Origin of the sequence: Acinetobacter sp. YH12126, from assembly GCF_013418745.1 — a bacterium.
Lineage (GTDB): Bacteria > Pseudomonadota > Gammaproteobacteria > Pseudomonadales > Moraxellaceae > Acinetobacter > Acinetobacter amyesii.
Map to the genome: position 1 here is coordinate 1 of NZ_VPBM01000013.1, position 115,343 is coordinate 115,343.

Annotated in this window: 113 protein-coding genes, 5 tRNA genes and 2 pseudogenes (1 of these 120 running past the window's edge); 47 read left to right on the top strand and 73 right to left on the bottom strand. The window is 39.6% G+C overall.

Features of this window, described 5'->3' with window-relative positions; genetic code table 11:
- The first annotated feature begins 1,521 nt into the window (after positions 1-1,521).
- The 4 genes from mutS to FTU62_RS10640 all read left to right on the top strand — a co-directional run bounded on the left by mutS (position 1,522) and on the right by FTU62_RS10640 (position 6,519).
- Complete coding sequence (mutS, locus tag FTU62_RS10625) at positions 1,522-4,152, top strand: DNA mismatch repair protein MutS (RefSeq protein WP_180102634.1); 2,631 nt, start codon at positions 1,522-1,524, stop codon at positions 4,150-4,152.
- 385 nt (positions 4,153-4,537) lie between these two features.
- A complete protein-coding gene (gene fdxA, locus FTU62_RS10630; protein WP_004651686.1) occupies positions 4,538-4,861 on the top strand; it encodes a ferredoxin FdxA in 324 nt (107 codons plus the stop codon).
- Between the two features lie 138 nt (positions 4,862-4,999).
- Complete coding sequence (locus FTU62_RS10635; protein WP_180102635.1) at positions 5,000-5,722, top strand: D-Ala-D-Ala carboxypeptidase family metallohydrolase; 723 nt, start codon at positions 5,000-5,002, stop codon at positions 5,720-5,722.
- Between the two features lie 131 nt (positions 5,723-5,853).
- Complete coding sequence (locus FTU62_RS10640; RefSeq protein ID WP_180034771.1) at positions 5,854-6,519, top strand: O-methyltransferase; 666 nt, start codon at positions 5,854-5,856, stop codon at positions 6,517-6,519.
- 211 nt (positions 6,520-6,730) lie between these two features.
- On the opposite strand, the gene FTU62_RS10645 is transcribed toward FTU62_RS10640, so the two are convergent.
- From FTU62_RS10645 to FTU62_RS10695, 11 genes are all read right to left on the bottom strand, one after another.
- The gene (locus FTU62_RS10645) at positions 6,731-7,573 is read right to left on the bottom strand and encodes a universal stress protein (RefSeq protein WP_078193559.1); all 843 of its coding nucleotides are present in this window, start codon (positions 7,571-7,573) and stop codon (positions 6,731-6,733) included.
- Between the two features lie 130 nt (positions 7,574-7,703).
- Positions 7,704-8,321, bottom strand: coding sequence for a DapH/DapD/GlmU-related protein (locus FTU62_RS10650; RefSeq protein ID WP_180102636.1), 618 nt, complete (start codon positions 8,319-8,321; stop codon positions 7,704-7,706).
- On the bottom strand, positions 8,314-8,913 hold the full coding sequence (locus FTU62_RS10655; RefSeq protein ID WP_180102637.1) for a YigZ family protein: 600 nt from the start codon (positions 8,911-8,913) through the stop codon (positions 8,314-8,316). Before FTU62_RS10655 ends, FTU62_RS10650 begins: the two co-directional genes overlap by 8 nt.
- A 102-nt stretch (positions 8,914-9,015) precedes the next feature.
- Positions 9,016-10,206, bottom strand: a complete 1,191-nt coding sequence (locus FTU62_RS10660) for an HlyD family type I secretion periplasmic adaptor subunit (RefSeq protein WP_078193562.1) — start codon at positions 10,204-10,206, stop codon at positions 9,016-9,018.
- A gap of 3 nt (positions 10,207-10,209) precedes the next feature.
- A complete protein-coding gene (locus FTU62_RS10665; RefSeq protein ID WP_180023828.1) occupies positions 10,210-12,336 on the bottom strand; it encodes a type I secretion system permease/ATPase in 2,127 nt (708 codons plus the stop codon).
- Complete coding sequence (locus tag FTU62_RS10670) at positions 12,333-13,856, bottom strand: TolC family protein (protein WP_180102690.1); 1,524 nt, start codon at positions 13,854-13,856, stop codon at positions 12,333-12,335. Before FTU62_RS10670 ends, FTU62_RS10665 begins: the two co-directional genes overlap by 4 nt.
- 166 nt (positions 13,857-14,022) lie before the next feature.
- On the bottom strand, positions 14,023-14,766 hold the full coding sequence (gene lptB, locus FTU62_RS10675; protein WP_180102638.1) for an LPS export ABC transporter ATP-binding protein: 744 nt from the start codon (positions 14,764-14,766) through the stop codon (positions 14,023-14,025).
- Positions 14,766-15,332 carry a lipopolysaccharide transport periplasmic protein LptA gene (gene lptA / locus FTU62_RS10680; protein ID WP_111883783.1) on the bottom strand — a complete coding sequence of 189 codons (567 nt, stop codon included), beginning with the start codon at positions 15,330-15,332 and terminating at the stop codon, positions 14,766-14,768. Before lptA ends, lptB begins: the two co-directional genes overlap by 1 nt.
- A complete protein-coding gene (gene lptC / locus FTU62_RS10685; RefSeq protein ID WP_180027055.1) occupies positions 15,322-15,864 on the bottom strand; it encodes an LPS export ABC transporter periplasmic protein LptC in 543 nt (180 codons plus the stop codon). Before lptC ends, lptA begins: the two co-directional genes overlap by 11 nt.
- Positions 15,865-15,899: 35 nt before the next feature.
- A complete protein-coding gene (locus tag FTU62_RS10690; protein WP_078188762.1) occupies positions 15,900-16,439 on the bottom strand; it encodes an HAD family hydrolase in 540 nt (179 codons plus the stop codon).
- Between the two features lie 4 nt (positions 16,440-16,443).
- Complete coding sequence (locus FTU62_RS10695) at positions 16,444-17,421, bottom strand: SIS domain-containing protein (RefSeq protein WP_168377848.1); 978 nt, start codon at positions 17,419-17,421, stop codon at positions 16,444-16,446.
- Between the two features lie 356 nt (positions 17,422-17,777).
- Between FTU62_RS10695 and cysS the strand changes: the two genes are divergently transcribed.
- The 3 genes from cysS (at position 17,778) to FTU62_RS10710 (ending at position 22,065) form a co-directional block, all read left to right on the top strand.
- A complete protein-coding gene (gene cysS, locus FTU62_RS10700) occupies positions 17,778-19,199 on the top strand; it encodes a cysteine--tRNA ligase (protein WP_180102639.1) in 1,422 nt (473 codons plus the stop codon).
- Positions 19,200-19,261: 62 nt separating this feature from the next.
- A tRNA-Gly gene (locus FTU62_RS10705) sits at positions 19,262-19,337 on the top strand.
- Positions 19,338-19,965: 628 nt separating this feature from the next.
- Complete coding sequence (locus FTU62_RS10710) at positions 19,966-22,065, top strand: TonB-dependent siderophore receptor (RefSeq protein WP_180102640.1); 2,100 nt, start codon at positions 19,966-19,968, stop codon at positions 22,063-22,065.
- An 88-nt stretch (positions 22,066-22,153) separates the two neighbouring features.
- Here the strand turns inward: FTU62_RS10710 and FTU62_RS10715 are convergent, their stop codons facing one another.
- Positions 22,154-22,429 carry a hypothetical protein gene (locus FTU62_RS10715; protein ID WP_078193570.1) on the bottom strand — a complete coding sequence of 92 codons (276 nt, stop codon included), beginning with the start codon at positions 22,427-22,429 and terminating at the stop codon, positions 22,154-22,156.
- A 417-nt stretch (positions 22,430-22,846) separates the two neighbouring features.
- Between FTU62_RS10715 and FTU62_RS10720 the strand changes: the two genes are divergently transcribed.
- Both FTU62_RS10720 and FTU62_RS10725 read left to right on the top strand, forming a co-directional pair.
- Positions 22,847-23,554 carry a glutamine amidotransferase gene (locus FTU62_RS10720; RefSeq protein WP_180102641.1) on the top strand — a complete coding sequence of 236 codons (708 nt, stop codon included), beginning with the start codon at positions 22,847-22,849 and terminating at the stop codon, positions 23,552-23,554.
- Between the two features lie 66 nt (positions 23,555-23,620).
- Positions 23,621-24,250, top strand: a complete 630-nt coding sequence (locus FTU62_RS10725; RefSeq protein WP_078193572.1) for a LysE family transporter — start codon at positions 23,621-23,623, stop codon at positions 24,248-24,250.
- An 81-nt stretch (positions 24,251-24,331) separates the two neighbouring features.
- Here the strand turns inward: FTU62_RS10725 and FTU62_RS10730 are convergent, their stop codons facing one another.
- On the bottom strand, positions 24,332-24,928 hold the full coding sequence (locus tag FTU62_RS10730; RefSeq protein WP_078188771.1) for a YceI family protein: 597 nt from the start codon (positions 24,926-24,928) through the stop codon (positions 24,332-24,334).
- A gap of 286 nt (positions 24,929-25,214) precedes the next feature.
- On the opposite strand from FTU62_RS10730, the gene FTU62_RS17430 reads away from it, so the two are divergent.
- Complete coding sequence (locus FTU62_RS17430) at positions 25,215-25,730, top strand: nuclear transport factor 2 family protein (protein WP_257223181.1); 516 nt, start codon at positions 25,215-25,217, stop codon at positions 25,728-25,730.
- 65 nt (positions 25,731-25,795) lie between these two features.
- Here FTU62_RS17430 and FTU62_RS10740 read toward each other — a convergent pair whose 3' ends face one another.
- The 4 genes from FTU62_RS10740 to FTU62_RS10755 form a co-directional block, all read right to left on the bottom strand.
- Positions 25,796-26,239 (bottom strand): N-acetyltransferase, encoded by a 444-nt coding sequence (locus FTU62_RS10740; RefSeq protein ID WP_227591806.1) that lies wholly within the window; start codon positions 26,237-26,239, stop codon positions 25,796-25,798.
- A gap of 187 nt (positions 26,240-26,426) precedes the next feature.
- On the bottom strand, positions 26,427-26,642 hold the full coding sequence (locus tag FTU62_RS10745; RefSeq protein WP_078188774.1) for a hypothetical protein: 216 nt from the start codon (positions 26,640-26,642) through the stop codon (positions 26,427-26,429).
- A gap of 183 nt (positions 26,643-26,825) precedes the next feature.
- A complete protein-coding gene (gene tkt, locus FTU62_RS10750; RefSeq protein ID WP_180102642.1) occupies positions 26,826-28,814 on the bottom strand; it encodes a transketolase in 1,989 nt (662 codons plus the stop codon).
- A 462-nt stretch (positions 28,815-29,276) separates the two neighbouring features.
- A complete protein-coding gene (locus FTU62_RS10755) occupies positions 29,277-29,702 on the bottom strand; it encodes a pilin (protein WP_180102643.1) in 426 nt (141 codons plus the stop codon).
- A gap of 445 nt (positions 29,703-30,147) precedes the next feature.
- On the opposite strand from FTU62_RS10755, the gene metK reads away from it, so the two are divergent.
- The 5 genes from metK to FTU62_RS10780 all read left to right on the top strand — a co-directional run bounded on the left by metK (position 30,148) and on the right by FTU62_RS10780 (position 34,616).
- On the top strand, positions 30,148-31,314 hold the full coding sequence (gene metK, locus FTU62_RS10760; protein WP_078188779.1) for a methionine adenosyltransferase: 1,167 nt from the start codon (positions 30,148-30,150) through the stop codon (positions 31,312-31,314).
- 169 nt (positions 31,315-31,483) lie between these two features.
- On the top strand, positions 31,484-31,924 hold the full coding sequence (locus FTU62_RS10765; RefSeq protein WP_180102644.1) for an SMI1/KNR4 family protein: 441 nt from the start codon (positions 31,484-31,486) through the stop codon (positions 31,922-31,924).
- Positions 31,925-32,075: 151 nt separating this feature from the next.
- Positions 32,076-32,420, top strand: coding sequence for a hypothetical protein (locus FTU62_RS10770; RefSeq protein ID WP_078193577.1), 345 nt, complete (start codon positions 32,076-32,078; stop codon positions 32,418-32,420).
- Between the two features lie 146 nt (positions 32,421-32,566).
- The gene (locus FTU62_RS10775) at positions 32,567-33,268 is read left to right on the top strand and encodes a VIT family protein (RefSeq protein ID WP_180094277.1); all 702 of its coding nucleotides are present in this window, start codon (positions 32,567-32,569) and stop codon (positions 33,266-33,268) included.
- Positions 33,269-33,404: 136 nt separating this feature from the next.
- Positions 33,405-34,616, top strand: coding sequence for a YeeE/YedE family protein (locus FTU62_RS10780; protein WP_180102645.1), 1,212 nt, complete (start codon positions 33,405-33,407; stop codon positions 34,614-34,616).
- Positions 34,617-34,654: 38 nt separating this feature from the next.
- Here the strand turns inward: FTU62_RS10780 and FTU62_RS10785 are convergent, their stop codons facing one another.
- From FTU62_RS10785 to FTU62_RS10795, 3 genes are all read right to left on the bottom strand, one after another.
- Positions 34,655-35,176 (bottom strand): hypothetical protein, encoded by a 522-nt coding sequence (locus tag FTU62_RS10785; RefSeq protein WP_180040071.1) that lies wholly within the window; start codon positions 35,174-35,176, stop codon positions 34,655-34,657.
- A 65-nt stretch (positions 35,177-35,241) separates the two neighbouring features.
- On the bottom strand, positions 35,242-36,021 hold the full coding sequence (locus FTU62_RS10790) for a TIGR03915 family putative DNA repair protein (protein ID WP_180084275.1): 780 nt from the start codon (positions 36,019-36,021) through the stop codon (positions 35,242-35,244).
- Between the two features lie 9 nt (positions 36,022-36,030).
- Positions 36,031-37,290 (bottom strand): putative DNA modification/repair radical SAM protein, encoded by a 1,260-nt coding sequence (locus tag FTU62_RS10795; RefSeq protein ID WP_078193581.1) that lies wholly within the window; start codon positions 37,288-37,290, stop codon positions 36,031-36,033.
- 214 nt (positions 37,291-37,504) lie between these two features.
- Here FTU62_RS10795 and FTU62_RS10800 point away from each other — a divergent pair, with 214 nt between their 5' ends.
- Positions 37,505-38,548, top strand: a complete 1,044-nt coding sequence (locus tag FTU62_RS10800) for a nitronate monooxygenase family protein (RefSeq protein ID WP_180102646.1) — start codon at positions 37,505-37,507, stop codon at positions 38,546-38,548.
- 187 nt (positions 38,549-38,735) lie between these two features.
- On the opposite strand, the gene dusB is transcribed toward FTU62_RS10800, so the two are convergent.
- Positions 38,736-39,740: a tRNA dihydrouridine synthase DusB gene (gene dusB / locus FTU62_RS10805; protein WP_373886363.1), complete on the bottom strand. Its 1,005-nt coding sequence runs from the start codon at positions 39,738-39,740 to the stop codon at positions 38,736-38,738.
- Positions 39,741-40,214: 474 nt separating this feature from the next.
- On the opposite strand from dusB, the gene FTU62_RS10810 reads away from it, so the two are divergent.
- Both FTU62_RS10810 and FTU62_RS10815 read left to right on the top strand, forming a co-directional pair.
- A complete protein-coding gene (locus FTU62_RS10810) occupies positions 40,215-40,589 on the top strand; it encodes a hypothetical protein (protein ID WP_180102648.1) in 375 nt (124 codons plus the stop codon).
- A 313-nt stretch (positions 40,590-40,902) separates the two neighbouring features.
- Positions 40,903-41,070 carry a hypothetical protein gene (locus FTU62_RS10815; RefSeq protein WP_180059061.1) on the top strand — a complete coding sequence of 56 codons (168 nt, stop codon included), beginning with the start codon at positions 40,903-40,905 and terminating at the stop codon, positions 41,068-41,070.
- Between the two features lie 91 nt (positions 41,071-41,161).
- Here the strand turns inward: FTU62_RS10815 and FTU62_RS10820 are convergent, their stop codons facing one another.
- The gene (locus FTU62_RS10820) at positions 41,162-41,371 is read right to left on the bottom strand and encodes an acyl-CoA thioesterase (RefSeq protein ID WP_180102649.1); all 210 of its coding nucleotides are present in this window, start codon (positions 41,369-41,371) and stop codon (positions 41,162-41,164) included.
- Between the two features lie 120 nt (positions 41,372-41,491).
- Positions 41,492-41,674 carry a hypothetical protein gene (locus tag FTU62_RS10825; protein WP_168377709.1) on the bottom strand — a complete coding sequence of 61 codons (183 nt, stop codon included), beginning with the start codon at positions 41,672-41,674 and terminating at the stop codon, positions 41,492-41,494.
- 277 nt (positions 41,675-41,951) lie between these two features.
- Here FTU62_RS10825 and FTU62_RS10830 point away from each other — a divergent pair, with 277 nt between their 5' ends.
- From FTU62_RS10830 to FTU62_RS10840, 3 genes are all read left to right on the top strand, one after another.
- Positions 41,952-43,157, top strand: coding sequence for a DUF1615 domain-containing protein (locus tag FTU62_RS10830; RefSeq protein ID WP_180102650.1), 1,206 nt, complete (start codon positions 41,952-41,954; stop codon positions 43,155-43,157).
- The gene (locus FTU62_RS10835; RefSeq protein WP_180102651.1) at positions 43,124-43,753 is read left to right on the top strand and encodes an HAD-IB family hydrolase; all 630 of its coding nucleotides are present in this window, start codon (positions 43,124-43,126) and stop codon (positions 43,751-43,753) included. The genes FTU62_RS10830 and FTU62_RS10835 overlap by 34 nt, the downstream gene beginning before the upstream one ends.
- A 176-nt stretch (positions 43,754-43,929) precedes the next feature.
- Complete coding sequence (locus FTU62_RS10840; RefSeq protein ID WP_180003812.1) at positions 43,930-44,133, top strand: hypothetical protein; 204 nt, start codon at positions 43,930-43,932, stop codon at positions 44,131-44,133.
- A gap of 82 nt (positions 44,134-44,215) precedes the next feature.
- Here the strand turns inward: FTU62_RS10840 and FTU62_RS10845 are convergent, their stop codons facing one another.
- Both FTU62_RS10845 and FTU62_RS10850 read right to left on the bottom strand, forming a co-directional pair.
- The gene (locus tag FTU62_RS10845) at positions 44,216-45,310 is read right to left on the bottom strand and encodes an acyl-CoA desaturase (RefSeq protein ID WP_180077741.1); all 1,095 of its coding nucleotides are present in this window, start codon (positions 45,308-45,310) and stop codon (positions 44,216-44,218) included.
- Positions 45,311-45,322: 12 nt separating this feature from the next.
- The gene (locus tag FTU62_RS10850) at positions 45,323-46,390 is read right to left on the bottom strand and encodes a ferredoxin reductase (RefSeq protein WP_180102652.1); all 1,068 of its coding nucleotides are present in this window, start codon (positions 46,388-46,390) and stop codon (positions 45,323-45,325) included.
- Between the two features lie 168 nt (positions 46,391-46,558).
- Between FTU62_RS10850 and fabR the strand changes: the two genes are divergently transcribed.
- Positions 46,559-47,233 carry an HTH-type transcriptional repressor FabR gene (gene fabR / locus FTU62_RS10855; RefSeq protein WP_372491111.1) on the top strand — a complete coding sequence of 225 codons (675 nt, stop codon included), beginning with the start codon at positions 46,559-46,561 and terminating at the stop codon, positions 47,231-47,233.
- Between the two features lie 62 nt (positions 47,234-47,295).
- Here the strand turns inward: fabR and FTU62_RS10860 are convergent, their stop codons facing one another.
- Positions 47,296-48,093 carry an alpha/beta fold hydrolase gene (locus tag FTU62_RS10860; RefSeq protein ID WP_180102653.1) on the bottom strand — a complete coding sequence of 266 codons (798 nt, stop codon included), beginning with the start codon at positions 48,091-48,093 and terminating at the stop codon, positions 47,296-47,298.
- Positions 48,094-48,199: 106 nt separating this feature from the next.
- A complete protein-coding gene (locus FTU62_RS10865) occupies positions 48,200-48,463 on the bottom strand; it encodes a PAAR domain-containing protein (protein ID WP_111883851.1) in 264 nt (87 codons plus the stop codon).
- Between the two features lie 514 nt (positions 48,464-48,977).
- On the opposite strand from FTU62_RS10865, the gene FTU62_RS10870 reads away from it, so the two are divergent.
- Complete coding sequence (locus FTU62_RS10870; RefSeq protein WP_180102654.1) at positions 48,978-49,415, top strand: hypothetical protein; 438 nt, start codon at positions 48,978-48,980, stop codon at positions 49,413-49,415.
- 112 nt (positions 49,416-49,527) lie between these two features.
- Here the strand turns inward: FTU62_RS10870 and rapA are convergent, their stop codons facing one another.
- From rapA to FTU62_RS10895, 5 genes are all read right to left on the bottom strand, one after another.
- Positions 49,528-52,365, bottom strand: a complete 2,838-nt coding sequence (gene rapA, locus FTU62_RS10875; protein WP_180102655.1) for an RNA polymerase-associated protein RapA — start codon at positions 52,363-52,365, stop codon at positions 49,528-49,530.
- Between the two features lie 141 nt (positions 52,366-52,506).
- Positions 52,507-53,151, bottom strand: coding sequence for an RluA family pseudouridine synthase (locus tag FTU62_RS10880; protein ID WP_180007926.1), 645 nt, complete (start codon positions 53,149-53,151; stop codon positions 52,507-52,509).
- A 133-nt stretch (positions 53,152-53,284) separates the two neighbouring features.
- Positions 53,285-53,989, bottom strand: a complete 705-nt coding sequence (locus FTU62_RS10885) for a phosphopantetheine-binding protein (protein ID WP_180102656.1) — start codon at positions 53,987-53,989, stop codon at positions 53,285-53,287.
- Between the two features lie 161 nt (positions 53,990-54,150).
- Positions 54,151-54,291 carry a hypothetical protein gene (locus FTU62_RS10890; protein ID WP_180102657.1) on the bottom strand — a complete coding sequence of 47 codons (141 nt, stop codon included), beginning with the start codon at positions 54,289-54,291 and terminating at the stop codon, positions 54,151-54,153.
- A gap of 52 nt (positions 54,292-54,343) precedes the next feature.
- The gene (locus tag FTU62_RS10895) at positions 54,344-54,484 is read right to left on the bottom strand and encodes a hypothetical protein (RefSeq protein ID WP_180084264.1); all 141 of its coding nucleotides are present in this window, start codon (positions 54,482-54,484) and stop codon (positions 54,344-54,346) included.
- 1,462 nt (positions 54,485-55,946) lie between these two features.
- On the opposite strand from FTU62_RS10895, the gene FTU62_RS10905 reads away from it, so the two are divergent.
- A complete protein-coding gene (locus FTU62_RS10905) occupies positions 55,947-56,279 on the top strand; it encodes a hypothetical protein (protein WP_180102659.1) in 333 nt (110 codons plus the stop codon).
- Entirely contained in the window at positions 56,276-56,665 is a 390-nt protein-coding gene (locus FTU62_RS10910) for a hypothetical protein (protein WP_180102660.1), read from the top strand. Before FTU62_RS10905 ends, FTU62_RS10910 begins: the two co-directional genes overlap by 4 nt.
- 82 nt (positions 56,666-56,747) lie before the next feature.
- Here FTU62_RS10910 and FTU62_RS10915 read toward each other — a convergent pair.
- From FTU62_RS10915 to FTU62_RS10935, 5 genes and pseudogenes are all read right to left on the bottom strand, one after another.
- Positions 56,748-56,952, bottom strand: a pseudogene (locus FTU62_RS10915) (DUF6500 family protein).
- 205 nt (positions 56,953-57,157) lie between these two features.
- Positions 57,158-57,571: a heme-binding protein gene (locus FTU62_RS10920; protein WP_180102661.1), complete on the bottom strand. Its 414-nt coding sequence runs from the start codon at positions 57,569-57,571 to the stop codon at positions 57,158-57,160.
- Positions 57,572-57,674: 103 nt separating this feature from the next.
- Entirely contained in the window at positions 57,675-58,973 is a 1,299-nt protein-coding gene (hemL, locus tag FTU62_RS10925; RefSeq protein ID WP_180102662.1) for a glutamate-1-semialdehyde 2,1-aminomutase, read from the bottom strand.
- Positions 58,974-59,008: 35 nt separating this feature from the next.
- Complete coding sequence (gene thiE / locus FTU62_RS10930; protein WP_180102663.1) at positions 59,009-59,629, bottom strand: thiamine phosphate synthase; 621 nt, start codon at positions 59,627-59,629, stop codon at positions 59,009-59,011.
- 592 nt (positions 59,630-60,221) lie between these two features.
- Entirely contained in the window at positions 60,222-60,605 is a 384-nt protein-coding gene (locus FTU62_RS10935; protein WP_180084259.1) for a DUF962 domain-containing protein, read from the bottom strand.
- A 321-nt stretch (positions 60,606-60,926) separates the two neighbouring features.
- Here FTU62_RS10935 and FTU62_RS10940 point away from each other — a divergent pair, with 321 nt between their 5' ends.
- Together FTU62_RS10940 and FTU62_RS10945 are read left to right on the top strand one after the other, a co-directional pair.
- The gene (locus FTU62_RS10940; RefSeq protein ID WP_180102691.1) at positions 60,927-62,387 is read left to right on the top strand and encodes an inorganic triphosphatase; all 1,461 of its coding nucleotides are present in this window, start codon (positions 60,927-60,929) and stop codon (positions 62,385-62,387) included.
- Between the two features lie 223 nt (positions 62,388-62,610).
- The gene (locus FTU62_RS10945) at positions 62,611-63,042 is read left to right on the top strand and encodes a hypothetical protein (protein ID WP_180102664.1); all 432 of its coding nucleotides are present in this window, start codon (positions 62,611-62,613) and stop codon (positions 63,040-63,042) included.
- 67 nt (positions 63,043-63,109) lie between these two features.
- On the opposite strand, the gene FTU62_RS10950 is transcribed toward FTU62_RS10945, so the two are convergent.
- Positions 63,110-63,799, bottom strand: a complete 690-nt coding sequence (locus tag FTU62_RS10950) for a TetR/AcrR family transcriptional regulator (RefSeq protein ID WP_306670175.1) — start codon at positions 63,797-63,799, stop codon at positions 63,110-63,112.
- 172 nt (positions 63,800-63,971) lie between these two features.
- On the opposite strand from FTU62_RS10950, the gene FTU62_RS10955 reads away from it, so the two are divergent.
- Positions 63,972-65,162, top strand: a complete 1,191-nt coding sequence (locus tag FTU62_RS10955) for an MFS transporter (protein WP_180102665.1) — start codon at positions 63,972-63,974, stop codon at positions 65,160-65,162.
- Positions 65,163-65,197: 35 nt separating this feature from the next.
- Here FTU62_RS10955 and FTU62_RS10960 read toward each other — a convergent pair whose 3' ends face one another.
- Positions 65,198-65,830 (bottom strand): hypothetical protein, encoded by a 633-nt coding sequence (locus tag FTU62_RS10960; RefSeq protein WP_180023861.1) that lies wholly within the window; start codon positions 65,828-65,830, stop codon positions 65,198-65,200.
- Positions 65,831-65,938: 108 nt separating this feature from the next.
- Between FTU62_RS10960 and FTU62_RS10965 the strand changes: the two genes are divergently transcribed.
- Positions 65,939-66,340 (top strand): DUF3144 domain-containing protein, encoded by a 402-nt coding sequence (locus FTU62_RS10965; protein WP_078188837.1) that lies wholly within the window; start codon positions 65,939-65,941, stop codon positions 66,338-66,340.
- A gap of 172 nt (positions 66,341-66,512) precedes the next feature.
- Positions 66,513-67,577, top strand: coding sequence for an amidohydrolase (locus tag FTU62_RS10970; protein WP_180034735.1), 1,065 nt, complete (start codon positions 66,513-66,515; stop codon positions 67,575-67,577).
- A gap of 81 nt (positions 67,578-67,658) precedes the next feature.
- Here the strand turns inward: FTU62_RS10970 and FTU62_RS10975 are convergent, their stop codons facing one another.
- Positions 67,659-70,427: a pitrilysin family protein gene (locus FTU62_RS10975; protein WP_180102666.1), complete on the bottom strand. Its 2,769-nt coding sequence runs from the start codon at positions 70,425-70,427 to the stop codon at positions 67,659-67,661.
- 149 nt (positions 70,428-70,576) lie between these two features.
- Positions 70,577-71,398, bottom strand: a complete 822-nt coding sequence (locus tag FTU62_RS10980; protein ID WP_180102667.1) for a PhzF family phenazine biosynthesis protein — start codon at positions 71,396-71,398, stop codon at positions 70,577-70,579.
- A gap of 104 nt (positions 71,399-71,502) precedes the next feature.
- Here FTU62_RS10980 and FTU62_RS10985 point away from each other — a divergent pair, with 104 nt between their 5' ends.
- The gene (locus FTU62_RS10985; RefSeq protein ID WP_180102668.1) at positions 71,503-72,111 is read left to right on the top strand and encodes a flavin reductase family protein; all 609 of its coding nucleotides are present in this window, start codon (positions 71,503-71,505) and stop codon (positions 72,109-72,111) included.
- A gap of 109 nt (positions 72,112-72,220) precedes the next feature.
- A complete protein-coding gene (gene gloB, locus FTU62_RS10990; RefSeq protein ID WP_180102669.1) occupies positions 72,221-72,952 on the top strand; it encodes a hydroxyacylglutathione hydrolase in 732 nt (243 codons plus the stop codon).
- Between the two features lie 91 nt (positions 72,953-73,043).
- Here gloB and FTU62_RS10995 read toward each other — a convergent pair whose 3' ends face one another.
- A complete protein-coding gene (locus FTU62_RS10995; protein WP_257223182.1) occupies positions 73,044-73,310 on the bottom strand; it encodes a hypothetical protein in 267 nt (88 codons plus the stop codon).
- Positions 73,311-73,751: 441 nt separating this feature from the next.
- Between FTU62_RS10995 and FTU62_RS11000 the strand changes: the two genes are divergently transcribed.
- Positions 73,752-73,955 carry a hypothetical protein gene (locus FTU62_RS11000; protein WP_078188846.1) on the top strand — a complete coding sequence of 68 codons (204 nt, stop codon included), beginning with the start codon at positions 73,752-73,754 and terminating at the stop codon, positions 73,953-73,955.
- 180 nt (positions 73,956-74,135) lie between these two features.
- Here the strand turns inward: FTU62_RS11000 and FTU62_RS11005 are convergent.
- From FTU62_RS11005 to FTU62_RS11030, 6 genes are all read right to left on the bottom strand, one after another.
- Positions 74,136-74,220, bottom strand: a tRNA-Leu gene (locus tag FTU62_RS11005).
- A 71-nt stretch (positions 74,221-74,291) separates the two neighbouring features.
- Positions 74,292-74,376: transfer RNA gene (locus FTU62_RS11010), tRNA-Leu, on the bottom strand.
- 36 nt (positions 74,377-74,412) lie between these two features.
- Positions 74,413-74,486: transfer RNA gene (locus FTU62_RS11015), tRNA-Trp, on the bottom strand.
- 37 nt (positions 74,487-74,523) lie between these two features.
- A tRNA-Leu gene (locus tag FTU62_RS11020) sits at positions 74,524-74,608 on the bottom strand.
- 107 nt (positions 74,609-74,715) lie between these two features.
- Entirely contained in the window at positions 74,716-75,540 is an 825-nt protein-coding gene (locus FTU62_RS11025; RefSeq protein ID WP_180102670.1) for a protein kinase, read from the bottom strand.
- Positions 75,518-77,029, bottom strand: coding sequence for a DUF3336 domain-containing protein (locus FTU62_RS11030; protein ID WP_180102671.1), 1,512 nt, complete (start codon positions 77,027-77,029; stop codon positions 75,518-75,520). The genes FTU62_RS11025 and FTU62_RS11030 overlap by 23 nt, the downstream gene beginning before the upstream one ends.
- A 189-nt stretch (positions 77,030-77,218) precedes the next feature.
- On the opposite strand from FTU62_RS11030, the gene FTU62_RS11035 reads away from it, so the two are divergent.
- Entirely contained in the window at positions 77,219-78,091 is an 873-nt protein-coding gene (locus tag FTU62_RS11035) for an ATP-binding protein (RefSeq protein WP_180102672.1), read from the top strand.
- 68 nt (positions 78,092-78,159) lie between these two features.
- Here the strand turns inward: FTU62_RS11035 and FTU62_RS11040 are convergent, their stop codons facing one another.
- Positions 78,160-79,503, bottom strand: a complete 1,344-nt coding sequence (locus FTU62_RS11040; RefSeq protein ID WP_180102673.1) for an amidase — start codon at positions 79,501-79,503, stop codon at positions 78,160-78,162.
- The gene (locus FTU62_RS11045; RefSeq protein WP_180102674.1) at positions 79,500-80,795 is read right to left on the bottom strand and encodes an MFS transporter; all 1,296 of its coding nucleotides are present in this window, start codon (positions 80,793-80,795) and stop codon (positions 79,500-79,502) included. The genes FTU62_RS11040 and FTU62_RS11045 overlap by 4 nt, the downstream gene beginning before the upstream one ends.
- 97 nt (positions 80,796-80,892) lie before the next feature.
- Between FTU62_RS11045 and FTU62_RS11050 the strand changes: the two genes are divergently transcribed.
- A complete protein-coding gene (locus tag FTU62_RS11050) occupies positions 80,893-81,861 on the top strand; it encodes an Lrp/AsnC family transcriptional regulator (RefSeq protein ID WP_180023872.1) in 969 nt (322 codons plus the stop codon).
- A 39-nt stretch (positions 81,862-81,900) separates the two neighbouring features.
- Here FTU62_RS11050 and tsaD read toward each other — a convergent pair whose 3' ends face one another.
- Positions 81,901-82,917, bottom strand: a complete 1,017-nt coding sequence (gene tsaD / locus FTU62_RS11055; protein WP_078193616.1) for a tRNA (adenosine(37)-N6)-threonylcarbamoyltransferase complex transferase subunit TsaD — start codon at positions 82,915-82,917, stop codon at positions 81,901-81,903.
- Positions 82,918-83,063: 146 nt separating this feature from the next.
- On the opposite strand from tsaD, the gene rpsU reads away from it, so the two are divergent.
- Together rpsU and FTU62_RS11065 are read left to right on the top strand one after the other, a co-directional pair.
- A complete protein-coding gene (gene rpsU / locus FTU62_RS11060) occupies positions 83,064-83,279 on the top strand; it encodes a 30S ribosomal protein S21 (RefSeq protein WP_001136722.1) in 216 nt (71 codons plus the stop codon).
- Positions 83,280-83,318: 39 nt separating this feature from the next.
- Positions 83,319-83,765 carry a GatB/YqeY domain-containing protein gene (locus tag FTU62_RS11065; RefSeq protein WP_078193617.1) on the top strand — a complete coding sequence of 149 codons (447 nt, stop codon included), beginning with the start codon at positions 83,319-83,321 and terminating at the stop codon, positions 83,763-83,765.
- A 114-nt stretch (positions 83,766-83,879) separates the two neighbouring features.
- On the opposite strand, the gene FTU62_RS11070 is transcribed toward FTU62_RS11065, so the two are convergent.
- The 14 genes from FTU62_RS11070 to FTU62_RS11135 form a co-directional block, all read right to left on the bottom strand.
- On the bottom strand, positions 83,880-84,437 hold the full coding sequence (locus FTU62_RS11070) for a GNAT family N-acetyltransferase (protein WP_180102675.1): 558 nt from the start codon (positions 84,435-84,437) through the stop codon (positions 83,880-83,882).
- A 47-nt stretch (positions 84,438-84,484) separates the two neighbouring features.
- Positions 84,485-84,844 (bottom strand): hypothetical protein, encoded by a 360-nt coding sequence (locus FTU62_RS11075; RefSeq protein ID WP_111885700.1) that lies wholly within the window; start codon positions 84,842-84,844, stop codon positions 84,485-84,487.
- Positions 84,845-84,965: 121 nt separating this feature from the next.
- Complete coding sequence (locus FTU62_RS11080) at positions 84,966-86,405, bottom strand: M48 family metalloprotease (RefSeq protein WP_180102676.1); 1,440 nt, start codon at positions 86,403-86,405, stop codon at positions 84,966-84,968.
- A gap of 85 nt (positions 86,406-86,490) precedes the next feature.
- The gene (locus FTU62_RS11085; RefSeq protein ID WP_180077691.1) at positions 86,491-87,462 is read right to left on the bottom strand and encodes a D-glycerate dehydrogenase; all 972 of its coding nucleotides are present in this window, start codon (positions 87,460-87,462) and stop codon (positions 86,491-86,493) included.
- Positions 87,463-87,482: 20 nt separating this feature from the next.
- On the bottom strand, positions 87,483-88,130 hold the full coding sequence (locus tag FTU62_RS11090; protein ID WP_180102677.1) for a hypothetical protein: 648 nt from the start codon (positions 88,128-88,130) through the stop codon (positions 87,483-87,485).
- Between the two features lie 172 nt (positions 88,131-88,302).
- Positions 88,303-90,192: a M48 family metalloprotease gene (locus FTU62_RS11095; protein WP_180007308.1), complete on the bottom strand. Its 1,890-nt coding sequence runs from the start codon at positions 90,190-90,192 to the stop codon at positions 88,303-88,305.
- A 91-nt stretch (positions 90,193-90,283) separates the two neighbouring features.
- Positions 90,284-91,822: an amidophosphoribosyltransferase gene (purF, locus tag FTU62_RS11100; protein WP_078193623.1), complete on the bottom strand. Its 1,539-nt coding sequence runs from the start codon at positions 91,820-91,822 to the stop codon at positions 90,284-90,286.
- Between the two features lie 24 nt (positions 91,823-91,846).
- The gene (locus tag FTU62_RS11105; RefSeq protein ID WP_078188866.1) at positions 91,847-92,434 is read right to left on the bottom strand and encodes a CvpA family protein; all 588 of its coding nucleotides are present in this window, start codon (positions 92,432-92,434) and stop codon (positions 91,847-91,849) included.
- Between the two features lie 5 nt (positions 92,435-92,439).
- Positions 92,440-93,441, bottom strand: a complete 1,002-nt coding sequence (locus FTU62_RS11110; protein ID WP_078188867.1) for a quinone-dependent dihydroorotate dehydrogenase — start codon at positions 93,439-93,441, stop codon at positions 92,440-92,442.
- Positions 93,442-93,531: 90 nt separating this feature from the next.
- Entirely contained in the window at positions 93,532-94,011 is a 480-nt protein-coding gene (gspM, locus tag FTU62_RS11115; protein WP_168378926.1) for a type II secretion system protein GspM, read from the bottom strand.
- Complete coding sequence (gene gspL, locus FTU62_RS11120) at positions 94,011-95,150, bottom strand: type II secretion system protein GspL (protein ID WP_180102678.1); 1,140 nt, start codon at positions 95,148-95,150, stop codon at positions 94,011-94,013. The genes gspM and gspL overlap by 1 nt, the downstream gene beginning before the upstream one ends.
- Positions 95,151-95,177: 27 nt before the next feature.
- Positions 95,178-95,633: a phosphoglycerate mutase family protein gene (locus FTU62_RS11125; protein WP_180102679.1), complete on the bottom strand. Its 456-nt coding sequence runs from the start codon at positions 95,631-95,633 to the stop codon at positions 95,178-95,180.
- 79 nt (positions 95,634-95,712) lie between these two features.
- On the bottom strand, positions 95,713-96,786 hold the full coding sequence (locus FTU62_RS11130; RefSeq protein ID WP_078188874.1) for an NAD(P)H-dependent glycerol-3-phosphate dehydrogenase: 1,074 nt from the start codon (positions 96,784-96,786) through the stop codon (positions 95,713-95,715).
- 60 nt (positions 96,787-96,846) lie between these two features.
- Entirely contained in the window at positions 96,847-97,437 is a 591-nt protein-coding gene (locus FTU62_RS11135) for a nitroreductase family protein (protein WP_171525909.1), read from the bottom strand.
- Between the two features lie 212 nt (positions 97,438-97,649).
- Between FTU62_RS11135 and FTU62_RS11140 the strand changes: the two genes are divergently transcribed.
- Positions 97,650-98,039, top strand: coding sequence for a hypothetical protein (locus FTU62_RS11140; protein ID WP_078188876.1), 390 nt, complete (start codon positions 97,650-97,652; stop codon positions 98,037-98,039).
- A 98-nt stretch (positions 98,040-98,137) separates the two neighbouring features.
- Here FTU62_RS11140 and rhlB read toward each other — a convergent pair whose 3' ends face one another.
- On the bottom strand, positions 98,138-99,289 hold the full coding sequence (rhlB, locus tag FTU62_RS11145) for an ATP-dependent RNA helicase RhlB (RefSeq protein ID WP_078193628.1): 1,152 nt from the start codon (positions 99,287-99,289) through the stop codon (positions 98,138-98,140).
- A gap of 99 nt (positions 99,290-99,388) precedes the next feature.
- Positions 99,389-99,601, bottom strand: coding sequence for a cold-shock protein (locus tag FTU62_RS11150; RefSeq protein WP_005014923.1), 213 nt, complete (start codon positions 99,599-99,601; stop codon positions 99,389-99,391).
- A gap of 415 nt (positions 99,602-100,016) precedes the next feature.
- Here FTU62_RS11150 and FTU62_RS11155 point away from each other — a divergent pair, with 415 nt between their 5' ends.
- From FTU62_RS11155 to FTU62_RS11180, 6 genes are all read left to right on the top strand, one after another.
- The gene (locus tag FTU62_RS11155) at positions 100,017-100,211 is read left to right on the top strand and encodes a sulfurtransferase TusA family protein (RefSeq protein ID WP_078189214.1); all 195 of its coding nucleotides are present in this window, start codon (positions 100,017-100,019) and stop codon (positions 100,209-100,211) included.
- Positions 100,212-100,353: 142 nt separating this feature from the next.
- Complete coding sequence (gene rpoH / locus FTU62_RS11160; RefSeq protein ID WP_078188879.1) at positions 100,354-101,223, top strand: RNA polymerase sigma factor RpoH; 870 nt, start codon at positions 100,354-100,356, stop codon at positions 101,221-101,223.
- A gap of 168 nt (positions 101,224-101,391) precedes the next feature.
- Positions 101,392-101,757 carry a DUF423 domain-containing protein gene (locus FTU62_RS11165; RefSeq protein ID WP_111885687.1) on the top strand — a complete coding sequence of 122 codons (366 nt, stop codon included), beginning with the start codon at positions 101,392-101,394 and terminating at the stop codon, positions 101,755-101,757.
- 57 nt (positions 101,758-101,814) lie between these two features.
- Positions 101,815-102,012: a sulfur carrier protein ThiS gene (gene thiS, locus FTU62_RS11170; protein ID WP_111885686.1), complete on the top strand. Its 198-nt coding sequence runs from the start codon at positions 101,815-101,817 to the stop codon at positions 102,010-102,012.
- A 12-nt stretch (positions 102,013-102,024) separates the two neighbouring features.
- The gene (locus FTU62_RS11175; protein WP_180102680.1) at positions 102,025-102,810 is read left to right on the top strand and encodes a thiazole synthase; all 786 of its coding nucleotides are present in this window, start codon (positions 102,025-102,027) and stop codon (positions 102,808-102,810) included.
- A 133-nt stretch (positions 102,811-102,943) separates the two neighbouring features.
- Positions 102,944-103,564: a hypothetical protein gene (locus tag FTU62_RS11180; protein ID WP_180102681.1), complete on the top strand. Its 621-nt coding sequence runs from the start codon at positions 102,944-102,946 to the stop codon at positions 103,562-103,564.
- A gap of 82 nt (positions 103,565-103,646) precedes the next feature.
- Here FTU62_RS11180 and FTU62_RS11185 read toward each other — a convergent pair whose 3' ends face one another.
- Positions 103,647-104,258, bottom strand: a complete 612-nt coding sequence (locus FTU62_RS11185; protein ID WP_078188886.1) for a glutathione binding-like protein — start codon at positions 104,256-104,258, stop codon at positions 103,647-103,649.
- 215 nt (positions 104,259-104,473) lie between these two features.
- Between FTU62_RS11185 and FTU62_RS11190 the strand changes: the two genes are divergently transcribed.
- The 3 genes from FTU62_RS11190 (at position 104,474) to trmB (ending at position 109,037) form a co-directional block, all read left to right on the top strand.
- Positions 104,474-105,916, top strand: a complete 1,443-nt coding sequence (locus tag FTU62_RS11190; protein ID WP_180102682.1) for a SulP family inorganic anion transporter — start codon at positions 104,474-104,476, stop codon at positions 105,914-105,916.
- Between the two features lie 289 nt (positions 105,917-106,205).
- Positions 106,206-108,146, top strand: a complete 1,941-nt coding sequence (locus tag FTU62_RS11195; RefSeq protein WP_180102683.1) for a sensor histidine kinase — start codon at positions 106,206-106,208, stop codon at positions 108,144-108,146.
- 174 nt (positions 108,147-108,320) lie between these two features.
- Complete coding sequence (gene trmB / locus FTU62_RS11200; protein ID WP_180023891.1) at positions 108,321-109,037, top strand: tRNA (guanosine(46)-N7)-methyltransferase TrmB; 717 nt, start codon at positions 108,321-108,323, stop codon at positions 109,035-109,037.
- Between the two features lie 103 nt (positions 109,038-109,140).
- Here the strand turns inward: trmB and FTU62_RS11205 are convergent.
- From FTU62_RS11205 to pepN, 5 genes and pseudogenes are all read right to left on the bottom strand, one after another.
- Positions 109,141-110,699 (bottom strand): annotated as a pseudogene (locus FTU62_RS11205) (GMC family oxidoreductase).
- Positions 110,700-110,971: 272 nt separating this feature from the next.
- Positions 110,972-111,655: a methyltransferase gene (locus FTU62_RS11210; protein ID WP_180102684.1), complete on the bottom strand. Its 684-nt coding sequence runs from the start codon at positions 111,653-111,655 to the stop codon at positions 110,972-110,974.
- A gap of 62 nt (positions 111,656-111,717) precedes the next feature.
- Entirely contained in the window at positions 111,718-112,494 is a 777-nt protein-coding gene (locus FTU62_RS11215; RefSeq protein ID WP_180102685.1) for a Rossmann-like and DUF2520 domain-containing protein, read from the bottom strand.
- A 224-nt stretch (positions 112,495-112,718) separates the two neighbouring features.
- Complete coding sequence (locus tag FTU62_RS11220; protein WP_078193638.1) at positions 112,719-112,931, bottom strand: hypothetical protein; 213 nt, start codon at positions 112,929-112,931, stop codon at positions 112,719-112,721.
- Between the two features lie 332 nt (positions 112,932-113,263).
- A protein-coding gene (pepN, locus tag FTU62_RS11225; RefSeq protein ID WP_180102686.1) for an aminopeptidase N crosses the window boundary here: on the bottom strand, positions 113,264-115,343 show its 3' portion. 530 nt of this gene lie beyond the right edge of the window; 2,080 of the gene's 2,610 nt are visible here — the last part of the coding sequence; its start codon lies beyond the right edge, outside the window; it ends in the stop codon at positions 113,264-113,266.

The window sequence follows — 115,343 nt, forward strand, 5'->3', positions numbered from 1 at the left end:
GTTTCAGAAAGCTTCTTTGAATCGATATATTTCATCCGCAGATTATGCATGAATATTTAAAATTCTTCGGTACAAATAATCAGCAAGAGACTGTTCGTTTTTTGATTTATGAAAGAGGCTTACTATATAAGCTTTTTTTTAATTATTTTAAAACTCAAAGGCACTCGTTAAACTTTACATAAACCTTATATTGGAGATAAATTATTGTAAAATAAATTCAAAATATTGTGCCCATTTCCTAATTTTTTATGAGCATATCGAATTATGAAATTTTAAGGCTTTAAGTCACTTCTTCTGTGAAATTAAGGGTCTAATCATAACTATATAAAATTAAGTATATTTTACGTCAAGTTTATAATCCATTTATCAACCGCTCTACCGCGATGAAGCGGCGAAAAAATTTTGTTTTCGCGGAATCATTATTTTTCTCCTGTATGCCCTGTCATGTACGGGGATTTATCAAGTGATTCCATAACGCAGTTTTGTAGATTCCTCTGTATATTTGGGTAGTGTTTATCACTCTGATCGCATGGGATTTTTCTTTTTTTCCGCATTAACCCCTTATTTTAATGTTTATACTTGTCTAGGCTCGATGTGCGCTGTTGCGATTATATTTATCATCTTTACTATGATTTGTAATGATCACAATGATGCGCTATTACATGCAGCCATGAAGTATGCCGTGGTCATCATCTATGCCTTTGTTGGTATGCGTTTTTATATTGCCATGGTTACGGGTTGGTAGAACATGACCACTGACTGTCGTCCATTATAAGGAGCTTTAGAATAGCTATGGCATTATGCCCTACGCCATCAACAGCCTTTAAGCATCATGGTGATCGATATCGAATTTTTGAAAATTAAACTGATCATTTAGGTCATCAGGCGGTTGACATCTGCCTGACCCAAATTGCAGAGGTTTTGGCTCAAATCACCAATCGAAATAGTGAGTTAGCTGCACACAATGGCAGCGAATAGTTTTTACTCCTCTTTAGGGTGTTAACTGAAGCTGAAAATTGAACCTTTGGCAGCCGATTTATTATGCAGAACTTAATCACTCGAACTTCCACATCCAGCCAGCCATATGTCTGAATTTGTGAAGATTAGCATCGGTACGGAAACGATCATTCCATCTAAATCTTATAAAATTCAGAAATTTATATAGGCTGCCGATCGTGCACTTTACCTTGCATAAGGTAGCGATCGCAACCAATATCGATTAGCTCAGGCTGAAGCATAGCCTAGTATTTGAGTCAGTCTAAGCTTTTTGAATTTATACTGAGATATTTTAGTGTTTTAAAGAATACTCAAGTCTGCTTTTTTTACATGCAGACAAACCTTTTCTGGCATTTTCCTACCACTTTTTTTGCTAGAATCAGCAACACGATTTGTTAACGTACACCTGTGGTTTTGAATGAAGAGACAATATAAATATAAGGACTTTTTCTAAATCCAATTTTCATCAAAACAGTGTTATTCGTTTAGCAGCGCACAAATTTTTATTTTAAGGTATTTCGTTTCATGCAAGCTGATAATTCCAAAGTTGACCTTTCAACCCTGACCCCGATGATGCAACAGTACATGTCAGTCAAAATGCAAAATCCGCATTCACTGATGTTTTATCGGATGGGTGATTTTTACGAGCTCTTTTTTGAAGATGCGCATAAGGCAGCAAAACTTTTAGGAATTACATTAACACATCGTGGTAAAGCCAATGGTGAACCTATTCCTATGGCTGGTGTCCCATACCATGCTGCTGAAGGCTATTTAGCCCGCCTTGTAAAAAAAGGGGAAACGGTGGTGATCTGCGAGCAAATTGGTGAAGTGACAGGCAAAGGGCCGGTTGAGCGCGGAATTGTCCGTATCATTACCCCGGGGACATTAACGGACGATGCACTGATTGCCTCCCATCAAAGTTCAAATTTAGTCGCGATCTGCTTACAACAAAATCAAATCGGGATTGCTTTACTAGACCTCAGTGCAGGTATTTTCAAAGTTCAGCAAATGGACTATCAACTGGAACAATTGGCAATCGAACTTTCTCGTTTAATGCCGAGCGAAATTTTGATTGATGAAGATCTTATTGATCCGAATATTGTCGAGCAAATTAAACGTCAATTAGACTGCCCTGTTACCAAACGTCCAAACGTCGACTTCAATTTAAATAACGCACAAAAAACGCTGTGTGACCAATTTGCAGTTGCCACACTTTCAGGTTTTGGTATTGACCATTTACCTTTGGCGAAAGCTGCCGCAGCGGCTTTGATTCACTATGCAAAAGTGACTCAAAAAACTGCTTTACCACATATCCGCAGCATTCAACTCGAACAAAGTAGTGATTTTGTGGCGCTCGACCCCGTCACTCGTCGTAACTTAGAACTGATTGATCCCCTATTTGAACATGGCACTTCCCTGCTCCAACTTATCAATGATTGCCAAACTGCGATGGGTGGCCGTCTATTAAGTCGTACCTTAATGCAGCCTTTACGAGATACCGCTTTATTGGATGCACGTTTAGATGCATCACAAGCGATGCTGCAAGGCTATCATGAGTCTCCGATCCGCTTAGTTCTCAAAGAAATTGGTGATATTGAACGTGTGCTATCTCGTGTAGCTCTCGGCAGTGCTCGTCCACGAGACCTAGTTCAGTTACGTCAAACTTGTGCACAAATTCCCTATCTTCGACATGCACTTGAACCGATCATTCAGTCACACCAATCTAAGCTGATCGCTCAGTTAAATGATGAAATGGGTGATTTTCACGGCTTACATGAGCGTCTCATGTCTGCCATCGTAGAAAACCCGCCAGTGCTTTTACGTGATGGAAATGTGATTGCCGAGGGTTTCGACACTGAACTTGATGAACTACGTAAAATTCGTGACCATGCGGGACAATTCCTCATTGATCTTGAAATTAAAGAGCGTGAACAAACCGGAATTTCAACCTTAAAAATTGGTTATAACCGAGTTAGTGGTTATTATATTGAACTAACTCGCGCACAAGCTGAACAAGCACCTGATCATTATATTCGCCGCCAAACCCTTAAAAATGCTGAACGCTACATTACCCCTGAGCTTAAATCCTTTGAAGATAAGGTGCTTTCAAGTGAGTCACGTGCATTAGCGCGCGAAAAAATGCTTTTTGAACTATTACTCGATGAATTACGTGCAGATATTGGCAACTTACAAATGATGAGCGCCGCTATAGCGCAAATTGATTTATTGGCCAATTTTGCCCATCAAGCGCGATTACGCAATTGGTCACGTCCTGAATATAGCCCTGAAGTTGGTATCAAAATCAAAGCCGGACGTCACCCTGTTGTGGAATCTCTGAGCAAATCAGCATTTACTCCAAATGATACTAGTTTGGACTTTAATCACCGTATGGCGATTATCACAGGGCCAAATATGGGCGGTAAATCGACCTTTATGCGCCAAACTGCCTTAATCAGCTTATTAGCCTACTGTGGTAGCTTTGTCCCTGCCCAATCTGCCGTATTAGGGCCGATCGATCGGATATTTACCCGTATAGGATCTGCCGACGACTTGTCTACAGGCAAATCAACCTTCATGGTGGAAATGACTGAAACCTCACAGATTCTACATCATGCGACCAATCAATCACTGGTACTGATGGATGAAGTTGGGCGTGGTACGAGTACCTATGACGGCTTATCTTTGGCGTGGGCATGTGTGCTCGATCTCACGCGTCGTATTAAATGTTTATGCCTATTTGCAACGCATTATTTTGAGCTCACTGAATTAGGTAAAGACGCTAATATCGATAACTATCATGTAACTGCTCGTGAGCTTAATGGCAACCTGATCTTACTGCATAAAGTTCAACAAGGCCCTGCGAGTCAAAGTCATGGTCTACAAGTAGCAAAGCTTGCGGGGATTCCTGCAGCTGTGATCAAAGAAGCGCAAAATCGCCTTCGTATATTAGAAACTCAGCAAAAACAGCAACTCAATACGGCTGTACAAACCGATCTATTCTCGGCACTCGCAGAGCCTGAAGTCATCGAACGCGTAGTTGAAGTTGAAAAAACATCGCCCGTACTTGATGCCTTAGCAGATATTGATATCGATAACTTAAGTCCACGTGAAGCATTACAACAGCTTTACGCTTTAAAGGATTTACTTAAGATCTAATTAAGCAGAAACGATAGATGAGATATGCAAAGAACACCTATGAAGGTATTCTTTGCATTGACACCATTGAAACGCGTAAATTAGTGAATGTTTGCTATTTACTACTGCGGCTATTCAGCAATAAATTGATAAAAAATTAATGTTGATAAATGTTTCATGCATAAAATGCACATTAAAAATATTGTTCCATAAACAGATGTAATTTAATCAATTTTTGAGTATGATTCTCATTCATTGTGAAATTTACATAAATTGTTCAGTTTTTAGTGATTTTAACAGCACTGCATATAATAATTATCAATAAAAGGAATTGTTAGTTACCCTATTTTTTGCCTAAAATACACCATTAGTTTATTAGAACCATATTTTTTAGGTAGCTGTCGCCATGACCTTTGTTGTCACTGAAAACTGTATTAAATGTAAATATCAAGACTGCGTAGAAGTTTGCCCTGTTGACTGTTTCTATGAAGGTCCAAACTTCCTTGTTATTAATCCAGATGAATGTATCGACTGTGCGCTATGTGAACCTGAGTGTCCAGCTAACGCGATTTTCTCTGAAGATGAGTTACCTGAAGGTCAAGAAGTATTTATCGAACTTAATACTGAACTTTCTCAAAAATGGCCGAACATCACTCAAATTGGTGATCAACCTGCCGACCGTGAAGAATGGAACGGTAAAGCTGATAAATTACAATATCTTGAAAAGTAATTTTACGCTTTCATGAAAAGATCAGCACATGCTGATCTTTTTTTATACTTAAAGCACACATTTCATTGCAAATTATTCAAATTTTCTCAATCAAATTGGATTAAAATAGAACGAGTTTATAAATAATTGATTTCTATAATGAAGCATTTACTCAAGGGATTATTGTCCGTTGCAATATTCCCTCTTGTTTTCATTGGTTGTACAACTACACCACAAAAACAAGGTCACACTATTACAACTCCCGACGGTAAACGTATTTACATACCTCAAGAAAAAGTGACGACCATCAGACAAGCCCCGCCTAAAGTGGTGCCTTATGCATACAACTCATGGGTCGCGTCTATTGATAATTTACGTCGCGTTCGAGACTATGAAGTCTTTTTAGAGAAAAATGGTGTAGGCAATATCATCCCTTCATTTGAGCTGATGCGTACTGCACGTGATTGGCAAAAATGTGGTCGGTCAGAATATATGGTGCCTAACCGTGAATTATGGCAAAACCAAATTGCGACCTTACGTGTCTTTAAATATTTAGTTGCTGCCAATATTTTAACGGACTTTGAAGTAACTTCGGTTTATCGTGATTTGCCTTTGAACCAATGTGCTGGTGGTGCAAGCTCATCTCGTCACCTATATAACTCGGCGATTGATTTCCGTATTGGACCTGCGTACCCGCAGCCCGAAGACTACAGTTATATTGAAAATACCAAGTTCCGTTTATGCCAATTTTGGTCACAACACGGGCAGAGTCTCAATATGGGATTAGGTTTATATGCCAGCGGACAAATTCATATTGATACTCAAGGCTACCGTACTTGGGGACCTGATCACTCAAGTCGTTCTTCAATGTGTAATTACTAAAACATTACATCGTCATATCAAGACCTCTTCGGAGGTCTTTTTTGTACATAAAATATTCAAATACAGAACAATAAATTGCGATGTTAGTGGAAAGGTTTAAAATGCTTGCATCAATCACGAGGTGCGACAACATGCAACAAATGTGGACAGACATTGATGCTTACATCGATTCACATTTAATTCCTGAAGATCCAATATTGACCCAAACACTTCAACATACGGATGAACGTGGCTTTCCTGATCATCTTGCTGTAGCGGCCAATCAAGGCATGCTGCTTCAAATGTTAATCCAAATGAACAAGTGTAAACGCGTTTTAGAACTTGGAACTTTTGCAGCCTATAGCACCATGTGGTTAGCACGCGCATTACCTGATGATGGTTACATTCTGACCATTGAAGGTCGTGATACACACGCGGCCCTCGGTCAAGAAAATATTGATAATGCAAAGCTTACACAAACGATTGAACTGAAATGTGGTCGTGCGGCAGATATTTTACGTGCCCTTCCTGAAGATACCGAACCTTTTGACTTTATTTTTGTCGATGCAGACAAACAGAGCTACCCTGAATATTTAGAATTAAGCTTAAATTTATCTCATTCAGGTACAGTGATTGTTTTAGACAATGTAATTCGTGCAGGCGAGATTCTGAACGCTGAAAACCATAAACCCAGCATTGAAGGTATCCGTGATATGTTCAAAGCCATGCAAAATCATCCGAAAATTTTATCTTGCACAGCACTTCAAACTGTTGGTTGCAAAGGTCATGACGGTTTTGCAATTGCAATCGTTAAATAATCTCAATCGAGGTGTTTTTTAAACACCTCGAATAAAGGTATAAAAAACAATCAATATAATATTTTATTTCAAAAACAATTACTTACAAATACTACACACAGAGTTATCCACATTTTTTGAGGATAACTCTGATTATTTTTAAATCAACAACTTATTATTTATTTACTCGTAATTGTCCGTCTATTAAATCAACTCTGTTCGTTTGCTCAACTTATTTTACAACCAACAATGGAACACTCGAATTTCTGAAAATACTGGTGGTGATACTACCCAAGAAGAACTGATGGATTTTACTGTGGCTAAACGCACCCAGTACGATTAACTGAATGCCATGCTCTTGTTGATAGTCCAGAATATTTTCCGAAACATCGCCATAGCGGTATTCCGTCACCACATCTAGACCGGCATTGGTTAAATAATTTTTTGGATCATCCAAGATTTGTGGGTGATCTCCAACATAAACCAAATGACATTGTAAGAGTTTGAGTAGATCACTTTGTGCCACACGCTTCATTAACTCAACGCATTTAGGCGAATATTCATAGGCAAAAATAAAGCGAGTCGGTGGTTTAAACGTTGGTCCTACGGTCATAACTGTACAACTTGCACCACGAATAAAGTTTTCAACATTACTACCCAGCGGCTTATTACGCTCTGCTGAACGTTCACCAACGCGACCAATTAAAACAATATCGTCATCTTGCAAAATATTAAAACTTTGCTCTAAGAAGTCACCCTTTTCCTGAATATGGGTGGTTTGAATCCCATGCTTATCTTGGATCATTTCAGAAATGTGTTTGAGCAAGTTATTACTATAATCTAACGCTAAATCACTTTGTTTTTGTTCTAACTCCGCGAGTTCTTTTAAGAGCATGGCATTACTTTCAAATCCAATCACGCCACTGATTTCACCTAAGTGATAACTTGCCGGATAGTAATCAAGTATTTGCAGTAAAACCAACTCACGGTGAGTTTGTTTAGCAACCCAAGCAGCAGCATCAGCTAGTGCATTAATGCATGGAGAAGAGTCGATACAGGCGATAACTCGTTTCATGATTAGCCCTCGTTTTATTATTGCTTGGCTATAAAATGTTGTTTGTTATTTTTAACTTATCACAACTCTGTTTCACTGTGCATGCATTTGTGTAAGCATAAAAAATATTTATGAAGTATTTGGCGATTACTTATTCACGATATCGAATGAATTTTGCAGGATTTCCCGCAATGATTGCACGCGCTTCAACATTTTTCGTCACCATACTGTTCATGCCGACTACAGCCTGCTCAGCAATGTGAATACCATCCTTGATTCCAACATGCGCACCTAACCAAACATCATGCTCTATCTCAATCCCTTGTGAACGTACAGCTTGTTGATAGATCGGTTGATTGACATCCATTCCATGATCGAAAGCATATAGATGGCAATATGCCGCCATACGAACTTGATCATGAATTTTGATGCCCACTCGCCCACCATCTAAAATACAGTGATGATTAATCGCCACTTCATTGCCTATTTCTATTGGGCCATGCAAAGTGCAATCCGCCGCAATAAAGCTGTTATCTCCAATAACAATCTTACGTCCCGGTTCGGCAAAAATATGAGCCAATGGCGATATAAAACAGTTTTCACCAATTTCAACGGTTTCCATCGATTTGAGATAGTCTTGATATTCCTGTTGCCAAGCTTCGGCCCAACCACGATTTTTCGGTTTGAGTGACCAATACAACCAAGGCATATAATTTAGACGATGCTTATGTTGCTCTCGATATTTCAATAATGGATCTATTTCATTCATCTTCAGCAGCCTCTACGATATACAGTTGTTCACGTCCGCGAGTTACATCTTGAATCTTTAACTGTAGCGGTTGGATTTGATGAATTTGCAATGCTGCAAGTACATTTACGCCCTGCGCTGTATAGTCTTCCTGAAATTCAATTTGCTGCTGATTGAGTTCATATTGGAAAATTGCCCATTCATTAAACTGACAACTAAATTGCACTTTTTTCTTCTCAATAAGTTCAATTTTTTCAGCTTGTAAAAGGCATTGACCTGCACAGCCACCATAGGCACGTACCAATCCCCCTGTCCCGAGCTTAATTCCGCCATACCAACGATTAACCAAGACCAACACGTTGGTTAGGTCATTCCCTTCTATGGTTGCTAGAATGGGCCGACCTGCTGTGCCTGAAGGCTCACCATCATCATTAAAACGTACGGTATGTCCAATTTTCCATGCCCAACACTGATGTGTTGTTGAGATATCTTTATGGGCTTCGAGAAATTCTTTAACGGCTTGTTCATTTTCCACAGGAACTGCGATGGCTTGAAAACGACTTTTTTTAATGTCTTCTTCATATTCAAACTGTGCGGCGAGTGTAAATGGCATAACGTCTTTAGATCCTGTATCAAAGGATATTATAGCGTTTTTTGAAAGACTTACATCCACAAAAAAGCCCCCAATGCTGGAGGCTTGATTGGCACTGCGCTATTAACGTTCGCGAAGTGCTTCTTTTGCTTTATTGAATGGCTTGATTAAGTACTCAAGTACAGTTTTCGAGCCGGTACGGATATCAACTGTCGCCACCATACCCGGAGTGATACTAAAACTTTTACCTTCTTTATTGCTTAATTTATCACTATCTGTACGGATATAAACACGATAATAGAACTGATCTTGTTTCACTTCATCACGTAAAGTATCTGGTGAAATGACGGTCACTTTACCTTTTAGACCACCATAGATCGAATAGTCATATGCCGTAATTTTCACTAAGGCTTCTTGACCCGGACGAATAAAAGCAATATCTCGCGGTGAAATACGTGCTTCTACCAAAAGCTGTTCATCCAAAGGTACAATGGTCATCAATTTACCATTTTGCGGAATCACACCGCCCAATGTCATCACATCAATCTCTTTGACCACACCACGAACTGGAGATTTAAAAACGGTACGGCTGAGTGTATCTGATTTGCCTTTCACCACTTGTTGCTGTGATTCAATATCAGTATTGGCTTTCGACAATTCTTCCCGTGATTTTACCAAATATTGGTTACGGACATCATTTAACTGATTTTGTAAGTCATTCGCTGAACGCTTTAAACGAAGTACTTCAACTTCACTTGCTGCACCCTTAGCAACTAAAGGTTCAGTCATGGCCAATTCTTGTTGAACCAATACCAAAGCTTGTTTTAAGCCGGCAACAGATTCTTCCAAGTTTGCACGACGTGAATGATATAAAGCGGTTTCTTCCTTCACTAAAGCTGGAATCTTTTGAACATCTTCAGGAAAGGTTAATGGTGTACCATTCACTTCTGCACGTAAACGTGCTGCTGTCGCACGTGATGCCACAAGTAAAGATTCGGTTTCACCAACATTTGATGCGAAGCGTGTTGGATCGAGTTGCGCAAGGACTTGACCTTGTTCAACAATTTGACCTTCCTTCACATTCAACTTGGTTAAAATACCTCCCTCAAGCGACTGAACAATTTGTTCTTTCGAAGATGGAATCACTTTACCTGTCCCTGTAGAGACTTCTTCTAATTTAAACAACCAAGCCCAAACTAAAAGAATGGCCAGACCAATCGTAATAATCCAAATGATTAAACTCGATTTCGGTAATGGTGGCTCTTTAAAGCTGACTTTGGTCGAGCGTTGTATTTCTTGTTTATTTTCACTCATGATTTAAGCCCCAGCTACTTTTTTCTGAGCATTCTGATTCAGAATTTGATCACGTGGCCCATCCATGACAATTTTACCTTCATTCACCACAATAATGCGGTCAACCAACTCAAGTACCGCACGACGGTGTGTTGCCACGACCATAGTTCGGTTTTGTAAATAACCTTTTAAATGATCGATCAGCTGCTTCTCTGAAACGTCATCAATGGCTGCTGTAGGTTCATCAAGCAATAAAATATTGGGTTGACGAATCAATAAGCGTGCAAGCAACAAAGCTTGGCGTTGACCGCCAGAGAAGCCTACACCACCTTCTAAAATGATATGGTCTAACCCTTCTTTTTTCTCTTGAACAAAGTGAATTGCACCCGTAATTTTCAGTACTTCAATCAATTGTTCATCCGTAGCCAACGGAGCACCCAAGGTCAAGTTTTCACGAATCGTACCGTAGAATAACTGTGCATTTTGGTTCAATAGCCCCATATCACGACGCACATCTGCGGGGTCGATTAAAGACAGTTCAATCCCATCTAATTTAACTTTGCCTTGTACTGGCGTTTGCATACCCGATAACAATTGGAGTAGCGTCGACTTACCAGCACCGTTACGGCCCAAAATTGCGATCTTTTCTCCAGCCTTAATTTCCAGTTTTGGAATTAAAAGACTTGGACGTGGATCATCTTCACCATACTTAAATGACACACCATTGAGTTCATAATGACCATTAATTGATGGTCGATGAATAAGGTGAGAATAATCCGGTTGATCGACAGGTTTCTTCATGAGTTCATCAAGACCTGCTTTCGCCACTTTAGCCTGTTGTAAACGACCTAATACCCCAGCCAGTGCAGAAATTGGTGCCAACATTCGTGAGGACAAAATCGAACAAGCCACCAAAGCACCTGTGGTCATTTCACCTTTCATCACAGCAAAACAGCCGACGAGTACAACGATTGCAAATGTTAGACCCTGAATTTTTTGTGTCCATGCCGACATTAAGCCCACGATTTTACGTTGACGCATGCTGACATCAGCAGACACTTCATTCATGTGGTTCCATTGGTTTTGGAAGCGTGATTCAGCACGAAGTAATTTGATATCTTCCATGCCTTGCACAGATTCAACCAATAATGCATTACGAATCGAAGACTCGCGCATACCCATTTGTGCAAGTTTAGCCAATGGTTTTTGCGCCAAAATCCCTGGAATAATCATCAAAGGAACCACCAACAGCATGACCCAAAATAGATTGCCGCCAATTAACCAGAAGATGAACAAAAACAAGAAGAAAAACGGTAAATCGGCAATTGCGGTAACAGTCGTCGAAGTGACCATTTCGCGTACCCCTTCTAATTCACGAATTTGTGAAATAAAAGTACCTGTTGATTTTGAACGTTCGCTATTTTTAATCCTTAATGCATGACCAAATACACGATCGGAAATTTTCAAATCGGCACGTTTACCAATAATATCCGATAAATAAATTCGTGAAACACGTAGTGCAAACTCAAATATCGCTGCAATTAACACCCCACCGGCAAGTACCCATAAAGTCGGTACAGATTGAGATGGAATGACGCGGTCGTACACGTTCATTGAGAACAAAATAGTGGCTAGGGCCAAAATATTCGCCATTAATGAAGCAAACATAATGTCGATGTAGCGTTTCCAGTCTTTTAAAACAATCGACCAGAACCAATTTTTTTCAAACGGCTTGATGTATTCATCAACACGTGCATCGGGTACAGATGACTCTGGACGCAGAATATAAATATTGCGAACACCATGGCTCAATCGCTCAATAGAGAAGACTTGAGATAGGCCTTCATCACCGCTTAGTTGAACACTGGCATTGCCGTCTACGTCGATGCGTTCTACCACACCCACTTCACCACTGATGAACTCGACCAATACAGGTAAGCGCCATGGATTAAGTAGATTTATGTCGTATTTGTTTTTACGAACACTTAATCCAATTTGGCGTGCCATCACTGCGACCAGTTCATCGGCATTTTTGTGTTGATCCCAATCCAACTGCAACCGTATACGTTCTTCAGAGGGTTCAATTCGATAATGCTTTGCAATATTCATAACCGCTTGTAGCCACGGTTGATAATTTATTGTATTACTCATGGCTGAACTTCAAACCCCTGAATAGATATATTATTAAGTTCATAAATATTTCGTGAACGTCCTGTCACTTGGATGTACTGCGCAAGTGCTGAGTAGATATCATATTGTGATGTCACAATTTCTTGTGCGGCACTATGTATGGCTTGCTCTGCATTCAGTAGATCGACAACCGTTCGAGTTCCTAATTTATATTGTTCTTGATACAGTTCTTTAGTTCTTACAGTTGTTTCACGACGCTGCACCAATATCGACATTTGACGCTTTTTATTTTCGATTTGTTCTCGAATCATTCGGACTTGATCAATCACATCCAAATAGACTGTATTTACTTGTGCTTTTGCTGCTTCTTCTGCATAGCTAGCGGCACGTGTTTGCGCTGCAATTGCCCCACCTTGGTAAAAATTACTGGTGGCTTCCAACATGATTGAATTATATAAACCATCATCTTCATCATTATTTGGATTACGGCCATTCACCGCCTGACTCAGACTGCCTTTGACATTGAGGGTTGGATAAGCACTTAATTTTGACTGTTGCTTTTGCAATTTGGCAATTTCAACCCCAGCCTGTGCTTTCATCATGCTCGGAATCATCTTGAAGTCCGGATCCTCATATAAAGCCGCTGCTGTTAAGATGCGATCGGGTATCACCCAATTGATCTGACTTACATCAAAACCTAACAAGGTACGAAGTCGCTGTTGGTACTGTCGAAGTTGAGTTTCTTGCACAATTAAATTTGATTCCGCAGCTTCTAAATTTGACTTGGCTTGAATAGGGTCTGCTTGACTACTGATCCCTGCAGTTGCACGTAAATTAGCAATCTCAGCAATCCGACTCACACCGGCAATTTGCTGCTGCGCAATTTTAGCCACTTCTTGATATCGTTTAATGTTGATAATTGCATTTGCAACATCAAAAGAAACTTCATCTAAATTTACAAGTACATTAGCCTGCTCTTGTAACATTTTTGCTTCTTCGATACCAACAGCACTTTTGGTTTTACCAAAGTCATATAACATCTGCGTCGCATTTAAAGATACCAACTGACGTCCACGCTCGCCTTTAGTCAGATCTGCAGTGCTCAATCCACCTGAAATTTGGGGATAATATGCAGCATTCGCTAGGTCAATATTAGCGTTTTGCGATGCAACTGTAGCAATACTTTGCGTAATTTCTGGACGTCTTTGGACGGCGATATGTATCGCATCAATAAAACTTAGATTCTTCGCTACTGTGTTTGGATTATAGCTGCCTTGTTGCGTTCGACCATAAGCAACGGCAGGCATTTCTTGTACACGTGAGGTATCTAAATTATATTTACTGAGTTCTGTGATGTTAATTTTTTCGGCAGAAGGTTTAGGCTTATTAGATAAAAAAATCTTATCTAATGTCTTTTGAATGGTACTTTGTGCAGTGCCGGTATCTGCTGCATACACTGAACCAATGGAAAAGGGTAATAATAATATACAAAAGAAATTGCACTTATTTTTACGCGGACGCCCAACTTCTGGACCATTCATCTTTCGTAATCGCATGATTTTTGCAGGTCGTATTTTTAGTTTAAAGTATACTGAATTCTTGTTAATTTTTTAGATTAATCGCTCAGTTTTTGTCATTTCAGACAATAACATAAACCCGCTGAAGGAAACTAGCGCCATTCAACGGGAAATTTCTTATATTATTCAATTAAACGGTAAAATCATCACCAAGATAAACTTTACGTACCGTTTCATCTTCAAGGACTTCTTCTGGAGTACCTTCTGCAATCACTGAACCTTCGCTCACGATATAAGCATGCTCACAAATCGCAAGGGTTTCACGCACATTATGATCTGTAATTAATACGCCAATACCACGATCTTTCAATGTTCGGATAATGTCTTTAATATCACCCACTGAAATAGGATCGACCCCTGCAAAAGGTTCATCTAGCAACATAAATTTAGGGTCTGCCGCTAACGCACGCGCGATTTCCGCACGACGACGCTCACCACCCGACACACTCATACCAAGAGAATCTTTGATGTGTGTGATTTTAAAGTCGGCAAGCAATTCCGTTAAACGTTGCTGACGTTGTTGCTTATTTAGATCTTTACGGGTTTCTAAAATCGACATGATATTTTCAGAAATGGTTAATTTTCTAAAAATAGATGCTTCTTGAGGTAGATAACCAATACCTTTACGTGCGCGCTCATGCATTGCCAAGTCAGACAAATCAAGATCATCTAAATGAATCTCACCTTTATCCATACGCACTAGACCAACGACCATATAGAAACTTGTGGTTTTACCTGCACCATTTGGACCAAGTAAACCCACAATTTGACCACTTTGCATGCTAAAGGATACATCCTTTACCACCCAACGCTTACTGTAGTTTTTGGCTAAATGTTTAATACATAAAGTTTGAACTTGCGAGGTTTGCTCCATTAATCACGTGCTCCTGGGAAGGACTTAGTGCTTGACGGTGGAATCACGATTTGAACACGACCTGAAGAAGATCCAGATTTATTTGGTGTACCTTCAGCAACGATGTCACCTTTATTCATACTGTATTTCAGGCTATTACCACGAATACTTGCACCATCTTGTTGTAACAAAGCACCACCCGTCATGGTGATAATTCCAGTTTCAGCATTGTAGACGATTTTCTGAGCTTGGCCTTTTGCATAGCCTTTGGCAGGGTCAGTTTTTTGTTGGAAATGTGCTGGCCCACCCGTTGCTGTAATCGTACTGATCTCTTTTTTGCTGTTTAAGTTCGCAACGATTGAGTTTGCCTGAAGCTTCATCGAACCCTGTTCAATGATGACATTACCGGTATACGTCGTAATCCCGGTTTTTTCATTAAATGTTGCACGATCGGCAACCAATGAAATCGGTTGATTACGATCTGAAGGCAAAGCAAAAGCTGCAACTGAACATAACGCCAGTGAACCGAGTAGCGCTGTACGTTTTAGGAAAGTTTTTGCTGTTTTTCGATTAAAATTATGGTTCATACTTTCCTCGAATATTAAAAAATTCGTATTGTCCGTCGTTTAAATTTGCTTTTAAACCTTGGCTGACAAATTCGGCTTGTGGTGAAATCACCGTTACAGTCTTGTCCGTTTCTATTTCACGCTTTTTTGGAAAAGCAGTTAGTTCCTCAGTACGAAACTCCATTTGCCCTTCACGCATCAATTTCGTTGCAACCACATTGTCACTCAGTACGACTTTTTGGTTATCATCCATACCATTGGCTTGTTTAGCAAAGAACGTGGCATCGACAGCACCATCTTGATAGGTCGATGCTTTCAGATTGACCAAATGAGACGTTTGCTTTTGCAAATCCTGCTCAAGTCGATCGACTTGCGCACGAATATGCAATTTTCCCTGCTCATCAGTCTGCGTCAGGTTAATGTTTTCAGCTGAGTAAGTCATACTTTTCGAAGAGTCCGCCTGAAGCTTATTACCCTTTCCACCGAAATAGTAAAAACCACCGCTTACTGCAGCAATGACCACAGCTGTCACGTATAAAACTTTAGTATCCATAAGCGGAGATTCAATCCAATGACTGCATCAATTTATTAATAAGGTGCACTTGCATATTTTTCAAGTAGTTCCTGGTATACACCTTTAGAAACTAAAAGCATATCGCAAATTTCACGAACAGCACCACGTCCACCCATCGCCTGCGTAACAAGATCTGCACGGCGACGTACTTCTAAATGTCCATTCGGCACGGTCACTTTCATCCCTGCAATAGCAAAGGCTGAAAGATCGGGCCAGTCATCACCCATATATAAGCAATCTGAAGGATCAATACCGAACTGTGCGCAGGCTTCTGTCAAAGCAACGCCTTTGTCTTCACGACCTTGAAAAACCAAGTCCACACCTAAGTCAGACATGCGTTTTTCAACAATATTACTTTTACGGCCAGTAATAATGATGACTTTGATACCCGCTTTTTGCACCAACTTCATGCCTAAGCCATCTCGAATATCAAAGGATTTGATTTCATCGCCGCTATTGGTCAACGTTACAAATCCATCACTTAAAATTCCATCTACATCCAGTACCAGTGCTTCAATGTGACGCGCTTGTTCTAGCAATACATACGATGCCATTTTCTTAATTTACCCCAGCCTGAATCAGATCATGCATGCTGATAATCCCAATCACTTTATTGGCATCATCAACAACTACAAATTGTGTAATTTTCTTTTCGTTCATACGTTCTAAAGCATGTACCGCGCGTTCTTCTTGTGAAATCGTCAAAGGATTTTTAATCATCACTTCTGAGACTTTCATATTCACATCAAAGCCTTGCTGTTTATCAATCAAACGACGTAAGTCACCGTCGGTAAAGATACCCAATAAGGTATCGTTTTCATCGACAATCGTGGTGAGACCCAAACGTTTATTTGAAATTTCATACAGAACTTTATTCATTGGTGTCTCTGGCGACACTTTTGGTAAGTCTTCACCTGTATGCATAAGATGTTTTACATGCAATAACAAACGTTTACCCAACGCTCCAGCAGGATGAGAACGTGCGAAATCATCTGAAGTAAAGCCACGTGCATCCAATAATGCAACTGCAAGTGCATCACCTAAGGCTAATGTTGCAGTGGTACTTGAGGTCGGCGCTAGACCCAAAGGGCAAGCTTCTTGAATATTACCCAAGGTCAATGCGACATCGGCATTTTGTGGCATGGGACCTTTATTGTCGCCACTCATGGTAATTAAAGGAATGCCCAAATGTTTAATCAACGGCATGAGCATCATAATTTCATCACTCTTACCTGAGTTTGAAATTGCAATGAGCACATCACCTTTAACCAACATGCCCAAATCACCATGCCCAGCTTCACCCGGATGCATGAAGAAAGATGGTGTACCTGTCGAGGCAAAAGTAGCAGCCATTTTACGACCGATATGACCCGATTTGCCCATACCAGTAATCACTAAACGCCCTTTGCACTGTAAAATGATTTCGCAGGCTTGGCTAAAACGATCATCTATTTGCGTCGCTAATACTTGTAAAGCATGCTCTTCAATACGCAAAGTTTCTAATGCGACTTTCTGAAAATCGACTTGATTCGGCATATTTGGTGGATTCAAAGTTGTTATACCTTAAGCCGTGAGAGGTGCGCTCTCACTTTCAAAATAAAAAATTTTCACAATTTTATCATATCTATGCAAATAGCACGTTTCCAAATGTATAAGAATTCATGAATTATGCAGAAAAGATGCATTTCTTCTTTTTTATCTTAGGAACAGATAAATTGAATTAAACTCTCAAATGAAATTCAGCCCGAATCAAATGAGCCTTCAACTTCTTTTTCCAGCAGTACAATTACATCAAGCATTAAAAAATATCTGCTTTTTTGGGTTTTAACTTTATGAAAAAAAATGCTTAGGTTAAGATGAGCCATCTTTTGGTAGAAACAATTTGAAGACCTATGCAACCTTTTGTTCTATATAACTCAGAGCAACGTAAAAAAGTAGAATTCGTACCTCGCAAAGAAGGACATATCGACATGTATGTCTGTGGAATGACTGTGTATGACTACTGTCATATTGGTCATGCTCGAGTTATGGTTGCATTCGACTACATTATCCGTTTCCTGCGCAGTCAGGGCTGGAACGTTAAATACGTTCGCAACATTACCGATATTGACGACAAAATCATTGCCCGTGCCAATGAAAATGGCGAAAGCATTACTGCTTTAACCGATCGCTTTATCAAGGCCATGAACGAAGATGCTGCCAATTTAGGTTGTGCAGCACCTGATGAAGCACCACGTGCAACAGACTATATCGATCAAATGCAGAATATGATTGGTAACTTAGTCAACAAAGGTACAGCATATCCATCTGCAAATGGCGATGTTTATTTTGAAGTTGAAAAGTTTGCCAAATATGGTCGTCTTTCGGGTCGTAAACTTGACGATATGCAGGCTGGTGCTTCTGAACGCGTTGATGTAGAAGTAGAAAAGAAACATCCTTTTGACTTCGTGCTTTGGAAACATGCCAAAGAAAATGAACCTTCTTGGGCTTCGCCTTGGGGCAATGGCCGTCCGGGCTGGCATATTGAATGTTCAGCGATGTCGACCTGCTGCTTAGGTAACCATTTTGATATTCATGGTGGCGGTTCAGACTTAACTTTCCCGCATCATGAAAATGAAATTGCGCAATCTGAGGCATCTACTGGCGAACAGTATGTTAATTACTGGATGCATGTCGGCTTTATTAATGTCGATGGCGAAAAAATGTCGAAGTCTTTAGGTAACTTCTTCACTATTCGTGATGTGATGGATAAATTCCACCCTGAAGTGATTCGCTTCTTTATTGTGTCATCACATTACCGTAGCCCAGTAAACTTCTCTGACACTGCTTTAAAAGAAGCGAAAAATACCCTTTCCCGTTTCTATCATTCATTTAAAGCTTATCAGCAAGTCTATGGTGAAAAAACCGTAGAAACTTTGGATGATGCTTTAGTTGAGCGCTTTAATGCCGCTATGCGTGATGATTTCAACACCGCAGAAGCAATTGCGGTATTGTTTGAAGTCAACAAAGAATTGAACCGTGCCGTAAAAGATGAAAATACTGAACAAGCGGCTGTGTATTATTCGACATTGCGTCACTTGACCAATATTTTAGGTTTGGTGCAACACAATGTAGATGATTTCCTGAAATCTGATATCGGTCAGGAAGCATTAGGCTTATCAGAAGAACAGATTGAAGATTTAATTCAACAACGTAAAGATGCGAAAAAGGCTAAAGAATTTGCCAAAGCAGATGAAATTCGTCAATCTTTACTGGATCAAGGGGTTGTTCTTGAAGATACTCGTCAAGGCACTATTTGGCGCCGTGCTGATTAATTAAGCAAACAGAAGCATAGAGAGTTGACAGTTGTGTGAAATTCTCTATAATTCACCTCATTGCGGGAATAGCTCAGTTGGTAGAGCATAACCTTGCCAAGGTTGGGGTCGGGAGTTCGAGTCTCCTTTCCCGCTCCAGAATACGAAAAACCCTCATCGAAAGATGAGGGTTTTTTTATGTCTTAATTTTTCTTCAAAGGCTTATTTTTAGATGTATTTACTCATGTTATACACATAAAAGTCATTTCGCATTTTTGAAATAATATTTAAGTCTATTCGACAGAGTCTTACATTTAAGGATTGAATACAGGGATTAGCCTTCGGCTGGAAGTACTCTTACGAAACGTTGTTTCTCATTTGGTAAAGTGAGATGCGAAGCTTCGCAAGGAAACTATCTTGCGGTGCAATGACTTCACTGACAAGACTCATTCACTACCCTCAAACTATTCAACGTATCGCAAAAACATTTTTGATTAAAAGTCGTCCTGTCTCAAACACTTGCGGATGACATGAACGTGTATCATTTTTATTTGAAGCAAAGTACGCTTCTGATGTTACTGTGTAACATCAGTGATTTATTATATTGTAGCGACGTTAATAAGCCTTAATTTCCTCTCAAAGATTAAGGCTTTCCTTATTGCAATATGACCTTTCGCCTACCTGTTAAAAAATAATCTGATGAAATGCTCATCTTGGTTATTTTCCTCAATTTTTCTCCATAATTTTCCGTTATTCTTTGCCAAAATTACATTTGGACAACCAAATAATGCACGGCGCGCACACCACACTCAAACTGACCAGCTTAAGTTACGCATTAATTACGATCTCAACATCAATTTGGGCCGCAGATACTGTTCAAAATCCTCAAGAGTCTGCAGCAGTTCAGCAAATGGAAGCTTTAACATTTGAAGTTCCAACAGCAAGCACTAAGCCCAAAGACCCAGATATCAGTGCTGTCGCAAAAACCATTATAAGCCGTGATGAAATGTTGAAATTTGGCGATCAGTCCATCAATGATGCGCTGCGCCGTGCTGCAGGGTTTCAACTCCCCGGTGCCGGCGGTGGTCCACGTGGTGGTGCAGGTGCTGGCGGCATGCGTTTTCGTGGTGGTGGCGCACCCGTGTTTTTAATCAATGGTGAACCTGTACAAGGTGGTCCTCGTGGTGGCATGTCAGTTGTTGATAGCATTACACCGGAAATGATCGAACGCCTTGAAATCACCAAACAACCAAGTGTAGCTCAAGGCTCGGTTGCTTCTTCTGCAGTCATCAACATTATTTTAAAAGAACCATTGAATGGCACGCGTTTGAGTGGATCTGTACGTGCTGGTTATGGTCTAACAAAGTCAAATACACGTGAAGAAGAACGCACTAATTTAAACTTTCAAATGGATGGTCGTTCAGACCCTTGGATCTATAGTTTATCTGGGAGCCAAATGTGGAATGACTCAGATACGCTCATCCGTACACAAGATGCAACAGGAACGAAAACCCAGAAACGCATCACCAATCGTACGTCGCAAATGTTAACCCCACGTGTTGAATATCAACTTGATGATCAACAAAAACTGGTCGCTGAAATGTTTTATCGCAACAATGAAAGCGAAGGCACAAGTGGCACTCAAATCCAAAAAGATAAAAATGACAGTATTCGACTCAACACACGATATGAGCGTAAAGACCAAGGCAATTCCGACAAAATTCGCTTATCAATCGAACAGCAAAATGAAACGGAATTGACCGAATTCAGAGATTCTCAATCGTATATTGATGAACAAATTAATGAATATGGCTTAGGCTACGACGGTGTCCGCAAGTTCGACTCAAAACGCCAAATAAAATTTGGTACCGACCTACGAAGCAATGAACTTGAAAGCAATATTGCAGAGACCTTAGATGAACAATTGTATGCTGCTTATGTTGAAGGAAGTTGGAAATATACGCCGCGCCAAACCTTAACTTTAGGTGTACGCCAAGAGTGGATTGATCGTTCAGGTTTAGTGGATTATCAAGATCAGCATTTAAGTCCTGTATTAGCACACCGTTTTGACTTTAATGACCAATGGTCACTTCAAACCAATTTGAGTCAGGCTTTTAAAAACCCACGTAGCAATCAATTAATGCCGACGGTTTCAGTTTCTACAGATAGCGATGCAGGGACACTAAACAACCCTGATCGTGGTGGTAATCCTGACCTAAGACCTGAAACTATTAATGCTTACGAAACAACCTTAGGCTATAACACCCCTGCTGGCGGTGTAAATATCACTGCCTATTATCGAGAAATTAATGACTATATCGAAAAATCGATCCTGTCAGAAAATGCTACGGGCGGTCGTTGTGAAACAGGAAATACCGATTGCCGTTTTGTCGAACGTCCTTATAACCAAGACAGTGCAACCACCTATGGTGTGGAAATTTCTGGACGCTATGCACTGAAGCAAACGGAGAATGGCCATTCATTTATGTTGAATGCTCAACTTTCAACTGTACGTGCAAAAATTGAAGAAACTGACGGCTCTGACCGTTTGGCAAGTGATGTTGCACCTTATACCGCAAGTGCTGGTTTATCTTATAACTATCAACCGTGGCGTATTGCAACAAGTGTGAACCTCAATTATACCCCTGAATATACACGTGCGCTGAGTAACGAACCGTACAATCGCACCAGCAATGAACGTGTCAACATGGATGTGAGTTTTACTAAACGCTTTGATCAAAATTGGTCTGCATCGGTCAATGCACGTAATATTCTCAGCTCAGATTATAAAGAAGTGTTAAAAGAACAAAGTTCTGGCGCGCTATACCAATCTCGTATTAATGAAGCCATTCCAAGCTTTATGTTTACCTTAGAAAAGAAATTCTAAACCGTTTCTAAGGGACTGCTAAGAAATTCAAAATAAAAAACCGATACGAGCAACGTATCGGTTTTTTTTATGCGTACACGACCGCAAACTAGCGCTCAATTGCCTTCAACATTTTCGCAATTTTTAGGGTATGTTCCTTCTGCCCTTTTTTCTCTAAGACCTTTTGCTCAACCCACCATAAATATTCAAAAATTTCTGATTCACTTGAATCCTCTTGAATTAATTTAAAAATATTGGGCAAATAATCATCATATTCATCACGTAAAGCAGGAATACGGCGAATCCCTAACGGGTCCCATTCCTTCAATAAAATTTTATGTATCGCATGCAAGAGACTGGCATCTCGATTATGTTTTGACTGCATACAAGTTCCCTGGCTTATATTTTTTTACTTTTAAAATCAGTTATCTAATTATGTGATGATATTAAAAGAAAAATGAACTGTTGTTTGTCGAAGATTTCATCATACGCATCTCTAAACGCTTTTCCATTGGTTTTTCATCTTTTTTTTATAGCAAACCAAAGCTTTATCAAAATTTCATGCACTTTTTCTCATAAATTTTACCAATAAAGCCTTTCGGGAATCCCCTAATTCACAATACAAAGGTTTTAAATGCTAAGTTCAACGATCGAACCTAATCATTCAAAGAAAAAAAATATGCTTCAGCCAACTTCTATATTTATCTCTTTTCGCAATTGTGAAAAATTTACAGTTTTCCTTTTTAATCTCCGACAATTCAAGCTACATTCTATTTTGAAATTTTAATCCTGAAAAATCCCTATGAGTACTGCATTAAACGAAACCATTTACGTCATTCAACACCTTGCATTTGAAGATTTGGGTTCATTGGAAGATGTATTTTATCAACTGGGTTATCGGGTGAGATACTTCGAAGCTGGTATCGATGACCTCAGTAAAGCTATGCAACATACAGGGCTTACCATCATTTTGGGCGGCCCGATCGGAGTTTATGAAACTAATGACTACCCTTTCCTACAAAAAGAAATAGACTTACTTAAAGTACGTTTAGAGAGTAATTTACCGACTTTAGGCATTTGCTTAGGTGCTCAGCTAATTGCGCATGCATTGGGAGCGAAAGTTTATGCAGGTCATAGCAAAGAAATCAGTTGGAGCAACTTAGAACTTGATGATATTACTCACAATATATTAGCGCCATTAGATCAAGTGCCTGTACTGCATTGGCATGGTGATACCTTTGATTTACCTGTAAATGCACAGTTACTCGCCAGCTCAGCAATTTATCCAAATCAAGCGTTTAGCTATGGGCCCAATATTCTAGCTCTACAGTTTCATATTGAAGCAGAAACACAGGCCATGGAAAAATGGCTAATTGGGCATACATGTGAACTGCATAAAGCACAAATTAACATCCCAAATTTACGCATGGAAAGCCAACAACATGCACCTCATTTAGAACGTGTTGCTCCCCTTATTTTGCAACAATTCTTACAACAGCTTGAGCTTTAAAACAGCTATTAATTTAAAGCTAAATGGCTTATAACAGTTGCACTTCAAAACGTATAAGCCATTAGAATGACTCCCTTACTCAGCATTGCGCTCATCCACTTTTTTGCTCTCATCAGCCCAGGCCCAGACTTCTTTTTTGTCACTCAAAGTGCTATTCGACAATCCAGATCACATGCATTATTTGCCGCATTAGGTATATCACTCAGTATTTTAGTTTGGTCAATTTGTGCAATAAGTGGCTTACATTTTCTATTTCAAAAAATGGCTTGGTTACAACAATGCCTCATGATTTTGGGTGGTCTATATCTTTTATATTTAGGTTCTCAGTTATTAAAGTCCGCGTGGAGTAAAGACCTCGGCACAATAACAAAACCAACCGAGCAAGCCATACAGAAAAAATCGCCTTTGACGCTGTTATTCCAAGGTTTCTTGACCAATATGGCCAATCCTAAAGCATTGGTTTATTTCACTAGTGTATTTTCCATTGGGATCAGTGCAAAGGTCAGCATTTTTGATCAAAGCTCTTTATTGGCTTTAGTCTTTATTGAAAGTTTGATTTGGTTTGCATTGGTTGCGGTCTTATTCTCAACACCTAAAATGACCCATTACTATCAAAAATTTAGTAAAAAAATTGACGCCATTACCGGTGGAATTTTCATCAGTTTTGGCTGCCTATTGCTGCTCAATCGCGATTGACCACTCATCAAATACTCATCTACGAGACATAAAAAAGCACCCTAATGGGTGCTTTCCTAACTTAGCTGAGGAAGCTAAATCTTATTTCGCTGCTGCCTTTGCTGTAGACACAGCGGCTTCAGTCGTAATATTTACCGTAATTTTGTCGCCTACATTTGGTACATATGCACCGACACCAAATGCTGAACGATCAAAAGAAGTCGTTGCATTGAAACCAATCGTTTCAGCCTTAGTCATTGGATGAACGGCTTGCTTGTTCAATACAGCGTCCAATACCACTGGTTTAGTCACATTTTTAACTGTTAAATCACCCGTAATTTTGTATTTAGTTTTGCTGATCGCTTGAACTTTTGTACTTTTAAACGTGATATTTGGATATTTTTCAGCATCAAAGAAATCAGCTGTTTTTAAATGATCATCTAATGCTTTGACATTGGTATTTAAGCTCGATAATGGAATCGTCACATTCACAGACGAATTTGCAGGTTTTGCATTATCGACATTGATTGTCCCTTGAATGTCACTAAAGTTTGCAGAAGGCGTTGAGAAACCAAAATGATTCCAAGTAAATACTGTTGCTGTATGAGTAGGATCAATTTGATAGGCAACAGGTTTTGCCATAGAAATTGTTGTAACTGATGCTACCGCCAAACCGATTGTTAATGCTTTAAAGTTCATGTTTTTATCTCACTTTCGAATACCATTAAGTCTATAGATTTTTAGCCGTATTACAGCTTTAAAGATAAAACGTTTTGTTGCATGTTTAGAACGATAGTTTTGTAAAATCTGTAGCAGCATCCACAACTACTCTCAATTATTAAATTTCCCATATATTTCAAATAATTAATTTAGGCTATGAGCTATTTATCCTAAATTTAGGAAACATCAACCCATCTGAGTCGTAGGTTTTCAATACAAATCCACTTAAGATTTTTAGACATCATAAAAATCTGAGTACCGAAAAATGACAGAACAATCGCTGGCTATTGAAAAAGCCTTAAACACTAAAACACCCAAAGATGTGGTTTTGGCATTTCTTATGAATACTTCAAAAGAACTCATTGAAAATGCAACTCAACTACTGGTAGCCGAAGACGCAGCATATGTTTCCCTTAACTTTAGCAACCCAGAACTGAAACAAATTGAGCCATGGGCTGGGTCTGGCACAGGTAGAGACATTTATATATATACCTTTGCCTATGTCGGCACTTACTGGAATATCGATGACTTTCAAATCACGGATATGATCGCTGAAGATGAAACCGTAGCTGTATTTGGTCAATTCACCTACACCTCAGTGTATGCTAAAAATACATTTACCTCGCCTTTTTCAATCAAAGCCAAAGTTCAAAATGGTTTAATCAGCTATTTCCAATTCATGGAAGATACCTATGCCTCAGCATCATCTTTCCGCGTAGGCGGAGAATGGATCATTCAGCAAGATGCAGACTCAGCTAAAAACTTTAAAGTTTCAGCTTAATACTTAGATGCAGCAGCTCTTCACGCAAGAGCTGCTGTTGATTTGGAATGGCCTTTTACATTAAGTTAATGACAGCGATATTGGATAAACCCAGTTTTTCTCGCGATTTGATCATACAGCTTTTGTGCTGTTTCATTGTCCTGATGCGTAAGCCAATACACACGGTCACACTGCCGCTGATCACAATATTCTTTCACTTTCGCGATCAGCGCCTTGCCAATACCCTGCCCGCGATATTCTTCAAGCGTATATAAATCTTGCAAATAGGCATAAGGCTGCAATGTCCAGCAGCTCTCATGTTCAATGACATGCACGATCCCAACCACTTGATGTTCAATTACGGCTGCAAAGCCATACATATGTTCGCACTCAGCAGCATGTAACCTTTGCCATGTTCGCTCGGTCACTGCATCCGCCACCTGACTTTTATAAAATTCTAAATACAGCTCCCAGAGCGGCTGCCATTGGCTTTTTGAAATTTCAGTTAAATTTTTAATTTGTATTTGCACGTTCAATGTCTTTTTTAAATGATCACTGGATTTTTATAACTGAAATAAAGCTTTTTGTGTTGAAAACACTGTATTTTATGCGCTCTTTTTAAACATGATGAGTCTTGAAAGAACGTTTTCTTATCTGTTTTATAAATACAATAGACAAATAAAAAGCCCGAAGATTCGGACTTTTTAACCATTCAGCTTATAGCTTTTCAACCAAGATCCGATCTACCTGCTTTAAACCTGTATGCTTTTCATGGTTCTTACGGCGAATCTTAATCACTTTGTCTTCTTGCAAATCTTGCAACATCAATTCTACTGCAACCATGGCTTCAAGCTCTAAGTCCGTGCCTATCCATTTCTGTTCACCAGCATCCATCAGTACAATTTCATCATTTATCTGATCGTAAAGGCTCATCGTTTCCTCACTTGGGGCAACATTGCACCCGTGGCTGAATACTGCATGAATGAATTAATTTTAAACCAATGCTTTAATTCATTCGTTACAAATCGTTATTTCACAATTAAAAAATATATTTAATCTCTGCAATAAAAAACGCCCCTTCTCTGGGGCGTCTTTTTTACTGTTAATCTTTATAGATTAAGCGGTAATTTCTTTCACTGCAGCAACAACAGCATCAGCTGTGATACCGAAGTGTTTGTACAAGTCTTTTGCTGGAGCAGATTCACCGTAAGTCGTCATACCGATTACACGGCCATCAAGACCTACAAATTTCCACCAGTAGTCCACATGCGCAGCTTCAACAGCAACACGCGCACGGATCGCAGCAGGAAGAACCGCTTCACGGTAAGCAGCGTCTTGTTTTACGAATTCTTCAGCACATGGCATAGAAACAACACGTACGCCGTCAAGCTGTGCGTAAGCATCCATTGCCAATGAAACTTCTGAACCAGTCGCAATAATGATTGCTTTCAATTCGCCTTTTTCTTTTGCAAGTACATAACCGCCTTTCGCAACGTCAGCAATTTGATCTGCTGTACGAGTTTGGAATGGCAAGTTTTGACGAGAGAAGATTAATGCTGTAGGGCCTTCTGAACGAAGCAGCGCAGATTTCCAAGAAATAGACGCTTCTACAGTGTCACATGGACGCCAAGTGTTCAGATTTGGTGTACCACGTAAAGATGCAATTTGCTCTACAGGTTGGTGTGTAGGACCATCTTCACCTAGACCAATTGAGTCATGGGTATACACATGAATCACACGCTGTTTCATCAATGCAGACATACGTACTGCATTACGCGCATATTCCATAAACATCAGGAATGTTGCTACATAAGGAACGAAACCGCCATGAAGTGCAACACCGTTAGCAATCGCAGTCATACCGAATTCACGTACGCCGTAATGAACGTAGTTACCCGCTGGGTTAGATTCAACGCCTTCTGCGCCTTTCCATAAAGTCAGGTTAGAGCCTGCAAGGTCAGCAGAACCACCTAGAATTTCTGGAAGCTGTGGTGCAAATGCTTGAATGGCATTTTGGCTAGCTTTACGAGTAGCGATTGTTTCAGCTTTAGCATTTACTTCAGCAATATAAGCATCCGCTTTTGCTGCGAAGTCAGCAGGAAGGTCACCAGAAAGACGACGTTTTAGTTCAGCTGCTTCTGCTGGATATTTAGCAGCATAAGCAGCAAATGTGTCGTTCCAAGCAGATTCAGAAGCAGTACCTTTGGCTTTTGCATCCCAAGCTGCATAAACATCAGCAGGAATTTCAAATGGACCTTCAGTCCAGCCTAAAGCTTCACGAGTCAAAGCGATTTCGTCATTACCAAGCGGCGCACCGTGGCAATCTTCTTTACCTTGTTTGTTTGGTGAACCTAAACCAATAATGGTTTTACAGATAATTAAGGTTGGTTTCGCAGTTTCAGATTTTGCTTCAACAGTTGCCGCACGGATTGCGTCTGCATCATGGCCGTCAACTTTAAGTACTTGCCAGCCGTATGCAAGGAAACGCTGTTCTGTATCATCAGAGAACCAGCCTTCTACTTCACCGTCAATCGAGATGCCGTTGTCATCGTAGTAAACAACTAATTTACCTAGACCCAAAGTACCAGCCAATGAACATGCTTCGTGAGAAACACCTTCCATTAAACAGCCATCACCTAAGAAACAGTAAGTGTTGTGATCTACAACTGTGATGTCTTCTTTGTTGAATTGAGCCGCTAAAGTTTTTTCAGCAAGTGCAAAACCTACAGCGTTTGCAATACCTTGACCCAATGGACCAGTCGTTGTTTCGATACCCGGTGCATAGCCCAATTCTGGGTGACCTGGCGTTTTAGAATGCAATTGACGGAAAGATTTCAAATCTTCAATTGAAAGGTCATAACCTGTTAAGTGCAATAACGCATATTGCAGCATAGAGCCATGGCCGTTTGACAATACGAAACGGTCACGGTTTGCCCATTGTGGGTTTGCAGGGTTGTGGTTGAGGAATTCACGCCATACCACATCAGCAATATCTGCCATCCCCATTGGAGCACCTGGATGTCCTGAATTTGCTTTTTGCACAGCATCCATTGCCAATACACGAATTGCGTTTGCAATACGACGTTCGTTAAGCGGGGTTGTCATAGGTCAGAGTCCAAACAAATGGTTTAAAAGAGTAAGATGAATAAGAATTCAAAGATGCGCATATTGTCTTAAAAAAAGCGGAATGGGTAAAGCCTCAGGGGCAAATTTTCGCTAATTATTCCTGTACCACCTGTATTTTGGGCGCTTATTGCTCAATTTCAAGCCCATGCATGTCGTTTATTTTGTATACAGTGATCCTTTTATATGGCGAATCAATGACAGCGCAATGCATATTTAGAGTTTTGTAAAGAAAGCAAATGCTTTATAACTGATAAAAGTCCGATACATCGAATGGAAATCGTGAATAAAATAGCAGCCAAAGCCGATCCAGATAAATAGCCAATAGAAATATGAAATATATTCAATAAAGAAACCTATGAATGTTTGTGAAACTCTAAGAGCATACTCATCCCTGTGAAATCAGCACTAATCCAATATACTCACGGTTTCACATTCAATACTTTAGATCCCACGACATGTAGCAGGTAAATTTCGCTGCGAAATATCATCCGAATGACAATTCCAAGCACCATTTAAACCATCTGGAATACTAAAATAGATCTGCTTTGAGCGAAGAGCAAAATTGACATCTGTTGATTTAAACGTAAAAACCACTGAACACGTTCCTGCCACATCAGTAATTTCACTACTCGCAATATATTTGGTACTGATACTTTTATTCAGCGCTGTATTCAAATCTATGCAACTTTGTTCTGCTGAATAATTTTCAATCAGTTTCAATTTATAGGATGAAATCATTGTTAAAACTTCAGCCACTTGCGCTCGAGCGACATAGCCATTGTAAGATACAGTAGCAATTGCAGCCAAAATGCCGATAATTGCCACTACCATCATGATTTCAATGAGTGTAAAACCAGACTGTTTCATTACGTTTCCCCATTCAACGTAATGACAAATAGGCAATTTGCGTACCAAGTCTCAAAATCCCACACTTATTGTGTTTTATTTTTTCAAATTAAACGAATAATTGTCGTTTACAGTCATATTCTGGCAGTTCATGACATTCATTATTGATAAATCTCAGGATATTGATTTGATTTTTTCTTATAATTAATTCACTTAAAATGCCACTTTAGGCATTTTAACGCCTAATCACATTGTTGCTTGTGCCAAAACAAAATATCTCAGTTTTATCTCATCATAAAAAATTAAATTGAGAAATCCATTGCTCATATCAATTTTTTAGATGCCTATATCAATTAAAAAGTCATTGAAATGAATTAATTTCATCCAATTTGGTCATGTTAAGCTAGTCCTAAACGCTTTCTCGATGTAACATATTGCGTCTTTAAATTTAACTGTGATAGGACTTATGCGCGAGTACGCTGTATTTACCTCGGAATCTGTAAGCGAAGGCCATCCGGATAAAATGGCTGACCAAATCAGTGATGCTATTTTGGATGCAATCTTAAAAGAAGACCCATATGCACGGGTTGCTTGTGAAACGCTTGTAAAAACGGGTGCGGTTGTACTTGCCGGTGAAATCACAACAACTGCAAATGTTGACTTTGAAGCGATTGTTCGTAATACCGTAAATGGTATCGGATATCATCATTCAGATCTTGGCTTTGATGGCTCAACTTGTGCCGTGATCAACATGATCGGTAAACAATCACCTGAAATTGCTCAAGGTGTAGACCGTCAAAAACCTGAAGATCAAGGTGCAGGCGACCAAGGTTTAATGTTTGGATATGCAAGCCGTGAAACTGATGTGCTTATGCCAGCACCTATTTCATATGCGCATCGCTTAATGGAAAAACAAGCTGAACTACGTAAACAAGGCAAACTTGCTTGGTTACGTCCTGATGCAAAAAGCCAAGTAACATTTGCTTATGAAAACGGCATGCCAGTTCGCTTAGACGCAGTTGTACTTTCGACTCAGCACGATCCAAAAATTACTCAAGCTCAATTGAAAGAAGCGGTAATTGAAGAAATCGTGAAAAAAGTGATTCCTGCTGAAATGTTCCATGCAGACACTAAATTCCACATCAACCCAACAGGTATGTTCGTGATTGGCGGCCCTGTAGGCGACTGTGGTTTAACAGGCCGTAAAATCATTGTAGATACTTACGGTGGTATGGCTCGTCACGGTGGTGGTGCGTTCTCTGGTAAAGATCCATCAAAAGTGGACCGTTCTGCTGCTTATGCAGGCCGTTATGTTGCTAAAAACATTGTGGCTGCTGGTCTAGCTGACAAATGTGAAATTCAAGTGTCTTATGCGATTGGTGTTGCAGAACCAACATCTATCTCGATCAACACATTCAATACTGCAAAAGTATCTGAAGATTTGATTATTGCACTTGTACGTGAACACTTTGACTTACGTCCATACGGTATTACTCGTATGTTGAACTTAATCCAACCGATGTACCAACAAACTGCTGCGTATGGTCACTTTGGTCGTGAAGGTTCTGATACCGCATTTACATGGGAAAAAACTGACAAAGTGGAAGCGCTTAAAGCATCTGCTGGTCTTTAATCTTAATAGATTAATTTCCCAAAAAAGCCTGCATTGATTGCAGGCTTTTTTATGGCCCGTATGTCCATAACTAAAACATCTAGGATAAAAATAACGAGTGTAAAAAATATTGACTAAAATTTACGCCTAGCTTATTCATAAAACACCAAAATAATTTAAGAACAACATCATGCCCTTTCCATTAGACTTAAAATTTATTACTGCAACTGAAGAACAATTAGGATTTAAGTTTCCAGAAAAATATAAAGTCAAAATGCAAATTGAAAATGGTGGCGAATTCGGCATTAGCTTTTCTAGCGCGGATGAATTTAAAGATGGTGATGACATCGAAGCATGGTGGCTTTTTCCCTTCCAAGACACCAGCGATGTGAAAAGAATAAAGCGTACGATGAATCATCTAGCCGCTGAACATCAATCCATCAGTGAAATTGAAGACTTCCCTGAAAACAGCATTGCTATTGCACATAACGGCGATGGCGATTATTTATTGATGCGTACGGTAGACGATACACAATTGGGGGAAGAAATATATTTATGGCGCCATGATGACAGTGAATTTATCTATCTACTTGTGACTTCAATTGAAGAATTATTTAGTCAAAACCCTTAACGTTATAAGCAGATATAAAGCCTTTTAAACTACAAAATAAGCTGGATAAAATTACACTAAATCAACAATTTTTGATCGATTTTTGAATATTTTTTCAGCTAATATAAATTCAGCCCATGCTACGGGCATAACAAAAAAAGGAAAGATCAAAATGAATAAATTACTTGTTGCTTTAGGTTTGGCTGCAACTGTTGCACTTGTTGGCTGTAATAAAGACAAAGCGCCAGAAACAGGTGCAACAACTGGTGAACACTTAGAAAACGCTGCTGACCAAGCAGGCCATGACATCGCAGATGCAACTTCAGATGCGGCAACTGCGACAGCGACTGCTGTTGATAATGCTGCAACTGCAACTGCGACAGCAGCCGAAAATGCTGCAGAAAATGCTGAAGCTGCTGCACACAATGCCAAAGAAGCAGCTAAAGACGCAACTGCTGCAACAGCAGGTGCTGTTGAACAAGGTGCAGCTGACGTGAAAGAAAAAGCGCAGCAATAAGCATTTTATAAAAAAAGCACCTTCGGGTGCTTTTTTTACATCTGTATTTTATTCAACTTACTGTTTCAATCTATTTTTAACTTGAAATTTAACCGATGTCAGGTCAATCTTATGAGGTCATATAAATAACAAATTTAGAGAAAATAATGTCTTACTCACATCATGCCGAAAAACATTTTATGGAACGTACGGGTTGGCTACGTGCATCTGTACTCGGTGCAAATGATGGCATTATCTCCGTCACTAGTTTAATTATGGGCATGGCTGCAAGTGGTGCTTCTAGCCATACCTTACTCATTACATGCATTGCAGGACTCATCTCTGGTGCAACCTCTATGGCGGCTGGCGAATATATCTCTGTGAAATCTCAAGAAGACGTCGAAAAAGCAGATCTTCACATGGAGCATAAGGAACTACAAAAGAACCCTGAGCTAGAACTTAAAGAACTTACCCAAATTTATATTCAACGTGGTTTAGAACCACAACTGGCCCATGAAGTCGCAGTCCAATTGACGGCCCATGATGCACTAGAGGCCCATGCACGAGATGAAATTGGAATCCATGACAATACCGCAGCAAAACCCGTTCAAGCAGCACTCTCATCGGCTTTAGCATTTTCAATTGGCGCACTATTTCCGATGGTTGCGATCTTGATCAGTGCTGACATGCATATTGAAAAAACTGTTATGGCCGTTGGCGTGATTTCCCTAGCACTCCTCGGTGCTTTAGCCAGTTATGCAGCTGGCACTTCTATGTTGAAAGGCAGTCTACGTGTTGCGCTTTGGGGCATTGCAGCCATGCTTTTTTCTAGTTGGATTGGTTCTTTATTTAATGTAAATCCAGTTTAACGCTCGCTTTATCAGTTTTTTATATATGTTAAATCAATTATACGCAGCAATGATTGTGTGATTTTTCAACAATATTCATTTTTACAATATATAAAAACCGTAAAATAGAGCTACATTTTTTAAGCTTTTTTTCTCCATGTCTGTTATTGCTGCGCCAGCCAATCGATCCAATGTATCGATTTGGGTGGCTTTTGTTTTATTAATTTTAGGCACCATTGGTGCTTATCTGGTTGTGGGCGTTAACCAAGCATTGCTATTTTTAATTGGTGGTGCTTTGGGTATGACCCTTTATCACGCATCTTTTGGTTTTACCTCGAGTTGGCGTGTCTTCATTAAAGAACGCCGTGGTCGTGGCTTGCGTGCACAAATGATCATGTTGGCTTTGGCTGTATTGCTCTTCTTCCCTGCTTTAGGTGCGGGTGAATTATTTGGCAACCCAGTCAAAGGTAACGTTAATCCTGTTTCAATGTCCGTGATGATCGGTGCCTTTATTTTTGGTATTGGTATGCAACTTGGCGGCGGCTGTGCATCAGGGACCCTGTATACTGTGGGCGCAGGTAGCGCACGTATGATTGTAACGCTGATCTTCTTCTGTACAGGTTCATTGATTGCAACTTCACATATTCAATGGTGGTTTGACCTTCCCCACTTTGAACCGATTTCTTTAGTCAAAAGCTTTGGTGTAGTCCCTGCACTGGTTTTAAACTTTGTGCTCTTTGCATTGATTGCCGCAGCAACAGTTTACTTTGAAAAGAAACGCCATGGTCAGCTTGAAGTAGAGCCGCAAGCTAACCAACACGGCTGGAAACGCTTTCTACGTGGTCCATGGCCATTGGTTTGGGGTGGAATTATCCTGACTTTACTGAACTTTGCCACACTCGCACTTGCGGGCCGTCCTTGGGGCGTGACCTCTGCCTTAGCCGTTTGGGCCGCAAAATCAGCAAGTATCATAGGGATCGATGTTGCATCTTGGGCATATTGGCAGCAACCTGCAAATGCAAAAGCACTGACCGAGTCATTATGGTTTGATATCACGTCGATGATGAATTTCGGCATCATGCTCGGTGCATTACTTGCAGCGAGCCTAGCAGGCAAATTTGCACCGAACTTTAATATTCCAAAACGTTCACTGCTAGCGGCTGTGATCGGTGGTTTGATGTTAGGTTATGGCGCACGTTTAGCATACGGCTGTAACATTGGAGCGTATTTCAGCGGTATTGCTTCAGGTAGTTTACACGGTTGGTTATGGTTAGTATTTGCCTTCATTGGGAACGGTATTGGCGTCAAACTACGTCCAATCTTCTTCCCTGGCGAACGTCCACAACCGGAAAAGTTAACAGGCTGCTAATTTCTGTAAATAAAAGCCCCTCATTGAGGGGCTTTTTTTTAATCTGCTAGTGCGGCTTTTAGATTACAACCATATTGCATGGTTTCTTGTGCCTGTTTATATGTGGTATAGCGGTTGATAATAAAATCATAAAATTGGTCTGCATTCGCAAATACCTGACTCAAATCTTCGTTTGCGGCATTTGGCAGTTTAACGTCTTTCACCAAGGCTAAGTTCACATGTCCGAGATGATACATTTCAGAAAAATAATGATTCATTACTTCGCAATAGGCAATTTTGGAGCTTTTTAAAGCGGTATTAGCAACAAAATGCTGATTTAAAGTTTTTAAGTTCTGAACATCTAAAGCGGATTGATCTGAAAAAGCCATACTTTCTACTTTTTTTAGTTGACTAAAATCGGCTGCTAGAGTTTGATTTAATTGTTCAAAGCGTTGTTGTAATCCCGCTGTATCGGCAACTTGATAACTTTTTGGATTGAATGTTTTCTTTTCTTGTTCATTTGCAGAACACGCCGTTAATGCCATTGTCGTCAGAATGGTCGTAACAAGAAATAATTTCATCAAAGTCTCACTTAAACAATCAAAAGCGCAATCATTATGCTCGAAATTCTTCAAATGATTTGAAATTAAATCGCTTTCTCATTCATATAACGCCAATAACGACGTGGCACATACTGCACATGTAATTTCATATTACGTCGGGCTTCAATATTGACACTTCTAAAATAATCTTTCCAAAGCTGATCATACAAAACCTCATCATCATCCAGTTCGATATTAAAGGATTGACTATGGCCTGATTGTATTTGCCTATCTATGGTTGTGGCATCCATATCCACTTGATGCACCTGTTTTAAATCATAATAAATGCCATAATTGCGTTTTTCATCGTAAATCAGCCAACGTTGATCTTGATAGCGTGATTTAAAATGCCGTTCGATCAAAGGCAATACATTAAAGTCAGGTGAGACTAAACTGATAAACAAGCCATCCTGACATTTTTTAAAACGCACAAAAGCTTCCATTCGGTGCTTTTCACGCCCCACTTGCTTCGCCCACTGACTCATCCCTAATACATCAGCATGACCATAGTTTTTAGACACATCACGCTGTTGCTGGAACACATAAATCGCAAAATTAAAACAATGTTGAAAAGCCTGCTGCTGCTCGGATAAAAACGCATAATAAAACTGCTTCAAAGCACTTTCAGATGCTTTAAGCTTTAATCCTTGCCATACCCGCTGTGCTTGTTCATCGTGACTAGCCACATCAATGACTTCGGCGAAAAGACCTGCCTGCACTTGCCCATCTGTACAAATCTGAATGTCAAATTGCTTAAATTGAAAGGCCCGAAAAACACAACTTAACAATCCTGTCATCGTGCCATCAAAGACATAAATACTCACGACTGTATCCTAAAAACCGAAGTTCAATTGTGGAGAAATTTGCTGCGTATATTTCGACTGGCCACTTTGCAAAATCTGCTGTCTTATTTGATGAGGCTGTTGTTCACGAATAAATTTGGGTGAATCTTCACATCGTATAAAATGTTGTGCTCTGTTGTAGGAAATACCCATACGTTTTAATTGGTCGATATGAATTTTACCAAAACGTCGTGCTTGAACAATTTTTTTAGCAGAACGCACACCGATGCCCGGCACACGTAAGATCATTTGATATTCAGCACGATTGATATCCACGGGAAATTGCTCGGGATGACGCAGTGCCCACGCTAATTTAGGGTCAATGTCCAATTCTAAATTTGGATGTTCTTCATCGACCAACTCTGTCGCTTCAAATCCATAAAAACGCATTAACCAGTCACTTTGATACAGCCGATTTTCTCGTAATAAAGGTGGCGCAGACCCCACAGCTGGCAGCGCACGCTCCTCTTCATTAATGGGAATATAACCTGAGTAATACACACGCTTGAGCTTAAACTCTTTGTAATGACGGTCTGCCATCAGTATTACATCACGGTCAGACTCTTGATGTGCGCCCACCACCATTTGCGTCGTTTGTCCTGCGGGTACAAATTTAGGGACTGTACGTATTATTTTTCGTTCATCTTTGAATTGAATCAAACGATCTCGCACGATACCTAAGTCTTTTTGGACTTCAACATGACTTTTTTCAGGTGCAAATTTTTTTAAACCATCTTCTGTCGGCATTTCTAAATTAATGCTCATACGGTCGACATATAAACCTGCTTCGGTAATGATTTCCTGAGATGCCCCCGGAATGGTCTTCAGATGAATATAACCATTAAAATTTTCTTCTAAACGCAGTTTTTTTACCACCTGCAACATACGTTCCATGGTGTAATCCGCCGATTTAAAAATCCCCGAACTTAAAAATAGCCCCTCAATATAGTTCCGACGATAAAAATTCATGGTCAAATCGACCACTTCCTGTACCGTAAATGCTGCGCGCTTTACGTCGTTACTTCGACGGGACACACAATATGCGCAGTCAAAAATACAGACATTGGAAAATAGAATTTTTAATAACGAAACGCAGCGGCCATCTTCTGTATAGCTATGGCAAATACCGTTTCCAGTATTACCCAGACCTTTGTCTTTATTTTGGCGCTTACTACCACTCGAAGAACATGAGACATCATATTTGGCAGCATCGGCTAAAATTTGCAGTTTTTCACGGATACGTTCAGACATGGGAGAATTATAAAATTTAAAGTGAATACAGCATCATTTTAAAAGGATCCACCTCAAAAGTCGGGTCATACATCATTACTACGACACGAGGTGTCGCTTAATTTCAAGTACAACTTTCGTGTAAGCAAAAGACCATTTTGATATGAAATAACGAATATTATTTGCTTAATTTCACTCGCTTGGGCAAAGTATTTAGAGTGATTGGAGTATGCACATGACTTTATTAGAAAAACTTGGCATCAAACACCCTATATTTCTTGCCCCAATGGCAGGTGTTTCTACACCTGAACTTGCTGCAGAAGTGTCAAATCAAGGTGGACTTGGTTCACTGGGTTTAGGTGCAAGCAGTGTTGAGAATGCACGTCAACAAATATTACAAACTCAAGAACTCACTGAACAACCTTTTCAGGTCAATTTTTTTTGTCATGACACAGTAGAACTCGATGAACAAGTTGCTGCCAAATGGATCATGCAATTTAAATCACGCTTTGCTCAATATAATGCAGAAGCTCCAGAAGCACTGAACTGTATTTATCCAAGCTTTAAAGACAATGACCATTTTCTAAACCTCTTACTGGAAACGCACCCTAAAGCGGTAAGCTTCCATTTTGGTATTCCACATCCACATCAAATCCAAGCCTTGAAACAAGCGGGTATTTTGACTCTAGTTTCTGCAACCAACTTAGCAGAAGCTAAACTGATCGAAGCTGCAGGCATTGATATAGTGATTGCTCAAGGTATTGAAGCTGGTGGTCACCGTGGCACTTTCAATGAAAACTTTGATAGTAGCGTTAAGACACGTGACTTGGTTCAGCTCTTGAAACGCCATATTCAATGTCCAGTCGTTGCGGCTGGTGGTATTATGAATGGACATCAGGCCTATCAAATTATGGAGTTGGGTGCAGATGCTGTTCAATTGGGCACTGCTTTTGTGCAATGCAAAACATCAAATGCAAATGAAGCTTATCGCAAAGCATTATTTGATGCACCCATCACGCAGATTACATCAAGTATTTCAGGCCGCCCTGCTCGTGGCATTATCAATAACTGGCACACAGATATTGACACACCAACACGCCCGACCGTTCCGGCTTACCCATATAGCTATGATTTAGGCAAACAATTACATGCCGCTGCTAGCAAGCATGGTATACATGAATATGGTGCTTTTTGGGCGGGAACCAACGTCTCTCAAATACGTGAATTGGAAGCACCTGACTTGATCAATCAATTGGTTTTAGAAATGCGCTTCAACTAAAACTTAGCTCTACGCATCATTCAAACATGAATGCCTAAAAAAGCCCTCTAAAACGAGGGCTTTTTATTAGATACTGATTTCAAATCATTTAAAATAAATTAGTTTTAATCTATTTCAATAAATCCAGCTAATTTAAGTCGACCTACTTTGTATCGAATTGGACATATCTATTTCGTTTGGCTTTCAGTTACTTGGTTTCAAGCAAATTAACCTGATCAACTTGAACATCACTCATGATCTGACCATGATCAAGTAAGTGATTAAAATAGTTCTCGACGACTTTATATTGATCTGCTGTAGATTCAACTTTATACATATTTTGGCGGAACTCATTACTAGAACGTAAACCTTTGGTGTACCAAGCAATATGCTTGCGTGAAATTCGACAACCTGAATATTCACCATAAAAACCATATAATTCAGACAAGTGTCCAAGCAATACGTCACGAACTTCCATAATACTTGGTGCCGCCATATGCTCACCTGTCGTCAGGTAATGTCCAATTTCACGGAATATCCATGGGCGACCTTGAGCTGCACGGCCAATCATGACTGCATCGGCACCGGTATAATCCAGTACATATTTGGCTTTTTTAGGTGTATCAATATCACCATTGGCAATCACAGGAATATTGATCAACGATTTCACATCTTTAATTAAGCTATAACGCGCCGTATTCAGATACATATCTTCACGTGTACGACCATGAAGCGCCAATGCAGCAATCCCTGCTTCTTCGGCACGTTTCGCAACGCGCATAATGTTTTCATGGCCATTGAGATAGCCCAAACGGGTTTTTAAGGTCACAGGCACATCAACTGCTTCGACCACAGCATCTAAAATACGAGCCACCAAGTCTTCATCTTTGAGTAGCGCTGAACCTGCCAATTTATTACAGACTTTCTTCGCTGGACACCCCATATTAATGTCGACAATTTGCGCACCATTTGCCACTTGATAGCGTGCAGCTTCAGCCAGTTCAGCTGGATCTGACCCTGCAATTTGAGCAGAAATAGGCGCTATTTCACCATCAAAATTGGCACGATAAAGACTCTTTTTACTCATGCGTAAGGTCTTATCTGCCGTCATCATTTCACTGACAGCATGACCTGCGCCAAAGTATTTGCAAAGGGTACGAAATGGGCGATCTGTAACCCCTGCCATAGGTGCCACCCACAGTTTTCTCTCGATGGGACGATCGAATAATTCTTGAATGACAGGATGTTGACTCAATGTTTTAACCTCTAGCTATATTTAGCAAATGATGCGCGAACCACATTCGAAATCTTCCAAGCCACTTTTACAATGCTAAATTCAAATCTATGTTCGCAAAATCAGTTGAGCGTAAAAACGTTTCATGGCAATGATTATGCAATTGAATGATGACAATGAACATCAACATCGTTCAACGCTTAAATTGAGGAATTTGAAGCTTCGGAATTGGACGGCAAATTTGCAATGCGATAGTTTAGTAATTCCAAACAAAAATTTCTACGCTTTTGCTTAAGAGTCGTTGAAAGTTATGCATATACCTTCTAGCTAACACACTATCGATTCAACATCAGACTTTCAGCAGATCTGCCTGTACAGGTGTTACTATAGCGGGATACTGCTAAAATCATTGAAAACTTAAATCTATAAATTCACATCAGTGAGTTGAACTTTATGAAAAAATTGAAAATTCTCTCTTTTATATTTTTCGCTACCATATTGACTGCCTGCCAACAACCGAATGACGAGGTAGCTGCAGCTGAAAGTCAAAACGCTGATTTAACAACGGAACAAGCGACTCAACAATTTGAGCAGTCAGATGCGCAAATCAGTCAATACCTTGATGTTTTAGATGCTCAAAGTACATCGATCAAGGAAAAAACCCAAGTCTTATGTCATGACTACCCTCATGAATATAAAACCAACTATATGCCTGCCATGCTCAAACTCGCAGCCCAAGATTATACTCAAGATAAAATGTTAAATGATTTGAAGATTGCACAGGACTATTACAAAGAAAAACTCAAAATTGAATGCCCTGCTGAATAATCTCCCTTTCATCATGGCGTCATATTTCAGCGATAAATTGTTATTAAGCGAAAAGTGTGTAAGTTTCGCTGTAATAACAATGTAAAATACACTTCCCGATTTATTCGGGTTTTTCTTTTTAAAGCCTTTCAAATATTAAACGACATTTGAATGACACATATTATTTTGTAATGGATTTCAAACTATTGATTTATTTTGATAAGTTTTTCGCAAATGTTGACAATCTAGACACATAACAACTCATTTTAATTACACTTTTATCATGATTAATACATTAAGTTGTTTTTTCCAAAAATAGACAGAAGATTGAATCATGAAAACTTTAAACAAAGTACTTTTCGCTACACTTATCTCTGCTGCTGCAACTACATTTGCTGCTGAAGAACAAAAAGTTGAAGCTGCTGCATCTGAAGCTCAAACAACTGAAGTTGCTCAAGATGCAACTGAAGCGGCTCCTGCTTCTGAAGCTGTTGCAAAATAATTGAGCAAAAATTTTAAAGCCCACAGATTGTGGGTTTTTAAATTCACAGACATTTTAGATCTGTCGCAGCTTTCAATGAATTTGATTTCAATTATTTAAAATATAAACGTTGAATTTGACGTGCCCGCCGGTTTAAACCTAATACTTCTTTTCTTTGTAAAATGTCTTCTTCACTAAATCCCAAGCGCTGGATTAATTCAGACATAGCTAAATCTGCATGTTCGATCAACACGGCATCTTGTTCCGTTGACCAAATCACGGTTGATACCGTTAATTTGTGCTGGCTTTTTAAATTTCTCATTTGCACAGTATAAAAGACTTTGGACACATCAACAAAAAAGCCCACCCGATGTGAGCTTTTTGCAAAGACTGATTAGTGTTCATCTATTGGATTGAAAAATAGATTTACTGAACGATGATGTTAAAGATTTTCATCCTTCGTGATCATCACTGAGGTTAAAATTGGAACGGCAAAACAAGGTAGTAAGAGTAAGATCCAATATTCCACCATCGGTTTAGCCACAACAAAGTTAATAATGATTGCCCCCAATACCATAACTAACGCAATCAAACCCAAGAAACGACTGAAAAATTTAGCTGGCATAATAATCCCCTTAAAAAATTTATGGATTTCAGCTAGTATATACCTGCATTTTTTATAATCTGTTGAAAATGATATTGGAATATTCATCTATTTAGCTCAAAAAGCATTCTTTTTCCAATCATCCCAACCAAACTGCTTGTTTCTACACGTGTAGATCTCCATAAATAGATTGACAGTCACCTATGAGGCATATACATATTTATTCATTACTTATGTATTTTGCATAGTATACTGCTCCTGCTTTGTCGCCCCCATATGGCTGAGTTTATTGGAAAATATGAACAAAACTTTTTCGACCACATTATGCTTTAAATCCCTTTCTGTACTGGCTTTATCCATTGGCTTGACTGCCTGTGGTAATGGTTCATGGTGGAGCAAAGATGAACCCACTATGGAAGCGGAACAGATTAAAAAAGCCATTCCACCTCGCGTGAATGATCGTCTGTCATGGGCCAATGATATCTACGACATTAGTGATCAGCTCGGTATTCCGACCACGAAAGAAAATGTCTGTACGATTGTTGCTGTGGTCGATCAAGAGTCCAATTTTGTTGCTGACCCACATGTGCCGGGACTCGGTGAAAAAGCCGTCAAAGAAGTTCAAGATCGTCTTGAAGAAAAGTTTAAAGATAAATTGGGTGATGGCATCGGTGGTACAGTCGCTGGCTATTTCCAAGATGTGCTAAAAAATCAGCCAAGTCCAGAAGATAACTATTTGAGCCAAATGCGCCGTGTTCAAACTGAACGTGAACTAGACGAGTTATATCGTGAAATTTTTGACTATATGTCTAAACATTATCACGTGAGTGCTTTGACGGGCGCAGCAAAACTGGTTGGACAAGATATTGGTGAAAAGCTCAATCCCATTACCACTTTGGGTTCGATGCAAGTCCATATAGGCTATGCCAAAGACCACAAACGCCAAGGTGGAAATATTGCGGCACTGCGTACTGACATGTATAGCCAATATGGCGGTTTGTATTATGGTATCCACCGTTTAATGATGTATCCAGCTGAATATGACAAACCGATTTATCGTTTTGCAGATTATAACTCGGGTCGTTATTCGAGTCGTAATGCGGCATTCCAAAGCATGTTAAATGACTTAACCCCTGCTGAGCTCGGCTTAGATGGTGACCTCTTACTTTATAATAAAGATGGTTCTCCACGTTCAGTAAAAAGTCAGTCTGAAACCGCGCTGATTGCAGTTTTTGCAGAAAACAATGTGATCGCGACGCCACGTCAAATTCGTTCAGATCTTAAAAAAGAAAAAGATCAGGACTTTGAAGATACTTTGACGTATAAAGCGGTCAAAAAGTTGTACCAAGAAAAGACTGGTAAAGAACCGTTTTACGCCATGATGCCTGAAGTCGTAATTTCGGGGCCAAAATTAAGCCGTGATTACAATACCAATTGGTTTGCCACACGAGTCGATGGACGTTATCAAACATGCATGCGCCGCATCAAAAACCTAAAACTTTAGCCTTATTTGATTTTGACGGAACCCTGTGTAATAAAGACAGTTTTACAGGGTTCATCTTCTATTCCCTGCCTAAAAGGCATATCGTGCGCCAAGGGATTAAAATTCTCCCTTGGATTCAAGGCTATTATCTCAAGCTATATCCTGCACATGCAATGCGTCCTCGCCTATATGCCGCAATGTTTAGCCAAGCCAATCATGAGCAGGTTTTAAATCAAGCAGCGCAATATGCTGAACATTTGATGGCAGAACTCAATCCTTCACTGTATGAACAATTACAGCAACACCAAAAACGCGGTCATGAAGTCGTATTGGTTTCTGCATCCGTCGATTTATATCTTAAACCTGTGGCTGAAAAGCTCGGGGTCAAACTGATCTGTACTGAAACTGCAACCAATAACCAAAAACTGACTGGTTTATATGAAACCTTAGACTGTAGTGGTGAGCAAAAGAAAAATCGCGTTTTGGAGCAATTTAACCTTCAAGACTATGAGCATGTTTATGCCTATGGAAATAGCGATGAAGACCTCGCTATGTTCGAATTGGCCACCCACCATTTCATGAATGGAAAGGATAAACGCCTACCTGAACTCGACTAAAGTCGAGTGATTTAGTTTGGTTTATTAATCAAAGTTAACAATCACAAACTTAAATTTAAGTCGCTCTAATATATGATTAAATTTTAAAAATTCTGCTTTTATTTTGACTTTATAGTGTGCTATTTTTCTCATTAATTAGAAATAATGCGGTCAAATATTAAAAGCGGGAAAAGAATATGAATCAATTCAATCCACCGAAATATGTCAAAGGCCTCCATATTAAATTTGGCGAAAATCCATTTGTACTCCTTGCTCAATTTGCCTTCTCAGCCACTCGCCAGATGTGGACGAAAGAAGAAATTGAATTGGTCATTCGTATGGCTAAAAAAGGAAATTATATGAATTTGATTAAGATCCTCAAATTACATATCAAAAATTGAAATAAATATTTTCCCCAAAGTTAATATAAAAAAGCCATGCAATTGCATGGCTTTTTTTCCCGTAAATTTAGTGTAGCGTTTATTACTTTTTAAATGGAAACGCATATTTCACAATACGTTTTAGTACACTGCCGTACTGTTTCACTAAACTTGCGTTGTTATAGTTCAAACCATATTTTTCACAGACCGCCTGCACTTTTGGCGCCATTTTACGATAACGACGTGCAGGAACGTCAGGGTATAAATGGTGTTCGATCTGATGGCTTAAATGCCCTGTCAAAATGTGAAATGCTTCTGAACCAGTAAGGTTTGAAGAACCACGGATTTGACGCATGTACCAATGTCCACGGCTTTCATTTTCAAGTACTTTTTTCGGGAAAACTTCAACATCTTTGGTAAAGTGACCACAGAAAATAATACTAAATGTCCAAATATTACGAAGACCATTCGCAACGAGGTTCCCTGTGAACACAGGTAATGCTGCCGGCCCTGCAATAAGCGGGAAGAACACATAGTCTTTAAATAATTGCTTGCCGATTTTGGCTTGCATTGGCTTCCATTCTTCTTTGGTCTGCTGTTTTGTTTTGCGACCTTTAAAGTATTTACCCAATTCAAGGTTTTGAATGGCAACCCCCCATTGGAACAATAAGCAAAATGGAATGCTATAAATCGGTTGTAATAGATAGCCCGGCTTCCAACGCTGTTCTGGGAATAAACGAACGAGACCATAACCAATATCATCATCCATACCTTTAATGTTGGTATAGGTATGATGTTTAAAATTGTGAGTTTGGCGCCAGTTATCTGCAGTACCCACGATATCCCATTCATAAGTCTGACCATTGAATTTAGGATCATTCATCCAGTCATATTGACCATGCATGACATTATGACCTAATTCCATGTTTTCCATGATTTTGGCAAAACCTAAAAGACCTGTGCCTAAAATCCATGCTGGCGGAAACCAACCTGCAAACAATAATGCACGACCTGCCATAGATGAATATCGAATAGTCGAATACACACGACGAATGTATTTCGCATCCTTTTCACCTAAGTCATCTAAAACTTCTTGCTTAATCGCGTCAAGCTCACGCGCAAGTTCATCTAATTGCGATTGGGTTAACTCACGGTTTTTAGGATTTTTAAAATATTCAATTTTTACAGGCATGTTCATATTTTTTCTACCTTATAAATCAATAACGAGATCTGACTGTGCTGAGTTCACACAAATTTTGAGTAAATTACCCGGTTCTGTATTTTGGCTACCATTGACCATATTTTTAGTCGAACCTTCAACTTTGTTGCAGGCACATTTATTACAAATGCCCATACGGCAACCGTGATTTGGTTTGATATTTTGCTGTTCAAGACTGGCTAAAATTGATTGGCCTTTTGGAATACTGACGGTTTTATTAGATTGTGTAAGTGTGACATTCACAAAGCCAATGTCATCCGTTGCGATTGGGCTCATGCTAAATGCTTCACTCATAAAGCATTGTGCACGACCAAATAATGCTTCGGCCTGAGTGACGAAACCTGATGGACCACATGCAAACACTGTACTGTACTCAATGTTGTTAATTTGAGCAGCGTGAGAGGCATTTAATCGTGGATCGGCAACATCTTCTTGGGTAAAGAAAATTTGAAATTTAAAGTTTGGATATTGATTTGCCAAAGCTTCGAAGCGCAATTTGAATGCGGCATCATCCTGATACTTAACCCAATACATTAACTGAATTGGTTGCTCCGCAATTTGCTTAGTTTTGCTCATCGCTTTCAATAAACTTAACATTGGCGTAATACCACTACCCGCAGCCAATAGTAGCAACGGCGCAGAATTTGACACCAAAGTCATATCACCAAAAGGCTGACCAAATTCTAAGATGTCACCAACTTGTGCTTGTTCTACCAGCCAAGTACTCACAATACCCGTATTCACTTTTTTTACGCTAAGCAATACGTGTTGATCATCTAACTGAGTCAAACTATAAGTACGTTCGTAACGGATCCCATTTACACGAACAAAAACAGGATGATGCTGACCAGCTTCACCCATTTTAAACAAACGGTTCACCTGTATAGTTAGGCTGACCATCTCATTTGCTGCATTTTCTTTTTGTACAATTTTGCCGAGTGCCTGATTACCAGACCATAACGGATTAAATTTCTGCAACCAGAAATTTACCGCATTGACGTCTACAACACTGTCTTTGAGTGCGTTTAAAGGCTTTTTCGCTTTTTCGAGTACATGCATAATCAAATACAACTCATGGGAGGTTTTTAATTATTATACACATGTATATATATTTGTATATACGATTGTACATTTAATCGACATTTTCACAAAAGCTATTAGCAGACGCTATAATATGTTAATGTTTTTAATCTATTAAAAAATATGACTCAGTCTGCACAGACGAATATGGTTAACATGTACCAGGAAGAATTACATTCTGAAGCTGAAACTCCACTTGCAGTTCGCACTGTAGGCCGTAAAGCAACGATTACCAAGGAAGAACTGTTTCAGGCAGCGCTTAATTTAATTGGTCCACAAAAAAGTATTTCATCACTGAGTTTGCGTGAAGTTGCACGTGAAGCTGGCATTGCTCCAAATAGTTTTTATCGTCACTTCAAAGATATTGATGAATTAGCCATTGAGTTGATTGATCGAGCTGGTGGTGTGTTACGTCAAATTTTGCATGAAGCACGCCTTCAGGCATCACGCCAAAGCAGTATTATTCGTAGTTCAGTTGAAGTATTTATCCAGCAGCTAGATGCCGATGAAGGCAACTTAAGCCTTTTACTTCGTGAAGGCTATACTGGTTCGCATTCCTATAAAAATGCAGTTGAGCGTCAACTTAACTATTTCCAACAAGAATTAAGAGAAGATTTAATCGTCCTAGAACGTTTAAATCAAAGCAAGTTGGCTCATCCTGACATCGTGGCACGTGGTATTACCCAATTGGTGTTTAACATGGGTGCAAAAGTCATTGATCTACCGACAGAACAACGCAAAGAAGTTGCCGAACAAACCATGATTATGATTCGTATGATCCTGGAAGGCGCTCGCCATTTAGACGAAGCACAGATTCGCTAAAAGTTAACGGTCAAAAAAAGGAGACGTTCAGGTCTCCTTTTTTATGAGCAAAATTTATTTTTCTAATGCTGTAAGTACTGCATGACGTGTAGCGCTGTCTGTTTCGGCTGCTCAAGTGGAAACATGTGCCCACCTTCAACTACACTATAATCTATACCATAGGTTTTCTTCATTCCGTCAGGCAAACCTTGTTTATAAAAATGGCTGTTATCTGCGGTGATAAGGTGTACAGGCATTTGAGGGGCTTTTCGTGGAGTACGCCACCACCATGCAGGTACTGTACGGAAAATTTGCGCTTCCACGGCTTTTGGAATGCTGAGGGTCACGCCACCGCGTTTTTCATCAGTGCGAACACCTTGTGCAAAATAATCCTCAAAACATTGCGGATCAAAACTTTTAAATAAACGATTATTCCGTAGTGCCGTATAGGCTTCATCCAAATTTGGCCAATGGTCATTACGCTTCAATGTAATTGCCGCTGGGGTAATTTTATCGACAGCTTTGAGCTTTAATTTTTGCATACCTTCAAAAATGGCAGACTTAGGACCGATTACGAAAGGTGGATCCATAATAATCAGTTGTGAAAACAAATCTGGACGTTTATAAGTCGCCATAAGAGTGACTAAAGAACCAAAAGAATGTCCAAGCCCAATCACTTGTTGTTTTGGAAATTGGTGCTCGATATCTGCTATGACTTGATCGACCAAATATCGCCAATCTTTGGTGATCGGATAGCGCTCATCCATACCAATAAGCGGAATCGCCTTCACATCAAATTGCGGTGTAAAGTAGGATAAAAACTTTCGATAACTTGCAGCAGGAATACCATTGGCATGGGTAAAATGGATCGCGCTTTTCATCTAGAACTCATCCAATCAACTGATGATGCCACATCATAAAGAGATCAATACGATTTAAACAGGACTCAATGAGTTTATCTAGATGACCTCAAAGTCAGTTTGCAGATTATTTTTGTGAACCGACCATTGATTGATTCGGTAAAAATGTTGCGCCACAAGTGGTTTTATCTCCAGCAACCACAACACCTCGCCCCTTTACCGTTGTACTTTGATCTGCCGCGATCGCAGCCACAGTCGAATTACATTTCGGGCAATAATGTTTCATGCCATTTAAATGTACTGCAATACCATTAATCACAAATGAAGTTTCACATTCTGAAACCACACCACCGTGTGACGTTTTACTACCTAAGGTAATTAAGGATTTCATATTTTTATTTTCTTCTAACGAACTGCTGAAATTTGAAGCATTTTAACGGAACTGCCCTCAACTCGCTAGCATCGACGTATAAATTTAACCAAGCCAAAACTTTACTTAACTAAAGCATCAAAACACGACATTAAGACAGTTCGTGAACAATCATTTGATTATGATGCTATCGCTATATGTCCGAATACATTTAATCATTTCACTTTCAGGATTCAATCGATATCAATAACGACAGTTTATGTCGCGATGCCGATTATTTTACTAATCAAAGCATGTATATTGGGTCTAGCAATGAGCATGAAGCAAAGCGCCCCATTTTACAATTTCAGTATTTAACTGAACTTCGAATCAGAACAAGGTGTGTTTCTACACCAAGATTAACTTTAGATCGTTCAAAGATTGAAAACATTATTCAAAACCATTTTTAGTAAATATTTAGACTCAATACGTAGCACAACTTCATATAAATAGCGCAGATAAATAAAGCATAACCATTCTATTTTCAGGAGGTTTTATGATTTTAATAAATGACTTTAATTTAACCCAACCGCAAAAAGTCATGGTGTTAGACCATATACTGGATGACACAACGCTGTTAAGAGAAATACTCGCCTTGTGTAAGACTGCAGACCCAGAGCTCATCGTGGCGGAAAGCAAAGAGGCTGATTTAGTTCTACGCTTATTACCTGAAATACATGATTATTGTGGTGCCATTGCCTTAAAACAGCCGCTATGTAATGACATCGACTTTGATTTACTTAGTGTTCATTATGTAACACGCAGCCAAGCAGAACGAAGTACGATCCAAATTCAGTTAGCAAAAAATCATCCTGACTATACAAAGCTTGATGGCATATTTTATATGTTGGATGAAAATGAAGATTTTGATCAAGCTGTAGAATTGCTGAAGAATAGTTACTTTTTTTATGCCGATGTCGACAATTTAGATTAAAAATAAACAATACAAAACTTAGATTTAGCGTAAATCTGTCGTGATTAATTTTACAGTTATAATTTTAGCCATAAAAAAAAGCACCCTAAGGTGCTTTTTTAATATTCTTAGCTTATGGCTTAACCACTACCATAATTTGAATCGCTTCTGGTGTAACTGCCAAACCATCAAGCAGTGTTAAACCTTCTTTTTGCAGTTTTTGTAAACGTACAATTTCATCTTCACGAATACTTGGGTTGAACTGCTTCAAATAAGTCAAACGGTCAATTTCATACTGCCATTTGCTACCGTAGATTTCTTTGGCTTGTTGTTTAAAGCCCGGTAATGCACCACGCGCAATTTCAAGCGCTTGCGTATAACGCTGTTCAATGACATCACGACGCGCCTTAACCACTTGGCGGCAACTGTTACCATCAAGATGATGTAAATAAGGACGTAAAATTTCAGGTGCAATTTTTTGCGATAAATCCTGACCTTTTTCGCTCAGTAATACACGAACCAACTGTTGTGGCAAACTTGACGGCAAATTCAATGCTTTCGGTGCAACAACATCGACTTTAAACCACACTTCCATTAACACAGAACCTTGCGGTAAAGCGGCCGATTTCAATACAGCAACGTTGGTACTACCAAAGCCTTGCGTATTAATCATTTCCATCACACTTTCAGTGAATGGATGCTCAAGTGTTAAATACTGAGCATCTTCACGAATCTGTGCTTGGTCACGATAGAACGTCGCCGTCATGCCTTCTTCGTCCAAAGTCAGACCCTGAACTTGCATTTGATCTGTTGGCTTGATGATCACTGTACCGTTACTTTGTTCATCAAAATCAATGTTTGTAGACGCCATGAAGCGCTTCATAAACATTGGCAACGTAGTATTGTCGTCGTAGTCTTCAAGTGCAGTCACAATTTCTTGTGCCACGATTGGACGGCAAGAGTTGTACTCAAGTAAACGGTCACGACCTTCTTGAAGTTCAGCTTCAAGTGCTTCACGTTGTACACTCACCGCTTCGAGCAAATCTTCAAACTCTTGACCTTTATCTGCTAACAAACAATCTTTCAGATTGACGATAAAGTTTTCTTGTAAGGTTTGCGCAGTCGGCGAGATATTACAGAAAATATTTAATGCTTCGTTATACCAACGGAACATACGCTCTTGAGCAGTACCAACCAGATAAGGCACATGAATTTGAATACGATTTTCTTGACCAATACGGTCTAAACGACCAATACGTTGTTCAAGTACATCTGGGTTTGCAGGCAAGTCAAACAAAACTAAGTCAGATGCAAACTGGAAGTTACGACCTTCAGAACCAATTTCTGAACATAGTAAAATTTGCGCACCGTATAACTCTTCAGCAAAGTAAGCTGCTGCTTGGTCACGCTCTAATAAGCTCATGCCTTCATGGAACATCGCTGTACGAATACCCGCATGCAAACGAAGTACATTTTCTAAAGACTCAACCACTGGACCACTACGTGCAATCAATAACACTTTTTTGTGTTTCAGGTCTGTACGCAGACGTTCCATCAACCACATCACACGTGGGTCGGTTTCCATCCACGAGCCATCAAGCTGCGCTTCTTCAGGCCACATTTGTTCACGTAGCTTGCCATCTTTAGACCAGTTTTCTGGTGCAGGTAATGGCGCAGGCTGACAGTCACGACCTGGGAAGCCTTGAATCGCTTCACGTGTATTACGGAATAAAATACGACCTGTACCATGACGGTCTAATAACTCATGAATAGCACGAAAGCGTTGTTCTGGCTCGTCAGTAATTCGATGACCTAATAGGCTTTCAATCGCTGCCAAATGCCCTTCTTCGAGTGGCAGATCAGACATCAGCACTTCAGCAATTTTAGCTGTTTGGTGATACTGCTCTTCTTCATCCAAGAAACGATCAAGCGAACTAAAACGTTGTGGATCGAGCAGACGTAAACGTGCAAAGTGACTTTCCACACCTAATTGTTCAGGCGTTGCGGTTAGTAACAAGACACCCGGCGTTTTTTCAGCAAGTTCTTCAACAAGGTCATATCGGTCATTGCCGCCTTCTTCTTCTGACCACATTAAATGATGAGCTTCATCGACCACGAGCAAATCAAAACCAGCTTCAAGCGCTTGTTCACGCAAGTCATCATGGTCGATCATCAAATCGACACTGGCAATGATGCATTGTTCTGTTAAGAATGGGTTGAGGTCTGGATCGTGCTCTTTAATCGATGCTGTACGTGTCAGATCAAATAATGAGAACTCAAGATTGAAACGACGACGCATTTCAATCATCCATTGATATTGCAATGAATCAGGTACTAAGACCAAGATACGTTCTGAACGACCCGTTTTGAGTTGCTGATGAATAATCAGACCTGCTTCGATGGTTTTACCTAGACCCACTTCATCAGCAAGTAATACACGTGGAGCAAAACGTTTACCCACTTCATGCGCAATATACAGTTGGTGTGGAATGAGACCCACACGTGAACCTACCAAGCCACGTAGAGGGCTAGACTTCATATTGGCTTGAAGAAGCAGTGCTTCGATACGCAGGTCATACCATTCTTTATAGTCCACTTGGCTTGCAAGCAAACGATCTAATGGTTTTGCTAACTGAATACTTGCACCAATACGTGTTTCATTCAGTGCTTTACGCTCTTCTGTGCCATCGGCAAGTTTACGTACCGCGTTATAACGAACCACACCACCACGGTCTTCAAGAGATTCAACAATCCAAATTTGACCTTCTTGGTCTTGGACTTCGTCATTTACATTGAAAACAATACGAGATAAAGGTGCATTGTGACGGGCATAGACACGAGTTTCATCACTTTTTGGGAATAAAATGCTGACCGATCGCTCATCAACATCAATAAGAACACCTAAACCCAGTTCCGTTTCTGTATCTGATAACCAACGTTGACCAATAGCAAACTGCTGCAATTTTTCCACCTTTTTCTCAAGTTCGGTCTGAAAATATTATGCTCAAACTGTGAACGTTATTTGAGCAAAAATCTAGACCATAAAGCAATATATTTTGACATAAAGCCCACTAAATAGTGAGCAGAATTCTTAGGGATTTAAATGATTTTCCTAAAATGGGACAGGACAGTGAAATTCCACTGTTTGCTCTGTTTCAGGATGGTTAAAACTTAAACGCTCAGCATGTAAACATAAGCGCGGCATCAGCTTCTGTTGCTCAGGTGTTGCATACAAAGTATCACCAACAATAGGATGACCTAAATATTGCATATGAACACGAAGCTGATGTGATCGACCGGTAATAGGAGTTAAAACTACACGTGTTACGGCTTGCCCCTGAATCTCAAAATGTTCAGTGGCTTTCCAATGCGTAAGCGCAGGCTTATTGTGTGCAGGATCGGCAATATGCAGTGGCGGATGTTCTGGGTCATATATGACCGGTACATCGACAGTACCTTCACCTTCAAGCGTACCCGCAACCAATGCCTGATATGTTTTTGAAGTTTGACGTTCTTGGAACTGGCGTGAAATTCGATTTTGCCCTTGACGGGTTAATGCAAAAACCAAAATACCTGAGGTATCTCGATCCAAACGATGGATGAGCAAGGTATTCGGTTCAATTTTTAATAATCGATTGATAACACAGTCTTGTAAATCTGCTGTTTTTCCCGGAACTGTGAGTAAACCTGCTGGTTTATGGATCACCATAAAGTCAGTGTCACGATGTATCAGGTGTTCGGTTAGAAAATTACTCAAAGTTCAATCCAGTTCTGATCTCGAAAAACAAGGCGGCAATAATAAAAAGCTTAGCCAACAATTACAATGCACAAAGGTATATTTCCCGACGTATTTTCCGATTTAGAACAAAAATAATTCCAATTAGCTTTGTTTAGTCTGTACTGAGCAATTTTTCTAGCAATGCTTTTAAACTTGCATCATCTAAAAAGTCTTCATAACGGATGTTAGCACCATTGGCACGCCACAACCCAATTAAGCTGACCATGGCAATGGAATCGAGCCCATAACTACGTAAATCGATTAAGGGATCTATTTCCAATGCGTCCATATCTAGCTGCTCTGCAATAGCCAATAATATGCCTTTGGCTGACAAAACGAATTCAGTTGGTGCTGACAGATTCCAAAGTCGCATCAAATTATAACTACTCATGTGATGAATACCTTGGCCTGACATGGAGTCCACCCACTGAATATGCTGTTCCTGATTATTTAGCACAATTGCGTCATCAACAATACAGATTTGCTCTGTTACGCTGTATAGATGCGGCAAGATCTGTTTCAGCATAGGCGTGATTTGCCCTGCAAAGATGAGCTGCGGGTGTGTTGTTGCATATTCACCAAGCTGCTGCATGCCTTGAAGTAAATCATCACCATATAAATCGACAACGGGAATCTCTAAGGCTTTGGCTTTATTGGTCAATTGGATCAAATTTTCCATCAACTGCGTATCTTGTATGCCCTGCTGCAAGCGTAAATTTTGTAGGCCAACCAGCACCAATACCGACTGTGTTGATGACAGCTGCCATTTCGCTTGAGATGGTGCAAATTGGATTTTTTTGGGCATGGGATAAAGCATACAGACTCGGTACATAACTCAAGTTGGAACAATTGATATGCTAACGCAGAATCATATCTGAAAGTGACTTTCGGCTACTGATAATTTACTTTTTGGTCAACTTTAAACTTATAGATTTTTTTAATTCTATTAAGTTTATTAGATAAACCTAAGTTTTGGTTTTATTCAAATTCGGATAAAAAATAATCTTGTAAATATTCAAGTGATTTACCCTCATACAGCAAAGAAAAATCACCATCGTGCTCTTCTAAACTTGAGCTGCCATCAATAACACCTAATACATTACTAATTGAATCAATCATTACTTGTCGTAAGATTGAGAAAAAAATTCTCTTATGTTCGTCTGGCAAAGTATTAAAAAAAACTTATTGCTTCAATAAAATAAGGATCTTTTATTTCTGATGGTGAGCGGTCTGTGAACAATCCTTTATAAATTTCTAGGTTTTCGTTAATAATTCCTTTTTTGAGCAGATGAGCTAATTCTTTTGAGTCCATACCTTTCCCTTTATTTTAGTTTCGTATAACAGCCATTTTGTTAAATAGAGGGTATCAGTAAAGGGTTAACCTCTTCAAAAATATTTTGTTCAGGCATTTTTTGGGAGAAATAACCTTCAAATACTAATTAAACTCTTTCTCTCAGTTCATAAAGTTTGTGACGTTTTAATTTTTTGATTTTAAAGCAATCATTCTTATCCAAATGATAGCTAATTTTGCCCATAATTATGCTAAAAATTCTAAATATTTCCCAATGCAATTTTTCAGATGAGTTTTTTTCAAGTTCATAAATACTGCACTCTAAAAGCCGATATTCCTCAATATCCCATAATTGTTCTTCATGGAGTTTTCCTAAAAATGAATCATCATCAAACAAGTCATTGTGGGAAAATTACGTAGGATAGTTTTTTTGCATCCATAAGGATTATTCTTTAAATAACTTAAAATTAACATAATACACGTTATATGAACAGCCAAATTCATGGAATTTTCAATCATCTGTTAACGTAAATCTCTTATACAAAATCTAGCCTATGATTAATCATTTTTTGATATTTTTTTCACTTTAATATAGGCACAGATGCAAAGTAAAACTCCTGAGAATATCCAAACATAAGCACCGACGAGAACAGGTTCACCTTTTTTACCATCTATAAATAAAATGGTGGCAAGACCATAACACATCATTGCTAAAGTTATACAGCTCCAACGAAATGATTTAGGATCATTATCATTTAATAAAAAATATGTAAAAACGAGGGATAGATTTTCCCAAATTGGAAAAACTAAAATAATGGGAAAGATCAAAAATTGTAAAAAAAATGAATATACAAAAAGTTCATATCCTTTCATGCCATCGAATACAGGAAGAAACCATGAGATGATCAGAATTAAAATTGCCATTAATGAAAAAAAAATCGACAATTTTTTCTTTAAAAAAAAATTTCATCATGAATACTTTATAAGTAATTAATCGCAGTTTACATCAAATGTTTCGCTGATATACAGAACATAAAAAAGCCCAACATCCTGTCGGGCTTTTTCGTATTGGTTCGCTTGGCATAACTCCTGTCGTTCCGCCGATCCTTGTGCGATTATTTATTTTTATTCTGCGGAACGTCCTGTTCTCTTATGACTTCATAATATTGAATACAAGAGATTGTGAATATCCGCAAAATTCCTAAAGTCATGTGTGCTCAGGGGTACAAAATTGGTAGATTTTTACTCCAAGAGTTGTCCGCAGAAATTGTGGATAATTTAATTAAGCGCTGGCTTGATAACGCAGAGAAAAACGACAATTTGATCCGATATTGATCAAATTAATTAGCAAGATGTATCAAAATTTCTCAAAAAGAAATCGACTTATTTCCAAGTCGGTTTCTTGTTGTTTTTTATGGGAGTGAATTTTTTAATTGTATGAAAAAACAGGATATTTTTAAAATATTTTCGTATAACCGCTATTATGTTAAATGAACTAAAAATTAGAAGAAATTTCTTTAAATGTAGTGCAGAGTCCGTAGCTGAGGTCTATAAAAAAGGTGATTCAGGTGCAACAAGAAAGGAAATTTTAAAACAAACTGGTAAAATTAATGGAGGTTTATTTGGCGCAAGAATTCGAGGGAGTGTTGGAACTATCATCGGAGGTGTTGCAATTGGTACTGTTGGTGGAACTGTCGGTCTCCATGTTGTAGCTGTTGTTGGTGTTATAGCTGTAGGTTCGACTCTTCTTGGAGGGTATGTTGCTGGTGTAATAGGTCAAGCAATTGTAGAATATGGATATGAAAGATTAAAATGAATACAAAAGATTTAATAGTTATTTTACTTATATTAAGTATTATTCTGTGGGCTGCATTTCATCAAATGGCATCTAAATATATAAATAATAATGATTTTTTTAAAAAAATACATAATGGAAGCGTTTATAAAATTAAATCTATGGATGTGGCTAATATCGAATTAGTTATAACAATGGTTACATTTATTAATTTTATAAATTATTTTTCTGAAAAATCTTTAGAGAATTTTTTCAAGAAAAGAGAATTTTTAATATTTAATAATGTAAATTTAGAAACAAGTATTAATATTATTAATAACCATAAAAAATTATGGTTTTACATAAAGGTTTCATTGTTTTTCATGGTGTTAATTATCTTTTTTACGATTTTATTTTGGATTTATTAGGAATAGATTTAAATCAGCTACTTATGTATTTGTGCAACAAAGTCTATAACAGCCATCATGCTGAGTTAAGCTAAGACGCACTTTAAACAAGAGCTTTAATTTTTATAAATTTTTCGAAATGATCTAATTTATGTTGCAATTCCACCAACTAGCCGCTTTCATTAAGAGCTTAGGATTATCACTTTTATTCTTGAAAAAAGCCTAGAAAGATAAATCAACGTTATCCACTTTTTCTCAATTTTCTCATTACATCCATGAATAAATATTCCTCTTAACTCTTTTCTTATAGTTTTAACTTTCTCTAAAATTAACATAATACACCTTATACGAAATGCTTTAAATTTTATCATAAGCATCAATATCTTAATCAAAGCCGCTCCAGTAAACAGGGCACTGGAATGGCTTTTTTGTGATTAATCACGTTCAACGTATCATTAGCTATAAAACTGACATATACTACTAAAGTTAAGCTTACAAATTTCTGAAGAAATTTTATACCTGAGATAAAAACTTCTCAATCGCCACTTGTGCAATTTCTGCATCTTGAAATGACTTTACCCCAGACACGCCCATTGCACCCACCAATTGCCCTTCATACAAAATCGGCTCACCACCTTCCAACATTCCCGAAAAGGTATCCATAGTCAAAAACCCCATCTGGCCGCCTTTAATAATGTCTTCAAATAATTTTGAAGGACGGCGACTAATCGCAGAACATTTGGCTTTTTCTAAGCATAGATTTGCTGTCATTGGTGATGCACCATCCATACGCTTCATTGCCAACAAATTACCTGTTTCATCCATTACCGCAATGCTGACATTAAAGCCATTTTCTACAGCATAAGCATGTGCTGTGTTTAGTAAAAATTCTGCATCTGCCAAAGTTAAATAATGCTTGGTTTTCATTTAAAAATCCTTTTCTTAAAAAACTGAACTTAAAACAACAAAAAAAGCCCACAGCAGGCTGCGGGCTTTATTCTAAAGCAGAATTTACCGATTTAAATGAAAATTACTTCATTTTGGCAAAAACTTCTTTCGCCATTTCAATGGTAAATGCAATATCTTCATCGCTATGTGCGCTTGAGAAGAAACCGGCTTCAAATGCAGACGGTGCAAGGTTAACTCCACGTTTCAGCATGCCATGGAAGAAAGTGCGGAACGCATCTACATCACATTTCAAAATTGAATCAAAACCTGTGATTTCAGTTTGATCTGTAAAGTAAATACCAAACATACCACCTACTTGCTGAGTAAAGAACGGAATGCCCGCTTCGTCTGCAGCAGCTTGTAAGCCTGCAAGCAAACCTGATAATTTTTCAGTCAAAGTTTCATAGAAGCCCGGCTGACGCAAATGTTTAAACATCTCAATACCGGCACGCATAGCCAATGGGTTACCAGACAATGTACCTGCTTGATAAACCTTGCCAAGAGGTGCAATGCATTCCATCACTTCACGCTTGCCGCCAAATGCACCCACAGGCAGGCCAGCACCAATAATCTTGCCTAAAGTGGTCAAGTCAGGCGTTACACCGTAATGCGCTTGCGCACCGCCAAGACCGACACGGAAACCTGTCATTACTTCGTCAATGATGAAGACAGAACCATGTTCATCACATACATCGCGAATGGCTTGTAAGAAACCGTCAATTGGTTTCACCAAATTCATGTTGCCTGCAACTGGCTCGACAATTACACCAGCAATTTCTGAACCGAACTTTGCAAAGCATTCTTTCAGCATGGGAATATCGTTATATGGCAGGGTTAAAGTGTGTTTGGCAAAATCAGCAGGTACACCGGCCGAAGTTGCTTCGCCTTCACCTTTAGTTAAAAGACCAGAACCTGCTTTCACTAAAAGTGAGTCTGAGTGACCATGGTAGCAGCCTTCAAATTTTACAATCTTGTCACGCCCCGTATAACCACGAGCTAAACGGATAGCAGTCATCGTTGCTTCAGTCCCTGAGTTGGTCATACGAACCAATTCAATAGACGGCATAATTTCGCAAATAATATCCGCCAAAGTTGTTTCATGAACGGTTGGCGCACCAAAACTCAAACCATCAACAGCCGCGTCTTGAACTGCTTTGATAATGTCGGGCTGCGCATGACCTAAAATCATTGGGCCCCAAGAACCGACATAGTCGACATAGCGCTTGCCGTCTACGTCATAGAGATATGCGCCTTGCGCTTTTTCAATAAATACCGGAGTTCCACCTACACCATTAAATGCGCGTACAGGAGAGTTTACGCCGCCAGGAATATGCTTGCTGGCTTGTTTAAATAATTGTTCTTGCTTAGCAGATAAGCTCATAAAAATTCTCTACTTATTCAATCTAAAAAATAAAATTAAGCTTGTTCAGCAAAAAGCTCAGACCATTCATAAACACGACTGCTAACAGCAGACATTGAACGACCTAATACATCACTAATCACAGCACAAAGATCAGCACCTGCTTCAATGACTTCTGCTGAATTTTCTACAGTTAAACCACCAATTGCACAAATAGGTACATTTAGTTTCGCTTTGGCTTGTTTTAGCGTTTCTAAGCCAATATTGCCTGCTTCAGGCTTAGTTTCAGTTGCAAAAATGGCACCAAAAGCCACATAGTTTGCACCGTCTGCAATTGCCTGCTCAGCCAGTTCTAAAGAGTTATTGCAGCTTCGACCGATCAAAACATTTCTAGGTAAGCGTGCTACAGCTTCAACAATTGAACCGTCATCTTGCCCTAAATGGACACCCACACCATATTGAACTGCAGTTTCGAGATCATCATTAATGACAAAAGGCACTTTGTACTGATTACACATATTTTTCATGTATTCAATTTCATAAGCCTGATCTTCCTTTGCCACTTTTTTACGACGATATTGCAAAACAGCAACTTCATAAGTTGCCATCGCGCCTTCAAGCTTGGCTAAAAGCAATTCGATAGGATCATCATTGGTAATGAGGTATAAACCACGCATAGTTCAATCACAACTTAAAACTTTTGAATATTATAACGATTAGGTCTGTGAAATGTTGCTTGGGGCATAAAATTTTAATGCTTTGCTGCTGAGAAAGTTATATTCCTTTTCACAGGACTACTTATATAAATGTTTAATTAAATTTTCTGTAGAAAATGGCAAAAAATACCTATTTTCAGGTATAGAACAAAACTGATACAAATTATTTAATAGTGCACCAGAAGAACTCAAAACTCAGCGCATAAAAACACAACACTTTTATAAAAATAAAAATGTGTAACCTATTAGACTTTTTGGTGCTTGGTAAGAAACGTTTTGGGGAGCGTTCAGAGCATCAAAAAGTCTAGCCTATTTTATAAAAGTTTTTATTGTAATATTTTTCAAATAATAGACTTTTCTAAAGCCATAAAAAAAGCCTAGAGAAGGTCACTCTAGGCTCGGAAAACTGGGGTTTATCAACTATTCATGTTTTATATAAGAAGTAAATAAACAATATGATTATTATTAGACTAATCACTCTAATTTTGCAAGTCATTTACTCAAAATAATCACACCCATATCCATAAAAATTAAGCATTTGATTAATAAACAATTAACTATCAATCTTATCTAAATTGCGGTCTTGTAAGCTTAAGTTCCCCTTCACAATATCAGACAGCATGCGCCAATCGGAAATAAAACTGTACAAAGGTTGCTTAAAACTAGCTGGCTTATTTTTTTCAAAGAAAAAATGTCCGACCCATGCACAGGCATAGCCTGAAACCAGGCCATAAGCAAAATACTTCGGTTGTCTTTTTAAAATTGCTTTTGCAAAGAAATAGAGTCCTATACTGCTGCCTGTGGCATGTAAACGTCGGCTCATGATATTTCGATGTTCAGTCAAATAAAATCGATAAAATTGCGAGTAGTCACGAATAGGTAACTGAAATTCGGGCTTTAAATCTCGATTAAACTCGGGTTGTACTTGTGAATTCATTTTGTGCTCATCCTGAACTTATTTTTAATCAACATAGCTCAAAACTCGCCCACTTTAAAGGCGTAAAATTTTATTTTGTTCCAATGAAAATTGAACTATTGCGAATTATACAATTGATGGAAAATCCATTTTTAAAACTTTTCTTTGGCCAAAATCAGCGCTTTCAAATCAGTCAAGTCTTACTTCTCAACTGTTTTTCGCTACAATCGAAACGCGTTTAGCTCATAGAAAATTTACGTACGATTTAGTTTTTCATTTTTATAAAAATTTAGAGATCGCTTCATGCCAAATTATGAAGTTGTAACATCAGGACAGAAAACCATGGTTGAAGTTGAATTAAAGTTCCAGATTCCAGAAGCACGTCGAACTGCATTATTAAAAGCACTCGATCCAAAAAAATCGGAACAAATTCAACTTAAAGCTAAATATTTTGATACCCCAGATCGAAAAATGGCACAGCAGCATGCCGCTTTGCGTCAACGTTTAGAAGGAACGCGCTGGATTCAAACCCTGAAAGCTGCAGGTAAAAGTCACATTGAACGGTTTGAACATAACTTAGATTTGGGCGAGCATGAACAAGCCCCTGCCCTAGATTTATCGGTCTATGCCAATGAAGCTGAAGTTCAATCGGTTTTAAAAACCACTTTAGGCGATCAGCAGGATTCGTTACAACTTCAGTTTGAAACAGATATTCTCAGAACTTATCGCGTCATAGAGTTTGAAGATGCCAAGATCGAAGTTTGCTTAGATGTCGGCTGTATCCGCAGCAACAGCACAGAAACAGAAGTTCATGAAGTTGAATTTGAGCTTAAAAGTGGCTCTATTCAATCACTCCTTGCCTTTAGTTTTGAATGGGTTAAAAAGTACCATTTATGGTTAGATGTTCGCAGTAAAGCGGAAATCGGGAATTTGCTGGCGTTTAATCAAACTGTGAGTCCAGCAGTTGAGGCTAAAGAATTTCAACTCAGTAAAAAAGATACTGCCGCAAAAAACTTACGACTTTTAATTGCACAGGAAATGCAGCACCTTCTGCCTAATATTGCCGCAATTTCTGCAGGCGTTGCTCAGGCAGAGCACATTACACAAGCTCAGAAAGCACTCCATCATCTACAATTAACCATTTCGCTGTTTAAAGATTGGAACAGTGATATCGTTGAAAAATGGGCATTGCAATTAGGCGCATTTAAACAGCAGTTTGAACAATTACATCATTTTGAGCACATGCAAAATACTTTGGGAGGCTTTTTACAAAACCCAACGACTTCAGAAAATTTAACTAAAGATATTTTGTATTGCAAAGAGAAGTTAGGCAATTTGGTTAAATCGACTCAAAATGTACATCATTATCTTGAGCTTTTAATGTTTAGTTTGAAAGTCGATGATGCGCCGCAGCAACATGATTTTAAATGGTATGCTCAAACAACCCTGCAAAACCAATATAAAGCCCTCCAAGAGGCTTTAAATGATGCCGACATTAACAATTTTGAAAGCTTAGACGTACTTTCTCAACGCATACAAGAGCTTAAATTTAGCTTTCCAATTTTGACGTCGATTTACGATGTAAAAAACTTGCAGAAATATAGTAAAGCGCTCAATGATGCACAAGTCGCGGCTCAGGAATATCAAGTCCTTTCCTCTTCTGCACAATATATTCAGCAAACAGAGCTGGAAGCTAGTGATTGGTTTGTTCTCGGTTGGTTGACTGCAAAGCAAGAAGTTTATGCAGATAAACTTTTAGAAGCGACAGAACAATTCCTTGTCAGCCGAAAACTCATTAAATAAAACCTAAGGGAGATTGAATGAGTCTCCCTTTTTATTTGCGTCCCACATTATTATATAGATATTCATTTATTGGACATTCAGATTCGAATTCGGCTATTTTCAATTCATCACTTCCTTAGTTTGACTCAGTTACATTGAAATATTTTGAGAAGCTATTATTTTTGTTTTTTGAGTAAAAACTTTTAAAATAAGCTATCTGAAAAATTAGATTCAGGGTGGTTTTATGTTGAATAGTCACATACCTGTAATTCATCCCCTATTTTCATTTTCACTTATTTTTATCTTTTTCCCATTACTAAGTGCTTGTAGTGAACAACATAAGCCTGTGCAAAGCACCGAATTAAGGCGCACGGCATCCTTACAAGTAGAAAAGCCGCTTTCTCCAACTCAAAACTTTGATCAGACACGACGAACCTTTAAAGTCTTGCGCAATAATAATGAGGACTATGGTGATGAGTCTTACCAAATCAAAACCAATGCTGGCACACTGAGTATTTACAGTATGAACTTGAATCCGCAACAAGGTCAGTTACTATCTAGCGTCAAGTCCGGAGAATGTCTAACTCTATCGAGTCAAAGCGATAATTTAATTGCGGTTGATGGTTATATCAGTGTAATGGAATTAGGCGACATCAAAATTCACCCCTGCAAATAAACTTCAGCATAGTATTTGCATATCAGTCATTCAAAAAAAACTAAAAAATTGCCTTAAGGCTACGCTGCTATTGGGGGTTTAATTCATGATCCATACTGATTGGGCCTTGTGCTAATAATCCCCATGATTTCATCGCATTACTCACCATACGCTGTAATTGCGTCAAGGCCATACCATCACGTGCTTGTATGGTCATCCCTTGCAATAAGGTCATATAAAAATCAGTCAATTGCTCTGCATGAGCCAAACTTTCAATTTCCGAATTTTGCACGCCTATAGCGAGCCGATCCATAATTTTTGTTTTAGTATAGGCACGACGTTGTTTGAGCTGTTCTTGTACGGTTTGGTTTTGCTGTGAACAATTCATTGTTGCCACCACCACCATACAACCTTTAGGTTTATTGGCTTGTACCAAATGCTGAATACTGTCATATAGGTACAATTCCATCGCAATTTTAGCCGTTTGACCTGCTTGTAGAATTTTTTCTGTAGGCTGAACTTCGTGTTCACTATAGTATTCAATACATTTTTCAAAGAGCGCGGCTTTATCGCCAAATGTGCCATATAAGCTAGGTGCTGTGATATTCAAAGCTTGAGTCAAATTACTGATGGATGTCCCTTCATAGCCAAATTGCCAAAACAACATCATGGCTTTTTCCAAAGCTTGCTGTTCATTAAAACATTTAGGACGTCCACGCTTCTTGACCGAATCGGCTGAATTAGCGTGCTGATTTTCTTGCTTTGAATCATTCATCATAAGCTAACATTTATATTTTATAACGTTCACTAATAAAATAATTGGCGCTCACAATTTAATCAAATAGTTTATTTTTATAACAGTCACTATTAAATTAAATAATTAAGGTGTAACGCTATGAATACGCATGCTACAGCTTTAAAACAAGATGAACAGTTGACGCAGCAGCCTGATGAGTCTTCCCCCCAATCAAGGGAATTGGTTTGCAATCCTCACTGTTGCTATTACAGCTTTCGCACTTGTCACCAGTGAGTTTTTACCCATTGGCGTGTTAAATGCCATCGTTCAGGATTTAAAAATTAGTGTAGGTACCGCAGGTTGGGTGATTACCCTCCCTGGCATTATGGGTGCGATCGCAGCGCCCCTGCTTTCTGTTGCTGTAAAGCAACTTGACCGTCGTATCTTAATGATTGCTTTAACCGTGATTATGGTCATTTCTAATTTTATAACTGGCTTCGCAGAAAGCTTTGCACTGTTGTTGTTTAGCCGTTTTCTACTGGGTATTGCTATCGGTGGATTTTGGGCAACAGCCATAGCTTTGAGTGGACGTGTCGCACCCAGTCATCTCGCCATAGCCAAAGCCACTGCAATCGTCATGGCGGGCGTCACTTTAGCGACGGTATTAGGTGTTCCATTAGGTACATGGCTGAGTGACTGGTTAGGTTGGCGTAGTGCGTTTCAAATCATTGCAGCGATTGGCATCGTCATTTTAGTTTTAGAAATCAAATTTCTCCCAAAACTTCCACCCACTTCGGCTATTCGATTTAGTGATTTACCTGCACTGATTCAACATGATAAAGCACGTAAAGGCCTGATTATTATTTTATTAATTGGTTTTGCTCATTTTTCTTCTTATAGCTATCTCGCCCCATTTTTTAAGAATCATGCAGGCTTTGATGCGACCACCATCAGTTCATTATTATTGATCTACGGTATAGCCGGTTTCTTTGGTAATTTATTTGCGGGTTATAGCAGTAACATCAATATCCGCTATACCCTTGCTTTTGTTGCCTTCAGTTTTATCGTGGTATTTTTTAGCTTTCCACACTTTGCAGTTCATTTATTCGGTGCATATCTTTTAACCGCATTATGGGGATTCACCTTTGGGGCATTTCCTACTACGGCCAATATCTGGATGTTTGTACATGCCCCTGAAGCTGTTGAAAAAGGCATGCCGCTGTATATTGGTATTTTCCAACTCATGATTGCGTGTGGTTCACTGTTTGGCGGCTATATTGTCGATCATTTTAATGCCAATACCTTATTGTATTCGGTGATGATCTTTGTCGCATTTGCCATAGTGGCTATATTCACTTTAGGGCGTGGATTAAATAATCCGAAGCTTCCTTGTACAGCGAACTAAGTCCACGCTCTAAGTGATATCGTCAATACATTTGATTAACGATATTTCCCAAAGATTTTCCACGTATTGTTATCGGCTAAAGGGTCGCTATAGCTATCACTACGGGCTTTACGTGGTTTGTCACGGGCATCCACCAATTTAAAGTCGTTTTCGACACTGAGAACAATGCCATTCACATAAAAACGGGTACGGGTGTATTCACTTTGTCCATGTTGAAATACATAGGTTCTGAGGTCAATAAATTCACGGTGTGCGACCAAAGCTGCCGTATCATCGCTGTCTAGCCATAGTCGCATCGCTTGAATTTGATCTGCTTCAAATTGCCCACATTTTTCAACTAAGCTGGCAATACCACGAAAGGTTTTAGATTCTTTCGCACGTGTTTTGTTGATTCGAATACGATCCACGTGAAAATAAAAAAGCGGCAGATTCAAATGACTCGGCAAATGGACTGCATCGAGGACTTCATCTTCCATAAAGGGCTGAAATAAGTCCTGAGCACGTTCAATTAAGCCAGTCCACTGCGCATAATATTCGGCTACTTCAGATTGTGTACCATAATAAATGGGCAGCCCTTCTACATTGGCTAAGGTTGAGGGCGGCCAAACATTTTGTCGAAGTAATGCAATATCACTTTTCAGACTTTGCACTGCGATTGCATCTTGCATGGGGTATTCCACTTTACTTAGGCTATTTTTTTAGATTAAGTCAAAGGTTTAGTTTCTGCAAGGCTTTGCCTATAATACTGCATTAGATTTTTATGCTAGGACACATTCATGGTTCAAAAGATTGAAGCTACTGATGTAACCGAAGAAGAAGCGTTGAATGCAGCTTTCTTTGAACGTGCGGATGAATTTATTAAACAAGCCAATGAATTTTGTCGTGTTGAAAAAGGTTCTCAAGTCAAACCTGCAGAAATGCGCGGTCAAGTGAGTGCTGCCATGTTATTTGGTACTGCTCGCTTTAATACTTGGGTTGCTGCAAATGGCTTCAAAGATGGCAAAGAAATGCGTGATGCCAAAGATCAAGTGATGTCTTATATTCTTCAACAATTTCAAATGATGCTTGAAGATAATTATGATGAATATTGCGAACAGTTTGAAAACTATCTTCGCTTCCGTCATAACGAAGAATTCCATGCAAATAAGCATGATCACGACCACGATCATCAGCATTAATCAAAAGCCCTTCGGGGCTTTTTTTATACAACTTCTCTTTCACAAAGCTTTGATTTAATATTTAGTCATAACGTTGTATTTTCATCATTCATGCTATTTTCAGTGCCTCGCGTATTCGAAAATACAATGAAATACGCAAGAAATGGACATGGTTTTAAGGACAAGGATAGCAATGCAGACGCTCGATTTTGCCATCGTGGATTCACATATACATCAATGGGATCCATACAATACCCCACATGCCGCTTCACTTGCCGTGAAATTATTGGGTAAACATCCCTACTTGCTCGACAAAATGATGCGCTTAGTTAAGCCGCAAGAGTTAATTGACACAGTTGGTTTGACCAAACATGTGACGACACCGTATTTGCCTGAAAATTATAAGCAAGATGCAGGACATTATCAGGTCGATCAAATCGTACATGTAGAAGCGAGCTGGCATGACCATAAAGGTAAAGGGGTAGTTGGTGAAACCAAGTTCATTGAATCCTTAGACTTTAACGCTCAAAAAATTAAACTTGGCGCCATAGTCGGCACTGCAGACCCATGTGACAGTAGTTTTAAGAAAATTCTTAAAATGCATAAACAAGCCTCCCCACATTTTCGTGGCATACGAAAAATGGCAGCTGTACATGAAGACCCAAAAGTTCATGCATGGACCAATGAGCCCCATCTCTATACCAATAAAAAATTTATGAAAGGTTTTGAAGCTCTTGCTCAAATGAATTTAAGTTTTGATGCATGGGTTTATTCAGACCAAATTCGTGATTTAACCGCTTTAGCACGTGCTTTCCCTGAAACATCTATCGTTCTGGATCATTTTGGGACACCTGTCGGTGCCTTTGGACCTGTCGGCTCACATACAGGCTTAACCCAAACTTCACGTGACAATATCTTGTTTCGTTGGAAAGATGATTTAGCTGAACTAGCAAGTTGCCCAAATGTTTATACCAAAATGTCTGGATTATTCATGCCGGTGCTGGGTCATCAGTTTCATAAAGAACAACGCCTTGCATCCAAACAAGAGATTTTCGATTGCGCCTTTCCGCTTATTTCTCATGCTCTACAATGCTTTGGGAAATACCGTGTGATGTTTGGCTCTAACTTCCCGATGGATAGTGTGAGTGCATCCTTGGTGAATATTATTGACGCCTTTTCAGATGCGGTCGCGAGTTATGATCATGATGCACTGACTTTAGTCTTCCAACAAAATGCCCGTCAGTTCTACCGCCTATAAGTTCGTTAAGATAATCTTGCAATCAAGTCATACAATGCTGCTCAAAAAAAATCCTCCAGATGGAGGATTTTTTTATTAAGTTTATTTTTGAGTAGATTTTACAGCTTGACCATATTGGTCGGCCATCACCTCAACCAAACGCTCAGGTTGAATATATTTTTTGATGACAGCATTAACATCCGCTTTGGTCAAACTAGCAATGCGTTGATCACGCTTTTCACGATAGTTTAAATCACGACCTTTTTCTAACTGTGGAATCAACATGCTATGAATGCGACGGTCATCTTCAAGTGCAGTTAAACGCTTTTTCAAAATACTGGCTTTGGCTGCTTCTACTTCCTGTTCCGTCACGCCATTTTTCAATAAGTCTTGCAACACTTTATGAACAGACTGAGAAACTTGTGCTGATTTACCCGCAGTGTAGTTTGCATCAATACTCAGTACACCTGAATTCACCCATTCATCAAAATTAATGTCTGCACTAAAACCATAAACCAGTGCATTCTTTTCACGTAACTCTTGAGCTAGACGTGAAGACAACTGTGAATCGCCGAGTATGTGGCGTAATACTTGTAACGCAGGAGAATCGGTATGCTCTACACCTACAGGTAGAGTCATAATGGCTTGGTAACTACCAAACTCACGCTGTTCAGACAATGCATGCACTTTCTGTGCAGGATACGCTGTAAATGTAGACTCTAAGCGTTGATATGGCTCGCTGGTTTTCCAATCTGCAAATTCTTTTTTCAGAATTTTTTCTATTTGCTTGGTATCAAAATCACCTGTTACCGCAATTTGTGCATGCTGTGTTTTAAAGAATTTTTGATGTAACTGCTGCACTTGATCACGTGTAGCTGACTCAATTTGTTTTTTCGCAAGTTCAGGTTCGAAGTGATAACGAATATCCCCCGGCTGATAGATCTCAACAATACGCGACAGAGTCATTGCTGCAACGGTATCAGGCTCTGTATAAGGTCGATCCAAACTCGACAAACTTTGCGCTTTGATTAAATCAAATTGTGACTGTTCAAATGCTGGCGCTTTAATAACATCAATGACATATTGCAAAAATTCAGCAAACTTTTCTTTACGTGCAACCACTTGAATTATGAGGCCATTATCATTTGCACTGACCGTTGCACCACCACCAACATCAATAATTTTATCGGCAATTTGCTGTAAACTTTGATCTTTAGATGCACGGAACATGAGATAAGCTGTCAAATCTAGCAACTCACCTTTATTCATTAAGCTTTGCGCTGTACCAAAATCCAATGCAATCGTAGCATAGGTCTTGTCGTCACGGGTTTTAGTTGGAAACAACGCATACTGAATGCCGTTTTTAAATTTAGCGCGCTGAATCTGCTTTTCTTTCTGATTTAAATATTGCTTAGACTCTGCAACATATTGCTTCACTTCAGCACGATAAACACTCGCATCTTTCAATGGCTCTTCTGCAAGCGCTTGCTGATCTAAAGTTTCAGCAGGTTTTGACGCAGCCTGTTGCTGTGCTTTCTTCTGGTCTGCAGGTGTCGGTAGAATATTTCCTGTGACACGGTATTCGGGCTTTAGAAAATCCTTATACACTTGATTCACGTCGCTTACACTCAGCTTTTGTACTTTATCTAAGTCTCGGAAATATTGAGACCAGTCCCCGTTATAAGCCACAGTATAAGAACTAAGACGCTCGCCAAGTGCTGTTGCGCTATTTTTGACATTGTCAGCCATATTTCGAGTCAGGCTTTTAACACGGTTTAGCTCGACGTCATTAAAGGCTTTGTTCTGCTCCACACCTTGTGCAAGACTGGTTGCCACTTTGTTTGCATCATGACTTGGGCCATATATCGCCCCCATAAACACCAAATTAAAATCTTTATCTAACCATGTGGTGGATTGAACTGCGGTTGCTGTCCCTGTTTCTACCATGGTTTGATACAAATGCCCACTCGGCTGTAAGGTATACAAGGTTGGAGATATCGCCAAAGCAGTTTTAATCGGTTCAACTGCACCATTTATATAAATATTAAATTTTCCAAAGTCACTACCCTTATGAACAGTAAATTCGCGTTGCTTTAATTTCGTTCCATCTAATTTAGGGACTTTGGCCTGTTCAGGAATTTGACGTGCGGCAATTGGGCTAAATTGTTGATCAATTTGTTTTAATACAGCCGCTTTATCAAACTTACCAGAAATCACCATCACTGCATTATTTGGCGCATACCAACGGCGATAGAACTGGTTTAATTCGTTCATATTGATCGATTGAAGTTCTTTCAAATCACCAATCGGTAAACGACCTAAAGATTGATTGCCATAGGCTTCTTTTAAAACTTGGTCGATTAACACTGAAAATGGCTGATCTAAACGAATTTCACGTTCACGCTTAACGATATCAATTTCTGTCGGTACAAATTTTTCCTGAAGTACCAATTTGTCCATCCGTTCTGCTTCCAAATGCAAAACTTGATCGATTGAACTTTGTTCAGGACGAATCACATTGGTGTATTTCGTTGAATAATAATCCGTACTGGCATTGGTCATCAGCGTGAATTGGTCTAAGCGACGCTGAAATTCATCACCTTTGACATTTTCAGTGCCTTTAAAGGCCAAATGTTCGAGCAAATGTGCCAAACCACCTTTGCCCGCAGGGTCATTTAAAGAACCCGTGAAATACACCGTATTCATAAACACTTTGCTTTCTTTATCGTTTTGCGCCAAAACCACACGAAAACCGTTATCTAATTTATATTCTTCAATGGTTTGTTCAGTTTTAACCAATACAGGTTGAGCAAAGAGGCTTGTACTTAAACCTGCAAAAAAAAGTGAAAGCGTTAAATGTTTAATACGCATGTAATTCAAGTGTCCTTTATATTTAGCATCGATCAGCGTAGTGCTGTCGATCAGATTGGTTTTGATTTTATGCTGAGCTTTTCTGGATTAATAGTTACTTTTTATTAAATACATGCTTCAGAATGAGACAGCATGTATTTGATTTATGTTCAGATATAAATGTCAGACTGCATATGCAAACACGCATAGCCTGAGATTTCTATACGGTCATTTTCAAGCATTTGACAGTGTAACTCACCACCACGACTCGATGCTTGATACGCCAAGATTTGACGTTTTTCTAGACGTTCTGCCCAAATAGGCACGATTCCAGTATGAATAGAACCTGTAACAGGATCTTCATTGATGCCATTACCCGGTGCAAAATAGCGTGAAATGCAGTCATATTGCTGGGCTGCCGCAGTGATTGCAACATCAGTGATCGTACCCGGCGCTGTGATGGCGGTGCGGATTTTGCCAAGACGTTTTAAAATTTCAAAATTCGGTTGTTCGTCCAAGACTTGTTGTGCCGTTTCATATTCCACGATATACGCCTGCGCATTCAAATAAACCTGCTTAAAAGGTTGACTCAACCCTAGACGTAGCTCTTCAGGATATTCGCTCACGACCTGTGCCCGACGCACAGGGAAATTCATCAGAATTTTTCCATCTTCAGCTTTATTTACACTAAAAATACCGAGATTTTTGACATGAAATTGGATATTTTTTTCAGCCGTATAAAACTCAAAAAGCACATAACTACTGGCCAATGTCGCATGTCCACAAAAGTCCACTTCAGTGGTCGGTGTAAACCAACGAATTGCATAATTGCTGCTGTCAATTTTTTTCACAAATGCAGTTTCAGATAGATTATTTTCCAAAGCAATCTGTTGCATCAAGTGTTCATCTAACCATTCATCCAACACCAAAACCGCCGCTGGGTTGCCTTTAAATAACGCTTGGGTAAATGCGTCAACTTGATACATTTTCATTGATAGAACTCCTGATTTAGTGATTTATATTAAAGGCTTTTGAAAATATTTCATGCGTTATATGCTATGTAGCAACACTTTTTAATAAAACATCTAAGTTATAGATGAACTTAAATATAGGTACAATTTTGAAAACGCATATTCACCCTGTTCCTTTAGAAAAATCATACCGACTTTTAAATCATGGGCCGACTGTGCTCGTCTCTGCTAAAGATCAAACCCATACTGGTGTGATGACTGCAGCATGGGCATGCGCCTTAGAGTTCAACCCTGCAAAAGTGACAGTAGTACTGGATAAATCAACTAAAACACGTGAGATTATTGAGAATTCAGGCTATTTCGCCTTACAAGTACCGACACTGAAACAACTCAAACTCGTCTATGCACTTGGCATGATGAGCCAACGTGATGCGCCAGAAAAATTACGCCAATGTGGCGTGGAATTATTTCAATTTAATCACTCAGATATTCCTGTGGTTGAAGGTTGTGCTGCTTGGCTACTGTGCAAACTTATTCCTGAACCTCACAATCAACAAACGCACGATCTGTTTATTGGCGAAGTCATTGCTGCCTATGCAGACGACCGCGTCTTCCGTAACGGACATTGGTATTATCATGAAGTAGAAGATGAATGGAAAAGCCTACATCATGTTGCTGGCGGGCACTTTTATACCATTGGTAATCCTGTATCTGTAGACGAGGCATCAGACTAAAATAGCGCTGTGAGATATGTCGTTTATCTAGGGCTAAAAATGGATAATCATCCGTTTTGAGCATTTTCATGCTAACTTTAACTTAATTTTAAATATTGAATGAATGGATATGACGTTTAAAATACATACATTGGATGTCAAAAATTCACTGCAAAATTATATTTGGCTGCTTGAACACACCGAAAGCCATGATGTCATTGCAGTAGATCCTACTGAAGCCGCTTTGGTCGAGCGCTATTGTCAGGAACATCAACTCAATCTCACACAAATTTGGTTAACGCATTGGCATAAAGATCACGTCGGTGGCGTACCGGAACTTATTCAGGATAAAAACATTGCCGTTTACGGTCCCCGTGCAGAATTAAGCCGTATTCCATGGGTGAATTATCCTCTCGATCATAATGACCGTTTTGAATTTCATGGTCTTGAGATTGAAATAACAGCAACGCCCGGCCACACCCTCGGTCATATCGTATATTTTATCGCTGACATTCATACGCTTTTCAGTGGCGATGTATTATTTGCTATGGGCTGTGGACGTGTATTTGAAGGCACCTTTCAACAAATGTACGATTCCTTGAACCGTATTGCCGCATTCCCTGCAGAAACTCAAGTGTATTGTACTCACGAATACACCCTATCGAATGCGCAGTTTGCGCGACATGTTGAACCTGACAACCTTGCCATACAACAGCGGTTTGATGAGGTTGAATCAATGCGCATGCTCGGACAATGTACTTTACCAAGCAGTATTGAATTAGAACTAGAAACCAATCCATTTTTACGCGCAGAAAGTGTTGAAGCGTTTCAGCGCTTAAGAGAACTCAAAGACAATTTTTAATTGGATTGCAAGGTATAAGCATTTTAGATTTCATCACAAATAAACTGTTTTATTTGTGATGAATGTTTCGAGCCGATTTATCATTTTATGTTTATAAAATTTGATTGGTTGCAGCAAACTCATCCAGTTCAGCTTGAGTCACAACTCGAACGGCTTGCATTTCATCGATACGTACCATCAATAAACCACCTAATGCAGGCTGATAACGTCGCGCACTGCCAAAAGGCGTATATGCCACTTTGGATTGCTCCGAAAAGACCAACCAATCTTCATGTCCAAGCATCACCGCAACAGACGTCTGCCCTGCTTGTTGCATCTGTTCAATTTTTGCTTTTACAGCGTGCTCAATGTTTTGCATGCGTTCAATCTACTTATACCAATAGATCATAGTATAAAAGCATTTCGACAAATCTTGATGTGAAATAACTTTGCATGCTCACCTATCCAGCGAATTAGGTTTTGAACAAGCTGTTATTTGCAATCCACAACTGCATGCCCAAACAGCTGTGCATTCTAAGCCAAACAATCGTTTATTTTGCGCACAGCTTCTCTATAAACATAGTTCAGATTTTAAGCCAGCAGTTAAAACCCAAATTTTTAAAATACGTTATATTTACTTACATTAAGTTTAGCTTGTTATAAAACAGCGAGTTAAATAAGTTTATACCGTTTACAAGCCGATAATCTGTTTATTTATCCATCAAAATTTCATATTTTAAATAAAAGTTTTCCATTTCCCCTTTAAAAAATATTTTGACACCCCTATTTAATATTTTAATGATTGATAAGGAGTTCGCTCGTGAAAAAAGTGGTTAAAGCAAAAAATTTAGTTGCCTTCCGTCTTTGGTTAGAAAAGTTAGGATATTCTGTTCGTACACTGGCAGATAATCGTGGATTTACATTCAGTTTTAAAAAAGAATATGGTCTAGTGACTGTAGACTTGTCTGGTAATGCTTTGGCCATGCAGCTCGGTGAAGAGTTTGAAGATCATTTAAAGGCATAATCTTCTTTAAAATTTATTCGAACGATTAGAAATAAATGATTTAATTCGATTGATTCGAATCCGCATTTCTAAATTTGCCCGTATATGCGGGCTTTTTTTCACCTTTGTTTTACTGACTCATTTTAACGAGATAAATTTCAGACAATAAAAAAGCAAGGTATAAAACCTTGCTTAATCTAATGGTGGGGACGGAGAGACTCGAACTCTCACACCTCGCGGCGCTGGAACCTAAATCCAGTGCGTCTACCAATTTCGCCACGTCCCCAACTCGGGTGCTGACAATGTCAGACTTTAATTTTTTAAAAACCTGTTTATTTGGCAACTTAATAAATTAAGTGGTGGGGACGGAGAGACTCGAACTCTCACACCTCGCGGCGCTGGAACCTAAATCCAGTGCGTCTACCAATTTCGCCACGTCCCCAACAGGGTTGCTGACATTGTCAGACTTTTTAAAACTTGGCAGAGGATCAAGGATTCGAACCTTGACGAACGGTTTTGGAGACCGTCATGCTACCATTACACCAATCCTCTGTGACCTTCATTACCAAACTCATGTTTAGTAATTCAGTGGTGGGGACGGAGAGACTCGAACTCTCACACCTCGCGGCGCTGGAACCTAAATCCAGTGCGTCTACCAATTTCGCCACGTCCCCGATGGCTGTGTATATTATAGAGATCACCCTTACATGACAAGCCTTTTTTATAAAAAAGCATCTTGTTTGTTTAAATAAAAAACAATAGTGCTTTTTTTGTATTTTTCTTAAGCAAATTCAGCAACTAAGTCGCTTTTTAAGCGATAAAAATCCACCAATCTGTCATTTTTTTGCTTCATCAACATGTGTTGCAATAGCTGACTAAACCCTTGATATTGCATTGGCAGATCAAGCTTTAAGCGTTGGCAATGTAAATAGGCCCAATCTTGATAGTTTTTTGCCTCTAAACGCTGTGATGTCAGCCATTCCAAGAAAATAATCCCCAGCGCATAGATATCACTGTGCAAAGATTTTACTTGTCCATGGAAAAGTTCTGGAGCCATATAACGTGGTGTCGCAGTTAAGGCATTTTGCTGATCAAAATCTAATGGTAGCGCTTGCTCAAAGTCGATGAGTCTGCACTGCCCTTGCCAATCCACAAAATGCTCTTGTTTTAAATCTGCATGTATCCAACCGTGCAAGCTTAATCGTTCAACCACATCGAGAGCTTGCCATAGCACCTGCCTCACCTGCTCAATGCTCAAATTCGATACAGGCTGTAAGAACCAAAGCTCAGCATTGGGCAGTATTAATAGGCGATCAATAGGCTCTTGCTGAATACTGAGATGCGTCTCTTTTATCACTTGAAAAGGTAGCGTGATACTGTTTTGTGTAGACGCTTGATTGAATAGCTGGTACAGCTCAATTTCTCGACCAAAACTAGCTACATGTTCAGGGCTGCTGTCACTGACTTGCGCCTTGAGCCAATAACGTTGTTGATTGAATTGAAATTGATATAGACGACGGCCAAAAACCAAACTTTTGGTTTTGGTTTTTGGCTCGCAAATGGTTTGCGCTAAATCTGTAGATTTAAACCGCAATAAATTCTGCATGTCGTTGACTGGGTTCATTTTGATAATTTAATAATTCCAAACAATGCTGAATGGTCTTACCAATGCGGGCTTGCGTTTCGATTAATGAAATCTTCGGCCAAGTGGCTCTTTCACCTTCACGCTGCAATACTTTAAACAGATAAGGTCGAGGATTTTGCAACATATAACTATAGTGTCTTAAGCCATATTTCCCCACAATATTGACATCACCATAGTAACGCTGATCCACCACGCCATAACCATGATCAAGCAAACGTCTTACAGGTGGGATACTTCCTGCACGCTCACGGGCAAAATCCATCACCCCTTTACTAATCACCTTACCTTGACGACGAACGATCCGCTCAGGCCAACTCAACATGCTTTTACGAAAGCGTGAAGCATCATCCTGCATAAACGGCACAATATGCGGATTGACCTGACTAGCGATACTGTAATTAATATTATACAAACGCGCCATTTTCTCCTGTGGGAAATCACTGCGCACACTGCCATCCACCCAACGCGTTGCCGACATATATGGCGTAAATTGCCCGTCATAACGCTTACTGGTCAGTCGTACCGGTGGAAATAGAATAGGCACTGCACATGATGCCAGCACCGCACTCCACACCAACAAATCGGGTGATGTATACGCATTCATAATTCGTGCATCTTGTGATGCATCATAAGGCGCAACTGCCACATTGATATGCAGACCTGATTGCTTATATGCTTCGGCAAAAGTTAAGTCACCTAAGTTTTCAACCAAAAACTTTTTCAGATATTTTACATCTGCCAAACCGCCATTACCCTGCACTAACTCAGTCAATTTACGAAAGTGAAATGCCTCACTAAAGAAATTTTGTCCGTTTAATAAATTGGTAAACTCTGACGGTTTAGATACACCCAACATCCCGGTCATAATTGCGCCAGCACTGGAACCAGACAGAACTTTTGGCATCAAATCTTGTTCCATCAGTGCTTTACACACACCGGTATGAAACAAGCCTAAAGTTGAACCGCCGGAAAACATCAATACAGGTTGTCCATAGGCTTTTTGGCTTTGTTCAAAGAATTCAATTTTTTGTGCAGCATTGAGACAAACGCATTCTTCAGATGCGATAAATGCCAAACTTTGACTCACCTCATCAACATAGTCTTCAATAATTTTTTTGGTGCCGACGTAGGCTTCTGTAAACAGTAAAGGATGAGCAATATTGCCCACATCATAAGTTAAACCTTCACTTAAAATGTACATCAAATCTCGAGTACGTTTCTGAGCACGATATCGTCTCAGTAACCCTAAACGATGAGTAATAATTTCTGCATCAAAATACGGTGAACTATTATCGAATTTCCATTCTTGCGCACCCGATTCTTCATCTATTTTAAGTGCGATATCTTTCCATTCTTCATAACATTCAGCACGGTCGAGCTGACGCTTTAATTTTTTTATCCGATATGCCTGATGTGGATTAATACTTTTTGAAAACCCTGTAAACAACATGACTATCCCTCAGCACACTTTAAACTGTTCACTCAGCTAGATTTATAACAACTTTTTGGTTATTCGAATAGCGCTGATCTCCTAGAACAATCATTTAACTTTGACATATTGAGGCGATTATAACTGCATTATTGATGTACACTGCTGTCATATACCAACCAACAACAAGACACGACAAGCTGACTTATCATGGCTACAATTGATTTACCTGACAACATCCTTCAATCACTATCTACTGTACTCTTACAACTACAGCACAGTTTGCCTGAGCTTAAACAAGCACCCGATTTTTCGAGTATCGCTTTTAAATGGCAAAATAAACAGCTTAAAGCCATTCAACAGCCCAAAGTCATGTATTTAGAAGATTTAAAAGGAATTGAGCGTCAAAAAGAAAAAGTGATTCAAAACACTTTACAGTTTTTAAAAGGCTTACCTGCCAATGATGTTTTACTCACTGGCTCTCGTGGTACAGGTAAATCATCCATCGTACGTGCTCTGCTCACCCATTATGCAGACCAAGGTTTACGTTTAATTGAAATTGAGCGTGATGATTTATCTGATTTGCCAGAAATTCAAAAGTTAATTGAAAATCGCCCTGAAAAATTTATCGTGTATTGTGATGATTTGGCATTCAATGCTGAAGATGAAAACTATCGCAGTTTAAAAAGTGTTTTAGATGGTTCATTACAATCAGGCTCGAGTAATTTTATTATTTATGCTACCAGTAACCGTCGTCATTTATTGCCTGAATTCATGCATGAAAATACACCTGTAACCAAGGTAGATGTGCCTCAATATACCGAACTTCACCCTCAAGAAGCGATTGAAGAAAAAATATCTCTTTCTGACCGCTTTGGGATGTGGCTGTCTTTTTATCCAATGGATCAAAATTTATATTTAGAAATTGTTGAACATTATTTGGCTAAAGCCGAGATGCCATGGACAGATGAAGCGCGTGCTGAGGCACTACGTTGGTGTCAAGGTCGTGGGCAACGTTCAGGGCGTGCTGCTTATCAATTTTCAAAGCATTGGATTGGGTCAGAACAACTTAAACAAGCCTAGAGCCAAAAAACTAAATAAAAAAGAACCGCTATAGCGGTTCTTTATAATTGAATATGACAAATGATTCGTTAATTCTGACAAATAGGTGGAAGCACAGAACGAATACCTAAACCATTGGCAATTTTCTGCACTGTGTTTACCACATTAATATCATTAGCTTGATATGAAACCAACTGAATACCCATCGGCAGTCCGCTTTCACTTTGAGTCATTGGAAAAGCATAACTTGGTGCATCTAAATAGTTAAATGGACGCGTGTATTCACCCACATGACTAAACTCGATATCCATTGAGCTTGATACAGCTGCAAGGAATGGGCTCACTGGAAACAGCAAACATTGACCATTTAAAGAAGCTTTAAATGTTTGCTGAAACTTAGTTCGCTCTGCAATCAATGACTCGTATTTTTCCTGTGTAACACTCTTACCGCGCAGCACACGCTGACGAACTAATTCCCACATCTGTGTTTCAGCATTTTCAGCTGTATCGCCATGATATAAATAACTTTCATAAGCAATAATGTCAGACGTCCGGTCCGATAAATCATGAAAATCGAAATGTGCAGGTGGTTGCCAGTTTTTAATTTCGATTCCCAATGATTCAATGCGTTTTAGCCCTTCGCGCCAAAGGGTTAATACCTCAGGCTCAAGCGGATATGGAAATGCAGATTCATCTAAAGCATAAATTACATTTTGACTTGATGCCGCTCCAACATCTACATCCATCAATACATTGACTAAAGCGCTAATATCATCTGCAAATCGTGCAAAAGGCCCTAGAGTATCTAAAGTTTTGGATAAAGGTACTGCACCCGTGTCGGCAATTTTATGGGCTGAAGGTTTAAAACCAAATATGCCATTTAATGCTGCTGGTGTACGAATCGAACCACCTGTATCACCGCCAAAGGCCATAGGACTAAGACCACTAGCCACAGCAACCGCTGAACCTGAAGATGATCCACCCGGTGCAAATTGCTGCTCTGCCCACGGGTTTTTAGGTGTGCCTTGCATTGGATTTTGACCAGACAAACCAAAAGCCAACTCGGTCATTTTAGTTTTACCTAAAATCACAAAACCTAAATCTTGCAATTGATCAACCAGTTTACAGTTCGCTTGCGCTTTTTGATCTAAATAAACCGTACCTGCATAGGTGATATGACCCGCTACATCCAGATTATCCTTTAGTAAAATTGGCACACCATGAAATGGACTCAATCGTGTGCCTTGCTGAAGCAACTCATCTAAATGTTGTGCCTGTTGCAAAGCCTCGATTTCGAATAATTCCGAAATACAATCTAGATGTTTAAATGTTTGGTTTCGATCAATATAAAATTGAACTGTCTCTACTGAAGTTATCTTTTTGCAGGCAATCTGGCGACCAAGCTCAAGTGCAGATAAATTCACAATATTCATTTTATATCTTCCAAACCTTTTCCTGCCGTTTCAGGCATTTTCATAAATGTGATTAATGTTAATAATGCGCCAACCAATACCATAAAATAGAAGTAATCTTGTTTACCAATACTTTGTAGCCAAGTTAGCACATACGGTGTTGTGCCACCGAGTAAAGCCACCATCAAGTTGTAAGGTGCGCCAATACCGACAGCTCGTACTTCTGTCGGAAACTGTTCAGACATGACAGCTGGGCCAATGGCGGTATATAAAGCATATAAAACCAAGCCGAAAAGCTCGACCAATAAAATAGATGCAAACGTGCCATCCATCCATTTAATGATTGGATAAAAGAACACTAAATATCCCACAGCAAACACGATCAACTGCGGTTTACGACCAATTTTGTCTGATAGCCAGCCAAATACAGGCTGACACAGCATAAAGATAATTAAGCCAACCGTATTGGCAGCAAAGGCTGTTTGTGGCTCTGCGCCTAAAACTTTAATGGCATAGGTCGGGACATAGACCACAAAAATATAGAATGCAAATGTTGTTAAGATAGAAATACCCACAATACGAAGCGTTTCTTTCGGATGACGTTTAATCAGTACAACCAAAGGATTTTTTACTGATTCTTTTTTATGGGTCATTTCACTATCAGGTACTGATTTGCGAATCCACATACCCACTAAGCCGCCAATCGCACCCAAAATAAACGGAATACGCCATCCGTATTCGCTCATTTGCGTTTCAGTTAAAGTACTTGTTAAAGCCCAAGCAAGACCTGAGGCCATCAAAATACCAATCGCTGAACTGAAAAACATAAAGCTTGAATAGAATCCGCGTTTATTTTTTGGTGCCATCTCTGAAAGATAAGTTGCCGCTGAAGCGAACTCACCACCCAAAGATAAACCCTGAAGTAATCGCGCTAATACCAAAATAATCGGCGCAAAAATACCAATTGATTCATAGGTTGGTGAAAGACCTATCATCAAAGAACCACCTGCCATCATTATGATGGTTGCGGCCAAAGCTGCTTTTCGACCATAGCGGTCAGAAAAGATACCCAATACGATTCCACCTAATGGGCGCATGAAGAAACCTACAGCAAAAATTGCGAAGGTCGCAAGCAAGGATGCAGTTGGATCACCTGAAGGGAAAAATTGTTTCGCGAAAAATACTGCAAAAGTTGCATAAATCGTCCAATCGAACCATTCAATAGCATTTCCTACAGTTCCTGCAAGAATAACTTTCTTTTGTGATACATTTCCTTGTGTGGAAATTGAGTTTTGCATTTTTGACTCATCCATAAGCGTCTCATTTAATATTTAGACATAAATACAGGTTGTATTTTATTTTCTAGACTTAAATTTAGATTATAATTAGTTTTTAGACAAGTCAATCATCATGAGTGAATCTTTTAGTTTCGACGAAATCGATACTGCATGCATCAAAGCTCTTATCTCCAATCCGAGAGGATCATGGCGAGAACTGAGCCAGATTAGTGATGTCCCTGAAAAAAAGCTGTCTCGACGTCTAGGTAGATTGCTAGATGACCAAGTTATACGAACTGCAATTGAATTAAATCCTGTGGTTGCCAATAAGGGTTACACCGTTCATGTCTGGATCAGTGTGAAATTTGGGAAGGAAAAAGAAGTTGCGCAATTTTTTGCAAACCGTCCAGAAGTACGCATTGTTTTTCTAACCACAGGACTTGCCGATATTTTCCTTGAAATTGGATTAGAAAAGGCCGCCGATCTCTCTGTTTGGATGCATGATTTTGTTACGCATATTCCGGATATTAAAACCGTAGAAACCCAAGCCGTTTTAAAACCATTTACTTGGGCAAGCAAACCCAAAGCTTTAGAAGGTACAAGCGATAAAAACGTCAATTTTAGAAGTTTGACTGAAATAGAGTTAAAACTGATTCATGCTCTGTCTATTGATGGGCGTTCATCTATTAAAAGTTTGGCAGAGCAAATCGAACTCAGTGAACATAAAACTCAGAAATTATTGAATGATTTATTGGAAGAAGGCATTTTCAACATTCGTGTCGATGTAGAACCCAGTTTGATGGGCTATAAGTCCGAAGCGATTATTTTGATTAAAGCTCGTCCAGATGCAGCAAATCAAATTGCCAAAACCTTGTCTGAACTTAAAAACACACGCTGCCTATTTGGCATTAGTGGAGATTCACAATTTTTCTGGCATGTCCTATGTAATGATTTAAGTGATTTATGGAAACTCATTACAGAAGATCTTGGTAATTTTGAAGGCATTCAATCTTGCAATACCAACATGGTGACATTGGCATTAAAACGTGCAGGATTTATGCGAAAAATCAGCAGCGCGCAGTTATTTTCAAATTTAGATTAAAAAAAAGAACCGCAAATGCGGTTCTTTTTTTAACGATTTTTACGCTTCGTTTGGATTACTTAATTCCGTCATCGGCCAACGCGGTGTAGTTGTAACAGACAAACCATCATGCTGACCCGCTTTAAGACGCTGATAACCTGCAAACGCAATCATTGCACCATTATCTGTACACAGCGCAGGTTCTGCATAAAACACATTTGCACGGATTTTTGCCAAGTCAGCTTCTAAGCGCTCACGTAAACGCTTGTTTGCACTTACACCACCGGCAATAACTAAACGTTTTAAACCAGTTTGTTTTAAGGCCTTCACTGATTTTTTCACCAATGTATCAACCAACGCTTCTTGGAATGATGCAGCGATATCCGCCTCACGACCTTCGCCTTCAACTTTTTTCAATTGAACTGAAACGGCAGTTTTTAAACCACTAAATGAAAAATCTAAACCTTGGTGTAGCATTGGACGTGGAAATTCAAAGGCATTGATGTCACCATTGATCGCCAATTTCGAAATATTTGGACCACCTGGGTATGGTAGACCCATCATTTTAGCGACTTTATCGAATGCCTCACCTGCTGCATCATCAATCGACTCACCCAATAATTCATATTGACCAATTCCATAAGCAGCCATCAATTGAGTATGTCCGCCAGAGACTAAAAGTGCCACAAATGGAAATTCTGGTGGAGTTTTAGACAACAAAGGCGCCAACATATGACCTTCCATATGATGTACACCAATTGCAGGTTTATTCAGTGCAAATGCCAACGTACGACCAAACAATGCGCCTGTCATTAATGCACCCATCAAGCCCGGCCCGCGAGTATATGCGATGGCATCAATTTCAGATTTATCAACTTTACTTTCTTCAAGCAATTGTTTTAATAACGGAATTAACTTACGCACATGGTCACGTGAAGCTAATTCAGGTACCACACCACCATATTCTGCATGCAGTTTGATTTGGCTATACAATACTTGTCCGCGTAATCCTTGCTCACTATCGTAGAGTGCGAGTCCTGTTTCATCACACGAAGTTTCCAAGCCTAAAACGATCATTAAACTGCCTTTTGCCCATTTCAAAATATTGCGAAACCTATTATAGACTTGTGATATGAGATGTAAATGAGTAAAATACTGACCTTCACTTGTGATCAAGGGTAATTCGACCCGAGATCTTATCCATAACTTAATGAGGATTCTTCATGCCACAAGTTAAATTGAAAGAAGGCGAACCAGTAGACGTAGCTATCCGTCGTTTCAAACGTTCATGCGAAAAAGCGGGTGTTCTTGCTGACGTTCGTAAACGTGAATTCTACGAAAAACCAACTCAAGAACGTAAACGTAAAAAAGCTGCTGCTGTTAAACGCTACCAAAAGAAATTGGCTCGCGAATCAGTACGTACTACTCGCCTTTACTAAGATTAATTTGTGATTGATTGACTAACCTGGACAAGATAAATGACTACTTTAAAAAACCAAATAACTGAAGTTTTAAAAGCCGCTATGCGTGCTAAAGAAATGGACAAGTTAACGGTAATACGTAGTCTACAGGCAGCAATCAAGCAAATCGAAGTCGATGAGCGCATAGAGCTTGACGATAAGCAAGTTCTTGCGGTCATTGAAAAGCAAATCAAACAACGCAAAGAATCGGTTAAAGCCTTTTTAGGTGCAAATCGAGATGATTTAGCTAGTAAGGAACAAGCCGAGATTGAGGTGTTATCTCAATTTCTACCAGAAGCTATGACTGAGGAAGAACTTGATTCCATCATTGCGCAAACAATTACTGCGCAAGAAGCTACTAGCATGAAAGATATGGGTAAGGTGATGAACTCTCTACGTCCGCTCATAGCCGGACGTGCCGATCCTGCACAAGTTTCAGCTAAAATTAAAGCGAAACTCTCTTAATCTTTCATCTATATTGTTTGATTTGGTCTATTTAAGTACACTGATGACTTAAATAGCCAAATTATCCAAATTCAAAAAAAATTCAAATTTATTCATCATTTATAATTTTCTTTCTTAACTAACGATTTCATACTTACAAATATCTCGCCAACTTCCATCTACTGGATTTTGAATTGCAGCTTGTTCGATTTCAATCAATTTAAAATTTGCTCGTTCACATAGACGTCGTGCTTGCTTGTTTTCTACATCTACAAAAGCGTTTAATTGCTGAAATCCTAGATCATTCAATAATTGATCCACAAATAACTGCAAGGCTTCAGTCATCAAACCCTGCCCTTTAAATTCAACATTTCCCCAAAATCCAACGGCAGCTTGATTTTCCATCCAATTGATTTGATGAATATCCATGATACCTAAAAAGTTATGCGACTGTTGCTCACGAATCACATAAACAAAATTTTCCTTATTTAACGCTGCCAACACTCTCGAATCACAACATGCCAATGAAGCATCTAAATTAGGTTCTTGTAAGGACCAAGCCAAACTTGCAGGAAATATTCGTAAGGTTTCTATACTTTGACAAATAGCCTCATAAAGTGCTTTTGCATCGTGGCGCTGAATCAACTGAAGCGTGATTCTGCCATGACTCATACCAAAATCATCGAGTTTCATTTTTATTCAGTTTCTCGTGATGATTTAAAATGCTTATCAATTTATTTTTAATTTAGGGCACATTGCACATTATATTTTTTTAATAATTGCATCTCTTTTGATGCGATCACCTGCTGAATCACATCCTGCTTATTCATATTACGGTACTCACGATCTAAAAATGCACGATTTTCGTCTGCAGCACGATAAAGATCATTCACATAAGTCTGAACAATACCGCAGTATTTCACTTGCTGGTCTGCTTTAAATCCCTGTTGCTGCGGGTCTAACTGACTAAAAAATTGGCGTACATCGGTTTTATATTTTTCGTTAATATCATTCACAGCGATCACATATTGTTCTGCGCTAGCTGCTGCAATATTCGTTGCTAAGCCCAACAGACAGGCCGCCAAAATCATATTTTTCATTTGTAAGTTCTTAATCATAAACATTTTACATCCAGCTAGTTTACACTGATTAATCTAAGCCACTAAAACTACAATTTGCACTTTATAATCAACATAGATAAGTGCATCACAGTTGAAATCTTTATATTTTTAATTTCCGCTCATTTTGCATTTCGTCTACACGCTGCTTGATTTTTGCAGAAAGACTTTTCGAGTCTTTGGCGATGCGCTGCGCCTGTAGCAAAGATTTAATCGCGCGTTCTTCATCCCCGCCCCAATACTCTACTTCAGCTCGATATCGCAGCACATTGACCGAACGGAAGCTTGCGTCTTTGTCTGCATCAGCCATTTGCAACATGAGTCGCCAACCACTCAAGTCACGTGGATTTGCTTGTAAAAATCGCTGTAGAATCAGTTGTGCTTGCGCATATTCTTTGTTTCGAATCAAAGCCTCTGCATATTTATAATTTAATGCACGATTTTCAGGCATGATGATTGCCGAACTTTTCACAGCGTTCACAGCATCGGCTGTTTTGTTTTGTCCCAACAGCACATCAGTCTGTAAAATCGTAAAAAGTGCATGCGATGCATTTTGTTTTGCTGCTTCATTTAATAACTTTTGAGCAGCAGTAAAGTCACCTTGCTTAATATGCAAGCTCACCAAAGCCAACTCAGCTGCATAATTCTTTTGCGCCACCATCGCATTTAATTGCAATTCAGTCGCCTGACCTGACAATACTCGACTATACCAGCGCAGAATTTCAAAATCTTGATCAACCAAACTAGTTTTAACTTGAGGCAACTGATTGGCACGTAAGCGCGCTTCGCTCATACGCTCCGTGGTTAAAGGATGCGTCAACCAAAAATCAGGCAGAAAGCTCACTCGACTCGTAGAGCGATGCATCACTTCAAAAAAGTCAGCCATGCTTTGCGGATTGTATCCTGCACGGTACATATACTGCATCCCGATGCGGTCTGCTTCACGTTCTTGGTTTCGGCTATAGGTTAGCTGTTTATCCATCAAAGCGGCTTGTGAACCCATCATTACAGCCGCACCCACATCACCATCTGCCTGTGAGGCCACCAAGGCTCCGACCAAGATACCGGCTAGGGACAATAAACCTTGCCCTTTAAAAGCTTCTTGTGAACGACTGTAATGACGTTGTGAGACATGTGCAATTTCATGCGCCATCACCCCTGCCACTTCATCCATGTTGCGAGCTGAATTAATTAATCCAGCATTTAATGCAAATAACCCACCAGGCACAGCAAAAGCGTTAATTTGTGGATCATTAATTAATAACAAACCGACCGGTTGATTAAGTTGAGTTTGGCTCAAAATATGCGTAAAGACAGATAAAAGACGATCTTCCATCCACGGATTTTCAGTCACAGGAAGTTGACGATGCACCTCACGATACACTTTCTCACCAATGGCACGTTCTTTTTGTTGATCCAACAAGCCGACGCCACTACCTATTTCAGGCACAGAAAATTGTGGGGATGAACTAAAATCTACGGACTGCGTCTGCGCCAATGTCGAACAAAGCCCGAGACCACATACCAGTAAAATCTTTTTCAAAGTCTATTCTCTAAATTTCATATTCGTACTTCATCGAATATAGCATTGAATTTTGGTGAATTATGGAGAAAACTGTTGTGATTGTTTATTCAAATTTTGGATTGACCACATAGCGTGGCGCGCGCTCATGTACCAAAACATCCACTAGATTTTGATAAGCCAATTCCGCCATACGTTTACGAGTTGCCGCTGTAGCTGAACCCACATGGGGTAATGTCACGACATTGGCTAATGTAAATAATGGCGATTCTTGAAGTGGCTCTTGCTCATACACATCTAAGCCTGCTGCAAAAATTTGACCACGACTTAATGCATCGATTAAAGCGGCTTCATCAATCACTGAACCGCGTGAAATATTGACCAATACCGCATGCGATTGCATCAAGGCCAACTCACGTTCACCAATTAAAGCTTTCGATTCTGCATTTAAATCCACTGCAACGACCACAAAGTCAGCACGTTGCAACAAATCATCCAAATCGCAATATTGCGCTGATAAAGATTCAGCCAATTCAATTTTTTCTCGGCGATTATGATAGAGCACATTCATATTAAAGCCGTAGCGAGCACGACGCCCAATCGCTGCGCCAATATGCCCTAAGCCAATAATTCCGATGGTTTTAGCAAAGACATCCATGCCAAATTGCTCAGGACCCACTGTACGCTTCCACTGCCCTTGTTTGGTCCATTGATCCAATACAGCCACTTTACGTGCTGCACTCATCAACAAGGTAAATGCTAAATCTGCTGTAGTTTCCGTCAATACATGCGGAGTGTGGCTCAACCAGATATTTTTTTGGTTTAAAAATGCTAGATCATAGTTGTCATAACCGACACTTACACTTGAGATGACTTTTAATTGTGATGCATGGGCTAAATTCGAAGCATTCAACAAACGCCCCGCACCAATCATGGCGTCAGCATCTTTTGAATGCTCAAGTATTTGCTGATTCACATCGCCCAATTTAGGGCTAATTTGGAAAACTTTAAATTGCTGTTCTAAACGTTGAATTATTTCTTGATCTATTTGACTAAAAACCACTACTTTTTTTTGCATAAATTTTCCATTTACGTAATTTAAGTATTTTGTCCTGCCTTGTTTTGCATAAATTGCCATAGGCGTTTTTTTAATAAAGGCTGTTCAATCATTTGCTGTAAAGATGCCAATGGATACACCTTCGCATGCTCTAAATGCGGAATATCGCCTAGACAAATGACATTTTTATCCAAGCTCATCGCATCGATAAAACCCTGTACATAAGATGCTGCACCACGACCATCTTGCAAATTCACCCAGCCAAAAGGCCACTGTAAAGCAAAGAAATCGGCACTGACTGCGCGCTGAATATTGCTCCACAAAACTTGCTGCTCTGCCGTTAATTCTGTGGCATCAATGACAATGACACAGTGCATTAAACAGATGGCTTCTAAGTTAAACGAAGGGATTTGAACAATTGGACGAACTTCAACAGGCTCAACAACCTTTGGTTCATCTTTAGGTGCTTCTACAGGTTGATTTACAACAACATCAACGTTTTTTTTAAGCTCAGTCTGTGATGAAACAGGCGTTGGCTGAGGCTCATTTTTGAGTAGAATTTCAGAGACTATTTCAGGAGCCACCTGATCTCGCCAAATATTTGAGCTAAATTGCTGACACGGAGCCGCCTGAGGAATCCATATATCAATTCCCATTGCCGCCATTATGCTTCGCTGATGCCCAATCATGCTTTCATTTTCACCTATGCAAGGCTTGTTATTCTAACGGGATTCACTCTGTTTTGCTGAACTTTTATAAATCAATTAGACCACTCTATTTCTTTAAAGATTCTGTAGACTTGCTCAGATTACTTTTCATTGACACTTTTAATCTATTCATAAATCAAGCCGCTATAAATAATTATACGATCATTAAACTATTTTTCTTTTGCATTAGTTCAACTATCTCAGCTGATTCAAATCCAATACGCCAATATAGTAGCTGCAAAACATCCAACTCATCTTGCGTGATAATTCGATCATTCCATAAACATATTTCAGCAACCCCAAGAATGCTTAACCGCTCACGCAGCAGCAGCCCAGAAATATCATTTAGGATTTCAGCCAAATCAATTGGCTCATCAGATATATCGCGATAGAACTCTAGTTCTTCTTTCGTTAAGATTCGATTGAGGATTTTTTCACGCACTTCGAGTTGGTTATCACTGTTAATCTGTTGCACATGCAACAAAGCATCAATCAAACGCACAATACTCGGTTTTACATCTTCTAAAGATGTAGGTGTATGTGCAGGCAACAGATTTAACTCATATTTCACTGTTTCAAGTAGTAAGGCATCGAGCAAACCAATTTCACCATCTTCTTGAATAATTTTGGCCAGCTTGGTTAAGAACTGCCGTGAAATCGTCGCAGGCATGGTGCCAATATTTTTACATGCTTCATGAAAAATTGAGATATGCACACGACCATCAAGATTCAATAAGGCATCTACAATCGCACGACTCACCTCAGCTTCAGTCGGAATAAACTCTCGGTACTGACGAATCATTAAAATCGCAACCATGACCTCACGCGAACCCGTTGCTGTTTGTAAGGCACGTTGGATTAATTCAGGTCTCTGCCAATTTTCACGAATCTCGGGGTTCAACGGTTTAATTGCATCTCGTATCGCAAAACTAATCGGTGATAAGCGCAGTAAAGGCAATGGTTGTGGCGAATTCCATGGTGTTGCAACATCTGGACTAGCTTCTTCTAGTGAACGGAATAAATAAAATAGCGGCTGGTTTCGCAGTTTTTTTAAATTTTCTAGTTGCAGGTCATGAATGAGCGCCGGATTTAATTCAAAAATACGCTGTTCAATACTTGGGTGAATATTCATCCAGTTTTGCGGACTGAGTGAGTTTGCAAAACACATATGAGAAATCGATTCCGCATATTCACTATGAATTTGCGAACCTGAATGATGCACATAAATCCTTAATAAGGTTTGAATATTGGCATCATTTTGGATCAGACGTTTAGTTTTCTGGTCATTACGATAGGTTCGAGAACCCAAAGAGATATATTTAATAAAGCGGGAAATCAAAACACCTAAACTACCGATCAACCAAATAACTGCGCCAATCGCTACAAAGAGCGTTTCAAACTTATTGTCCCTTGCTTGTCCATTTTTATAGAAACCACGTTTTGCAATTTTACTGCCCCACTGACTAAAGGTCGTCAAACCGCTATATAAGATTTTCAAACGGGTATTTTCAGCAGCTTCCCCCGACAAGATCTTATTAAACTCATGGCTCAGCAAACCATACATTTCCATCTCATCTAGGGTTTGTAAGGCACCCCAGGTTAAAATGATCGATGTATCTCGAGGGCTAAAACCAGCGGTGAGCGCATTCACACCCACTTCATCAGGTAAGACATAAAGTGCGGGGGTATCGATTAAAAAAGTATCTGCCAGCTGCTCAGTCATACGCAGTGCAACACTTTCTTCAGGAATACTTTCAATGAGACTCAGACGTCGCGCACCTAACTGTTTTGCAAGTGAATAACCACCTAAGCGAAAGGTGTAAAAATCATAGAGAACTGAAACCAACATAATCAGCAGTACAGCAGCCACTAAAAATGGGCTAAGGACATGCCAATAGATAGACTGAGTGGAATCATAATAATCCACAATTAAACCGACAATTACATTAATAATTGCGACGGTCAAAAACACTGCCGCCATACACATGGTGACAGGCCAAAACATATTTTTGTTTTTTATAAAATCATAACCCACACGTCTCAATGTAATACCCTTAAGCTACATTGTCTTTTGTTTGCTCATCATAAATGAAAAAAGCGGGAAATTCCCGCTTTTTCAGTGTGTTTTCAGCAGATTATTCTTCGCGAACACCTGTTAAATCCACAGAAGCTGCATCAATGTTAACATCGATATAAGCTGGCTTTTCATTTTTTGCAGAGTCATTACGCTTACGCTCTAAAGCTGCCAAATATTCAGCATCAATACCGCCTGCCACATATTTACCATCAAATACCGAGCAATCAAAGTCTTGTAACTCAGGGACTTTCTTGGTGCGTACTGCAGATTTTAGATCTTCCAAGTCTTGGAAAATCAAGCGATCAGCACCAATAATTTCACGAATTTCTTCAACGCTACGTTCTGACGCAATCAGTTCAGATTTGGCTGGCATATCAATCCCGTACACGTTTGGATATTTCACCATCGGTGCTGCAGACGCAAAGAAGACTTTTTTCGCACCCGCATCACGCGCCATTTGAATGATTTCGTTACAAGTCGTACCACGAACAATCGAGTCATCGACCAAGAGTACGTTTTTGCCTTGGAACTCTAACTCTACAGGGTTGAGCTTTTGACGCACAGATTTCTTACGAAGTTGCTGACCCGGCATAATGAAGGTACGACCGATATAACGGTTCTTCATGAAGCCTTCACGGAATTTCACACCTAAGGTATTTGCAAGTTCTAGCGCCGAAGTACGTGAAGTATCAGGAATTGGGATCACGACATCGATATCGTGCTCATCACCCCATTCACGTAGAATTTTCTGAGCAAGTTTTTCGCCCATTTTCAAACGTGCTTTGTAAACTGAAATACCATCAATAGTCGCATCTGGACGCGCAAAATATACGTATTCAAAGATACAAGGACGATATTCAGGGGCTACTGCACACTGTTTGGTCGACATCACGCCATCAGCAGTAATATAAATTGCTTCACCCGGTGCAATATCTCGCTCAACTTTAAAGCCAAGCGCTGTAATTGCGACAGATTCAGACGCAATAATATATTCCATACCATTTTCAGTTTCACGAGAACCGTAAATTAATGGACGAATACCATTTGGATCACGAAAACCCACAAGGCCTTGACCTGTGATCATAGCAACAACCGCATAACCACCTTTGCAACGTTCATGCACACGTGAAACCACGTGGAATACATCTTCAGCGCTTGGTGTAAGTTTTGCGCGTTTTTGCAATTCGTGAGCAAATACGTTTAATAATACTTCTGAGTCTGAATCGGTGTTCATATGACGTAAGTCAGTCTTGAACAAGTCATCATGAATTTCAGCAGCATTAGTTAAGTTACCATTATGTGCAAGCGTGATGCCATAAGGTGAGTTTACATAGAATGGCTGAGCTTCAGCACTGCTTGAAGAACCAGCAGTTGGGTAACGAACATGGCCAATACCATAATTACCCTGTAATGCACGCATATGACGTGTGTGGAACACATCACGCACCATACCCGTATCTTTACGCAGGAATAAACGACCATCCTGACAAGTTACGATCCCGGCTGCATCCTGTCCACGATGTTGTAACATCGTTAACGCATCAAACAACATTTGGTTAACAGGTGATTTACCAGCTATACCAACTACTCCACACATAGCAACCTCGCAGACAAGCTAGGGTTAATAAAAAGGATTATTTGTTGACTCACCCGATCCAGAACGTCCGTGCTTGTTCTGCGACTCAGATGGGAGGTCTGAAGATTTCTGAGCATCTTCAGACTGAATATGATGAAGTGCTTGATTTGCAGCATCTTTGGACAATTCGGTTGCCCAAGGCGCATATGGCAATAATGACTGAACCATTTTAGATTGTTTCCAATGTGGTGAACTTTCTACCCAAGGACCTAGCCCCTGCATAGTGATCAGCACCACCAACAATCCTTTTAAGCTTCCAAAAACACCACCTGCCAGTCGATTTAACGGACCGAGCTTTAATGTTTTCAAAATACTGTTCAATAACCATGTCGCGACCCAAGTCATGACTACAATCAACAATACAATAAATGCGAACGCGGCAATCTTCTGTACCACTGGATCTGTACTTAAAGATGTCATCGAAGGTGCAAGGACGGTTGCATACTTTGCCGCAATGACAAGTGCAAGAATCCATCCAATGAAGTTCGCAAAGGCTTTTACAAATCCTTGACGCAAACCGTTAAGCCCTCCAATGAGCAAAATAATCAGTATAAAGATATCAATGGTATTCATGATATTTACAATGCGTCTACGCAGTCTTTTACAAGTGTCGGACCTGTATATATGAGGCCACTATACACTTGTACAAGGCTTGCTCCTGCTTTTTGTTTCGCAACAGCATCCGCGCCCGACAAAATACCACCAACACCGATCAATGGAATTTGACCGTTTAATACTTTAGCAAAAGCCGCCAAACATGCCGTACTTTTTTCAAAGACTGGTGCACCGGATAGACCACCAGCTTCATCACCAAATGGAAGGCCTTCAACACCTTCCCGTGACAAAGTCGTATTGGTGACAATCAGACCATCAATTTTAAATTTTAACAATTGTTGGGCAATAAAATTAATGTCTTCAGGTTCTAGATCTGGTGCAACTTTAAGTACTAAGGGTACATAATGTTGATTTTCATCCGCCAACTCGAGTTGACGTTTCTTGAGCGTCTCTAACAGTTCAGTCAAAGCATCACCGCTTTGTAAGCTGCGAAGATTTTTTGTGTTAGGAGATGAAATATTAACGGTAATATAAGAAGCGTAGTTATAAACTTTTTCTAGACAAATCAGATAATCGTCAACTGCTTTTTCAACAGGTGTGACTGCATTTTTACCGATATTGATCCCAAGTACACCCTTAAATTTTGCAGCTTTGACATTTTCGATCAACTGATCCACGCCATCGTTGTTAAAACCCATGCGGTTAATAATGGCTTTTGCTTTCGGTAAACGAAATAAACGAGGTTCAGGGTTCCCTGATTGTGGAAGTGGTGTAATTGTACCAATTTCAATAAAGCCGAAGCCCTGGCTCGCCAGCGCATCGATATAAGCACCGTTTTTATCAAGACCGGCTGCTAAACCAACAGGATTAGGAAATTCGATTCCCATACATGTCACTGGTTTAGACGCCACGTTTTGACGCATCATTCCCATCTTGTGAGAAGATTTCAACAGCGATAATGTCAGCTCATGTGCACGCTCTGGTGCTAAAGTAAACAACAAAGGGCGGGCTAGAGAATACAACATATCTATAAAAGTCTACTGCTTTTTAAGTCGGCATATTATAGGCACAGCACAGATAAAACACCATGCTTAGCAGATCTTTATTTTTACCGATTATTGTACACTCGCTGTTAATTTAACCTGTCCTGCTTCAGAACTTAATTCCATCTTTTCAATACTTAAGCCCATTTGAACCAATTGCGTCAAAAAATTGGCCAGAATTGCATAATTTTCATGCATCACTGCAATCTGTATTTGCTCACCGACTTGTTGAGATGCTACTGACAAGCCCTGTTGTTGCGATACACGCTGAACTTTTTCCAACGCGCTCAGTTGTGTATCACCTGCTGGCTTCATCGTGACGGCATTACTTTGCATCCAAACAACAGTATCTTTGAGTTCATTCACGCGCTTTTGTTGAAAATTTGCAGCTTTGTTCATATAAAACAGTGCCGAACCAATCGCTGCCACTACAACAAAAATTGTGGTAAAGATCACCATGACTCGTTCACGAGTAGAAAGTTGGTCTAAATAATCAGTGATGCGCTCAATTTGCCCATCTATACGTTGCTGTAGGTTTTCCATTTTTATCATTATTGTATTTTCACCAATCCAATCGCGCCGTTGGCACTTGGTTGAATATTCCCTAATTCGACTTTAAAACCTTGTTGTTTTAATTGATTAGTTAGGGTTTGTAATACTTCTGCGGAATTAGCTTTTAACTCCATATTCAGCATCGAGGATTCATAGCTCACACGATTTGCAGAAATTTGGTTTTGCATTAGAACAAGACCAACACGGCTCAGTAAGGACAGCGCCTGCGCATTGCCGGTTTGACTCTGACGCAATTGTGACTCGAACTGGCTTTTCAGCGTTTGTTCAGTGACAGGATAGCTTTGCCCAAACCAATATTTAAACTGATCAATCGCTTGTGCCGCAGTGATATTGGCCACTTTTTTGTATTGATACCAACGAACTGCATCATAGCTAAACTGTGTAATTACAGCCGCGACCAAAACTGCTGCACATGCTTTCCAATAACCGCTTACACCCGTATTGGTTTTGGCTTTCGGCAAAACATTGAGTGGATGTTGTTTCGGTTTTTTTATATTGGGTAATTCATAATGAAACGATTCAATGTGATCATGCGTTACAGTGGCTTCAAGACTATGCGTCTGATCTGAACTTAGATTTGAAATCTTATAGTTCGGCTGACCAATTTGATAATCTAAGTACAATGCCAAATCATCAACAGACTGACCGACATATTCACTATTTCGGACCAATAAATGACCGCTGACATTTGCCAAAACATGTTGCCCTGCTTCTGGACTTGGCAAGACCAAAAAGTCAGGTAATAACGAAATGACTTTCACAGGGATTAGTGTCAAAGCATGCTGCATCGTTTCGACTGCACTATGCGCAACCCCCATGACCGTTAATTCATCTGGACTTTGAAAATGATGCAATACTTTCATTGCATCCAAAGGCAAAATGACATATTCCTCAAGTAAATATTTTACGCCGTCTGGGCCAAGTTTTTTATATTGGTTTTTTGGAAAATTTTGCTGAATGATTTGTACATCACGACTTGGAAAGAAAACAACCGCTTCCTTTCCCGCATATGGCTGAATTTCCTGAATCAATTGTTCAAGTGTCGATGACTGCTTCCAGAAATCCCCTTCTGACCATTGCCAAACCCCATTGGCTTCGGGCATCCATAAATACAACATTAATTTTTCTGCCGTTTTAATTGGTTTTTATGTTGATGGTATAAACGTTTTAATTTGTGTTGATAACCCTGGAGCAATGACCGCTTGTTCATAAATGCGCGCTTCTGCCAAAGCATAGGGATTAAAATATTCTGAGACCAAAACACTGGCCATATGTGCCACAACGTTCATATGGCACACCACCACAATAGACTCATACGGTAAATGTGACAACCATTCCACTGCAACTTTGGCATCATCTTCCGGTTTGATGGCATTACAAATAACCACAGGCACATGTGGAAAATGTTTTTGCAAAGATGAAAGTGTTTGCTGCGCACGCAGTAGCGGACTCACCACAAAAACGTCTGGTTGAATTATATCTTTCAAATATGCTGCAGTTTCTGCCGCTTGAGTTTGTCCGCGCGCTGTTAAAGGACGCTTTTCATCAATCCCCATTACTGGCGGAGCAGCTTCGCCATGCCTAACCAATGTCAGTTGCATAAAATTTCCTTATTCTATTCCGCACATTATATACAGCCAGTATGACAAAGCTATGTGTATTGCATATTAATCAGCAAACTTAAACTTGCTGATGTGGCAAGACAAATTCAACATCACTGCGATGGCCATTTTTCATCAGTGACAATGCAATATTCAGTGCCGGTGCACCTTCAAAAATCACTTCGTACAAGGCACTGGTAATTGGCATATACACACCCAACTCCTCAGAGCGTGCGCGTACTTGCACAATGGTATTAATCCCTTCCGCAGTTTGTCCCAGTTCTTTGGTGGCTTGTTCTAAGCTTTTACCACTACCGAGTGCAAAGCCGACTTGGTAATTGCGGCTGAGTGGACTACTACAAGTTGCAAATAAGTCACCGACACCAGATAAACCTAGGAATGTTAATGGGTTTGCGCCTAATTTCACTGCAAAGCGGCTCATTTCTGCCAAAGCACGTGTCAAAATCATACTCTTGGTATTTTCACCGACACCATAAGCCGCAGCTAGACCCATCGCGACTGCATAGATATTTTTCAGAGCACCGCCCAATTCCACGCCATGCACATCATCACTGGCAAATACACGGAACAACGCACTGTGTAGCGCTTGTTGAACTGCATAACGAACCAGTTCAGATTGGCTTGCAATCACAGTCCCCGCAGGTTGTCCTGCAACAATTTCCTTCGCCAAGTTTGGCCCTGAAAGCACACCATAAGGGACTTCAGGAAGTTCTTCACGAATAATATCGCTCATAAAGCTAAAGGTATTGGCTTCAATACCTTTGGTTAAAGACACCACTGCTTGTGAGGTTATAAAAGGTTTGATCTGCTGTAAAACACTACGGAAAGAATGGCTCGGAATAGCCACTAAAATAATGTCACGATTACATACTGCTTTTTCTAAATCTGAAACAGCGAGCAAACCGGCTTCTAATTGAAAATCTGGCAAGTAACGTTTATTGATATGTGTTGCATTGATATCCGCAGCCACCGCCTCATCACGAATCCATATCATGGTGTCACAGCCATTACGTACTGCAGTATTGGCCATCGCAGTACCAAAACTCCCACCACCCAACACCGTAACACGCAGTGCCGTTTTTTGGTCTACTGACACAGGGCTAACAAGACTTGCAAAATCAAGTTCTGACATTGTTCTTTTATCCTAATTTCTTTACTGATCGGTCTTGTTCAATCGACCTATTTTTCACTTTTATTGGTTTGCTTTATGCCAATGGCTTACAAAATCAGCAGACTGTATTTCAGCACGCGGTGGAATTGCTTTCACTGCTGTACCGATATAAATAATGCCTGAAATCAAATCGTTTTCCGTTAAACCCAAGGCTTGTTTAAACAATTTAGATTCAACCACCGCCCCACTACGCCACATAGTTGAAAAGCCCTGTGCTTGTAAAGAGAGCAAAAAGTTTTGTACTGCTGCGCCTGAACTTAAAATTTGTTCGAAATGCGGAACTTTGGGATGATCTTGTAATTGAGTTAAAGCCAAAACCAATAGTGGCGCACGAAATGGATGGTGTTTCACACGTTCCAACTGCGCTTCTTCTGTTTGTCCAGTATCGGCTAAAGCATGTGAAAGCAACTCACCAAATGCTTCACGTTCAGTTTCAGGAATAATCACGAAACGCGTAGGCTTAAGACGATGATGATCTGGCGCCGTTAAAGCGGCTTGAAACGCATTTTCCAATTGCTCAGCATTCGGCGCAGGTTCAATTAAATGACCAATCGACTGACGCTGATGAATATTTTGATGAACTGTATCAACTGCTGATTTTAGAATTGACATCTATACACTGTACTTTAAAACGTTTGCTCAAGATTAGCATATTCTCAATAACTTACTCTAGAATGTTTGCATCAGACTCGGTGCTTATTTGTTAAGTCAGCTTTATTCACAGATTTACTATAAAAAAACCGCATAACTTGTACAGCAGTTCCCTGTTCTATAAGAAATTTTATGTTCAAATAAATCAAATTGTTTCTAACTCGGGGCACCGTATGAAAAAATTCAACAAAACTGTTGCCATTGTTAGCACGCTAAGCGCAACTGTGCTTTTAGCTGCATGTACATCTACGCCAACAAAATCTTTAGCGATTCAAAAACCAAATAATCAATATGAAGTGACTGCCGTAGGTAAAACCAGTTTAGCGGCAAAAAATAATGCAATTGCAGCTGCAAATAGTACCTGTGGTAAAAATGCGACCCCTGTCGTGGTGGATGAAAAGCAAGAATACAACGGAGTTTTAAAAGGCGTGGTCGATGAAAAGACAGGTCAAATGATTCAGGCGGCGGCTGGCGTACTTGGCACCATTACTGGAAATAGCGGCAGCATCAGCAAAGATGATGATTACCAAACCGTACTAACCTTTAGTTGCCGTGCAAACTAAAACGCTAGTCTGTGATTTTGTTTTGCCATTAACTCAAAATGAAATAGTCGACATGAAATAAAAAAGCCTGCAAATCTGCAGGCTTTTTAGAAGCAAAATTAGCAATAACCGTCTAAACGGGTTAAAGGTAATTTTTGACCAATGGCTTTTTCAATTTCAGGTAATGAAAAAGCATCATCTTCAGACAAGAAACTAATACTCACACCACGAGTACCCGCACGACCTGTACGACCGATACGGTGTACATAATCATCAGACTGTTCAGGAAGTGTGAAGTTCACTACATGAGAAACACCATCGACATGGATACCACGACCCGCAACGTCTGTTGCAATCATGATGTTATGTTGACCATTTTTGAACTGATCAAGCATTTTCAAACGTTTATCTTGAGCGATTTCACCTGACAACATCACCACTTTATAACCATCTTTTTTGAGGTGATCATAAAGTTTACGCACTTGATCACGACGGTTGGCAAAGATCATGACCTTTTCAATTGGTTCATCACGTAAGATGTCTTCCAATAATTTATATTTATCAGACTTCGCCACCATGTAGACACGTTGCTCTACATCTGCATTGGTTTTTTTCTCAGGTTCAATTTCAACAGTTACTGGTTCAAACAACCATTGCTGTGCCAAATTTAAAACGTCATAACTAAATGTTGCAGAGAACATCAAAGTTTGTCGTTGTTCTTTACGTGGTGAAAAGCGCACGATACGTTTCACTGAAGGAATAAAGCCCATATCTAAAAGACGGTCAGCTTCATCGATCACTAAAAATTCAATTTGATCGAGCCAAACTTCTTTTTGTTCCACAAAGTCAATTAAGCGGCCTGGGGTTGCAACCATAATGTCGACAAAATTACGATTTAATAGATTTTTTTGCTTATCAAAATCTACCCCACCGAGCAAAGTCATGACATTGAGATCAGTGTATTTCACTAAATCTTTTGCATCACTTTCAATTTGCAAAGCAAGTTCGCGCGTTGGTGCAAGAATCAATGCACGCGGTTCACCACGATAACGCTGTTCTTTAATTGGATTATTCAACAAGTCATTGATCACACTGACCAAGAAAGCCGCAGTCTTCCCAGTACCAGTTTGAGCACGACCAATAGCGTCATGTCCAGCCAATGTAAATTTTAAAACCTTTTGCTGAATAGGCGTCATATCCTTAAAACCCAAAGCATCAATGGCTTTTTTAAGGTTCGGATGTAAATTTAAGGTTTCAAAACCTGATGACATATAGATGTGCCCTAATTGAATAATCACAAAATTGCTGAAGCATTATAAACAAAAAACGCCCCAATTTACATTGGAGCGTTTTTGAGTACATTCAGACGATTAGTCTAAAGGTTGTACTTCTTCAGCTTGGAAGCCTTTTTGACCTTTAACAACGCTGAATTCTACGCGTTGGCCGTCACGAAGTGAACGGTGGCCTTCGCCCATAATTGCGCGGAAATGAACGAATACGTCGTCGCCGCCGTTACGTTGAATAAAGCCAAAGCCTTTAGTGTCGTTGAACCATTTAACAACGCCTTGTTCACGAGCTGTCATAAGTTAATCCTTATCGTATTTAAAAAAGAAGGACCACCCGGTGTTGCAAACAGCAGACCAAACAAGGTTAAAAAAAATATTTTTATTTCTAAGCTTGTAATCATTCTGTAAAACTATCAACAAAATCCCGGTTACATCCAAATATATCAAGAGTTAAGAGGCTTCACAGCCAACAAAAATCTTAACAACGCAACGAGCTTAACACGGGTTTACCGCAATTAATAGATTTTTTTGATCTATTTTCCTTTTGAATATTCTTATTTTTTCACATCGTTTGAGTTATAAATCACAAAGGATTTTTACCTATTTTAGGTTGGGATTTGGCACTGTATTTGCTAATATTTCCATTGAAATGTAAACATGTTGGATCTGCTTCGTGAGTGACAGCCAAAATTCGCTTTTAACTGTAGATGCAATGGGTAAACCCTGCCCGATGCCACTATTGATGCTCAAAAAAGCTTTAAAGAAAAGTCCAGACCAATCTTTATTGTTAAAGTCATCCGATCCGCACAGCCAACAAGATGTATCACGATACTGTCAAATACATCAGTTAAACTGTGAAATGCGCAAAATTTCCGATTCTGAGTTTCATTACTTGATTGAATCTTAAAAAGATTCAGTTAAACTAAATTGCTTCATAATTGAATAAAAGTTTACATTTCTATACCCAATTTTCCATAATTTACGGAAATATTGGATTAAGATGAATCTTAGTTATTGGGCTTACCCATTTTAATTCTCAAGGAGAAAACATGAGTGACAGCAGCAATCAATTGATGCCCCTGTCATTATCGGCACCTGGGGTGAATCTTGGTGCTTATATTAGTACTGTTAATCAGATTCCAATTTTATCGGCCGAACAAGAAAAAGAGCTGGCCGAACGTTATTATTATGACCAAGATTTAGACGCAGCTAAAATGCTGGTGATGTCACATCTTCGTTTTGTTGTGCATATCGCACGTAGCTATGCAGGCTACGGCTTGCCACAAGGTGACCTGATTCAAGAAGGTAACTTGGGCTTAATGAAAGCGGTAAAACGTTTTGACCCAAACATGGGCGTACGTCTCGTATCTTTTGCTGTACATTGGATTAAAGCAGAAATTCATGAATATGTGATTCGTAACTGGCGTATTGTCAAAATTGCGACCACTAAAGCGCAGCGTAAATTATTCTTTAATTTACGTAGCTTAAAAAAGTCCTCTAAAAAATTAACTTTGGCTGAAGCACAGTCGATTGCCAATGACTTAAATGTAACACCTGAACAAGTCTTGGAAATGGAAGGCCGTTTAACAGCTTATGATGCTGCCTTTGAAGCTCAAGGTGATGATGACGATGAAGGTTCAACCCATGTCGCTCCTGCCCTTTATCTCGAAGATAACCGTTACGACCCTGCGCGTTTAGCGGAAGATGAAGATTACGAAGAACAAAGCACTTCAGCTTTACATGAAGCCATGGATCAGCTGGATGACCGTTCACGTAATATCTTACAACGTCGCTGGTTAGATGACGAAAAGTCGACGCTACATGAATTGGCGGCGGAATATAATGTATCTGCTGAACGTATTCGTCAGTTGGAAAAAAATGCGATGGAAAAAATTAAAGTCGCAATGTCCTCAAACTAAGTTGAAGGCTTCTCCGGTCATTCTTAAAAAGAGCATTTCGATGCTCTTTTTTATGTCTGAATAGTATTGAATGACAGACTGTAACCCAAAAACTTTGGGCATTTTTGCTTTAACCCTGCGTGCTAAATATGCTATGGTTATGCGCAAATTTTGTTAAGGTGAATGCACATGTGGATTGCCATTTCCGCACTTAACTTAGCTTTTGCTGTAATGCTTGGTGCCTTTGGTGCACACGGATTAAAAGCTCGCGCGACTGAAGCCCAATTGGCTTGGTGGCAAACTGCAACGGACTATTTCTTTTATCATGCACTAGGCTTACTTGCCCTCGCGATCTTATCCAAAGTCATTCCCCAACTTCCAATTAAAGCTAGTTTCCTCCTTATACAAATTGGTATTTTCTTCTTCTGTGGTTCTTTATATGTGATGGCTCTAGGTTTACCACGCAGTCTCGGTGCAATTACTCCAATTGGTGGAGCGTTGATGATTGCTGGATGGCTCATATTGGCCTGGAATGCATTTAAATACGCAAAATAATTAACAGCAGATATTGACCTTACTCAATCGGTAAGGCAGCAAGAACGGAATCCACAAATGCAAATTTATTTAAACGGCGAAGCTACACAAACCGAATGTGTCAACCTCTTGCAATTGGTTCAACAATTACAACTGGAAGGCAAACGCTTCGCTGTTGAAAAAAATGAAATGATCATCTCGAAAAGTAAATTGGAACAAACCCCAATTGCAGAGCAAGATCATATTGAAATTATTCATGCCGTAGGTGGCGGCTAAAATGGAGCTCCCATGGAAGATACACCCCTAATCATTGGTTCACGTACATTTAATTCACGACTTTTAGTTGGTACAGGTAAGTACAAGGACTTAACGGAAACTGACCAGGCCATTCAAGCCAGTGGTGCTGAAATTGTGACCGTTGCCATTCGCCGTGTGAATATTGGTCAGCATCCAGACCAGCCGAACTTGCTTTCTGTAGTTCCACCTGAAAAATATACGATTTTGCCAAATACAGCAGGTTGTTTCGATGCGAACAGCGCGGTTCGTACTTGTATGTTGGCGCGTGAACTCTTAGATGGTCACAATCTGGTTAAACTTGAGGTTTTAGGGGATGAGAAAACCCTATATCCAAATGTTACCGAGACTTTAAAAGCTGCACGAACGTTGATTGACGATGGCTTTGAAATCATGGTTTATACCTCGGATGACCCAATTGTGGCACAAGAACTGGAAAGCATGGGCTGTGTAGCCATTATGCCTTTAGGTAGTCTTATTGGCTCAGGTTTAGGCATTCTCAACCCACATACTATTTCGATCATTAAAGACAATGCCAAAGTGCCTGTCTTGGTCGATGCCGGTGTGGGTACTGCAAGTGATGCAGCGATAGCAATGGAATTGGGCTGTGATGGCGTATTAATGAATACGGCAATTGCAGCTGCTCAAAACCCTGTTCTGATGGCTTCAGCGATGAAAAAAGCAGTTGAAGCTGGTCGTGAAGCTTTCCTAGCAGGACGTATGCCTCGTAAACGCATGGCAAATGCCAGTTCACCTGAAACTGGATACTTCTTTAAATAAGAACTCATTCACGGTATAAAAGAGGACTCTATTGAGTCCTTTTTTTGATTTTGAAAACCTGATAATAATGAAAATATCCCATATATTTTGTACTTTGAGTCTTTGTGCCGCATCTAGTTGGCTATCAGCCCAAGTGCCCAGCACAGCCAAATCACTTGCACCGCAAGGTTGGAACATTTTGATGGCTACGACTGGCGATCTAAACAAAGATCAAATGCCAGATGTTGCGATGATCGTGGAAAAACAAAAAGTCGATGTGGCGACCTATGATGACGATGGCAAAGTCGTTCATAACCATCCACGAAAACTCATTGTGTTTTTTAAAACCGCAAAGGGATATCAACGTATCGTTGAAAACAACAGTATCCCAGTCGCTCAGCAGCCCAATTCATGCTTACTTGATCCACTTGCTGAAGCAGAAGACATCCAAATCAGTAAAGGCAATTTACTCGTTCATTTTAGTTATTTTATGGCTTGTGGTGGCTGGGAATGGCCCCGACATAGTTATACCTTCCGTTGGCAAAATCAACGCTTTGACCTGATTGGTTTTGACTACAGTAGCTTTCACCGAGCTTCTGGTGAAGAAACATCGAAAAGTTATAATTTTTCGACCTTAAAACGTAAGGAAATTGTAGGCGGCAATATGTTTGAAGATGCAAAAACTCAAACCAAATGGTCAACCTTCAAAGCACCACAACAGCTCACGCTTAAAAATATTAACTTTGATGATTTCTATACACAGTTCGAGTACTAAGTTGAACCTGAGCAATGCCAATCTAGCAATAAAAAAACCGCCAATTTCGGCGGTCTTTTTTAATTCAATTTGAATACACAACTTAAGGAATTAAACCTTCATCTCGCATCGCAATTTGAACTGATTGGCGCTCTGCAACTTTGTTGCGTAATGCAATGATATTTTTATATGGCGTTAAATCATGACCGATGCCATTTGACCAATTTGTCAGTACAAAGAGATAAGCATCTGCTGGGCCAAAGTTATCATCGACCAAATAGTCGTTATCCGATTCACCAATCGCTTTATCGATGTATGTCAATAAACGATCAATTTCTGCATAAGCTTTTTCTTTAGCGTCTGCATCTAGTGGTGCACCAAAGAATACGGCATAAGCATCATGTAATTCTGAGTTCAAATAGCCAAGCCATTCTAAAACTTTGGCACGACCTAAACCTGATGGTGGAATTAAGTCTTGTTTTGGATCATGCTGTGCAAGGAACGGTAAAATGGCCACGTTCTCGGTCAGGATCAAACCTGGGTTGATTTCTAATGCAGGTACATAACCTTTTGGGTTGATCTCGTAATAATCCACCCCTTTTTCTGTTTTATGGTTTTTTAGGTCAACACGGACCAAATCAAAATCGACATTAATTTCATTTAAAATTATATGTGATGCTAATGAACATGCACCTGGAGAATAATAAAGCTTCATATCTGATCCTTGTTATGTACTATTCAATGTTTTAAATCTCTTCTGTCAAACTTTCAAGTGATCAAACCTGTAAATTGCAAAAAAGCGTAAATGCTGAAACACATATACTCATTGACTATTATCCATATTTAAGAAGATTTCAAGTCACTGTGTTATGCATTTTTATACTCAGTTGTTTTAACATAGCCGCGTTTAAGATTTGATGAAAAGTTACCGTGTTACAACTTAAAAAAGAACAATGGTTTTCCAATATTCGTACTGATGTACTCGCTGGCTTGGTGGTTGGACTTGCGTTGATTCCAGAATCCATCGCCTTTTCAGCTATTGCTGGGGTTGACCCTCAGGTTGGTTTGTACGCTTCGTTTTGTATTGCCGTCACCATTGCCTTTTTTGGTGGTCGTACAGCAATGATTTCAGCTGCTACGGGTGCGATGGCCTTACTCATGATCACATTGGTCAAAGATCATGGTTTGCAATACCTTTTGGCTGCCACGGTTTTAACTGGTGTGATTCAAATCATTGCTGGCTATTTTAAAGTCGCAAAACTTATGCGCTTCGTCTCGCAGTCAGTGGTGTATGGTTTTTTAAATGCACTCGCGATTTTGATTTTTGTCGCACAGCTACCTGAAATGTCAAAGATGGATAGTTTGGGCTATATCTTTATGCTTTTAGGGCTTGCGATTATTTATCTGTTTCCATATCTACCTAAAATTGGCAAAGCCATTCCATCACCGCTGATTTGCATTATTGTTCTCAGTGGCTTGGCATTATTTTTAGGTGCTGACCTGCGTACTGTGAGTGATTTGGGTAAGTTTCCAGAGACTTTACCTATTTTCTTGATTCCTGAAATTCCTTTCAATCTTGAAACCCTCACGATTATTTTTCCCTATTCCATTACCCTAGCAACAGTTGGCCTATTAGAAACCATGATGACCACGACAGTGATCAATGAAGTCACTGGAACTGAAGGAGATCGTCATCAGGAATGTCGTGGTCAAGGGATTGCTAATATTGTCAGTGGCTTTATGGGCGGCATGGCAGGTTGCGCCATGATTGGGCAGTCGATTATTAATGTTAGTTCTGGCGCGCGAACTCGCCTTTCCACTTTGGTTGCAGGTGTATTTTTGTTGTGTTTGGTGGTGTTCTTAAAAGACTGGCTGGCTTATGTCCCAATGGCTGCCTTAGTCGCGATTATGGTCATGGTGTCGTTTACCACTTTCCAATGGAATTCAGTCAAGCAATTTTCAAAGCATCCAATGTCTTTTAATGTCGTGATGATTGCTGTGGTGATCGTGGTGCTTGCAACACATAACTTGGCGTTTGGCGTATTGGTTGGTGTGCTCCTCTCTGCGTTGTTTATTATCAATCAATTAGAAAGTTCGGTAAAAGTCACATCAGAACTTAAAGACAACGTCCGTAGTTACACGGTCTATGGACAAATTTTCTTTAGTAGCTCTGAGAGTTTTTATCAATTTTTTGATTTTCAGGAGAGGGTTAGTCAAGTGCGAATTGATCTGAATCATGCACATATTTGGGATATTACTTCCGTTAATATCTTGAAGAATGTCGTGCAAAAATTTGAGTCAAAACAGATTCAAGTAGAGGTTTTTGGCTTAAATGAAGCAAGTAGCACTTTGCTTGACCGTGTCACTGTCTAATGGATTTTTGAAATATTCACTTTGAATCAAATCAATTTTCAATAAAGTGTGACCTATTGAAACCCTATGCAGGATGAATATAGCAAAGGGTTTCAATAATCAAAGTCTCATTTGTAATGACATTACATAAAATACTAAGGCTATAAAAAAGAGAAAAATTCACCATTCATTCGATTTAACTGTATAATTCATCTCATAAAATTATAACTATCAAAAATAAAACAAAGATTTGATGTGACTTTCTATTTATTTTTTTAAATTGTGGATACACAAAATTGGGGGAATTTTGATGCTATGGTTTTGGTCACGACACTGCATTCAAGCAAATCGGCTGCTGGTCTTAGCGAGTCTATTTTGCCTGCTATGTTGTTTCGCTATACCCACTTTTGCTAATCCCACCCCACAGATCTCAAGCAGTCATTGTCCTGTTGAAATTACCCATATTGCCACAGCTAAAAGCGCTGTCGAGCAAGAGCGCCCACGTACAGGTTGGCAAAATCTGCAAAAGCTTCCAGACACATGGAATAAACGTTGGCCGGACTATCATGGTATCGCTTGGTACAAAATCCAATTTAAGTTGAACTGTAATTTCCATCAGTTAAATCAACCCATCGCTATCGCCATACAAGGCATCACCCAAAGTGGACGGGTTTACATCAACGACGCCCTACTTTGGCAAGACTATATTTCAGCAGAACATTTTTCACGAAGCCAACATCAACCTAGACTATTGAACTTGCCTAGCTCGAGTTTAAAGCAAGGTGTAAATACCATTTGGGTACAAGTGTATGGTTCGCTGACCCAAAAATCAGGACTCAGCTCAGTTCAAATTGGGGAATACCAGCAAGTCTATGACACCTTTAAAATTTGGTTACTCGAACAACGACAATTAGTCGAACTCAATACGATGATTAATTTCGTCGTGGCTGTGTTCTTTTTTTTAGCATGGCTCGCCAATCGTAATGAAAGAGCTTACTTATGGTTAACCATCACAGGTATGTGTTGGGTATTTTATAGCCTGTGTATTATTTTTAATGGGCCAATTTCATTTCTAACCACCGTACAGGTCGACCGCCTACAAAATATCATTTTCTGTTTTTATACGGTTTTTGGCTGTATTGGTGCGTGGTATTTTGCAAACCATCCTTTCCCGAAAATTCAGAAAATGTTATTAAGCCTAGCCACTATCGCAGCGCTCTGTATAGGTTTTGCGCCAGAGGCTTATTTAAAGACCGTCATCCAAATTTGTTTTAGCTTCTTTGTTTTTGTCTTTGTGGCCAAATGTATTAGCTACCCCTATTTAGCGTATAAAGCCAAAATGGCTGAAACCTATTTGCTTGCAACGCTTTATCTGATTTATTTACCGATTGCGGTACATGATGCTCACTTTATGATGACCATGGAAGGTCATGCGCTCTCGCCCTATACCGGGCCAGTGACCACCCTCGTCTTGGGCGGTGTACTGGCTTTGCGTTTAGCTCGACACACCCGTCAAATTGAGCGTTTTAATAAGACCTTAACTGAAAATGTTCAACGAGCTGAACTGAAACTCGCCACTTCACTTGGTCAACAACATCAACTCGCACTTGAAAATGCACGACTTCAAGAACGAATTCATTTATCTCATGACTTACATGATGGTTTAGGCGGATCAATTGTCCGTTCAATTTTACTGTTAGAACAAAATGACAAAATTGAAAAACCACAAATCATGTCGATGCTTAAACTGTTCCGAAATGATTTAAGACAAGTCATCGATTCAGGTTCGAGTATAGGAACGAAAGTCCCAGACACCCCGATCGAATGGGCGGCACCGATTCGCCATCGCTTTGTACAGCTCTTTGAAGAATTAGACATGAGCTCGAGCTGGAAAATTGCTGCCGAATGGATTCACTCACCTTCTGCGACCCAATGTCTCAATTTGACTCGTGTCGCAGAAGAAACCCTGACCAACATTTTAAAGCATAGTCGGGCTAGCAAAGTTCAAGTCAGTTTGTTCGAAACAGAGACTCAACTGATATTACGTATTGAAGATAATGGTATCGGCTTCGACCCTAATGATGTTGAACAAGGTCTACATGTTGGTCTACATAGTATGCAAACACGAATCCATCGTATCGGTGGTGAACTTAAAATACAGTCACAGCCGGGTTGTACCGTTCTTGAGGCCATTTTACCGTTTAAGCTTGATGGTGCTGACAGTGAAGATCTTGATGAAAAAACAGCCTAGATTAATGTTAATTCATGACTTTTGAGCTGAGCATTTGACTGTACATGGCAAATGCTCAGCACGGCTCCAATCGGTAAGATTGAGCAAAAAGCGGATTTATTCACGGTAAAAATTTGACTTGTGTATCTCAGGACTTAAAATACGGCATTCGAATTTTTTACATTTGCCAAAGTTATGTCGAACGATCAATTAGACCAGCACGCAGTAGATCTGGATAACCTGAACGAACACCGTGAAATCGTGACGTTTATGCGCCGCTCTGCGCCACTTAATACTTCGCAACGTACTGCGCTGGAACAATATGGTCATCTAATTTTGGAATATCCTGTTGGGGATTTGCGTCAGCATTTTGAACACCCTGAACGCCCATTAACTGTTGAGATCGGTTTTGGTATGGGGCGTTCTTTGGTATTAATGGCAAAAGCAAACCCTGAACGTAACTTTGTCGGTATTGAAGTACATGTTCCGGGTATCGCTCAATGTGTGTATGAAGCAGGTCTTGCAGGGTTAACTAACCTTCGAGTATTAGATGCTGATGCCATCCAAGTGCTACGTGAAATGCCAGATAACAGTATTAACACTGTGCAATTATACTTCCCAGATCCATGGCAGAAGAAACGTCATTTCAAACGTCGTTTTGTATCTCATGACCGTATGCCATTGGTTGAAGAAAAATTAGAAATCGGCGGTACATTCCACTCAGCGACTGACTGGGAACCGTATGCTGAATGGATGATCGAAGTACTTGAAGAACGTCCACGTCTTGAAAACCTTGCAGGTAAAGGCAATAGCTACCCTCGTCCAGACTGGCGTCCGCAAACTAAGTTTGAACGTCGCGGAATTGAAGCAGGCCATAAAATTAATGACTTCATCTTCAAAAAAGTATATTAATTTTTGAATGAAGCAAAAAACCACCGTTAGCGGTGGTTTTTTATTGCTGTTTTTGATCTAAGATTTATCTGTGTTGTATCAAATCATATAAAACGAATAACCACTAAGCTACTTGCGCTTGGAGCTGACTTTGTCGAATCATATCCACGGCTTTTTCAGCAATCATCACTGTCGGTGCATTGGTATTGCCATTCACCACAGAAGGCATGATAGATGCATCGACGACACGAAGGTTTTGAATCCCGTAGACTTTCAATTCAGGGTCAACCACTGACATCTCATCTACGCCCATCTTACAACTACCGACAGGGTGATAAACCGTATCCACACGTTGACGTAAGATTGCACGTATATCATCATCCGTTTTGACCAGTGAGGTAAATAAATCTTGCTGATAATGACTCGATAAAGACGGCGACATCATTAATTGCTGCGTCAACTTAAAGCCTTGTACCAAATCTTCTAAATCCTGTTCATCCCCTAAAAAGTTTGGATCAATCAATAATGGATCATTGACACTAGAACCACTTAGTTTGATCGTGCCGCGACTTCTTGGATTGAGCAGACACACATGACACGACAAACCATGACTTGCATGAAATTTCCGTGCATGGTCATCTACTAACGCCACGACAAAGTGTAATTGCAAATTTGGAATGGCTAAATCGGGTGAAGACTTTAGAAAACCACCACATTCTGCAAAATTTGAAGCAATCATGCCCGCCGTTCCTTACGATAGCGACTGATCTGCTTGAACATATCAATTGAGCCGGGTAAGGACATGCCAAATGTGCCTTGGTATTCCTTGACTTTATAACCAAAAATGAAATCGGGATGATCGTGGAAGTTCTTTCCTACACCCGGTAGATGGTGTTTCACTTCAATACCATGCGCTTGGAGCTCGGCCTGATCGCCTACTCCAGACAACATTAAAATCTGCGGTGATTGCATCGCTCCGGCACTGAGCACGACTTCACGTCTGGCTTTTAGGTGTTTCATTTGCCCTGCATGTTGTACTTCTACGCCAGTCGCAACTTGATGTTCTATGGTAATTTTATGCGTTGTTGCTTTGGTCAATACCGTTAAATTTGGCCGATCTAAATGTGGAAATAAGTACGCACGCGCTACACTACAACGCTCTCCATTGATATGCGTTACCTGATAAACCCCTAAGCCTTCTTGTTCTGCGCCATTAAAATCATCAAGGACTTTATGGCCTTGCGCACGAGCCGCTTCGGTATAGCGTTGATGGAAAATATTGTCACTTTGTACATCTGTAACAGATAGAAGGCCGTCATTACCGTGGAATTCATTGTGTATTCGGTTGTTATTTTCTGAGCGAATAAAATAGGCCAAGACCTCGTCGTATGACCAGCCAGTATTGCCCTGTGCCGCCCATTGATCATAGTCATTTTTATGTCCACGAATATAAATCATGGCATTAATACTCGATGAACCACCAAGGCATTTTCCACCTGGTTGATAGCCTTTACGACCATTCAAGCCAGCTTGAGGCACAGTTTCAAAGGCCCAATTATTGATCTTGGTCGGCAAGCTCACCACGCATGCAGCTGGAATATTGACCGTCCACTGATCACCTTGCCCACCTGCTTCTAGCAAGCACACAGATATATTCGGATCTTCACTGAGGCGTGCAGCCAGTACGCACCCCGCACTTCCGCCACCAATCACAATATAATCAAAATTCCATTTTTGACATTATTTTCATCCAATTGATTCTTTTTATAAATGCACAATAAGTGATTTAACGCTGACTGAAAAGTTTCTTTTTTAAAATTGTAAGCGTGCTACTGTGCAAGAAGGATGAAACTAATGATCGAAATTTTGCCTCAAGCGTCACTCATGCAAGGTAGCAAAAATATCTGTCAAAATGATCGATGGATTTAATACACTCAGACTTGGTCTTTATTCTTTTAATCCACAGACGTTTTAAAAGCACAGTAAGCCGCATAGCTAAAGATTTGACTGAAACAATAAACTTGATCAAAGCCTATTTCCGTTAGTAAGCTTTGATAATGCTGCTGGCTAATCAGTTCAAAATCATCTTCTAAACGCTGCATCATTTTTGTCGCTTGCGCAGCAGATAAACCTTGCATTTGGCAAAATTCAGGCAGGACACGCTGCTCAAAATTCGAATGAGTTTGCATCAAGTCAAAACTTAAAAAAATGCCATGCGGTTTAAGTAATTCAAAAGCTTTAGTTAAAAATTCATTTTTTTCGGACAATGGAATGAAATGCGTCACCAAGATACTCAGCACCGCATCAAAACAACTTACTTCCTCAAAAGCAGTATGACTGCCCAAAACAAAATTGACGCGATGCAACTGTCCAGCGGCTTCAACGCGTTGCCGTGTTTGATTCAGCATATTTTCAGACAATTCTGTAACGGTAAATAACCATGTTGGATTCAAGGCCATGAGATAACCCAATTCATAGCCCGTCCCACATCCAATGATCAGTACATGGGCACCTTCAGCGACATGGCAATTCAACACCGCCTGAATTTGTTGATGGACAAGTTCATAGCCGGGAATTAATTTTCGTATATGTGCATCATAACTTTCGACCACTTGTGGGCTATTAAAATCTTTTGCCATGTAACATCCTGTTTGACATGTATGTCTAAGCTAATAAATATTCATTATTCTATATGGATTGTTTATTTCTGATGATACCCAAGAATCTGCTGACTCAACATTTCATAGACCGCTTTCAGATCGACTTGATCAGCTTGCTCAAGCATATTGGCATGCATCTGCATGATATTTTGATCCCCACGCATTGCAGGGCCTGTTTGCATGTTACGTGGTTCAGCCTGAGTAGCTTTATTGGCTGTCTCTAAAATCAAAGGATAAAGTAAGCTAAATTCGACTTGTTTTGCATCAACAATCTGCTTTGCCATGTCATAACAATAATTACTAAAATTACAGGCAAACACCGCAGCAAGATGCAGACTCAAGCGCTGTGCCGAATCATATTGATAAACCCTTTGGCTAATGCTGTTTGCTAAATCTGTAAGTGTCGTCAAATCTGCAGAGTCGGCCGCTTCTACAAAGATCGGTGTCGACATCCAGTCCACATCTCGATCTAAACTAAAGGTTTGTAAAGGATAAAACACCCCTGCTCGCGAATGCTGTTGGGTCAGTACCGTGATATTGGTGCTACCTGACGTATGCACAATCAAAACTTGTGGCAAATAAGCTTTCACTTGATGAATAACGGTTGCAATCGACTGGTCGCTCACCGCAATGATCAAAAGATCAATCTCAGCATTCAACTTAGTTGGGGTATGAATAGCTTCTGCACCTACTCTTGCTGCAAGTTTTTCTGCATTATCAAAATTTCGCGCATAAACTTGCACAATGTGATGTTGTGGATGAAGCACATTGAGCAAATGATGTGCAACACGACCTGCACCCACAATACTGATTCGCATATAGTTTTAACTCATTTTGGATGGCTACAGCATGTCAGGAAAATATCCGACGTGCAAATCGAGTCGTATCGATAGAATAATTTATTTTCAATTCTTTACATCAGTTTCGCTCAGATAAGACAAAAAGGGATGCGCTTCATCCCTTTTGCTAGACGTCAATCTGAGTCTGATTCGTATCTTGCCCATTTCAATCTAGACAATATCCACGATATGCGCTTTAGCTTTTACGATTTACCAATGATTTGATTCAGAGTCTGTAGGTATTGTTCTGCATCTCGGCGCGCATTGAATTTCTTTTCAAATACACCTGTGTTTTGCACACTGTTCGGTGTGTATTCTACCGAAACAACAAAGGTATCAAGCAAATCTCTATTAATCCGAATTGCAATAATATGATGTGAGTTTAAATAAAAACCTTCATCAACCTTAACTAACATGACCCGCCTCAAAAATCCCACATAATAAAATAGATAAAAAATCTAAACATTCATAAACTTGGATGCATTACCGCAGACAGTCATTCATGTGTTAGACCTATTTTATTGTAACGCTATTATGTGATTTATGTTGCAATTATTATGCAATTTAAATAAATGCTCAGAGAAAATTTTTGAGTTTCAGCCATCTAAACATGATTGATTTTCAATTCTAGCTAAAGATTGGATAAAAAGACTGGATATAAAAAAAGCCTGCTGCCATAGCCATGGCAACAGGCTCATTTCAGTACGACTGATTTAACTCAAATCAATCGTACAGAGAGGTTGAATGATTAAACACTTAACATGCTATTTAAGGTTTCTGATACATTCTTCGATTTCACGACAGGTTTAAGCGCTTCAAGTTCGGCTTTGACTTCACTACACTGCGGCTCTGCCAACGTGTACCAACGGGACAAAATTTGCAGTAACCGTGAACCGACAATTGGATTTTTCTCATCGAGGAATTTTGCTAATTCAACAATATGCTGCACACCAAAGCTCCAAGTGTTGACAGGATTGCTATTTAAGCCACCAGTAACCGCACGAATACGGTTCGGTACTTTCAAGTCATAGTCAGGATGAGCAGTCAGTGCCTTAATGGTTTCCGCAGTTGCTTTCGGATGTGCCGCTTGCAACATAAACCATTGGTCCATCGACAAGGCTTCATTTTTAAAGCGTGTATAGAAGGTTTCTAAAGCTTGCTGTGCTTGTGGTGCATCATTCCAAACCAATACTTTTAAAGCACCAAGACGTTCAGACATATTGCCTGTAGAGCTGAATTGTTCATAGGCCAATTCAAATACGGATGCATCGCCTTGACGTGCCATCATACTCAACATGATGTTTTTCAATGCACGAACACCCATGGCTTGTGAAAATTCTTTCTGCGCATCTGGGTCTAAAGTTGCATAAGTCTCTTTAAAGAAAGCACCTAACTCACGTGCCACACGGCTTAACAGTGCTTCACGCTGTTCTTGCACTTGGGCAGGACTGTAGTCGGTATCAATACGGCTACCTAAATAACCCTCTGTCGGTACATCGAATAAACGTGAAGCAAGTAATGGATCACGCTCAACCAATGTTGGTAATGTATTTTGAATAGCTTGGACATAGATGTCAGCATCATGGCCATTTAACAAAATACGTTCTAACAAGGTTTGGCTGGCTTGCCATTGGTTAAAACCATTCGGCTCGTACTGCATCAGGAAAGCAAGCTCTTCATCTGAATAGTTAAATTCAAGATTAACAGGTGCGGAGAAATTACGCAGTAAAGACACAACAGGCTGGGTTTTTACACCGCTAAAGATAATGGTTGCAGTATCGGTATCAAATAAATACACACCATCTTTAATGCCATTTTCAACCAATGCATCTGAGCTGAGAACCAACTGTTCACCACTCGTCGCATCAAACAATGCCAAAGCCACAGGAATAGGCACAGCTTTTAAATTTGGATATTTCGGATGAGCTTTTAAGCTTTGTTTCAAGCTTAAAGTATAGGTTTGATTTGCAGCATCGTACTCACCTTTTGCTTCAAGTTTTGGTGTACCCGGTTGGTTATACCAAATCAAGAAACTCGACAAATCTACACCAGAACCCGCTGTCAGAGCTGCTACCCAATCTTCAACAGTCACAGCTTGACCATCGTGGCGTTTGAAATATTCGTCAGTACCTGCACGGAATTTTTCTTTGCCCAAGAGTGTCGCCATCATGCGGTTAATTTCCGCACCTTTTTCATACACAGTTGCGGTATAAAAGTTATTAATTTCAACAAAATGATCTGGACGCGGTGGATGTGAAAGCGGGCCTGAATCTTCTGGGAACTGATGAGCTTTTAACACAGCAACGTCATCGATTCGTTGTACCGCAGCAGATTGTAAATCTTCTGAGAACGACTGATCACGGAATACCGTCAAACCTTCTTTTAAGCAGAGTTGGAACCAATCACGACAGGTAATACGGTTACCCGTCCAGTTATGGAAGTATTCATGTGCAATCACAGACTGAACGCGCATGATCGCAGCATCAGTGGTGTATTCTTCATCAGCAAGCACACAAGAGGTGTTGAAAATATTCAAACCTTTGTTTTCCATTGCACCCATGTTAAATGCACTGGTTGCCACGATCATATAATTGTCTAAATCATAAGGACGACCATAATGTTCTTCGTCCCAACGCATCGAATGTTTTAAAGCTTCCATGGCAATATGACATTTTGGAATGTCTTTTTCTTCTGCATAGATTTCTAAAGCAACATTACGACCTTCAGACGTCACATAAGTGTCTTTAAGTACTGCCAAATCACCAATCACACAAGCAAATAGATACGATGGTTTTTTGGTTGGATCTTGCCAAACGGTATAATGACGA

What these genes read in the sequence shown, in the direction of transcription:
- mutS (WP_180102634.1), top strand. Translation starts at nt 1,522, where the DNA reads ATGCAAGCTGATAATTCCAAAGTTGACCTTTCAACCCTGACCCCGATG.
- fdxA (WP_004651686.1), top strand. Translation starts at nt 4,538, where the DNA reads ATGACCTTTGTTGTCACTGAAAACTGTATTAAATGTAAATATCAAGAC.
- FTU62_RS10635 (WP_180102635.1), top strand. Translation starts at nt 5,000, where the DNA reads ATGAAGCATTTACTCAAGGGATTATTGTCCGTTGCAATATTCCCTCTT.
- FTU62_RS10640 (WP_180034771.1), top strand. Translation starts at nt 5,854, where the DNA reads ATGCAACAAATGTGGACAGACATTGATGCTTACATCGATTCACATTTA.
- FTU62_RS10645 (WP_078193559.1), bottom strand. Translation starts at nt 7,573, where the DNA reads ATGAAACGAGTTATCGCCTGTATCGACTCTTCTCCATGCATTAATGCA.
- FTU62_RS10650 (WP_180102636.1), bottom strand. Translation starts at nt 8,321, where the DNA reads ATGAATGAAATAGATCCATTATTGAAATATCGAGAGCAACATAAGCAT.
- FTU62_RS10655 (WP_180102637.1), bottom strand. Translation starts at nt 8,913, where the DNA reads ATGCCATTTACACTCGCCGCACAGTTTGAATATGAAGAAGACATTAAA.
- FTU62_RS10660 (WP_078193562.1), bottom strand. Translation starts at nt 10,206, where the DNA reads ATGAGTGAAAATAAACAAGAAATACAACGCTCGACCAAAGTCAGCTTT.
- FTU62_RS10665 (WP_180023828.1), bottom strand. Translation starts at nt 12,336, where the DNA reads ATGAGTAATACAATAAATTATCAACCGTGGCTACAAGCGGTTATGAAT.
- FTU62_RS10670 (WP_180102690.1), bottom strand. Translation starts at nt 13,856, where the DNA reads ATGAATGGTCCAGAAGTTGGGCGTCCGCGTAAAAATAAGTGCAATTTC.
- lptB (WP_180102638.1), bottom strand. Translation starts at nt 14,766, where the DNA reads ATGGAGCAAACCTCGCAAGTTCAAACTTTATGTATTAAACATTTAGCC.
- lptA (WP_111883783.1), bottom strand. Translation starts at nt 15,332, where the DNA reads ATGAACCATAATTTTAATCGAAAAACAGCAAAAACTTTCCTAAAACGT.
- lptC (WP_180027055.1), bottom strand. Translation starts at nt 15,864, where the DNA reads ATGGATACTAAAGTTTTATACGTGACAGCTGTGGTCATTGCTGCAGTA.
- FTU62_RS10690 (WP_078188762.1), bottom strand. Translation starts at nt 16,439, where the DNA reads ATGGCATCGTATGTATTGCTAGAACAAGCGCGTCACATTGAAGCACTG.
- FTU62_RS10695 (WP_168377848.1), bottom strand. Translation starts at nt 17,421, where the DNA reads ATGCCGAATCAAGTCGATTTTCAGAAAGTCGCATTAGAAACTTTGCGT.
- cysS (WP_180102639.1), top strand. Translation starts at nt 17,778, where the DNA reads ATGCAACCTTTTGTTCTATATAACTCAGAGCAACGTAAAAAAGTAGAA.
- FTU62_RS10710 (WP_180102640.1), top strand. Translation starts at nt 19,966, where the DNA reads ATGCACGGCGCGCACACCACACTCAAACTGACCAGCTTAAGTTACGCA.
- FTU62_RS10715 (WP_078193570.1), bottom strand. Translation starts at nt 22,429, where the DNA reads ATGCAGTCAAAACATAATCGAGATGCCAGTCTCTTGCATGCGATACAT.
- FTU62_RS10720 (WP_180102641.1), top strand. Translation starts at nt 22,847, where the DNA reads ATGAGTACTGCATTAAACGAAACCATTTACGTCATTCAACACCTTGCA.
- FTU62_RS10725 (WP_078193572.1), top strand. Translation starts at nt 23,621, where the DNA reads ATGACTCCCTTACTCAGCATTGCGCTCATCCACTTTTTTGCTCTCATC.
- FTU62_RS10730 (WP_078188771.1), bottom strand. Translation starts at nt 24,928, where the DNA reads ATGAACTTTAAAGCATTAACAATCGGTTTGGCGGTAGCATCAGTTACA.
- FTU62_RS17430 (WP_257223181.1), top strand. Translation starts at nt 25,215, where the DNA reads ATGACAGAACAATCGCTGGCTATTGAAAAAGCCTTAAACACTAAAACA.
- FTU62_RS10745 (WP_078188774.1), bottom strand. Translation starts at nt 26,642, where the DNA reads ATGAGCCTTTACGATCAGATAAATGATGAAATTGTACTGATGGATGCT.
- tkt (WP_180102642.1), bottom strand. Translation starts at nt 28,814, where the DNA reads ATGACAACCCCGCTTAACGAACGTCGTATTGCAAACGCAATTCGTGTA.
- FTU62_RS10755 (WP_180102643.1), bottom strand. Translation starts at nt 29,702, where the DNA reads ATGAAACAGTCTGGTTTTACACTCATTGAAATCATGATGGTAGTGGCA.
- metK (WP_078188779.1), top strand. Translation starts at nt 30,148, where the DNA reads ATGCGCGAGTACGCTGTATTTACCTCGGAATCTGTAAGCGAAGGCCAT.
- FTU62_RS10765 (WP_180102644.1), top strand. Translation starts at nt 31,484, where the DNA reads ATGCCCTTTCCATTAGACTTAAAATTTATTACTGCAACTGAAGAACAA.
- FTU62_RS10770 (WP_078193577.1), top strand. Translation starts at nt 32,076, where the DNA reads ATGAATAAATTACTTGTTGCTTTAGGTTTGGCTGCAACTGTTGCACTT.
- FTU62_RS10775 (WP_180094277.1), top strand. Translation starts at nt 32,567, where the DNA reads ATGTCTTACTCACATCATGCCGAAAAACATTTTATGGAACGTACGGGT.
- FTU62_RS10780 (WP_180102645.1), top strand. Translation starts at nt 33,405, where the DNA reads ATGTCTGTTATTGCTGCGCCAGCCAATCGATCCAATGTATCGATTTGG.
- FTU62_RS10785 (WP_180040071.1), bottom strand. Translation starts at nt 35,176, where the DNA reads ATGAAATTATTTCTTGTTACGACCATTCTGACGACAATGGCATTAACG.
- FTU62_RS10795 (WP_078193581.1), bottom strand. Translation starts at nt 37,290, where the DNA reads ATGTCTGAACGTATCCGTGAAAAACTGCAAATTTTAGCCGATGCTGCC.
- FTU62_RS10800 (WP_180102646.1), top strand. Translation starts at nt 37,505, where the DNA reads ATGACTTTATTAGAAAAACTTGGCATCAAACACCCTATATTTCTTGCC.
- FTU62_RS10810 (WP_180102648.1), top strand. Translation starts at nt 40,215, where the DNA reads ATGAAAAAATTGAAAATTCTCTCTTTTATATTTTTCGCTACCATATTG.
- FTU62_RS10815 (WP_180059061.1), top strand. Translation starts at nt 40,903, where the DNA reads ATGAAAACTTTAAACAAAGTACTTTTCGCTACACTTATCTCTGCTGCT.
- FTU62_RS10820 (WP_180102649.1), bottom strand. Translation starts at nt 41,371, where the DNA reads ATGAGAAATTTAAAAAGCCAGCACAAATTAACGGTATCAACCGTGATT.
- FTU62_RS10825 (WP_168377709.1), bottom strand. Translation starts at nt 41,674, where the DNA reads ATGCCAGCTAAATTTTTCAGTCGTTTCTTGGGTTTGATTGCGTTAGTT.
- FTU62_RS10830 (WP_180102650.1), top strand. Translation starts at nt 41,952, where the DNA reads ATGAACAAAACTTTTTCGACCACATTATGCTTTAAATCCCTTTCTGTA.
- FTU62_RS10835 (WP_180102651.1), top strand. Translation starts at nt 43,124, where the DNA reads ATGCATGCGCCGCATCAAAAACCTAAAACTTTAGCCTTATTTGATTTT.
- FTU62_RS10840 (WP_180003812.1), top strand. Translation starts at nt 43,930, where the DNA reads ATGAATCAATTCAATCCACCGAAATATGTCAAAGGCCTCCATATTAAA.
- FTU62_RS10845 (WP_180077741.1), bottom strand. Translation starts at nt 45,310, where the DNA reads ATGAACATGCCTGTAAAAATTGAATATTTTAAAAATCCTAAAAACCGT.
- FTU62_RS10850 (WP_180102652.1), bottom strand. Translation starts at nt 46,390, where the DNA reads ATGCATGTACTCGAAAAAGCGAAAAAGCCTTTAAACGCACTCAAAGAC.
- fabR (WP_372491111.1), top strand. Translation starts at nt 46,559, where the DNA reads ATGGTTAACATGTACCAGGAAGAATTACATTCTGAAGCTGAAACTCCA.
- FTU62_RS10860 (WP_180102653.1), bottom strand. Translation starts at nt 48,093, where the DNA reads ATGAAAAGCGCGATCCATTTTACCCATGCCAATGGTATTCCTGCTGCA.
- FTU62_RS10865 (WP_111883851.1), bottom strand. Translation starts at nt 48,463, where the DNA reads ATGAAATCCTTAATTACCTTAGGTAGTAAAACGTCACACGGTGGTGTG.
- FTU62_RS10870 (WP_180102654.1), top strand. Translation starts at nt 48,978, where the DNA reads ATGATTTTAATAAATGACTTTAATTTAACCCAACCGCAAAAAGTCATG.
- FTU62_RS10885 (WP_180102656.1), bottom strand. Translation starts at nt 53,989, where the DNA reads ATGCTTTATCCCATGCCCAAAAAAATCCAATTTGCACCATCTCAAGCG.
- FTU62_RS10890 (WP_180102657.1), bottom strand. Translation starts at nt 54,291, where the DNA reads ATGATTGATTCAATTAGTAATGTATTAGGTGTTATTGATGGCAGCTCA.
- FTU62_RS10895 (WP_180084264.1), bottom strand. Translation starts at nt 54,484, where the DNA reads ATGGACTCAAAAGAATTAGCTCATCTGCTCAAAAAAGGAATTATTAAC.
- FTU62_RS10905 (WP_180102659.1), top strand. Translation starts at nt 55,947, where the DNA reads ATGTTAAATGAACTAAAAATTAGAAGAAATTTCTTTAAATGTAGTGCA.
- FTU62_RS10910 (WP_180102660.1), top strand. Translation starts at nt 56,276, where the DNA reads ATGAATACAAAAGATTTAATAGTTATTTTACTTATATTAAGTATTATT.
- FTU62_RS10920 (WP_180102661.1), bottom strand. Translation starts at nt 57,571, where the DNA reads ATGAAAACCAAGCATTATTTAACTTTGGCAGATGCAGAATTTTTACTA.
- hemL (WP_180102662.1), bottom strand. Translation starts at nt 58,973, where the DNA reads ATGAGCTTATCTGCTAAGCAAGAACAATTATTTAAACAAGCCAGCAAG.
- thiE (WP_180102663.1), bottom strand. Translation starts at nt 59,629, where the DNA reads ATGCGTGGTTTATACCTCATTACCAATGATGATCCTATCGAATTGCTT.
- FTU62_RS10935 (WP_180084259.1), bottom strand. Translation starts at nt 60,605, where the DNA reads ATGAATTCACAAGTACAACCCGAGTTTAATCGAGATTTAAAGCCCGAA.
- FTU62_RS10940 (WP_180102691.1), top strand. Translation starts at nt 60,927, where the DNA reads ATGGTTGAAGTTGAATTAAAGTTCCAGATTCCAGAAGCACGTCGAACT.
- FTU62_RS10945 (WP_180102664.1), top strand. Translation starts at nt 62,611, where the DNA reads ATGTTGAATAGTCACATACCTGTAATTCATCCCCTATTTTCATTTTCA.
- FTU62_RS10950 (WP_306670175.1), bottom strand. Translation starts at nt 63,799, where the DNA reads ATGATGAATGATTCAAAGCAAGAAAATCAGCACGCTAATTCAGCCGAT.
- FTU62_RS10955 (WP_180102665.1), top strand. Translation starts at nt 63,972, where the DNA reads ATGAGTCTTCCCCCCAATCAAGGGAATTGGTTTGCAATCCTCACTGTT.
- FTU62_RS10960 (WP_180023861.1), bottom strand. Translation starts at nt 65,830, where the DNA reads ATGCAAGATGCAATCGCAGTGCAAAGTCTGAAAAGTGATATTGCATTA.
- FTU62_RS10965 (WP_078188837.1), top strand. Translation starts at nt 65,939, where the DNA reads ATGGTTCAAAAGATTGAAGCTACTGATGTAACCGAAGAAGAAGCGTTG.
- FTU62_RS10970 (WP_180034735.1), top strand. Translation starts at nt 66,513, where the DNA reads ATGCAGACGCTCGATTTTGCCATCGTGGATTCACATATACATCAATGG.
- FTU62_RS10975 (WP_180102666.1), bottom strand. Translation starts at nt 70,427, where the DNA reads ATGCGTATTAAACATTTAACGCTTTCACTTTTTTTTGCAGGTTTAAGT.
- FTU62_RS10980 (WP_180102667.1), bottom strand. Translation starts at nt 71,398, where the DNA reads ATGAAAATGTATCAAGTTGACGCATTTACCCAAGCGTTATTTAAAGGC.
- FTU62_RS10985 (WP_180102668.1), top strand. Translation starts at nt 71,503, where the DNA reads ATGAACTTAAATATAGGTACAATTTTGAAAACGCATATTCACCCTGTT.
- gloB (WP_180102669.1), top strand. Translation starts at nt 72,221, where the DNA reads ATGACGTTTAAAATACATACATTGGATGTCAAAAATTCACTGCAAAAT.
- FTU62_RS10995 (WP_257223182.1), bottom strand. Translation starts at nt 73,310, where the DNA reads ATGCAAAACATTGAGCACGCTGTAAAAGCAAAAATTGAACAGATGCAA.
- FTU62_RS11025 (WP_180102670.1), bottom strand. Translation starts at nt 75,540, where the DNA reads ATGCAGAATTTATTGCGGTTTAAATCTACAGATTTAGCGCAAACCATT.
- FTU62_RS11030 (WP_180102671.1), bottom strand. Translation starts at nt 77,029, where the DNA reads ATGTTGTTTACAGGGTTTTCAAAAAGTATTAATCCACATCAGGCATAT.
- FTU62_RS11035 (WP_180102672.1), top strand. Translation starts at nt 77,219, where the DNA reads ATGGCTACAATTGATTTACCTGACAACATCCTTCAATCACTATCTACT.
- FTU62_RS11040 (WP_180102673.1), bottom strand. Translation starts at nt 79,503, where the DNA reads ATGAATATTGTGAATTTATCTGCACTTGAGCTTGGTCGCCAGATTGCC.
- FTU62_RS11045 (WP_180102674.1), bottom strand. Translation starts at nt 80,795, where the DNA reads ATGGATGAGTCAAAAATGCAAAACTCAATTTCCACACAAGGAAATGTA.
- FTU62_RS11050 (WP_180023872.1), top strand. Translation starts at nt 80,893, where the DNA reads ATGAGTGAATCTTTTAGTTTCGACGAAATCGATACTGCATGCATCAAA.
- tsaD (WP_078193616.1), bottom strand. Translation starts at nt 82,917, where the DNA reads ATGATCGTTTTAGGCTTGGAAACTTCGTGTGATGAAACAGGACTCGCA.
- rpsU (WP_001136722.1), top strand. Translation starts at nt 83,064, where the DNA reads ATGCCACAAGTTAAATTGAAAGAAGGCGAACCAGTAGACGTAGCTATC.
- FTU62_RS11065 (WP_078193617.1), top strand. Translation starts at nt 83,319, where the DNA reads ATGACTACTTTAAAAAACCAAATAACTGAAGTTTTAAAAGCCGCTATG.
- FTU62_RS11070 (WP_180102675.1), bottom strand. Translation starts at nt 84,437, where the DNA reads ATGAAACTCGATGATTTTGGTATGAGTCATGGCAGAATCACGCTTCAG.
- FTU62_RS11075 (WP_111885700.1), bottom strand. Translation starts at nt 84,844, where the DNA reads ATGAAAAATATGATTTTGGCGGCCTGTCTGTTGGGCTTAGCAACGAAT.
- FTU62_RS11085 (WP_180077691.1), bottom strand. Translation starts at nt 87,462, where the DNA reads ATGCAAAAAAAAGTAGTGGTTTTTAGTCAAATAGATCAAGAAATAATT.
- FTU62_RS11090 (WP_180102677.1), bottom strand. Translation starts at nt 88,130, where the DNA reads ATGATTGGGCATCAGCGAAGCATAATGGCGGCAATGGGAATTGATATA.
- purF (WP_078193623.1), bottom strand. Translation starts at nt 91,822, where the DNA reads ATGTGTGGAGTAGTTGGTATAGCTGGTAAATCACCTGTTAACCAAATG.
- FTU62_RS11105 (WP_078188866.1), bottom strand. Translation starts at nt 92,434, where the DNA reads ATGAATACCATTGATATCTTTATACTGATTATTTTGCTCATTGGAGGG.
- FTU62_RS11110 (WP_078188867.1), bottom strand. Translation starts at nt 93,441, where the DNA reads ATGTTGTATTCTCTAGCCCGCCCTTTGTTGTTTACTTTAGCACCAGAG.
- gspM (WP_168378926.1), bottom strand. Translation starts at nt 94,011, where the DNA reads ATGATAAAAATGGAAAACCTACAGCAACGTATAGATGGGCAAATTGAG.
- gspL (WP_180102678.1), bottom strand. Translation starts at nt 95,150, where the DNA reads ATGTTGTATTTATGGATGCCCGAAGCCAATGGGGTTTGGCAATGGTCA.
- FTU62_RS11125 (WP_180102679.1), bottom strand. Translation starts at nt 95,633, where the DNA reads ATGCAACTGACATTGGTTAGGCATGGCGAAGCTGCTCCGCCAGTAATG.
- FTU62_RS11130 (WP_078188874.1), bottom strand. Translation starts at nt 96,786, where the DNA reads ATGTCAGAACTTGATTTTGCAAGTCTTGTTAGCCCTGTGTCAGTAGAC.
- FTU62_RS11135 (WP_171525909.1), bottom strand. Translation starts at nt 97,437, where the DNA reads ATGTCAATTCTAAAATCAGCAGTTGATACAGTTCATCAAAATATTCAT.
- FTU62_RS11140 (WP_078188876.1), top strand. Translation starts at nt 97,650, where the DNA reads ATGAAAAAATTCAACAAAACTGTTGCCATTGTTAGCACGCTAAGCGCA.
- rhlB (WP_078193628.1), bottom strand. Translation starts at nt 99,289, where the DNA reads ATGTCATCAGGTTTTGAAACCTTAAATTTACATCCGAACCTTAAAAAA.
- FTU62_RS11150 (WP_005014923.1), bottom strand. Translation starts at nt 99,601, where the DNA reads ATGACAGCTCGTGAACAAGGCGTTGTTAAATGGTTCAACGACACTAAA.
- FTU62_RS11155 (WP_078189214.1), top strand. Translation starts at nt 100,017, where the DNA reads ATGGGTAAACCCTGCCCGATGCCACTATTGATGCTCAAAAAAGCTTTA.
- rpoH (WP_078188879.1), top strand. Translation starts at nt 100,354, where the DNA reads ATGAGTGACAGCAGCAATCAATTGATGCCCCTGTCATTATCGGCACCT.
- FTU62_RS11165 (WP_111885687.1), top strand. Translation starts at nt 101,392, where the DNA reads ATGTGGATTGCCATTTCCGCACTTAACTTAGCTTTTGCTGTAATGCTT.
- thiS (WP_111885686.1), top strand. Translation starts at nt 101,815, where the DNA reads ATGCAAATTTATTTAAACGGCGAAGCTACACAAACCGAATGTGTCAAC.
- FTU62_RS11175 (WP_180102680.1), top strand. Translation starts at nt 102,025, where the DNA reads ATGGAAGATACACCCCTAATCATTGGTTCACGTACATTTAATTCACGA.
- FTU62_RS11185 (WP_078188886.1), bottom strand. Translation starts at nt 104,258, where the DNA reads ATGAAGCTTTATTATTCTCCAGGTGCATGTTCATTAGCATCACATATA.
- FTU62_RS11195 (WP_180102683.1), top strand. Translation starts at nt 106,206, where the DNA reads ATGCTATGGTTTTGGTCACGACACTGCATTCAAGCAAATCGGCTGCTG.
- trmB (WP_180023891.1), top strand. Translation starts at nt 108,321, where the DNA reads ATGTCGAACGATCAATTAGACCAGCACGCAGTAGATCTGGATAACCTG.
- FTU62_RS11210 (WP_180102684.1), bottom strand. Translation starts at nt 111,655, where the DNA reads ATGGCAAAAGATTTTAATAGCCCACAAGTGGTCGAAAGTTATGATGCA.
- FTU62_RS11215 (WP_180102685.1), bottom strand. Translation starts at nt 112,494, where the DNA reads ATGCGAATCAGTATTGTGGGTGCAGGTCGTGTTGCACATCATTTGCTC.
- FTU62_RS11220 (WP_078193638.1), bottom strand. Translation starts at nt 112,931, where the DNA reads ATGTTAGTTAAGGTTGATGAAGGTTTTTATTTAAACTCACATCATATT.